A 113752-nucleotide genomic window follows, 5' to 3' on the forward strand; every position below is an offset into this window, starting at 1 on the left:
CTCAGCGATTTACAGCCGGACCAGGGCATCGCTGACAGCCCTCAGTCATTTAGAAAGCAACTTTATTGCTTCTGCATAAAAAATTACTGGGGAACCCTCAGCCCTGTGGGAGAGGGTCGGGGTGAGGGCATCAGACCGCACCTTACAAAAAAACTACACCTGACCAACATACAGATAAATTGCCAGAAAGTGGCACACGCTGCCGCCCAGCACAAAGCCGTGCCAGATGGCATGGTTGTACGGGATACGCTTGCAGACGTAGAAAATCACGCCCAGCGAGTAGATCACTCCGCCCACCGCCAGAAGCGTCACGCCCCCCACCGCCAGCTTAATGGCTAACTGATACACCACAATCAGCGACAGCCAGCCCATTGTCAGATAGGTGACCAGCGACAACACTTTGAACCGGTGCGCGATGGTCAGCTTGAACAGGATCCCCAGCAGCGCCAGGCTCCAGATCACAATCATCAGGCCACGCGACAGCGGTGAGTTGAGCCCCACCAGCAAAAATGGCGTGTAAGTGCCTGCAATGAGAAGATAGATTGCGCAGTGGTCAAATTTCTTGAGCCATATCTTCGCCCGTTGATGCGGAATAGCGTGATACAGCGTTGAGGCAAGGAAAAGCAGGATCATACTCCCGCCATACAGGCTGTAGCTGGTAATGGCCATCGCGCTGGCGTTGGTATCTACCGCCTGCACCAACAGCAATACTAAGCCGACAATCCCAAACACCAGGCCAATGCCATGGCTTATACTGTTGGCTACTTCCTCAGCCAGCGAATACCCCTGTGCGATTAATGGTCTACTCACCATACTTAACTCCGGGAAAACAAAAGATGATTATTCATCGCCAGTCTATGCTAACTGAGAATGATTCCAGTGAACACCTGTTAGCTAAAATAAATCCGTAATCAATATTTATCCTTACAAATCAGTATAATGCAAAATAAATCCACCGCACATGTGTAAATGATTTCATTAACACCTGAATAATCAAGGAGATAAATCCGTCTCTCACCCTTCGTCATCATGGTATGCTTCAGGGATAGTGTCCGACAGCGAGTTTAGCCATTGTGAGTATGTTCAGCCATTCCGCCATTGCCAGCCTCAACAATCTGGAAATGATGGTCTACAACTATGTCATTAAGAACCGTGACAAAGTGATGTACATGACCATCCGCGAGCTGGCGGATGCGGCGGGAGTCTCTACCACTACTATCCTGCGCTTCTGCCGAAAGCTCAACTGCGAAGGCTACTCGGAATTTCGGGTGCGCTTTAAACTCTATCTGGAGCAGAACGAGCCCCAGCAGGCGAATTTTGGTGCCAGTGAAATTATCAGCTTCTTTAAAAGCGTAAATAACGAAGAGTTCGATGCGTTATTAGATAAAGCCGTCGATATTATTTTATCATCTGAACGAATTATTTTTGTTGGCGCAGGCACGTCCGGATCGCTGGCAAAATATGGCGCACGTTTCTTTTCAAATATCGGGAAATTCAGCAACCATATCGACGATCCTTATTTCCCGGTCACTAACGATATGGCTAAAAATGCGCTGGCCATTGTACTTTCCGTCTCCGGAGAAACCGAGGAAATCCTGCGCTTCGCCAGCCAGTTCAGCCTGCATCGCTGCAAGGTGCTCTCTGTCACCAGCCACGAACATTCTCGTCTCGCGAAACTGGCGGACTTTAATCTCTCCTGGCATGTCCCCCAAACGCGCATAGGCGGCGTTTACGATATAACCACCCAAATTCCCGTCATCTATATTCTTGAATCATTAGGCCGGAAACTGGCGAAGAAATTAACAGAATAAAACATCCTGTTTTTTTGATGTGACAAATTACAATTCCCGCAAAATGTTATATCGTGACATTTATTTCCGCTTTGCTAGACTCGAAATCAATAAGTCCTGAATTGAGAATAGCAAAGATGAAAAAACTCACTTTACCGAAAGATTTTTTATGGGGCGGCGCGGTGGCGGCGCACCAGGTTGAAGGCGGCTGGAACAAAGGCGGCAAAGGGCCAAGCATTTGCGACGTGCTCACCGGCGGCGCACACGGCGTTCCGCGTGAAATCACGCAGGAAGTGATTGAAGGCAAATATTACCCGAACCACGAAGCCGTCGACTTTTACGGCCATTACAAAGAAGACATCAAGCTGTTTGCCGAGATGGGCTTCAAATGTTTCCGTACCTCTATCGCCTGGACGCGCATCTTCCCGAAAGGCGACGAAACTCAGCCAAACGAAGAGGGGCTGAAGTTTTACGACGACATGTTCGATGAACTGCTGAAGTACAACATCGAGCCGGTGATCACCCTCTCCCACTTTGAAATGCCGCTGCACCTCGTTCAGGAATACGGCGGATGGACCAACCGTAAAGTAGTCGATTTCTTTGTCCGCTTCTCGGAAGTGGTATTTGAGCGCTACAAAAATAAGGTCAAATACTGGATGACCTTCAACGAAATCAACAACCAGCGCAACTGGCGTGCGCCGCTGTTCGGCTACTGCTGCTCTGGCGTGGTCTATACCGAGCACGACAACCCGGAAGAGACCATGTACCAGGTGCTGCACCACCAGTTCGTGGCCAGCGCGCTGGCGGTGAAAGCCGCCCGCCGCATTAACCCGGAGATGAAAGTCGGCTGCATGCTGGCGATGGTGGCGCTCTATCCGTACTCCTGCAAGCCAGAAGATGTCATGTTTGCTCAGGAATCCATGCGCGAGCGCTACGTCTTTACCGACGTACAGCTGCGCGGCTACTACCCGTCTTACGTGCTGAACGAGTGGGAACGCCGTGGCTTCTCCATCAAAATGGAAGCAGGCGACGAGCAGATCCTGCGTGAAGGCACCTGCGATTACTTAGGTTTCAGCTACTACATGACCAACGCGGTCAAAGCGGAAGGCGGCACCGGTGACGCCATTTCCGGCTTCGAGGGCAGCGTGCCGAACCCACACGTCAAGGCGTCCGACTGGGGCTGGCAGATTGACCCTGTGGGCCTGCGTTATTCGCTGTGTGAACTGTACGAGCGCTACCAGAAGCCACTGTTTATCGTGGAAAATGGTTTCGGCGCCTACGACAAGGTGGAAGAGGACGGCAGCATCAACGATGACTACCGCATCGACTACCTGCGCGCCCATGTGGAAGAGATGATGAAGGCGGTGACCTGGGACGGCGTGGATCTGATGGGCTACACCCCGTGGGGCTGCATCGACTGCGTCTCCTTCACCACCGGCCAGTACAGCAAGCGCTACGGCTTTATCTACGTCAACAAGCACGACGACGGCACCGGTGACATGTCCCGCTCCCGTAAGAAGAGCTTTGAGTGGTATAAAACCGTCATTGCCAGCAACGGCGAAACGCTGTAATGGCTTGCCCTCTCTGCAAGCGGAGAGGGCAAACTGCTTATCTTCCAGACACTTCTTTACAGCTTTTGCGTTGCCAAAATATGTTCGCCCGATAATATAGGCATCCTGAATATTTGAGGCGAACATGATTAAGCGACAACGCAACGCTATCCTGCTTGTAGCCCTGGCCTGTCTGGTGGTGCTGATATGTACCGCCCAGCGGATGGCCGGGATGCACGCGCTTGTCATGAACGTCACCGCCACGAGCCAGTCTGTCCAGCAGGGGCAGGAGAGTGCCGACGCACCGGTAACCCCGTGTGAGCTAAGCGCCAAGTCGCTGATGTCGGTCCCGCCTGTTTTGTTTGAAGGCGCCCTGATTGCCGTCACCCTGCTGCTTGCGTTGCTGGCAGCCAGTCCACCGCGCCGCGAACGGCAGTGGCCTCCCCGCGTTATCTCCCCGCCCCGGTTAAGGGTGCATCTGCGATTATGCGTCTTCCGTGAATGAGCCTTCGCCTGTTACTTCAGGTTAATTCATCATTTACGGAGAAAATTTATGTTTACTGTATTCAGGCGACTGCTGGTCTGCCTGCTTTGGCTATGGCTGCCCCTCAGCCAGGCTGCCGACAGCGGCTGGCTGCGCGCCGCCGATAATCAGCACGCCAGCGTCAGGCTGCGTGCGCAACCTGAAAGCACTGGCGAAACCCGCCTGCTGCTGGACGTCGCCCTGCAAAAAGGCTGGAAAACCTACTGGCGCTCGCCGGGCGAAGGCGGCGTCGCACCCGCGATTAAATGGCATCAGCCCGTCGAGGCGATCTGGCGCTGGCCTGTGCCGCAGCGTTTCGACGTCGCGGGCATCACCACGCAGGGCTATCACGGCGATGTCAGCTTTCCCCTCACTCTGCGGGGCGACGTCCCGACGATCCTGAGCGGCGTGCTGACTCTCTCCACCTGTAGCAACGTCTGTATTCTTACCGACTACCCGTTTTCACTGAACATGACCGCATCCGCAGGCGCCAGTTTTGATTACGATTTCAGTCGGGCCATGGGCACCCTTCCCCTCAGCGGCGGGTTGACCTCAACGCTTAACGCCACCTATGCCCCCGGCAAGCTGACCGTAACGGCGCAGCGTGACGCAGGCTGGCAGGCGCCGTCGCTGTTTATCGACGGTATGGATGATGTTGATTTCGGCAAACCGGCCCTCACCGTGCGCGGTGATTCGCTGGTCGCCACCGTGCCCGTGACGGACAGTTGGGGCGAGGCCGCGCCCAACCTCAGCGGCAAAACCCTGTCACTGGTTCTGGCCGATAGCGGGCAGGCGCAGGAGTCCAGCCTGAGCATTGAGCCGGGGAACGCCGCGCCGACGCTCCCGTTAGGCTGGGTGCTGCTGATGGCGCTGGCTGGTGGCCTGATCCTCAACGTTATGCCCTGCGTGCTGCCGGTGCTGGCCATGAAGCTGGGCACGCTGATGCAAACCGAACGGCAGGCGCGGGGTCAGGTGCGCAGGCAGTTTCTTGCATCGGTAGCCGGGATCGTGATCTCGTTCCTCGCACTGGCGCTGATGATGACGGTATTACGTTTAGGCAATCAGGCGCTCGGCTGGGGGATCCAGTTCCAGAACCCGTGGTTTATTGCCGCGATGGCGCTGGTAATGGTGCTCTTCAGCGCCAGCCTGCTGGGGTTGTTTGAAATCCGTCTCCCTTCCGGCGCCAGCACCTTCCTCGCCACGCGCGGCGGCAACGGGCTTGCGGGTCATTTCTGGCAAGGCGCGTTTGCCACGCTGCTGGCGACACCCTGCACCGCGCCGTTCCTGGGGACGGCGGTCTCGGTCGCGCTGGCGGCACCGCTTCCCCTGCTGTGGGGGATCTTCCTGGCGATGGGTATCGGCATGAGCCTGCCGTGGCTGCTGGTGGCGGCCTGGCCGGGGCTGGCCCAGCGGTTGCCGCGTCCGGGGCGCTGGATGAACGTTGTACGCGTAGTGCTGGGGATGATGATGCTCGGCTCATCGCTGTGGCTGCTGAGCCTGCTGACGGTGCACATTGGCAGCCTGCCGGTCATTACGCTGGGCGTGCTACTGATCCTTGCGCTGCTGCTGGTCACCGCCTGGCGCTACCGCTGGCAAACGGCACTGCGCGCCGGGGTATTAGCTGTACTGGTGGCCGGGGTAGTCGCGTTTGTTTCCGGCTCCGGCGGCGAGGGCTCCCGCCGCGATCGTATTCACTGGCAGCCGCTCAGCGAGCAGGCCATTGTCCGCGCGCTGGCGGAGAACAAACGGGTGTTCGTCGACGTGACCGCCGACTGGTGCGTGACCTGTAAAGCCAATAAATACAACGTGCTGCTGCGCGACGACGTGCAGGATGCGCTCTCCGCCCCGGACGTTGTCGCCCTGCGCGGCGACTGGAGTCGTCCCTCAGATACCATCAGCCAGTTTTTAACCACGCGCGGCAGCGCCGCCGTGCCGTTTAACCAGATCTACGGACCGGGATTATCTCAGGGCCACGTGCTGCCTGCGTTGTTAAGCCGCGAAGCGGTGCTGAGCACCCTGTCCGATGCAAAAGGAAAATAACATGAGAGCCTTTGTTGCCTTACTTCTGCTGTCGTTATCAACGTTCGGTTTCGCCGCACCGTCAGATGACGCTTCCAACGACCAGCTGGCAAAACTGCTGTTTAACGACCCCAACAGCCCGCGAACCGGCGCGACATCGCCGAAGCTCACCATCGTCTCCTTCACAGACTACAACTGCCCGTATTGCAAGCAGTTCGACCCAATGCTGGAGAAAATCGTGCACGATAATCCCGACGTGCAGCTCATCATCAAACTGCTGCCGTTCAAGGGACAAAGCTCGGTAAATGCCGCGAAAGCGGCGCTCTCAACGTGGCAGCAGGCGCCGGATCAATTCTGGTCACTACACCAGCGGCTGATGATGAAAAAGGGCTATCACGATGACGCCAGCATCGCCGCCGCGCAGGTGAAGACCGGGACGGACAGCATTAAAACCGATGATAAAACCATGGACAGCGTAAAGATGAACCTGATCCTGGCGCAGGTGCTGAATATTCAGGGCACCCCGGCGACCATCATCGGTGACCAGATGGTGGCGGGCGCAATCCCGTATGACGATCTGGAGGGGCTGGTCAAAGAACAGCTGGCAAACGCCCGTGGCAAGTAAGCTTCCGCGCCTGCTGCGCGAGCTGGCCGTGTGGCTGCTGATTGGCGTAGCCGTGAGCCTGGCGGTGGACTATTTCCGCCAGCCCGCGCTGCCGCAGAATTTCTCCGCGACGGCACTGCACACCCTCGACGGTCAGCCCGTCGATCTTATCGCCATGAGTAAGGAGCGACCGCTGCTGGTCTACGTCTGGGCGACATGGTGCGGCGTCTGCCGCTACACCACGCCGTCGGTGGCGGCGATTGCCGCGGACGGGGGTAACGTGATGTCGGTTGCGCTGCGCTCAGGCGATAACGCGACGCTCGAAACATGGATGAGAAAGAAGAAGGCGATGATGCCCACGGTCAACGACGCCAGCGGAGAACTGGCGCGTCAGTGGGACGTTCAGGTGACGCCAACGCTTGTGGTGATCTCTCACGGTGAAGTGAAGTCGATCACCACCGGCTGGACCAGCGGCTGGGGAATGCGCCTGCGGCTGTGGCTGGCGTCGTAGCGTTACTTCCCGCCAGCCAGCTCCAGGAAGCTACCGGTGACATAGGAGGCTTTGTCGCTCAGCAGCCAGGTAATGGCCTGGGCGACCTCCTCCGGCTGACCGCCACGCTGCATCGGTAACATCGACTTCACCCGATCCACACGCCCCGGCTCGCCGCCGGAGGCGTGAATATCGGTATAAATCAGGCCTGGCCGCACGCAGTTAACGCGAATGCCCTGCGCCGCCACCTCCAGCGCGAGGCCGGTTGTCAGGGAATCCACGGCCCCTTTGGAGGCAGCATAATCCACATACTCCCCCGGTGCGCCCAGTCGTGAGGCCGCCGAGGAGACATTCACAATCGCGCCGCCCTTGCCGCCGTGTTTATGCGACATGCGTTTCACCGCCTCACGGCAGCAGAGAAAATAGCCAGTGACGTTGGTGGACAGCACGCGGTTAATACGTTCAGCGGAGAGGTTTTCGATGGAGGATTGTTCAAACAAAATCCCGGCGTTGTTCACCAGCGCGGCGAGCGGTTCACCTTCGCGATCGATGCTGTCGAACATCGCCATCACCTGCGATTCATCGCTGATATCCGCGCGCACGGCAAAGGCCTTACCGCCCGCGTCCACGATCTGATTAATAACCTCTGTCGCGGCTTTGATGTTGTGATGAAAATTCACCGCAACGGTGTAGCCTTCGCTTGCCAGCTGTAGCGCGGTGGCTTTACCAATACCCCGGCTGGCGCCGGTGACCAATGCAATTGCCATTCTTTTCTCCCAATAAAAAAGCCGGGTGGCGGCTTCGCCTTACCCGGCCTACGTTACTACAGGAACAACGTTACTGGTATTCGCTCATCGGCACGCAGGAGCAGAACAGGTTACGGTCGCCGTAAACATCATCAAGACGTTTCACGGTTGGCCAGTATTTGTTTGCCACACCTGCCGGGAAGACAGCCAGCTCGCGGGTATAACCGTGGTTCCACTCTGCCACCAGTTCGTTCTGGGTATGCGGCGCGTTAACCAGGGGGTTATCTTCCAGCGTCCATTCCCCGCCTTTCACGCGGTCGATTTCGCTGCGGATCGCCAGCATCGCGTCGATAAAGCGATCCAGCTCCACCTTGCTTTCAGACTCGGTCGGCTCAACCATCAGCGTTCCTGCAACCGGGAAGGACATGGTTGGCGCGTGGAAGCCGTAGTCGATCAGACGCTTGGCAATATCCAGCTCGCTGATGCCCGTCTCTTCTTTCAGAGGACGAATATCGAGGATGCATTCGTGCGCCACGCGACCATCGCGGCCGGTGTAGAGCACCGGATAGGCGTCTTTCAGACGTGTTGCGATGTAGTTGGCGTTGAGGATCGCCACCTGGCTGGCCTGCTTGAGCCCTTCCGCGCCCATCATGCGGATGTACATCCAGCTGATTGGCAGGATAGAGGCGCTGCCGAACGGTGCCGCGGAGACCGCGCCCTGACGGGTCAGCATGCCTTCAATCTGCACCACGCTATGGCCTGGCACAAACGGTGCCAGGTGCGCTTTGACGCCGATTGGGCCCATGCCCGGGCCGCCGCCGCCGTGCGGAATGCAGAACGTTTTATGCAGGTTGAGGTGCGACACGTCCGCGCCAATAAAGCCCGGAGAGGTAATGCCCACCTGGGCGTTCATGTTCGCGCCGTCGAGGTAAACCTGGCCGCCGAACTGATGCACCACTTCACATACTTCACGGATCGTTTCTTCGTACACGCCGTGGGTGGACGGGTAGGTCACCATGATGCAGGAGAGTTTGTCGCCTGCCTGCTCGGCTTTCGCGCGCAGGTCGGCCAGATCGATGTTGCCGTTTTTGTCGCACGCCACAACCACCACTTCCATTCCTGCCATCTGGGCAGAAGCCGGGTTGGTACCGTGGGCAGAGCTTGGGATCAGACAGATATCGCGGTGGCCTTCGTTGCGGCTTTCGTGATAGTGACGGATCGCCAGCAGACCGGCGTATTCACCCTGCGCACCGGAGTTCGGCTGCATGCAGAGCGCGTCGTACCCGGTCAGCTTCACCAGCCAGTCGGAGAGCTGGTTGATCATCATGTGATAACCTTCCGCCTGCTCAGCCGGGCAGAACGGGTGCAGCTCGGAGAATTCAGGCCAGGTGATTGGGATCATCTCAGCCGCGGCGTTCAGCTTCATGGTACAGGAGCCCAGCGGGATCATCGCCTGGTTCAGCGCCAGATCTTTACGTTCCAGAGAGTGCATGTAACGCATCATCTCGGTTTCGCTGTGATAGCGGTTGAACACCGGGTGAGTCAGGATCGCGTCGTCGCGCAGCATGCTTTCCTGAATGGAGCGGCTGTCGAGCGCAACCTCTTTGTCGAGCGTATCAACGTCCAGACCCTGTGCGTCACCCAGCAATACGTTGAACAGGGTCAGGATATCGTCACGGGTGGTGCTTTCGTCCAGCGTAATGCCGACCGCATTGTGAATGTCGCTGCGCAGGTTGATTTGTGCTGCCTCGGCGCGCGCCAGCACGGCCGCTTTGTCTGCCACCTCGACGCACAGGGTGTCGAAGTAGTGCTCATGACGCAGTCTGAGACCTTTCTGTTGCAGACCGCAGGCCAGGATATCGGCCAGACGGTGGATGCGGCTGGCAATGCGTTTCAGGCCAGCCGGACCGTGGAACACCGCGTATAAGCTGGCAATGTTAGCCAGCAGCACCTGCGAGGTACAGATGTTGGAGTTCGCTTTCTCGCGGCGGATATGCTGCTCGCGGGTCTGCATCGCCATGCGCAGCGCGGTGTTACCGGCGGCATCTTTCGATACGCCGATAATACGGCCTGGCATGGAACGTTTAAATTCATCTTTCGCGCCAAAGAACGCCGCGTGCGGGCCGCCGTAGCCCATCGGCACGCCGAAGCGTTGCGCTGAGCCGAAGACAATATCCGCGCCCTGTTTACCTGGCGCCGTCAGCAGCACCAGCGCCATAAAATCAGCGGCGACGCTAACAATAACCTTACGGGATTTGAGCTCGGCGATCAGCGCGCTGTAATCATGCACTTCCCCGGTGGTGCCCACCTGCTGTAACAGCACGCCGAAGACGTCCTGGTGATCCAGCACTTTGTCAGCGTCGTCGACAATCACCTCAAAGCCGAAGGTTTCCGCACGGGTGCGCACCACGTCCAGCGTCTGGGGATGCACGTCCGCCGCGACGAAGAAGCGGTTGGCGTTTTTCAGCTTGCTCACGCGCTTCGCCATCGCCATCGCTTCAGCGGCGGCAGTGGCTTCATCCAGCAGCGAGGCAGAGGCGATATCCATACCGGTCAGATCCAGCGTCACCTGCTGGAAGTTCAGCAGCGCTTCCAGACGGCCCTGGGAGACTTCTGGCTGATACGGGGTGTAAGCGGTGTACCAGCCCGGATTTTCCAGCATATTACGCAGGATCACCGGCGGTAATTGCACGTTGGTGTAGCCCATGCCGATATAAGACTTATAGCGCTTGTTAAGGCCGGCGATGGCCTTCAGCTCCGCCAGCGCGGCGAACTCCGTCGTGGACTCGCCTACCTGCGGCGGTGTGGCAAGCTGGATGTCTTTTGGCACGATCTGGCCGATCAGTGCGTTTAATGAATCCGCGCCAACTATCTTCAGCATCTCCTGCTGTTGCTGAGCATCCGGCCCAATGTGACGTTCAATGAAGGCGCCACGGTTTTCAAGCTGGCTTAAAGTCTGTGTCATGAGCGATGGTTCCTGAAACGTGCAGTGAATCGTAATTATCTGTAACGCTGTTGCCCGGTGGCGCTAACGCTTACCGGGCCTACGTAGGTCTGTAGGCCGGATAAGCGCAGCGCCATCCGGCACAACGTTATTCGTCTTCCAGTAGTGCTTCGTACGCGGTCGCATCCAGCAGCGCGGCAACCTGCGCTTCGTCGCTGGCTTTGATCTTAAAGATCCAGCCGCTTTCATAAGGCTCGCTGTTCACCAGCTCCGGGGAGTCGCTCAGCGCGTCGTTCACGGCAACAATTTCACCGCTCACCGGAGCGTAGATGTCAGAGGCCGCTTTAACGGATTCCGCCACCGCACAGTCGTCGCCTGCGCTCACGGTTGCGCCCACTTCCGGCAGGTCAACAAACACCATGTCGCCCAGCAGTTCCTGCGCGTGCTCGGTGATCCCAACGGTGTAAGTGCCGTCCGCCTCTTTGCGCAGCCACTCGTGTTCTTTGCTGTATTTCAGTTCTGCTGGCACATTGCTCATTGAAGTTCTCCTGATAAAAATAGTTAGGCGACCGGCTTACCGGCGCGAACAAAAATCGGTTTGGTCACGTTGACCGGCATTTCGCGGTTGCGGATCTGCACCACCGCCGTTTCGCCAATCCCCGCTGGCACGCGTGCCAGTGCAATACTGTAGCCGAGCGTCGGGGAGAACGTTCCGCTGGTGATCACGCCTTCGCGATGATTGCCATCGGCATCGGTGAAGCGCACCGGCAGCTCGCCGCGCAGAACGCCTTTTTCTTTCATCACCAGGCCAACCAGCTGTTCAGTGCCCTTCTCGCGCTGCATCTCCAGCGCTTCACGGCCAATAAAATCACGGTCAGCCGGTTCCCACGCGATGGTCCAGCCCATGTTGGCCGCCAGCGGTGAGACGCCTTCGTCCATCTCCTGGCCGTAGAGGTTCATCCCCGCTTCCAGACGCAGCGTATCGCGCGCGCCCAGGCCCGCAGGCTTCACACCCGCCTCCACCAGCGCACGCCAGAAATCTGCGGCCTTTTCGTTTGGCATTGCAATTTCGTAGCCCGCTTCACCGGTGTAGCCGGTGGTGGCGATAAACAGATCCCCCGCCTGCACGCCGAAGAACGGCTTCATGCCTTCGGTTGCTTTGCGCTGCTCGTCGCTGAACAGAGACGCGGCTTTCGCCTGGGCGTTTGGCCCCTGCACCGCAATCAGCGACAGATCGTCACGAACGGTGATGTCGATGGCGTAAGGTTCAGCGTGTTGGGAAATCCAGGAGAGGTCTTTTTCGCGGGTGGCGGAGTTTACAACGAGGCGGAAGAAATCTTCGGTGAAGTAGTAGACGATGAGGTCGTCAATCACGCCGCCAGAGGCATTGAGCATGCCGGTATAGAGCGCTTTGCCCGGCGTTTTTAGTTTGGCGACGTCGTTTGCCAGCAGATAACGCAAAAACTCCCGGGTGCGGCTACCGCGCAGGTCGACAATCGTCATATGAGACACGTCGAACATACCGGCATCGGTGCGCACCGCGTGGTGCTCATCAATCTGCGAGCCGTAGTGCAGCGGCATCATCCAGCCGTGGAAGTCCACCATGCGGGCGCCGCATAACACGTGCTGTTCGTACAAAGGAGTCTGTTGAGCCATCTTTTCCTCGTTGAAAAATTCACCGTGAAACCCGGTGTCGACCTCGCGATCGAGGGCCGACGCAAACGTTCTCTTTTACCTGAACTTACCACCGAAACCGGCGGTTAACCATAAGGTAAAACGGGTCATCACATTAGCTTATGACCAAAAATCGCTGAAAAGCCTACAGAGTTATTCACTGGTAAAATGCGATTAAACCCGCATAAAATTAACATCGAGCTAACAGGATTTAGCAGATGGTGATATTTCGTGCGGAAAAACGGGCCGAATTTCCGTAACATAAAAATAGTAAGATTAGATTTTCTAATGCGAAAAATGACGTGAAATTAGATTATTTCAAACGAGGAGATTTCCCCGGCGCGAAGGCCGGGAAAATAAAGTGTGACGGGGATCGAGATTAACGTAACCAGTCGGGAAGATCGTTAAGGCCCATTGCCTGACGAAGAAGCTGCGGTTTGACGCCGGGAAGGGTGTCGGCCAGTTTGAGGCCGATATCGCGCAGCAGTTTTTTCGCCGGGTTCGCTCCGGCAAATAGCTCGCGGAAGCCCTGCATACCCGCCAGCATCATCGCCGCACTGTGTTTGCGGCTGCGCTCGTAGCGACGCAGATACAGATGCTGACCAATATCTTTACCTTCCCGATGCAGACGACGCAGCTCTTCAACCAGCTCGGCCGCGTCCATAAAGCCGAGGTTCACCCCCTGCCCGGCCAGCGGATGAATCGTATGCGCCGCATCCCCCACCAACGCCAGACGGTGCGCCGCAAACTGACGCGCGTAGCGACCGGTTAACGGAAACGCCTGGCGTTCGCTTTCAAGCGTGCACAGGCCCAGACGGTTATCAAACGCCACGCATAGCGCCTGATTAAAGGCGTCCGGCGTCGCCTCCTGCATCTGCTGCGCTTTCTCCGGCTCTAAAGACCAGACGATGGAGCAGAGATGCGGATCGGCAAGCGGCAGGAAGGCCAGAATGCCATCATTGTGGAAAATCTGGCGCGCCACGCCGCCATGCGGCTCTTCGGTGCGGATTGTGGCAACCAGGGCGTGATGACGGTAATCCCAGAAGGTCAGCGGAATATCCGCTTTGTTACGCAGCCAGGAATTGGCGCCGTCGGCACCCACTACCAGCCGCGCGGTCAGCATGTCGCCGCTTTCAAGAGTGATAAACGCGTCGTTTTCGCCCCACGCCACCTGCTGAAGTTTCGCCGGTGCGATCAGCGTGACGTCGCTGCACTGCTGCGCTTTTTGCCACAGCGCGTGGTGGATCACCGCGTTTTCAACGATGTGCCCAAGGTGGCTGTAGCCCATGCTATCATCGTCAAACGCGATATGGCCGAAGCTGTCTTTATCCCACACTTCCATGCCATGGTAACAGCTGGCACGCAGCGCCACGATTTCAGACCAGACGCCAAGGTGCGTCAGTAGCTTTTCGCTGGCGGCATTGATCGCCGAGACGCGCAGCTCCGGCGGTGCATCCTGCGCCACAGGCTGCGGCGCATTTTGCTCAAGCACCGCCACGCGCAGGCCGCTGCCCTGTAAACCACAGGCCAGCGCCAGTCCTACCATTCCGCCGCCGACAATGGCGACATCAACATTTTGCACGGTGATTACTCCTTAACGCGCGACCCAACCCAGGGTCCGCTGCGCCAGCACGTCACGTGCCGGAATGAACAGTTCCATCGCCATCAGCCCAAGGTTGCGACCCGCAACCAGCGGTGCCCAGCGATTGGCAAACAGGTGGACTAAACCGTCGGTAACGCCAATGGTCGCCGCTTTGTCCGCCTGACGTCGTTTCTGGTAATGGCTCAGCACTGAGTATGCGCCACAATCCTGTTGTTCGCTCCACGTCTGCGCCAGTAGCTCAGCCAGGCTCATCACGTCGCGCAGGCCAAGGTTAAAGCCTTGCCCGGCGATGGGGTGCAGCGTCTGCGCGGCGTTGCCGACCAGGGCGACGCGATGGGAGACAGTCTGCGATGCGGTCGTCAGCGCGAGCGGATAGGCCACGCGTTTTCCGGCCTGGGTGATACGCCCAAGCCGCCAGCCGAAGGCTTTCTGCAGCTCGGAACTAAAACGTTCGTCGGACCAGGAGAGAACCTCATCGGCCCGGTCCTGCGCATGGCACCACACCAGCGAGCAGCGCCCGTTCGACATCGGCAGCATGGCCAGCGGGCCGTGCTCAGTGAAGCGCTCAAATGCCCTGCCGTTATGCGTGCCAGCCGTAGAGACGTTAGCGATGACCGCCACCTGCCCATAGGGTTCAGAGCGCAATTCGACGCCGCACTGCGTGGCGATCGCGGAGCGTGAACCATCCGCCGCCACCAGCAGTTCCCCCTCCAGCGTGGTGCCGTTGTCCAGCGTCACGCTGACGGCTTCGTCACGGCGGTTAAAGCTGGCGACGCGCGCCGGACAGTGCAGCGTGACGCCAGGCGCGTCCTGTAAAAGACGGAACAGCCGCAGCCCTACGTCATGCAGCTCGACAACCTGCCCCAGCGCCTCGATCCGGTAATCGTGGGCATCCAGCGTCACGAACCCGGCGTGCCCGCGATCGCTGACGTGAACGGTGCCGATCGCCGTCGCGCAATCCGCTATCGCCTGCCAGATCCCAATACGCGCAAGCTGCTGACAGGTTCCCTGCGCCAGCGCGATAGCGCGGGCGTCGAAACCGGGATGATCGGCCGCCTGCGGCGCGACCGCCTCAACCAGATGCACCGGAAGCTGGCCCTGGGTTAACCGCGAAATAGCCAGCGCCAGAGTAGCGCCGGTCATGCCTCCGCCAACAATGATTACGCTCATCCGCGTGCCGCCGCCATCAGCGCCTCGATGTCGTCGGCTTTTTTCACCACGGTCGCGGTCAGGTTTTCGTTACCGGTTTCGGTGATGACGATGTCATCTTCAATACGAATGCCGATCCCGCGGTACTGTTCCGGCACGTCGGCATCCGGCGCGATGTACAGCCCCGGCTCAACGGTCAGCACCATGCCTGGCTCCAGCACGCGCGAACGTTCCGGACCGTATGCCCCCACGTCATGCACATCCAGCCCCAGCCAGTGGCTCAGGCCATGCATAAAGTACGGGCGATGGGCGTTTTCGGTTATAAGGGTGTCCACATCGCCTTTCAGAATGCCAACCTTCACCAGCCCGGTAATCATGATGCGCACCACCTCGCCCGTAACCTCCTGAATGGAGGTGCCAGGGCGGAACAGCGTCAGCGCAGTCTCCAGAGACTCAAGCACGATGTCATAGATTTCACGCTGCGCTGGGGTGAATTTACCGTTCACCGGGAAGGTACGGGTGATATCGCCCGCGTAACCCTGATATTCACAGCCGGCGTCAATCAGCACCAGATCGCCGTCGCGCAGTTCACTTTCGTTTTCGGTGTAGTGCAGAATGCAGCCGTTTTCCCCGCCGCCTACGATGGTGTTATAGGACGGGAAGCGCGCGCCGTGACGGTTAAATTCATGGTGAATTTCCCCTTCAAGCTGGTACTCGAACATACCGGGACGGCACTTTTCCATGGCGCGGGTATGCGCCAGGGCGCTGATTTCGCCCGCGCGGCGCATCACATTCAGCTCTTCTTCAGACTTAAACAGGCGCATCTCGTGCACTACCGGTCTCCAGTCTGTCAGGGTCGCGGGTGCAGACAAATTCTGACGTGAGCCTTTACGCAGCTTATCCAGCGCAGTGAAAACAATCTCATCCGCATAGGCGTATTCACCCTGCGCGTGGTACAGCACGTCCAGGCCGTTGAGCAGTTGATAGAGCTGCTGGTTGATTTCGCTGTAGGCCAGCGCGCGGTCCACGCCCAGTTTTTCCGGCGCCGCCTCCTGACCTAAGCGGCGGCCAAACCAGATTTCCGCAGTCAGATCGCGCACGCGGTTGAAAATCACGCTGTGGTTGTGGGTGTCATTGCTTTTAATCAGCACCAGTACCGCTTCCGGCTCGTTAAACCCGGTGAAGTACCAGAAATCACTGCTCTGGCGATAGGGGTATTCGCTGTCGGCGCTGCGCGTCACTTCCGGCGCGGCGAAAATCAGGGCAGCGCTTCCCGGCTGCATTTTTGCCAGCAGCGCCTGACGACGGCGAGAATACTCTTGACTGGAGATAACCATGACACCCTCCTGTGCGTTATTTTTCTTAGTGTAATGTTGGCTTGCGAACTTCCGGCGCGGTCGGCTGCGAGCGCGTAAAGTTGTCGTGGCACAGCAGAGACGCCACGCGCACGTACTCGATGATCTCTTCGAGAGACATCTCCAGCTCTTCCTGGTCTTCGTCTTCATCGTAGCCGAGCTGGGCGATGTTACGCAGATCGTCGATCGCTTCACCCGCTTCGCCGGTCACTTTATCCAGTTTAGGCTGGGTCACGCCCAGGCCAAGCAGATAGTGGTTTACCCAACCCGCAAGCGCATCAGCGCGATCGAAGACGCAGACATCGTCGCCTTCAGGCAGATAAAGCTGAAAAAGAAAGCCATCGTCTTCCAGGGAATCGCTGGTTGCGGCGTGCATTTTACGCAGCGCTTCCGCCAGTTCGTGGCCAAACGCCAGCCCTTCGTTGGTGAGGTCGTGGATCAGCGGCTGCCATGAGCTGTCGCTGTTTCCGCCGCACAGTATGCCGCTGATCAGACCGTGCATTTCGGCAGGGGTTAGACCGACTCCCTGCTGGTTCAGTAACTGGTTTAAATCCTTGTAACCAGGCATTTCGTTCTGTATAGACATACGCATTCGTCATCAAAGGGAGGATATTCATGATATGCTACCACTTTGGACCCTGGTGATACCAGAAAAGGGCTTGTATCTTCACATCAGGGTAGCTATAGTGTCGCCCCTTCGCAGCCCCCGGGGCAGTAAGCGAAGGCAGCGCAGTCAATCAGCAGGAAGGTGGCATGTCTGCACAACCCGTCGATCTCCAGATTTTTGGCCGTTCACTGCGAGTGAATTGTCCGCCTGAACAAAGGGATGCTTTGAATCAGGCTGCGGACGATTTGAATCAGCGGTTGCAAGATCTAAAAGAACGCACTAGAGTCACAAATACTGAGCAGCTGGTTTTCATCGCCGCGTTGAACATCAGCTATGAACTGACTCAGGAAAAAGCGAAGACCCGCGATTACGCGGCAAGCATGGAGCAGCGCATTAAAATGCTCCAGCAGACCATTGAACAGGCATTGCTTGATCAAGGTCGCAGTCCTGAAAGACCGGGACCAAAGTTTGAATAACACTTCTCAGTTGACTATGGTAGAGTAACTGTGAAGACAAAATTTCTCTGAGATGTTTGCAAGCGGGCCAGTCCCCTGAGCCGATATTTCATACCACAAGAATGTGGCGCTCCATGGTTGGTGAGCATGCTCGGTCCGTCCGAGAAGCCTTAAAACTATGACGACACATTCACCTTGAACCAAGGGTTCAAGGGTTACAGCCTGCGGCGGCATCTCGGAGATTCCCTCTCTCTTCTTCTACCAACAACCATGACTCAATTCCCTGAAGTTTCTGCTTCACGCCAGGATATCCGTCAGCTCATTCGCCAGCGTCGTCGTGCCTTAAGCGCCGAACAACAGGCACAGTTTGCCCAGCAGGCCGCCGCCCGTATGATGGCCTATCCGCCTGTGGTGATGGCAAACACCGTCGCCTTGTTTCTTTCGTTTGATGGTGAGCTGGATACCCAACCGCTTATCGACCAGCTCTGGCGCGCCGGGAAAAAAGTTTATCTGCCGGTGCTGCATCCCTTTAGCCGGGGCAATCTGCTGTTTCTGCACTACCATCCGCACAGCGAGCTGGTGGTGAATCGTCTGAAAATCACCGAACCCAAACTCGACGTGCGCGATGTGCTGCCGCTATCTGAACTGGATGTGCTGATTACGCCGCTGGTGGCGTTTGACGAGCAGGGACAGCGCCTGGGAATGGGCGGTGGTTTTTACGACAGAACGCTACAAAACTGGCAGCAGTACGGGTTGCAGCCGGTGGGCTATGCGCATGATTGTCAGGGCGTGGAGGCATTACCCGTGGAGAAATGGGATGTGCCGTTGCCGGCGGTGGTGACGCCCAGTAAAACCTGGACCTGGTAGAACAAAGCCGGGTGGCGGCTACGCCTTACCCGGCCTACATAAATCCTCGAACATTGTAGGTCGGGTAAGCGTAAGCGCCACCCGACACACAGACCGCACGAACATTGTAGGTCGGGTAAGCGTAAGCGCCACCCGACACACAGACCGCACGAACATTGTAGGTCGGGTATGCGTAAGCGCCACCCGATACACAGACCGCACGAACATTGTAGGTCGGGTAAGCGTAAGCGCCACCCGACACACAGACCGCACGAACATTGTAGGTCGGGTAAGCGTAAGCGCCACCCGACACCACAGACCGCACTATCAGTACAGCAGACGCGCGCGAATCGTCCCCGGAATGGCCTTCATGCTCTGCAATGCTTTCTCAGCAATGTCTTCATCCGCTTCAATATCAATCACCACATAACCCATCTGCGCGTTCGTTTGCAGATACTGCGCGGCAATGTTGACGCCCTGTTCGGCAAAGATCTGGTTGATAGCAGTCAGCACGCCCGGACGGTTTTCGTGAATGTGCAGCAGACGACGCCCGCCGTGTAGCGGCAGAGACACTTCCGGGAAGTTCACCGCAGAGAGCGTTGAACCGTTGTCGGAATATTTGCTCAGCTTGCCCGCCACTTCCAGGCCGATATTCTCCTGCGCTTCCTGAGTAGAACCGCCGATGTGCGGCGTCAGGATCACGTTGTCGAACTCGCACAGTGGAGAGGTGAACGGATCGCTGTTGGTGGCCGGTTCCGTCGGGAACACGTCAATCGCCGCACCCGCCAGATGCTTACGCTTCAGCGCATCGCACAGCGCAGGAATATCGACTACTGTACCGCGCGCGGCGTTGATCAGCAGCGAGCCCGGCTTCATCAGCGCCAGCTCTTCCGCTCCCATCATGTTTTTGGTGGACGCATTTTCCGGCACGTGCAGGCTGACCACGTCGCTCATGTTCAGCAGGTCAGAAAGATGCTGCACCTGCGTCGCGTTACCCAGCGGCAGTTTGTTTTCGATATCGTAGAAAAACACGTGCATGCCAAGGGATTCCGCCAGAATACCGAGCTGCGTACCGATGTGGCCGTAACCAATAATCCCGAGTTTTTTACCACGCGCTTCGTAGGAGCCCGCGGCCAGTTTATTCCACACGCCGCGGTGCGCTTTGGCGTTAGCTTCCGGAATACCGCGAAGGAGTAGCAGTAGCTCGCCAATCACCAGCTCCGCCACGGAACGGGTGTTGGAGAACGGGGCGTTAAAGACCGGGATACCGCGTTTTGCGGCGGCATTCAGATCAACCTGGTTGGTACCGATACAGAAACAGCCAATCGCCACCAGCTTTTCCGCCGCAGCAATAACGTCTTCAGTCAGTTGGGTACGGGATCGCAGGCCAATGAAATGGGCATCACGGATGGACGCTTTCAGCTCTTCAGTATCCAGCGCGCCTTTGTGAAATTCGATGTTGGTGTAACCTGCAGCGCGAAGGCTATCGAGCGCTTTCTGGTGCACGCCTTCAACCAGCAGGAATTTAATCTTGTCTTTCTCCAGTGATACCTTTGCCATTTACCCGACCCTGTTTTTATCTGAACTGATGTTGTGCTGGATATAAATCCCGTGCAGCCAACATATCAAAAAAAACTATTGCAGCAATATGAACGTTTGCGTCGGCACTCTGAAGAAAAGTCATACAGAGCAAAATGACAGAGGAAAATGCTATGGAAATTTACAAACGCGGAAGGATCGGCAAAAGAGGCGGAAAAACGTGACACAAGTCACCGAATTTAGCTTTTCAAAATTTTTTAGCGGGGGGAGCGCTCCCCCCGTCAGATCATTTTACGATGGTTTTTACACCGTCAGCCGTGCCGATCAGCGCCACGTCCGCGCCACGGTTGGCAAATAACCCTACGGTAACGACGCCCGGAATGCCGTTGATCGCATTTTCCAGCGCAATGGCATCGAGGATCTCAAGGCCGTGAACGTCGAGGATCACGTTGCCGTTGTCGGTCACCACACCCTGACGGTATTCCGGACGACCGCCCAGCTTCACCAGTTGACGTGCCACGGCACTGCGCGACATCGGGATCACTTCGACCGGCAGCGGGAAACTCCCCAGAATGTCGACCTGCTTGGAGGCGTCCGCGATGCAGATGAACTTATCCGCCACGGAGGCAATGATTTTTTCGCGGGTCAGCGCCGCGCCACCGCCTTTGATCATCTGCATGTGGCCGTTGATTTCATCCGCGCCATCAACGTAAATGCCCAGACGGTCCACTTCGTTGAGGTCGAAAACAGTGATGCCGAGGCTTTTCAGCTTTTCCGTGGAAGCATCGGAGCTCGAAACCGCGCCCTCGATTTGCCCCTTCATCGTGCCCAGCGCATCGATAAAGTACGCCGCCGTCGATCCCGTACCAACACCGACAATGGTACCCGGCTGTACGTACTGGAGAGCGGCCCATCCTACTGCTTTTTTCAGTTCATCCTGCGTCATGATCGTTTTGCCTGTGGTGTGAAAACTCAGGGCGCATTATAGAACACGTCGAATGGATTTCGTCTGCCACGAAGGGAAAATTGTGTCATAGTGCAGATTAAGCAAAATTAAGGAGTCAGCCAGAGCAATGAAACGTCCGGACTACAGAACACTACAGGCACTTGATGCAGTTATTCGTGAACGCGGTTTTGAGCGCGCGGCGCAAAAGCTGTGCATCACCCAGTCCGCCGTATCACAGCGTATCAAACAACTTGAAAACATGTTCGGGCAGCCGCTACTGGTGCGTACCGTACCGCCGCGTCCAACGGAGCAAGGACAAAAGCTCCTCGCCCTGCTGCGCCAGGTTGAACTGCTGGAAGATGAGTGGCTGGGCGATGAACAGACCGGCTCCACGCCGCTGCTGCTGTCGCTGGCGGTGAACGCCGACAGTCTGGCAACCTGGCTGCTGCCGGCCCTTGCGCCGGTGCTGGCCGACTCCCCTATCCGCCTGAATCTCCAGGTTGAAGATGAAACCCGCACCCAGGAACGTCTGCGTCGCGGCGAAGTGGTTGGTGCCGTCAGTATTCAGCCTCAGGCGCTGCCAAGCTGTCTGGTGGATCAGTTGGGCGCGCTGGATTACCTCTTCGTCGGTTCAAAAGCCTTTGCCGAGCGCTATTTCCCGAACGGTGTGACCCGCGCCGCGCTGCTGAAAGCGCCTGCCGTCGCGTTCGACCATCTGGACGATATGCATCAGGCCTTCCTGCAGCAAAACTTCGATCTGCCGCCGGGCAGCGTGCCGTGTCATATCGTTAACTCGTCCGAAGCCTTCGTGCAGCTTGCACGTCAGGGAACCACCTGCTGCATGATCCCGCATCTGCAGATTGAGAAAGAGTTGAAAAGCGGTGAGCTGATTGATTTAACTCCGGGGCTGTATCAGCGCCGGATGTTGTACTGGCACCGTTTTGCGCCGGAAAGCCGCATGATGCGCAACGTCACCGACGCGCTGCTGGCGTTTGGGCATAAGGTGTTAAGACAGGATTGAAAAACAAGCCGGGTGGAGGCTTCGCCTTACCCGGCCTACGGGTTACTGAGCTGGCTTTTCAGTCGGCTCCAGCTGGAACACCACATCAACCTGATCGTCGAACTGAATGGTTGGCTGCTCGTAGGTTTCCTGAGCAGAAACCGGCGCGGCGTCCGCTTTCATCATCCGCACCATCGGGCTTGGCTGGTAGTTTGAAACGTGGTAACGCACGCTGTAAACCGGACCGAGCTTGCTCTTGAAGCCGGATGCCAGCTGCTGTGCCTGATGAATGGCATCATCAATGGCCGCTTTACGCGCTTCGTCTTTATACTTCTCCGGTTGCGCAACGCCCAGCGAGACGGAACGAATTTCGTTCAGCCCTGCCTTCAGCGCACCATCCAGCAATCCGTTGAGCTTATCAAGCTGGCGCACGGTCACTTCTACAGTACGCACGGCGCGATAGCCTTTCAGGATGCTTTTGCCGTTCTGGTAATCGTAATCCGGTTGAGTACGCAGGTTCGCAGAGCTGATGTCTTTTTTCGCGACACCGTTCTGTTCCAGGAAAGAGAGGTATTGCGCAACACGATCGTCTGCCTGTTTCTTGGCGGAAGCAGCATCTTTCGCCGCCACGTTCACTTCAATTGCCAGGGTTGCAACATCCGGTACCGCATCCACGCTTGCCGTACCTGAAGTGACAATGTGCGGGCCGTTTGGCAGTTCATTCGCCTGCACCGACACCGCACCTAAACTTACTAATGCCGCCAGGGCCATCACCTTAAACTTCACTGTCATTCCTCCATGTTGCGAAGAGTGCCCTGTTAACAGGGCTCATGCCAGCAAGCTTAGCGGGTCTTGTTCAGATGTCCATAAGACAACGCTTAGTTGAACAATCCCTGTACGTGATGAATGCCCTCTTTCGCCAGCTGGAAGGCAATAAACCACATCACCAGCCCCACCAGGGTATTGATAATGCGCTGCGCTTTGGCGGTACGCAGTCGTGGTGCCAGCCATGCCGCCAGGATCGCAAGACCAAAGAACCAGAGGAAGGAGGCGCTGACCGTACCGAGCGCAAACCAGCGTTTGGGCTCAACGTCCAGCTGTCCACCCAGGCTGCCGAGCACCACGAACGTATCAAGATAAACGTGCGGGTTAAGCCATGTCACGGCGAGCATGGTGACGATAATCTTCCAGCGCCCTTGCTTCATCACTTCGGCGCTCGCCAGCTCAAGATTGCTGCTCATGGCCGTTTTCAGGGCGCCAAACCCGTACCACAGCAGAAACGCTACGCCGCCCCAGGTAACCAGCGCCAGCAGCCACGGCGACTGCATCAACAGGGCGCTGCCGCCAAAAATCCCGGCGCAAATCAGCAGCAGATCGCTCACCGCGCACAGCAGGGCAATCATCAGATGGTACTGACGGCGGATGCCCTGATTCATCACGAACGCATTTTGTGGACCAAGGGGAAGGATCATGGCCGCACCTAACGCAAGCCCTTGAAAATAGTAAGATAACATAACGTAATTCTCGCAGAGTTGTCCTGGGGCAGACTATACTGCGGGAACGACATTAGAGGAAATGGATAATATTAATTGGGGATTAGCGGGGCTAATAAAAGAAAAGCCCGGTGTCGCTGACGCTTACCGGGCCTACGGAGACGTTACTCTGCTTCTTTGACTTTTTTGACGTTTACGTCCATCTGCGGGTACGGGAAGCTGATGCCGTTGGCATCGAAGTCACGCTTAATGCGCTCCAGCACATCCCAGTAAACGTTTTGCAGATCGCTGCTTTTGCTCCAGATGCGCACCACAAAATTAATGGATGATGCGCCCAGTTCATTCAGACGAACGGTCTGCTCGCGGTCCTTCAGAATACGGTCATCTGAAGCAATGATGTTGGTAATCAGAGACTTCACCTGATCGATATCGGAATCGTACGCCACGCTGATGATCAGCTCGTTACGACGCACCGGCTCGCGGGAGAAGTTAATGATATTGCCGGCAATGATTTTCCCGTTCGGTACCACCACAATACGACCGTCGACAGTACGCAGAGTGGTAGAGAAAATCTGTACCTGCAACACGGTACCCGCGATCCCGCCTAAATCCACGTATTCACCGGAACGGAACGGACGGAAGGTTACCAGCAGTACGCCCGCCGCCAGGTTCGACAGCGAACCCTGTAATGCCAGACCAATGGCCAGACCGGCAGCACCGAGCACAGCGATGACGGATGCCGTCTGCACGCCGACACGCCCCAGCGCCGCAATCAGCGTAAAGGCGATGATGCCGTAACGCACCAGCGCGGAGAGGAAATCGGCGACCGTGGCGTCAATGTGACGTGCAACCATCACCCGGTTGACCGCGTTCGATACGATACGCGCCACGATCATCCCGACAATGATGATGGCAATAGCGGCAACAATATTCACAGCGTAGCTCAGCAGTAGCGCCTGGTTGCGCACCAGCCAGTTACCCGCGTGATTGATGCTGTCTACAACATCAAGTTGTTCCATTTATTCTTCCTTTTGCTAAACCAAAACACAAAATCTATCCCTTAAGGGGACAGGCAGGTCAGTAAAGGGTAAACAAAAAGAGCGGGTAATGCCAAACAGATCACAAAATCAGGTATTGCAGGATATTGAAAAAGCATAAAAAAAGGCCCGCATTTGCGGGCCTTCTGATGTGCTGTCAGCAGTACAAATTACAGAACGTCAACCGCGTTCAGTTCTTTGAATGCCTGCTCCAGACGAGTAATCATAGAAGTCTGGGCAGCGCGCAGCCATACGCGTGGATCGTAGTATTTCTTGTTCGGCTGGTCTTCGCCTTTCGGGTTGCCCAGCTGACCTTGCAGGTAAGCTTCGTTGGTTTTGTAGTATTGCAGGATACCGTCCCAGGTTGCCCACTGGGTGTCGGTATCGATGTTCATTTTCACTACGCCGTAGCTTACGGAATCTTTGATTTCCTGAGCAGAAGAACCGGAACCGCCGTGGAAGACGAAGTTCAGGCTGTTGTGCGGCAGGTTGTGTTTCTTAGACACATATTCCTGAGAATCACGCAGGATGGTCGGGGTCAGAACCACGTTACCTGGCTTGTACACGCCGTGCACGTTACCGAAGGATGCTGCGATGGTGAAGCGTGGGCTGATTTTGCTCAGCTCGGTGTAAGCGTAATCAACGTCTTCTGGCTGAGTGTACAGAGCAGAAGCGTCCATGTGGCTGTTGTCCACACCGTCTTCTTCACCGCCGGTGCAACCCAGTTCGATTTCCAGGGTCATGCCCATTTTGGACATACGCGCCAGGTACTTAGAGCAGATCTCGATGTTTTCTTCCAGAGACTCTTCGGACAGGTCGATCATGTGAGAAGAGAACAGTGGCTTACCGGTTGCTGCGAAGTGTTTTTCACCTGCGTCCAGCAGACCGTCGATCCATGGCAGCAGTTTTTTCGCGCAGTGGTCAGTGTGCAGGATAACCGGAACACCGTAGTGCTCAGCCATCTGGTGAACATGATGTGCGCCAGAGATAGCACCCAGGATAGCAGCGCCCTGAGGAACGTCAGTTTTCACGCCTTTACCTGCGATGAACGCAGCGCCGCCGTTAGAGAACTGAACGATAACCGGTGCTTTAACTTTTGCAGCGGTTTCCAGTACGGCGTTGATGGAGTCGGTACCTACGCAGTTAACTGCTGGCAGAGCGAAGTTGTTTTCTTTAGCTACCTGGAACACTTTCTGTACGTCATCACCAGTGATAACGCCAGGTTTTACGAAATCAAAAATTTTAGACATGTTGCTTAGTCCTGTATCTTCGGCCGTTAGAAAAGGTGCGAGCTCTGATAAGCGCGCTGAAAATTGGGCAGGTTTCCCTGCCCCTGAATGGCTTACTTCTTAGCGCGCTCTTCGAGCATTGCTACTGCTGGCAGGACTTTGCCTTCCACGAATTCGAGGAATGCGCCGCCACCAGTGGAGATGTAGGAGATCTTGTCAGCGATACCGAACAGGTCGATAGCTGCCAGGGTGTCACCACCGCCTGCGATAGAGAACGCTTCGCTGTCTGCGATAGCGTTAGCCACGATTTCAGTCCCTTTGCGGAAGTTCGGGAATTCGAACACGCCGACAGGACCGTTCCACAGGATAGTTTTTGCGTTTTTCAGGATTTCAGCCAGTTTCTGTGCAGAAACGTCGCCCAGGTCCAGAATCTGCTCTTCATCTTTGATGTCATTAACAGATTTAAGGGTTGCGGTAGCAGTTTCGGAGAACTCGGTCGCCACGCGAACGTCAGTTGGAACCGGAATATCACAGGTGCTCAGCAGGCGTTTGGCTTCGTCAACCAGATCCGCTTCGTAAAGGGATTTACCCACGTTGTGGCCTTGCGCAGCAACGAAGGTGTTCGCGATACCACCGCCAACGATCAGCTGGTCAGCGATTTTGGACAGGGAATCCAGAACGGTCAGTTTGGTAGAAACTTTAGAACCACCAACGATAGCGACCATAGGACGAGCAGGTTCTTTCAGTGCTTTACCCAGCGCTTCCAGTTCATCAGCCAGCAGTGGACCTGCACAGGCGACGTCTGCGAATTTACCGATACCGTGGGTAGAAGCCTGCGCACGGTGAGCCGTACCGAATGCATCCATCACGAATACGTCGCACAGCGCAGCGTATTTTTTGGACAGGGTTTCGTCGTCTTTCTTTTCGCCTTTGTTGAAGCGAACGTTTTCCAGAACAACCAGCTCACCTTCGGCAACTTCCACGCCGTCCAGGTAATCTTTCACCAGGCGAACCGGGTTGGACAGTTTGTCTTTCAGGTAATTAACAACCGGCAGCAGAGAGAACTCTTCGTTGTACTCGCCTTCAGTTGGACGGCCCAGGTGGGAGGTGACCATCACTTTAGCGCCCTGCTTCAGAGCCAGTTCAATGGTTGGCAGAGATGCACGGATACGCGCGTCGCTGGTCACTTTGCCATCTTTAACCGGTACGTTCAGATCGGCACGGATGAAAACGCGTTTACCTGCCAGATCCAGATCGGTCATCTTAATTACAGACATGGTGAATCCTCTCGTTGATTCTTAAAGTTTTGCAAGCGCAAGGTGCGCTCTACCTGAAACCTTTTGCGGCCATGGCTAACGTGGTGTCGAGCATTCGGTTAGCAAAGCCCCATTCGTTATCACACCAGACCAGCGTCTTGATGAGGTGCGCACCACTGACTCGCGTCTGCGTGCCATCCACGATGGCGCTGTGCGGGTCGTGGTTAAAATCTACTGAGACCAACGGTAATTCCGTATAGTCAACTATACCATGAAATGCTCCCTGTGCCGCTTTTTGCAGCAACAGGTTGACTTCACAGGCTTTTACCGGTTTTTTCACCGTCACGCTAAGATCGATTGCGGTGACGTTTATCGTCGGGACGCGCACGGCAATCGCTTCGAAACGGTCGTTAAACTGCGGGAAAATACGCGTGATCCCGGCAGCCAGTTTCGTATCCACCGGAATGATGGACTGGCTCGCCGCGCGAGTGCGTCGTAAATCCGGATGGTAGGCGTCGATAACCTGCTGATCGTGCATGGCGGAGTGAATCGTGGTCACGGTACCGGATTCAATGCCATACGCATCGTCTAACAGTTTAATGACCGGAATAATGCAGTTGGTGGTACAGGAGGCGTTGGAGACAATGCGGTGTTCAGCCTGCAGCTCGTGCTGGTTGACACCAAACACGACGGTGGCGTCGAGGTCGTGACTGCCGGGATGGGAGAACAGCACTTTTTTCGCGCCAGCATTCAGATGCGCTTCGCCATGTTCACGGTTACCGTACACGCCGGTACAGTCCAGCACCACATCCACACCCAGTTCGCGCCAGGGCAGCTCTTCAATACTGTTCTCATGCAGCACGCGGATGGCATCGTCACCGACGAACAGCTGTTCCCTTTCCTGGCGAACGTCCCAGGCAAAGCGACCGTGGCTGGTGTCATATTTCAACAAATGCGCCATGCCCGCAGCATCCGCCAGTTCATTGATTGCCACCACGGTGATTTCCGCACGACGCCCGGATTCATATAAAGCACGAACCACGTTGCGCCCGATGCGACCGAAGCCATTAATCGCTACGCGTACGGTCATAGATCTCCTGCAAAGCTATCCCTGAGTTTGAGGTGGCTGAAAGAGTAATCCAGCGACGCCCGAAGGGGAATCCTTGCTGTCACAAACTGCGATTGATTGGTCAATTGTCGAACATTTAATCGACTGAAACGCTTCAGCAAGAATAAGCGAATCGGGGAATAAAAGGAATCTCTGTCCAGATTAAGAGCGATTTTATCTGATCTCCATCACATTTTTCCGGAATAATCCCTTTTCTTCCCGCCACGTAAAACGCGGCGGGTTGACCGGTGCACCCATGGAAAGCCGCGAAGGATCAGACGAGTCGGTATTCGCCATTTGCCGACATCATCAGTTCCACATTGGCAGAACGGCTGTGACGCAAAACACGCTCCACGTTTGGCCCGTCGGTGCGCGCATAAAACGCGTCGGCGTCGGCCTGAGAGAGTCCCCCGGCCAGCTTACGCCCTACCAGGCGCGTACGTAACGCTTCAGCGGGCGCGCGAATGAACAATGAAAAATCGCAATATTCCATCAGCGTTCGCCATCGTTCGTCATCAAGCAGCAGCCAGTTACCCTCAACAATCACGACAGGGGCCGTTACCACAATAGCCTCTTCGACAGGATCGTGCGTTTGTCGGTCATACTGCGGCCAGGTACTGTCGCCTTCTTTTATCTGCCGCAGATGTTGCGCAAGCCTGTCGACATCAAAGGTCTCGGGCGCGCCTTTGTACGCACGCAGGTTATGGGCCTCAAGCCACGCGTTGTAGTGATGAAAACCATCCATCGGCAACGTCTGGATCGGCGGCATCCCCTCCATCTGACGAGAGAGGAATTCCCAGAAGGCGGTCAACGTAGATTTGCCCGTCCCGGGCGGCGCGCTGAGAAAAACAATCGTACGTTTGCTGGCGCTGGCAGAATGCAGTTTCGCCAGTTGCCGCAGCAAAGGCTTATGAACATTTTCGATTTCGTCATCAGGGTAATGTGCTTCTACATGTAGCCCGTTAACCGTTAGCCCAATTTTCACGGCGTCAGTTCCTTTAAAATTGTCGTTACCGCCAGGGTGAGCGCCGTCTTGATCATTGCGGTAAAGCGCACCTCAGACCATGCGGCAAAGTCAGCAAATTTCATCGACTCCAGCGCGCTGAATAACGTCGCGTTACGGGTGATGCAATTAACGTTGCTGATAAAATCCCAGGTGATGTCATCGGCGAAGCCAGGGATCGTATCCTGCTCTTTCAGATACTGATAAAACTGCGAAAAATGCGTAATGTCGGCGTAGAGCCATTTTTCCATTTTCCCCAGCGCATAGATCAGTCGTAACGCCACATCAATGTCATCAAGCGGCCCACTCCGGGCGAGTAACGGCTTCACTGCATATTCCACGATCTCTTCATCGTTATCGACAAACAGCGACGGCAGAAAACATTTAATGCCCTGGAGCAAAAAAGACTGTGCCGTCGTCATGAATGCGAGGAGGTTATTCTGAGCATCCAGTTGCTCAAGCACATCGTCTTCTGTCAGCGTCGTCATTTGTATCTCGATAAATCACCGTGAATGCAGAGAGTCTATTATATTACACGTTCGATCTGCGCCGCCGATCAGTAAAGTTTGCGTGCGCACACCCTTCGCAACCTGTTGAATACCTTTAACCAGTTCGCCGCCCGTCACGCCCGTCGCGCTGAACAGGATGTCATTGCCCTTTACCAGTTCGCTAAGGGTATAGATACGATTGACTTCCACTTTCATCTCCGCACAGCGGCGGTGCTCCTGCATGGCGACCCGACGGTTCTCAGGACTCTCCCCTTTCGCTTCACAGAAATCGATCAGTTCCGCCTGCATATCGCCGCCCAGCGCTTTCACCGCGCAGGCGGAGATCACCCCTTCCGGCGCGCCGCCTGTGGTGTACATCAGATCATAAGGATTATCCTGTAAGCAGGTCAGTACGCTGGCAGCGACATCGCCATCGGGCAACGCAAACACTTTCACGCCCAGCTGCGTCGCCTCGGCAATTGCATTTTGCAGGCGCGGTTTGTCCAGCGTCACCATCCGCAGATGCTCCAGCGGCTTGCCCAGCGCCCGGGCAACGTTGCGAAGGTTTTCTGCCAGCGGGAGATCGAGGCTGATTGCCCCGGCGGCCGCTGCGTTAACCACCAGTTTTTTCATGTACATATCAGGGGCATGAAACAGGCTGCCCTCAGGTGCAAACGCCATCACTGCCAGAGCATTGCTTTGCCCCATCGCCACCATGCGGGTGCCCTCTATGGGGTCGACGGCAATATCTACCGCCGGGCCGACACCGCTTCCAACCTCCTCACCAATCCACAGCATTGGCGCATGGTCAATCTCACCTTCGCCGATGACGATACGCCCGCGAATCGCTATCGCGTTTAGCGCCTCGCGCATGGCGGTTACCGCCAGCCCGTCGATTCGGTTTTTATCGCCGCATCCGGTTTGCGGCCAGGCGGCCAGCGCCGCCTGTTCCGTAACGCGAAAGAGCGGCCATGCCAGAGACATCATGCTGCCGCCTCCCCAATATCCACCCCAAACTTCGCCAGCAAATAGCGCTCTGCTTTTTCATTCCAGATGCCGTGAGTCTCTTCCACAAGCCTTGCCAGCTCCCGGAAAAGCGGATCGGTTTTACCCTTTTCGGCAAAATCGGCAATGGCCGTTAACGGCATGGTGACACCGTTATAGATAAGCTTCTTGCCTCCAGGAATGTCCGGCAGGTTGAGTACCGTATGCGGCACCGCATCAAGGCCGCCGATGTGGGTCACCATAAACGACGGCTGAAGCTGGCCCGTCGCACTCAGCGCAATCGCCTCTTTCATGTCCTCCGTCGAGCCGCCGGAGGTGCCCACCACGTGGGTACTGTTGTAATGGACGTTGTAAAAATTAAACGGCACCTTGAAATTGCTGTCCGTTGGTCCGGCGAAGAAATTCAGGCACCCGTCCTCGGCGAGAAGATCGTCTGCCAGTTCAATGACCGCCGGAACCGCGGCATAGACAAACACGTCGTCAAAGCCGACATTGTCAGTTAATGCGCGTAACGTAGCGGCCGGGTTCTCCAGTTCAGAGGTATTGACATAGATAAGCTCAATACTCTTTTGTGCCGCCAGCTCAACCGGCAGGAGTTTTTTCGCCTGCGCGAGGCGGGCCTCATCAATATCTACCACCACAACGCGCGACGGCTGAATCCCGCCGTTAATCGCATAATCAATAGCGCCAATTCCCATCGGCCCGGCGCAGGCCAGAAGCGCAATATTACCTCCCGGTTTCACACCCATCCGGTGCTCATAGACATATTGCGTCGTATGATAATTGGCGTTATACGCGCCGATAATGCAGCACATGGGTTCCGCCAGCGAAGCCGCCGCAAAATAGGAGCCGTGATAAGGTAAAACGCAGCCCAGATTAATCGCGACCTCTGGAATAATCATATACGTCGCATTGCCGCCAAAATATTCATAGCTGTATCCAGCGGAATAACCGCTTGGCAATCCCATTGCCGGTTGTAAAACAAAGCGCTGACCTTTTTTATATTTCCCGGCAAGGTTTTTTCCGACCTCAACAATCACCCCGGCGCATTCATGTCCGGTAATGACCGGATGATTTTCCAGATCGTCCGGCACACGTTTATGTTCACTGCCTAATTTGGCTGCCTTCCAGGTGGATAAACAAACGCTGTCGGAAATTACGCTCACCAGCAGTTCATTGTCGCTTATTTCGGGCAGTTCAAATTCGCGGATACGAACATCCTGCTTGCCATAAATGGCAGCCACTTTCGTTTTCATAATGACTCCAGGAACCAGATAGATTAATTCGCCGTTAGATGCTTAAATAATTCGTCAAGATTCGGATCGCCGAGATAGTTTTTTATCAACACTAACGGTTTGTCACTGACCCGTTTAGCGCGCCCCTCCAGGCTGGCATGGGTAACAATAATGTCCGCGTCGTCAGGCACATTTTCGATGGCATAATGTTTTACTTCGATATTTTGTCCGGCTTTTTCCAGGCGCTTCCGGAATGTCGTCGCGCCCATAGCGCTGGAGCCCATTCCGGCATCGCAGACAAAAGCGATATGCTTAACATCCTGGTAAGAAAATTTGCCTTCCTGCTTCATGGCTTTTACGGCGTTGGCAGAATCATTGAAAGTATCTTCCGTTTCAGCTTCGCTATTTTTATCCATCTTCAGGATAAAAGAGGCGACCGCAAAGGTGACCAGCGTGCCTGCCGTTACGCCAGCAATCGTGGCGAGGAATGCGCCTTTAGGCGTTAACGCGAGGTAGGCGAAAATCGAACCCGGACTTGGGCCAGCCACCAGTCCACCGCCTAACAGGTTAAATAGCCACGTCCCGCTCATGCCGCCAGCAATCATCGCAATCAGCGTCAGTGGTTTCATCAGTACGTAAGGGAAATAGAGCTCATGAATGCCGCCCAGGAAGTGAATGATCATCGCGCCGGGGGCTGACTTTTTCGCCATTCCTTTGCCGAAAAAAGCAAAAGCCAGCAGCAGGCCTAAACCCGGCCCGGGGTTGGAGGCCACCATAAAGAAGATGGATTTACCCGTCTCGGAAGCCTGCTGCATCCCCAGCGGATAATAAACCCCCTGATCGATAGCGTTATTTAAAAACAGGATTTTTGCCGGTTCGTTAATCAACGACAGCAGCGGCAAGTAGCCTGCATGTACCAGTGATTCAATACACTCTTTAATAAAGTTATTGGCAATCGACACCGCAGGACCGATGACTTCAAACCCCAGCAGGCAGAGGATCATGCCCGCAATACCCAGCGAGAAGTTGTTGATGACCATCTCAAAACCCGCTGGAATGCGTTTATCCAGCATTCGGTCGATATGCTTAATCACCAGGCCGCCGAGTGGCCCCATGATCATTGAGCCGAGGAACATAGGAATATCCGCGCCGATGATCACGCCGATAGTGCCGATCCCCCCCATCACCGCCCCACGTTTGCCGCCAACCAGGTGTCCACCGGTAGAGCCAATCATCACCGGCAGTAAATAGGTGATCATCGGTCCGACAATTTTGGCGAAATGCTCATTTGGCATCCATCCGGTTGGTATAAATAATGCGGTAATAAATCCCCAGGCAATAAAAGCGCCAATATTCGGGATGACCATTGCAGTCAAAAAGCCCCCAAAAGCCTGGACCTTTGCACGAGCAGACTTGTGTTCCATAATAATATCCTGTAAAGGAGAGAATAATTATGCGCGAGCGATAATATCCGCCAGTTGCTTTTCTGACTTAGCGGTTAACAACGCTGACAGCATATCTTCTTCACATAATAACTCGCTTAATGCCTGGATAGCGTCGATATGTGAATCCGCATCCGCCGCAGATAAACCAATGAGTAATTTTACTGGCTCATCGTCGTCGGCAAATTGCACTTCCTGTTTAAGAAGCGTTAATGACATACCTGTTTTTAAGGCACCGCACTCCGGACGGGCATGAGGCATCGCTACACCCGGAGCGAGAATGTAATAAGGACCATTAGTGAGCGTCGAGGTTTTAATTGCTTCAATATAATCAGCGTTAATACAATGATTTTGCAGCAAAGACGACATGGAAAAATCAATGGCTTCCTGCCAGTCCTTTGCTGCGGATTTTATTGATATTGAGGATTCAGGGAAATAATCAATTAACCGCATATATCATCCTTATTTTATTTTTAGGGTACAACGTATCGCTAAAAACAAAATACGCCTGCGGTAAAATGAAATCAAACGGAGAGAAAATAGCGAGCATGTCAGAGTGGATTTTAATAAAACGAATAAAAACAGATCGTTAAAAACAAGAAATTAAAAAGCAAGTCTATATATGTGATATCCATTGCAAATTAAACATATTATAACTTTTCGTATTTGTGATGGAAATCACCAAATATATGTTGTTAACACCAAAGAAAATACCACCAAAATAAAAACGGGCCGCCTGAGCGACCCGTTTGCCTCACGGAGAGATTTACAGCAGTTCTTTCGCTTTAGCGACAACGTTCTCAACGGTGAAGCCAAACTCTTCAAACAGCTGTTCAGCCGGCGCAGACTCACCAAACGTGGTCATACCGACGATAGCGCCGTTCAGACCCACGTATTTGAACCAGTAATCAGCGATACCCGCTTCCACTGCCACGCGAGCGGAGACCGCTTTAGGCAGTACAGATTCGCGGTACGCGGCATCCTGCTTGTCGAACGCATCGGTAGACGGCATGGAAACCACGCGCGCTTTCACGCCTTCAGCAGTCAGTTTTTCCCATGCGGCAACGGCCAGTTCAACTTCAGAACCGGTCGCGATAAAGATCAGCTCAGGCTGGCCCGCGCAATCTTTCAGCACGTAACCACCGCGGGCGATGTTTGCCAGCTGCTCTGGGGTACGTTCCTGCTGCGCCAGGTTCTGACGGGAGAGGATCAGCGCAGTCGGGCCGTCCTGACGCTCAACGCCGTATTTCCACGCCACCGCAGATTCAACCTGGTCACATGGACGCCATGTGCTCATGTTCGGGGTCACGCGCAGGGAAGCCACCTGCTCTACCGGCTGGTGAGTTGGACCATCTTCGCCCAGACCGATGGAGTCGTGGGTGTAGACCATCACCTGACGCTGTTTCATCAGCGCGGCCATACGCACGGCGTTACGTGCATACTCTACGAACATCAGGAAGGTAGAGGTGTACGGCAGGAAACCACCGTGCAGAGCGATACCGTTGGCAATCGCGGTCATACCGAATTCACGTACACCATAATGGATGTAGTTACCGGCAGTGTCTTCGTTGATTGGCTTAGAGCCAGACCACAGGGTCAGGTTAGATGGCGCCAGGTCAGCGGAACCGCCGAGGAATTCTGGAAGCAGAGGACCAAACGCTTCGATCGCATTCTGAGACGCTTTACGGCTGGCGATTTTAGACGGGTTCGCCTGCAACTTCGCAATGAACTCGTTCGCTTTCGCGTCGAAGTCAGACGGCATGTCGCCTTTCATACGACGGGTGAATTCAGCCGCTTCCTGTGGGAAGGCTTTCGCGTAAGCCGCAAACTTCTCGTTCCAGGCTGCTTCTTTCGCCTGGCCCACTTCTTTCGCATCCCACTGCGCGTAGATTTCAGATGGGATTTCGAAGGCAGGGTGTTTCCAGCCAAGCGCTTCACGGGTCAGTGCGATTTCCGCGTCGCCCAGTGGTGCGCCGTGGGAGTCGTGAGTGCCCGCTTTGTTCGGAGAACCGAAGCCGATGATGGTTTTGCACATCAGCAGGGACGGTTTGTCGGTCACGGCGCGCGCTTCTTCTACGGCACGTTTAATCGAGTCAGCATCGTGGCCATCAACGCCGCGCACAACGTGCCAGCCGTAGGCTTCGAAACGTGCGGCGGTGTCGTCAGTGAACCAGCCTTCAACGTGACCGTCGATGGAGATGCCGTTGTCGTCGTAGAACGCAACCAGTTTACCCAGCTTCAGGGTGCCTGCCAGGGAGCACACTTCGTGAGAAATGCCTTCCATCATGCAGCCGTCGCCCAGGAACGCATAGGTGAAGTGGTCAACGATGTCGTGGCCAGGACGGTTGAACTGTGCCGCCAGGGTCTTCTCAGCAATCGCCATACCCACGGCATTCGCAATGCCCTGACCCAGCGGACCGGTAGTGGTTTCAACGCCAGCGGTGTAGCCCACTTCCGGGTGACCTGGAGTTTTGGAGTGCAGCTGACGGAAGTTTTTCAGCTCTTCAATTGGCAGATCGTAGCCAGTGAGGTGCAGCAGGCTGTAGATCAGCATAGAGCCATGGCCGTTAGACAGCACGAAACGGTCGCGGTCTGCCCATGCCGGGTTCTGCGGGTTGTGGTTAAGGAAATCACGCCACAGGACTTCGGCGATGTCAGCCATGCCCATAGGGGCGCCCGGGTGGCCGGATTTGGCTTTCTGTACTGCGTCCATGCTCAGCGCACGAATAGCATTAGCAAGCTCTTTACGTGAGGACATTTTAACTCCAGATCGGACTGTTAAAGGCCATGCCCTTGACGACAGCGCGTTTTGGGCTACGCCGGAAAAAAGTGCCAACAATGTAACCCAAGCCGCAGGGCATGTACATGGACCATTCTTTTGCAGCTTAAGAAATCTCTGGATCATGCTCGCATGTTGCGCAATCTACTCGCCCGCCCCTGTAGATATTCCTTATACTTAGCCCGACACCGGCTTCGTTGACGGTGCATTTTTCGGAATTAATTCAGATTAACGAGTACGGAAGCAACATCATGAAAATGCGTGCAATTGGGCTGGCTGTGGGAACAACGCTCCTGCTAAGCGGCTGTCAGAATATGGATTCTAACGGCCTGATGACCTCAGGCGCAGAAGCTTTTCAGGCCTACTCATTGAGCGATGCGCAGGTGAAAGCGCTGAGCGACGAGGCCTGTAAGGATATGGATGGAAAAGCTACGCTTGCCCCGGCAAACAGCACCTACACGCAGCGTCTGAACAAGATTGCTTCCGCGCTGGGCGACAACATTAACGGTCAGCCGGTTAACTACAAGGTGTATATGGCGAAAGACGTCAACGCCTTCGCGATGGCTAACGGCTGTATCCGCGTTTACAGCGGCCTGATGGACATGATGACCGACAACGAAGTGGAAGCGGTGATCGGCCATGAAATGGGTCACGTTGCTCTCGGTCACGTGAAGAAAGGGATGCAGGTTGCGCTGGGCACCAATGCCGTGCGTGCTGCGGCGGCCTCTGCGGGCGGCATTGTCGGCAGCCTGTCCCAGTCGCAGCTGGGCGACGTGGGTGAGAAACTGGTTAACTCCCAGTTCTCCCAACGTCAGGAGTCGGAAGCGGATGACTACTCTTACGATCTGTTGCGCAAACGCGGCATCAATCCATCGGGTTTAGCCACCAGCTTCGAAAAACTGGCGAAACTGGAGGAAGGCCGTCAAAGCTCCATGTTTGACGATCACCCGGCCTCCGTTGAACGCGCGCAGCATATCCGTGACCGCATGGCGGCAGACGGAATTAAATAAAACTTCGGCCCGGTGCGCGCCGCGCTACCGGGCAACAAGGCTCAATCAGTACAGCGTTTTCTGTGGCGGCCCGGCAAACTTCAGGGCGCCAATCTGCCCCATCCGCACTTCCACCACCGACGGCCCCGGCATCGCCAGCGCTTCCGTCATCACCGCATCAAAGTCCTCAGCCCGCTCAACGCTCCAGGCCTGTAGGCCAATCGCCTGCGCCAGCAGGGTAAAATCCGGTGTATGCAGCGCGTTATAATACTGACGCCCGCCAAAATATTTATCCTGAATACCGCGCATTACGCCGTAGCCCCCGTCGTTCATGATGAGCAGCGTCACGTTGGCTTTCTCCTGCGCCAGCGTCGCCAGCTCGCCTAAATTGAGGCTCAGGCCGCCGTCGCCCACCAGTCCCACCACCTTACGCTGCGGGTTAGCAATCGCGGTGCCGATGGCCATCGGCAGTCCCATACCAATCGCCCCGGCGAGGGAGTGAATGTTCAGCAGCGGACCGTTAGCCCTGAACAGGCGGCTACCCCACAGGCTGCCGGACACGGTGATATCGCGCACCAGCAGGCCGTCTTTCGGCAGGGCTTTTTCTATGGCGTCGTTAAGCTTCGCATAGGCGCCGCACTGCTCGCGCAGCCCCTGCTCAGCTTGCCCGACCGCCTGCTGCACCTGCATATCCCACTGCGCGTTGCCCCACTCGCGGCCCTGCACTTTTTTAGCCAGCGCGCCAAGCAGCGCTGAACAATCGGCTATCAACGTGCTATCCATCAGGTAGTTACGGCTGGCTGCCGCCGGGTCGATATCAATCTGCACGCACGGGGACGGCAGCTCAAGCGTCCAGGAGCGGGTTTCGTTGCTGCGCAGACGTGAACCGGCGACCAGCGTAAAATCACACTGCGCAATCAGCGCCTCCACCGACGGCGAGTTGTGGAACGCCCGCAGGCTGGCGCGGTGGTTGTCCGGCAGCACGCCGCGCGCGTGGGTGCTGGAAATCACGGTGATGCCCGCATCCGCCAGTTTTTTCACCGCCTCAGCGCTACCCAGCGCCCCGCCGCCCAGCCACAGCAGCGGCTGTTTCGCCTGTTTGATCTGCGCCCACAGCGCGTCAACCATCCCGGTATCCACGGCTGGAACCGATGCCGGTTTGACCGGGGCGGTTACCAGCGACAGCGGAATTTTGGCGCCCTGAATATCAATCGGGATTTCCACCGAAACCGGTCCGCACGGCGGGGTCTGCGCGTCCTGGATGGCTTTATGCAGAATGGCTATCGCCTGATTCGCATTGCTGATACGGTACGCCCGTTTTGAGCTGGCCTTCAGGAAGGTCAGCTGATCGCGGGTTTCATGGATAAACCCGGTGTCGGCGTCCAGCCAGGCTTTCTCTACCTGCCCGGTTAAATGCAGCAGCGGCGTGCAGGCATTCATCGCTTCCACCAGCGCGCCTACCGCGTTCCCGGCCCCCGCGCCGGTGCTGGTCAGCGCCACGCCGAGGCCGGAAAAGCGCCCGTGAGCATCGGCCATGGTGACGGAACCGGCTTCACCGCGCGCGGGTACAAAGCGGATATTGCCCCGCTGCCCAACCGCATCCGCTATCGGCAGGTTGTGAATGGAGATGACGCCGTAGATGGCCTCAACCTGATACTGCTCCAGCGTTCTGGCGATGGCGTCGCCGACGGTTATCATTTCGCTCATTGCTCACCCTTTCTCATTCGCACCAGTGGTTGACGCTGTTACCCGTCGCCAGATAAATGCTCTTTTGTTGCATCCAGGCTTTCAGCCCCTGGATACCCTTCTCGCGGCCCAGACCGCTCTCTTTAAAGCCCCCGAACGGGGTCGAAATCGCAAAAACTTTGTAGGTGTTGATCCACACCGTGCCTGCCTCCAGCTGCTCGCTGAGACGCAGGGCGCGCCCGGTATCGCGCGTCCAGATCCCCGCCGCCAGGCCGTAAACCGAGTCGTTCGCCTCGCGAATAAGCGCCGCTTCATCGCGAAACGGCATCGCCACCAGCACCGGGCCGAAGATCTCTTCCTGACATGCGCGGGCGCTGTTGTGTAGCCCTTCGATAATGGTTGGCTGGAAGAAGCTGCCGTTTGCCAGAGCGGGATCGGCGGGGATCTCGCCGCCGCACAGCACGCGGCCCCCTTCCCGCTTCGCCAGTTCGACGTACTCGATCACGCTCTGGCGATGTTTTTCGCCGATCAGCGGTCCTACATGGACGCCGTCGGTAAACGGATGCCCGACGCGCAGCCCGCGAGTTAATTCCAGCAGCCTCGCCATCAGCGGGGCGTAAATACTCTCGTGGATAAACAGCCGCGATCCGGCGATGCACGCCTGCCCCGCCGAGCTGAAAATGCCGTAGCAGATCCCACGCGCCGCCTGTTCGATATCGGCATCCTCCAGCACGATAGTCGGCGATTTGCCGCCCAGCTCCAGCGAGGCCGGGATCAGTTTTTCCGCCGCCACGTGCGCCAGATGACGGCCCGCAGTGGTTCCGCCGGTAAAGGAAATTTTGCGCACGCGAGGATGACGCGCCAGCGCATCACCAATCACCGAGCCTTTGCCCGGCAGCACGCTCAGCAGCCCGGCGGGCAGCCCGGCCTGTTCAAAAATCCGCGCCAGCTCCAGCGCCATCAGCGGCGTGGCTTCGGCGGGCTTGAGGATCACCGCGTTCCCGGCGGCAATCGCCGGTGCGACCTTCTGCATTTCGCTGGCAATCGGCGAGTTCCACGGCGTGATGGCCGCCACCACGCCAAGGGGCTCGTAGCGGCTCAGCGTCAGCAGATCCGGCTGGCGCGGTGTCGGAAGTTCACCCTCCAGCAGCTCGCAGGCGGCGGCAAAGTAGCGCGCCGTTCCCGCCGTGCTCATCACCAGCCCGCACGCTTCCGCCAGCGGCTTGCCGTTATCCCGGCTCTGCATCTGCGCCAGTTCATCCACACGGGATTCAATAAGATCCGCCACCTTGTGCAGGATCTTCGCCCGCACGTGCGGAAGGCTGTTACGCCAGGCGGGATCGCGCCAGGCGCGCTCTCCGGCGTCTACCGCCTCCTCCAGGTCATCCAGACTGGCGGCGTTCAGCGTCGCGTTGATCGACCCGTCTGCCGGGAAGTGGCTCTGCATCGGGTTACCTCCGCCGTGTCGCCACTGTCCGCCGATAAAAATCTTCAGATCGTCCATCGTCACTCCTCAGCTCAGGGCCAGCTCGCGGCAGGCGCGCACCGCGCTCAGTGCCGCCAGGGTGGAGGTTTTAGGGTTAGACGCCAGCGGCAGCCCGCTCAGCTCCAGATGGAACTCGCCGAATAATCCTTCGACGTGCAGCGTGTGGGTGTTACGTTTCGTTGCCGGGTCAACCATCAGCTGCACGCGAGTGTCATCCATCCCGACGCCGCCGAGCGCCACGGTCGCCGCTACGTTGGCGTTCGCCGGGAACAGCCGCGCCGCCTCGCGAGCGCTGCCTTCAAAAAAGACCTTTGCCTCAGCCACTGAATTCAGATCGATAAGCTGCTCGGCATAGCTGCCGCGCCAGCTGGCCGGGCTTTTGCGCGACTGATAGGTGACGCGTTCAAGCCCACCCTCTTTCGCTGCCGCCAGCCCGTCGATACCGGCCATTGCACCGGAAAGCAGAGTCAGTTTTCCGCCCGCCGCGAGCAGGCGCTGCTCCAGCGCGCTGTCCGCCAGCGCGCCGGTGGAAATGACGGCCAGATGCCAGCCGCGATGCAGGATCTCTTCCCCGTACTGGGCCACCGCCTGCTGGCTGGCGCATTCCAGCACCAGATCCGGCGTTTGCGCGCACGCCATTGGCGACGTCAGCGCCTCGACCGCATCGCCAAACTGGTCGTGAATGGCGGCATGGTGAGACGCGCGCGCCACGATCCAGCCGATAGCCACACCGGCGGGCAGGCGCTCAATCACCGCCTGCGCCATGGCACCAAAACCAATCAACATTACCTTTTTCATGATGCGTCCTTACAGATGGCGACAGAAGCCGCCGGAAACGTCCAGCGCGGCGCCGGTGGTAAACGAGGCCAGCGGCGAGGCGAGGAACAGCAGCGCCTGCGCGGGCTCCTGCGGCTTGCCGAGGCGCGCCATTGGAATGCCGCGCTTGCGCGCGATATCCGCCGTCCACTCCGGCCAGCTCTGGCTTTTGTCCGCCCGGTTTTCAAAGCGGCGCTGCCACTGGCCGGACTCCACCATGCCGAGCAAAATGGAATTGACGCGAATGCCTTTACCCACCAGCTCTTTCGAGAGCGTCAGCGTCATGTTCAGCAGCGCGGCACGAGCAGCGGAGGTAGCGATCATGTGCTCCTCCGGCTGTAGCGCCAGCAGGGAGTTGACGCAGGTAACAGAGGCAATGTCTGACTGCTCCAGCAGCGGCTGAAACGCCTGCACCGGATTGATGACGCCAAACAGCTTCAGCTCTGCCTCGTGCAGCCACGCCTCGCGCTGGGTGTCATGGAAGTGCGCCACGTAGCCCTGCCCGGCGTTGTTGATCAGCAGGTCCGCCGCGCCAAAGCGCGCCTGCACCGCATCCGCAAAGGCCTGAACCTCGTCGGCATTCAGCACGTCGCAGCGGTAAGAAAAAATCTCCCCGTGGGGGAATTCGTTTTGCAGCGTCGCATGGGCGCTGGCGAGCCGATCCGGGTCACGGCCGCAGAAGGCGACTTTCGCCCCTTCACCCAGCAGCAGGCGCAGCGTTTCAAAGCCAATGCCAGAAGAACCGCCGGTGACTACCGCTACGCGCCCGTCAATTTGTGCATTCATCGCGCACCTCTTCGTTAATGCGTAAAAGCTGTTGGTTGAAAAACACGTCGTTATCGAGATAGCTGGCGTGCCCGGCCTGCGGAATGGCGGTAAACGGCATGCCGTAGCGCAGCGCCAGCCCCTGCACCAGTTCGGGCTGCGTTATCGCGTCCTGCTCGCCGCACCAGACTTCAAACGTGCCGGAGTATCGTTTAAGCCAGCCGTGAATGTCGTCATGCGCCAGCATCCACGCGGCGGCAAGGTAGCCTTCCGGGCGCAGCGTGCGCATGCCCGCCGCGACGGTGGCGATATCTTCCGCGCGCGCGCCGGGGCGCAGCAGCTTCGCGGCACGGGTCTGGGCGAGGATTTCGCCGCCCAACGCCATCTGCTGCTCGCGGTTGCGCCAGACCTGCTCCCGCTGCTCCGGCGCGGCATTGCCGTAGCCCTGCGCAGCGTCGGCCAGTACAAGATGAATGACGCGATCCGGGAACTTCGCCGCAAAGGCACTTGCGACCAGTGCCCCCAGGGAATGGCCCACCAGCACCGCCTGCCAGACACCGGCGCGATCCAGCATCGCCGCCAGCACGTCGGCGTAATCCCCCGCGTTTGCCCGCGCGACGGCCAGCATCGGGCTTTCGCCATAACCGGGCATGTCCCACGCCAGCACGCGAAAACCGTTCAGCGCCATCTGCTTGTGCCAGGACGCAGCGCCAGAGCTGATCCCGTGTAGCAGCATCAGCGGAATGCCGCTTCCCTGTTCACGAAAACCCGTCATGGCGCCCCCTTAGTTCCGCTTCACTTTCGAGAGCGGATGGTCGGACGGATAGGTCGGGATTTCCGGCTTGTTGGTCCCCAGCATGACGCACATCAGCGCCTCCTCTTCCCCGTGGTTAAACAGGCCGCGATAGATGCCCGGCGGGACGGAGATCAGGTCACGCTCGCGCAGCACGGTTTCGGTGTAGTTGTCGCCGTCCTGGATCATCAGCGTGATCTGCCCCTTGAGCATGAAGAACACCTCTTCTACGTCGTCGTGCAGGTGCAGCGGCCCTTCGCACTTCGACGGCAGTACCATGGTGGAGAAGGTAAAATGGTCCGCCTGCACGGTATTGGTGTCGTTCGCCACGCCGGTTGCGCCGGTGCCGATGTAGCGCATCTGCGCCCGGCGGTATTTCGGGTCAAAATCGGCCTGGAACTTCAGCGCGTTCCAGTCGTATTTACGGCCTTCGAAGCGCGCGATGCGCGACTCGACCCACTCTTCCATCGTCAGATGGTCAGGTTTGATGCCCGTTTTGTGGGTTACGGTTGAATCAGTCATGACACTCTCCTCAGTAACGTCTCAGCAGCGGCAGTAACAGGACGCAGCCCACCGCCGCCATCACCGCCAGAAAAATCAGCCCGGAATCCATGCTGTGGGTGAAGGCGATAAGCGCGCCCATCACCGCCGGCGACAGCGCGCCTGCAAAGTTTCCCAGCCCGTTGAAAATGCCGCCCGCCGTGGCGCTCACCCGGGGATGGGTGGCCTTCGCCAGCAGGGCGAAAATGTTGGGCGCGCCGGTGCCCCACATAAAGGTGCTGAAGCTCATCGCCGCGATGACGGCGAGCGGGGTATCGAGGTGCATCACCGCCGCCAGCCCCACCGCCGCCCCCGCCATCGAGATAAAGCAGGCCGCCGCGCGCTTATCGACCCTGTCCGAGAGCCACGCGCCAATCACTTCCCCCGCCAGCATGGCGATGAACGGCATCGACGACAGCCAGCCTGCATGCTCAAGGTGAATGCCTTTGCCTTTGATCAGGTAGCCCGGCAGCCAGCCGTTGATGCCCCACAGGTAGGTCAGGAACGCGATGTTAAAGATGCAGATGATCCAGAAATGCGGGCTGACGAACAGCTCGCGCCGCGCCGCGCGCCGCTCGTCCTGAGACGCCTGCGAGGTGCCGGGTTTAGCCTCCAGACGGATCCCGCGCAGGCCGATGCGTACAAAGATAAGCACCGGCACGGTAAGCATGGCCATGACAAAGAAGGTGCTCTGCCAGCCGAAGGTGTTCAGCAGCCAGAGGGAGAGCGGGAAGCCAATTGCCGCCCCTACCGGTGTGCCCAGCAGCCACAGCATGGTGGCGCGCGCCTGCAGATGCTGCGGGAAGTTGTGGCGCACGATGGCGAAAGCCAGCGGGAACAGCGGCCCTTCCGCCACGCCCAGCAGGATGCGCAGGACGATCATCAGCGTGTAGTTATGGGTAAAGCCCATCGCCACCATCAGCACGCACCACACAGCCATCATCCCGGTGAGCAGGCGCAGCGGCGCGATTTTGTCGCCTAAACCGCTCAAAAATACCGACGAAAAGCCGTAGCTCAGCAGGAAGGCGCTCATCAATATGCCGAGGCGCGTGGTGTCGAAATCAATGCCCATCGCCTGCTGGAAATGGGTATCCGAAAAGAGCGCCGCGATGCTGATTTTGTCGAAAAACGCCAGCAGCACGCAGGCCAGCAGCGACAACGGGATGGCCCAGCGCACCGCTTTTTCGGGCGTGCGGGTCCCCTCACCGCTCGCCTCAACCGGCGCGGTGTTCGTCTCTAGTGTGGTCATCTCTCCCCCTACGGGTGCGGGTTAGCTATCGCAGTGACATCAGTGAAAATGTCGGGTCGGCAAGCGGTACGTTCGACAGATCCCGCCCCGCCGCCATCCAGCGCTTCGCCAGCTTGACGGTGCGCGCATCGTTGAACGCCACCAGCTGCGTCAGCCGCCCGTTTTCATCCAGCGAGAAGAACAGCGCATCTTCACGCACTATCGTTTTACTCTCCGGCTGCGGAATACCGAGGATCTGAATGTTGTGCTGGTATTGATCCGACCACAGCCACGGCGCGTCGTCGTAGCCTGGCGCATCGGGATTGAGCATCGCTTTCGCCGTCGCCACCGCCTGATTCTGGGCGAAGGCCCAGGACTGGATGCACAGGCCGTAGTGATGGTGCTGGGCGACATCGCCTGCGGCAAAGATGAACGGATCCGAGGTGCGCCCCTGGGCATCCACCACGATCCCGCGCCCGGTTTTCAGCCCCGCATCAAGCGCCAGCTCCAGATTGAGATCGACGCCGATCCCGACCACGACCGTATCAAAGGTTTCACGGTTGCCGTCGCAGTGGATGACCGGCAGTCCGCCGTCGTCCTCCAGCTCCAGCGCGCCGCAGCCGGTACGGATATCCACGCCCTGCTCGCGGTGAAGGGCCTCCAGGCGCTGGGACACCTCGCTGCTCACCGAGCGCATGCACAGCGCAGGCTGCTGCTCGAATAGCGCGACCGCTACGCCGCTTTTCCGCGCGGAAGCGGCAATCTCAAGGCCAATCCAGCCGCCGCCGATAATCGCCAGTTTGTGACTTTCCGACAGGCGACTTTTCAGGCGCTGCGCGTCCTGCCAGTGGCGCAGGGTGTAGACCTGCGGATGGCTGGCCCACGCCTGCGAAGGCAGGCGCGCCCGACCGCCGGTAGCGATTAAAAGGATGTTGTAACTAAGACATTCGCCGTTGCTTAAACGCACGATTTTCTCTTCACGATCGACTGATTCAGCACGCAGCGGGCGGTACCAGATCAGGTTCAGCGCCTGCTGCGCTTCTTCGCTAAACAGCCGCGGAAGCGCGGAGTCCGGCTCCAGCAGAGACGCTTTTGACAGCGGCGGCCGCTCGTAGAAATCCCATTCCTCTTCCGCCACCACGCAAATCTCGCCGTCGAAGCCCTCGTCACGCAGGGTTTTCGCCGCCCAGCCGCCCGCCTGGCCGCCGCCGATAATGACAATGCGCGACGTCATACCGCCTCCGGCCTTTTCTGCTGACGGCGCGTGTCGTGGTCAATCCCGCCCTCCACCGCCCATTCGGTAAAGGAGACCAGGGAGTGCTCCAGCTCGCGCGGCTGCCAGTTTTCGGTCAGGTAGTCGTCGTTGGTGTAATACTCAAACGCGCCGCCGGTCGGGCTGTTGACGTACCAGAAGTACGCCGACGACACCGGATGACGGCCCGGCCCGATAAAGGTGCTCCAGTCATGTTTATTCATCGCGATACCGCCGCCGATCACCTCGTGGATGTCGCGCACGGTGAAGGCCACATGGTTGAGGCCGCGCTTGCGGTTCGGCAGTTGCAGCAAGAACAGGTTGTGATGGCCGCCACGCGCCCCGCAGCGCAGGAACACGGCGCGGTTGATATAGCGATCCGAGACCTGGAAGCCGAGCACCTCGCGGTAGAATTTCTCCACTGCCGCCAGCTCTTCCACGAAGAACACCACATGCCCCACGTTGATCGGCTGGGCGCGATCGTAAACCGGGCTGGGCGTGTCGATACGGCGGGCGTCGCCCCACTGGTTTATTGGCTCGACGTTAAGCTCCACGTCGGTCTGCTGGGTCACCTGCACGCGCAGCGTCATGCCGTTCGGATCCAGGCATTCCAGCGCGTCGCCCACTTCACGAAAACCTGGCTGTTGCGCCAGCTTCGGGCGCAGCGCATCCAGCTCAGACTGGCTGGCAACCGCCCAGGTCATGCGGCGCAGAGTGTTGCCCGCTTCAAACGCGGGCGGCAGGTCGGGGCTGTCGATCGGGTTAAGCTCCACGCGCGCGCCGCTCAGGGTGGTGAAACGCTGGCCGCTGGCATCGCCCGTCAGGCCAAAATCACGCATAAATTTGGCGCAGTGCGTCAGGTCTTCCACACCAAATTCCAGCTTTTCAATTCCGGTTATACTCATCGTTCGTTGCCTCATCTGGCCCAGATTGGGCGTAAAACATGCCCGACGCAGTCAAGCGCCTGACGTTAACTCACTGATTTAACTGGCCTGTGACAGATACCCTAAGAAGCCAGAAATTTTATCCGCCGCGAGGCGAACCTCGTTTTGCAGGCGCTCGCGGTCGCTCAGTGGGATCTCCTCCGACGGCACCAGAATGCTGACCACCGCCGCCACGCGGCCGCTTCGGTCATACACCGGGTAGACGATGGAAGAGATGCCGTGGCGGAAGAAGGATTCGCCGATGACATACCCGCGGGCTTTGTCCTGCTGCACCATCTGCCACAGGGCTTCACGGTCGTGAAGCTGCCCCGGCGTGTTGCCCGGCAGGCGCTCATGCGGGAACAGCTGTTCGAAATCAGCGCGGGAAATATCGGTCAACAGCATGCGGCCCAGCGAGGTGCAGTGCACCGGCAGACGGGTACCAATGCTGACCTGGTTGATACGCGACCCGGCGGCGCTGACGCGGGCGATATAGATAATGTCGCGCCCGTCGCGGATCGCCAGATGGCTGCTGCACTGGCTCACGTCGCGCAATTGCTCGATCACCGGCTGGCCGACCTGCGCCACGTCCAGCGAGGCGATGTACTCAAAGCCAAGACGCAGCACGTTCATGCCCAGCGAAAAGGTATTGGTGCGCGTGTTGCGCTCCAGAAATCCCATGTACTCCAGCGTCTGTACCACGCGATAGGCGGTGGCCTTCGGCATATCCACCAGCCGATGCAGTTCGGCAAAGGTCAGATCGCGATGCTGCTCGCCAAAGGCCAACAGCAGCTGTAAACCGCGCTCCAGCCCCGGCACCAGATACTTCACTTCCTGATCGTTTGCCATCATCGCCCTACCTTAGTTAAAGACAAAACCGCCGTTGACCGGGATCAGCTGTCCGGTGATGAACCGCGACAGATCGCTTAACAGCCAGACCACGCTGCCGGTGACGTCTTCCGGCTGCTGCGCGCCCGTTAACGCGCGGCCGTTTTCGTAGAGCTGATGCCGTTCGGCGGGGACATATTCCGTCGCCTCGACGCGGGTTAGCCCCGGCGCGATGGCGTTAATGCGTATACGCTTTTCACCCAGTTCGCGCGCCATTGACCGGGTCATGGCAATCACGGCGCCCTTGCTGGCGACGTAGGCCATCAGGCGCGGCGCGCCCCACAGCGCGGTGTCGGACGCGACGTTCACGATGCCCGCCCCCTCGCGTAGCAGCGGTACGGCGGCGCGCGTTACCAGCCAGGTGCCTTTGACGTTGACGCTCATCACCCGATCCCAGAGATCCGGATCGTAATCGAGCATATTTTTGCCGCCGACGCCCGTCGCCATCGCCGCGTTGTTCACCAGACCGTCAATCTGCCCCTGCTCGCCAATCGCGCTGAACACCTGCTCAATGGACTGCGGATCGGCCAGATCGATAACGTGCGATTCGATCGCATATCCCCGCTCGCTCAGCCGGTGGGCGCTCTCGGCCAGCTCGCCTTTGAGGATGTCGCACATCACCACCGCCGCACCCTGCTCCGCGCAGGCCTGGGAAAAGTGGTAGCCCAGCCCGCGCGCGGCGCCGGTTATGACGATGCGTTTACCGCTCAGCAGCCCGTTCATCAGGCGGCCCCCTGCTGTGCTTCACGCATCGCCAGCTGCTCTTTGGCGGCCTTTTGCATCATGCGACGCAGGCGCGAGAGGCCAACGTCGTGCTGATACAGGTATTCATGATCGCGGGCGTTTGGCGCCAGGCTCTCCAGCACCACGCGGTCCTGCTCCAGCACTTCCCAGTGCAGTTTTTCCAGCCGGTTGCGGTACATGAAGCGCCACATATCGCGCTGCCAGCCCTGCACCCGGCGAATGCGCCAGAAGAAGACGCGGCAGTTGTCGTTATCTTCCGGCACCACCATGCCGACGATAAAGAAGTGGCCGCCCGGCCCGAAACGCTTCTTGTACGGAATGGAGAGACGCATCCAGCAGGTGCCGCTGTTGCCCAGCTCCACCCAGTCGAAGTTGACGCCGCTCTGCCCTTTCTTCTCAAAGATAAAGCCGGTTTTGGTCGGCTGGAGCACCATGTCGGCCTTGCGATCCCCTTCCGCCATCGAGTGCGAGGAGGAGTGCAGATAGGTGCCGTGCATCGGGTCCATCACGTTTTCCAGCGCGTACTGGTAATTGCATTTCCACGCGGCGGTGCAGAGGAAGTTGCTGAAGTTTTCCGTGTCGGCGAGTTCATCCGGGAAGGTCAGTTCGTCCGGCTGCTGATCCGCGGTGACGCCAAACCAGAGGAAGATGGCGCCGTGCGCCTCCTGCACGTTATAGCTGCGCACGCACTGCTGGCCGACCAGCGGACATTTATCCACAGCGGGCACGTCTTTCACCTCGCCGTTGCCCGCCACCTCTACGCCGTGATACCAGCAGGCGATGCGGTCGCCGAGGTTCCAGCCCATCGACAGGCGCGCGCCGCGGTGCGGACAGCGGTCCTCCAGCGCCTGCACCTGGCCGTCTTTGTTGCGCCAGACCACAATCTGCTCGCCCAGGCGGGTGATGCCCACAGGAGCAGACTGCACTTCCCAGCTCGCCAGCACCGGATACCAGAGGCCGCGCAGGCCTTTATCCAGATAGTGTTGTACGGTCGTTGTCATCGCGTTGCCCTCAGTAGCCGTTAACCTGTAAGAATGCCTGGAAGCTGGCGTCGCTCCACGGCTCGCCCTGCTGGTCGTGCATGCGCACCGCGTTCAGCCCGTTTACCAGCTCCGGCAGGGTTTCAACGCCCTGTTCGAAGAGCTCTTCCAGCGTCGCAATCAGCTTCACCTCCCAGCTTTCCGGCTCGCGGCTGCGGGTCTGCCAGATCAGGTTCTGGTACTCGCCCGGCTTGTGAATGGCGCCATTACCGCCCTCTGCCGGCGGGGTAAACTGGCGGCTTTCCGGCAGCGCCGGGTTGTAGTTCAGCGTGTCGCTCATGCCACGGTCTCCTCAACAAAGGTAATCTGAATCTGGTTTTCAAAGACCCGAACCGGGTAACGGTTGAGGTTGCGTCCTCCGGGGCCGTGCAGACACTGGCCGGTTTTGACGTCGAACACCGCCTCGTGCAGCGGGCATTCCACCTTGCCGTCTTCTACGAAGCCCTGACTCAGCAGGGCATAGGCGTGGGGGCATACGTCTTCCAGCGCGTAATATTCACCGTCGATCAGGTAAACGCCGATCTCTTTCCCGTCGACGTTGCCGCTAAAAGGGAAATCTTCCTGTACTTGTTCTGCGTCACATACGCCTATCCAGCTCATCACGATCCTCCAGGCTTTTGTTTCATATATGAAACTCTGTTTCTTATTTAATACGGTCAATATAAAAGCGATGAATGTTTCGTCAAGCGACAATGTGACGAATTTGTTAATCGATCGGCAATTAATTAACTAAGTGTGCAAGGGATCACGAAAAAATGCAGCGATATGAAATTTTCATTATTACAGCGTGAGAAATACGTTTTTTTAATGGTCTCTTATTTTGAATAAAAGATATTGACTTCCTTTCTTTTTACTCTTTAAAAATAAATTAACGTCACCTCTTTCGCGTTTCACCGGTGAAACTGATTTTTAATTTATCTTTAATAAACAATGAGTTTCACAGGTGAATCATTTTAGCTCCGTGACAATCACATTGATGAAAAATATAAGTTACAAAAAACGTAAGGCGGACATGATGACGGCAAGATGGCAAGGCACGATTGCGCTTTTATTACTCATTATTATTTCGTACGTCGATCGGGTAAATATCTCGGTAATGATTTTAAACCCGGAATTTGCCGAACATTTTCAGTTAAATGAAAACAGAATGTTACAGGGTCTACTCATGACCTGCTTTCTTCTGGGTTATGGTTTTTCCGCTCTATTATTAACGCCGGTTATTGAAAGCAAACTTCATTATCGGCAGGGATTATTAAGCAGCATTGCGATTTGGGCCGCGGTCTGCGCGGTTTCGCCTTTGTTAGGCTCGCTGACGGGAATGGTCATCGCCCGCGAAATAACCGGGGTTTGTCTACACCTTCACGCTGGCCTGGGGAATGTTGCTGCTGCGCATGCGGCGCGCAGCAGCAATCAGCGCGTAAGGCTTATTCGCCTTTTTTCGCTGCCTGGATGTAGAGCATTTCCAGCGCCAGGGTCGCCGCGGCCAGCGCGGTGATCTCGGACTGGTCATAGGCCGGAGCCACTTCCACCACGTCCATCCCGACAATGTTCAGATCCTTCAGGCCGCGCACCAGCTTGATGGCGCGGTCTGACGTCAGGCCGCCGATCACCGGCGTACCGGTACCCGGTGCGAATGCCGGATCCAGGCAGTCGATGTCGAAGGTCAGGTAGACAGGCATATCGCCGACGATCTGCTTAACCTGAGCCAGAATATCGTCCACGCCGCGATCGTTCACCTGGCCCGCGTCGAGTACGGTAAAGCCGTTGTCTTTGTCGAACTCGGTGCGGATGCCGATCTGCACGGAGTGGTTCGGATCGATCAGGCCTTCTTTCGGCGCGGTGTAGAACATGGTGCCGTGGTCGAATTCGCAGCCGTTCGCGTAGGTGTCGGTATGCGCGTCAAAGTGCACCAGCGCCATTTTACCGAAGTGCTTCGCGTGGGCGCGCAGCAGCGGCAGTGTCACGAAGTGGTCACCGCCGAAGGAGAGCATGCGTTTACCGGCCGCCAGCAGCTTCTCGGCGTGCGCCTGCAATTTTTCGCTCATTTCGCGCGCGTCACCGAAGGCGTACACCAGATCACCGCAGTCCACCACGTTCAGGCGCTCGCGCATGTCGAAGTTCCACGGGAAGCGGTTGTGCTCCCAGGCCAGGTTGGTGGAAACCTGACGGATTGCCGCCGGGCCATGACGTCCACCCGCACGACCGGACGTTGCCATGTCGAACGGTACGCCGGTGATCACCCAGTCAGCATCGCTGTCGTAAGGCTGGAAATTCATCGGAAGGCGTAAAAAACCAAACGCGTTAGATACCAGAGAGTTATCGTACTGATGACCTAAAGTGCTCATGTCCTGACCTCTTATAAAGTCGATACATTAAAACAGATGAAAAAAAATCCCCTCCGCGTCGTTAAACCCGACGAGGAAGGGATTGATTCGTAAATCGCATAGTGGGGCGAATTATCGCCGTTAATTCATACGGGTTCAAGTGAGTATAGGGCATCGTGCGGTCTGATGCCCTCACCCCAACCCTCTCCCACCGTGAGAGGGAGGTTTTACTACTCGTCTTCCAGATACGTATACCCGTACAGACCCGCTTCAAACTCTTCCAGGAACTGCTGCTGCAAGGCATCGTCCAGACCGGTGTTTTTGACCTGATCGCGGAACTGGGTGAGCAGTTTTTTCGGATCCAGCTGAACGTATTCGAGCATATCCGCCACGGTGTCCCCTTCGTCGGACAGCTCAACCTCCACGCTGCCGTCAGGGAAGACAAACACGTCAACCGCTTCGGTATCACCGAACAGGTTGTGCATGTTGCCGAGGATCTCCTGATACGCACCCACCATAAAGAAGCCCAGCATTGGCGGGTTCTCCGGATCGTACTCCGGCATTGGCATGGTCGTTGCGATACCGTCACCGTCGACGTAGTGGTCAATCGCGCCGTCTGAGTCACAGGTAATGTCCAGCAGCACCGCGCGGCGTTCCGGCGCATGATTCAACCCTTCCAGCGGCAGAACCGGGAACAGCTGGTCGATACCCCAGGCATCCGGCATCGACTGGAACAGGGAGAAGTTGACGTACATTTTGTCCGCCATACGTTCCTGCAACTCGTCGATAATCGGACGGTGTGCGCGGTTGCTCGGATCGAGCTGCTTCTGCACTTCATGGCACATGTTCAGATAGAGCTGCTCCGCCCACGCGCGTTCCTGCAGGCTAAAGGTGCCTGAAGAATAACCGACGTGAATGTCGTGCAGATCCATCTGGCTGTCGTGCAGCCATTCGCGCAGAGAACGACGCGTGCCCGGCTCGTGCATCTCCTGCCAGGTTTCCCACATGCTTTGCAGGGAACGTGGAGCATCGTCTGCCGGAGGCGTGGCTTCAGTGATTTCGCTGCGCTCAACGCCGATGATGTTAGAGACCAGCACCGTATGGTGCGCAGTGACCGCGCGGCCGGATTCGGTGATCACCGTCGGGTGCGGCAGGCCGTGCTCTTCGCAGGCATCGCCAATCGCCCAGATAATGTTGTTGGCGTATTCGTTCAGGCCGTAGTTGACCGAGCAGTCAGACTGCGAGCGTGTCCCTTCGTAATCCACGCCCAAGCCACCGCCCACGTCAAAGCACTGAATATTTACGCCAAGCTTGTGCAGCTCAACGTAGAAACGTGCCGATTCACGCACGCCGGTGGCAATGTCGCGAATGTTGGCCATCTGCGAGCCAAGGTGGAAGTGCAGCAGCTGAATGCTGTCCAGACGACCGCGCTCGCGCAGAATTTCCACCAGCTGAAGCACCTGGTTCGCCGCGAGGCCGAACTTGGATTTTTCACCGCCGGAAGACTGCCATTTACCGGAACCCTGCGACGCCAGTCGCGCACGCACACCAAGGCGTGGGATCACGTTCAGACGCTCGGCCTCTTCCAGCACGATCGCGATTTCGGTCATCTTCTCGATCACCAGATAGACCTTGTGGCCCATCTTCTCGCCAATCAGCGCCAGACGAATGTATTCGCGGTCTTTATAGCCGTTACAGACGATCACCGACCGGGTCATGCCCGCGTGCGCCAGAACCGCCATCAGCTCCGCTTTGGAGCCAGCTTCCAGGCCCAGCGGTTCGCCGGAGTGGATCAGGGACTCAATCACGCGACGGTGCTGGTTTACCTTGATCGGGTAAACGAGGAAATAGTCGCCGTTATAACCATACGATTCCCGCGCGCGTTTGAACGCGGCGTTAATAGAACGCAGGCGATGTTGCAGGATCTGCGGGAAGCAGAACAGTGCAGGCAGGCGCTGACCCTGGGCTTCACGGGCTTTCACCAGCTTAGCGAGATCCACGCGCGCTTTCGGGACGTCCGGATCCGGGCAGACACTGATGTGGCCCAGCTCGTTAACGTCGTAGTAGTTATTGCCCCACCAGGCAATATTGTAAGTGCGCAGCATCTTGCTGGCTTCCTGGGAGCTCATCGCAACCTCCTGCATAGAACGTAGTACACCCTGTTCGCCTGCTGACGAAGGCGAAAGCGAAGACATGTCGTCAGACATAGCGAACCTCAACTCTTTGTATTAAGTGTAAAACAGTTGACTACTATCGCAGCGTTATACGGCGATAACAACCCATTAACGGCTCCATTTCCCAGCAGAGTATGCTGAAATCCAGACCGTGCGACCGGTTTCTTATTCATATCATTGTAAAACACGTATCCGAACTCTGTATGACAAGGTTCGGCGAAACCACGAGAAAACTCCTGTATTAACAAGAGCGCCCTTGTTCAGTTTTCACAAAGCGTGACCGGCTCTGGAATCCTGAGAAGCACCGAGATGGGTATAACATCGGCAGGTGTTTAGACCAGAAGTGCGGGTGGGAATCAAATGCGCGCCAGAACGACTGCGCTGAATGAGCGGAAAACAATGGTTCATTATCTCGTATCACCTCCACGGCCGCCTCTGCTGAAACGGACCACAAGCCAAAGCTAAAAGTTCACTGCTTAACCCGGCTGGAAGTGGCGACACGATGTGTTCATCGAGCGCTTATTTTATATGAGCCGCGCGCCGCGTTTTATACCGAGAAGGTCGCTAAAAAGCAAAACAAAAATGCGCAGGTTGCCAGCGCCGTCAGGAAAAATTTCCAGCCGTGTTTTCAACGCAGTGAGAGGTGAGTCAAAAAAAACTGGAAATCGGGTGAAGAAGTGACCTAAAATAGACGTCCAGATGTTAATCCATCCATACCGATTAACACTCAGACTGCCAGTGTCAAAATCCTGCAGGCCTTGGTAGAATTATCTCCTTTGGCTATTCCACACAGCAGTTCGAGCTAACCAAATTCCTTTTAGGTGAAATAAAACATGGCAAAACACCTGTTTACGTCCGAGTCCGTATCAGAAGGACATCCTGATAAAATTGCTGACCAAATCTCCGATGCGGTGCTGGATGCGATCCTCGCGCAGGATCCAAAGGCGCGCGTAGCGTGTGAAACCTATGTCAAAACCGGCATGGTTCTGGTTGGCGGTGAGATCACCACCAGCGCATGGGTTGATATCGAAGAGATCACCCGTAACACGGTGCGTGAGATCGGTTATGTACATTCTGATATGGGCTTTGATGCCAACTCCTGCGCCGTACTGAGCGCTATCGGCAAACAGTCCCCGGACATCAACCAGGGCGTTGACCGTGCCGATCCGCTGGAACAGGGCGCGGGCGACCAAGGCCTGATGTTCGGCTACGCGACCAACGAAACCGACGTGCTGATGCCAGCGCCGGTGACTTACGCACACCGTCTGGTGCAGCGTCAGGCTGAAGTGCGTAAAAACGGCACCCTGCCGTGGCTGCGTCCGGATGCAAAAAGCCAGGTGACCTTCCAGTATGACGACGGGAAAATCGTCGGCATTGATGCCGTGGTTCTTTCCACGCAGCATGCTGAAGATATTGACCAGAAATCCCTGCAGGAAGCGGTGATGGAAGAGATCATTAAGCCGGTTCTGCCAACTGAATGGCTGAGCTCTGCGACCAAATTCTTCATCAACCCAACCGGACGCTTCGTTATCGGCGGCCCAATGGGTGACTGCGGTCTGACCGGTCGTAAAATCATCGTAGATACCTACGGCGGCATGGCGCGCCACGGTGGCGGCGCGTTCTCCGGTAAAGACCCGTCTAAGGTGGACCGTTCTGCGGCGTACGCTGCACGTTATGTGGCGAAAAACATCGTTGCTGCGGGCCTGGCTGACCGCTGTGAAATTCAGGTTTCCTACGCCATCGGCGTGGCTGAGCCAACCTCCATCATGGTGGAAACCTTCGGTACTGAAAAAGTGCCTTCTGAACAGCTGACCCTGCTGGTGCGTGAGTTCTTCGACCTGCGTCCATACGGTCTGATTCAGATGCTGGATCTGCTGCACCCAATCTACCAGGAAACCGCAGCGTACGGTCACTTTGGTCGCGAACATTTCCCTTGGGAAAAAACCGACAAAGCCGCCCTGCTGCGTGATGCTGCCGGTCTGAAATAAACGACTGCCAGCAGCTTAAACAGGCCAGCCTTTGTGCTGGCCTTTTTTATGTCGGGTGGCGGCTAAGCCTTACCCGACCTACGGGTAGTGAATTTTTGTAGGCCGGGTAAGGCGCAGCCGCCACCCGGCAATGTTTGGAACCGTTTACACCTCACTCTCTATACCCCGCTTTCAGAATATTCTCTTTGCATGATCGCATTTCTTCTGCTGTTACATTCCCTTTCAGTTAAGTCTGAAATTTGTGCAAACGCGATGCATATCAATTAATTTACCTCTATATTTTCAAAGCTTTAATTATTTTTACGGTTACAAACTAGTGTAACCGATTACACCGTTGTGATTTGACTCACATATTTTTATGAGCCGCTCACCTACTCTTAATATCGTAAAAACTGATAACCCAACTGGAGGGCATAATGCCTGACAATAATAAACAGGGGCGTACGTCCAATAAGGCAATGACGTTCTTCGTCTGCTTCCTCGCCGCTCTGGCAGGATTACTTTTTGGCCTGGATATTGGCGTAATTGCCGGTGCATTACCTTTCATCACCGATGAGTTCCAGATTAGCGCACACACTCAGGAATGGGTGGTCAGCTCCATGATGTTCGGTGCCGCCGTCGGCGCGGTCGGCAGCGGCTGGCTCTCCTTTAAGCTCGGGCGTAAAAAGAGCCTGATGATCGGCGCGATCCTGTTCGTTGCCGGCTCACTGTTCTCTGCCGCTGCGCCTAACGTTGAAGTGCTGATCCTCTCCCGCGTGCTGCTCGGTCTGGCAGTGGGCGTGGCGTCTTATACTGCCCCGCTGTACCTGTCTGAAATCGCACCGGAAAAAATCCGCGGCAGCATGATTTCCATGTACCAGCTGATGATCACCATCGGTATTCTGGGGGCTTATCTTTCCGATACCGCCTTCAGCTACAGCGGCGCATGGCGCTGGATGCTGGGCGTCATCATCATTCCGGCCATTCTGCTGCTGATTGGTGTCTTCTTCCTGCCGGACAGCCCGCGCTGGTTCGCCGCCAAACGCCGCTTCCACGATGCCGAACGCGTGCTCTTACGCCTGCGTGATACCAGCGCCGAAGCCAAAAACGAGCTGGAAGAGATCCGCGAAAGCCTGAAGGTCAAACAGTCCGGCTGGGCGCTGTTCAAAGAGAACAGCAACTTCCGCCGCGCGGTGTTCCTCGGTGTGCTGTTACAGATCATGCAACAGTTCACCGGGATGAACGTCATCATGTATTACGCGCCGAAAATCTTCGAACTGGCGGGCTACACCAACACCACCGAACAGATGTGGGGCACCGTGATCGTCGGCCTGACCAACGTGCTGGCGACCTTTATCGCTATCGGTCTGGTGGACCGCTGGGGGCGTAAACCAACCCTGACGCTGGGCTTCCTGGTGATGGCCATCGGGATGGGCGTGCTGGGTACCATGATGCACATGGGCATTCACTCCCCAACGGCACAGTACTTCGCCGTGGCGATGCTGCTGATGTTTATTATTGGGTTTGCGATGAGCGCCGGTCCGCTGATTTGGGTACTGTGCTCTGAGATCCAGCCGCTGAAAGGGCGTGATTTTGGTATCACCTGCTCTACCGCAACCAACTGGATTGCCAACATGATCGTCGGCGCAACGTTCCTGACCATGCTCAATACCCTGGGTAACGCCAATACCTTCTGGGTCTACGCCGGTCTGAACCTGTTCTTTATTGTTCTCACTATCTGGCTGGTTCCTGAAACCAAACATGTTTCACTGGAACACATTGAACGTAACCTGATGAAAGGTCGTCCTCTGCGCGAAATCGGCGCACACGACTGATCCTCCTGCGGGAGGCGCCTCTTGCGCCTCCCCGCTTCCCGCTTTATGCTCTGCCCCTATGAAATCTCCCCGTCTCCCCATCGCCATTCAGCAAGCCGTCATGCGCAGCCTGCGGGAAAAACTTGCCCAGGCCAACCTGAAGCTCGGCCGCAATTATCCTGAACCGAAGCTGGTCTATCAGCAGCGTGGCACCGCGGCGGGCACCGCCTGGCTGGAATCGTATGAGATCCGCCTGAATCCGGTGTTGCTGATGGAAAATCAGCAGGCGTTTATCGAAGAAGTGGTGCCGCACGAGCTGGCCCACCTTCTGGTGTGGAAACACTTTGGCCGCGTCGCGCCGCACGGCAAAGAGTGGAAATGGATGATGGAGGCGGTGCTCGGCGTTCCGGCTCGCCGCACCCACCAGTTCGAGCTGGAATCGGTACGCCGCAATACGTTTCCCTACCGCTGCCAGTGCCAGCAGCACCAGCTTACCGTCCGCCGTCACAACCGCGTGGTGCGCGGCGAGGCTACCTATCGCTGCGTAAAGTGCGGCGAACCACTGGTGGCGGAATAATCGCTCGAACTTTCAGGAACTTTCCTGATCTGACTGATTGCATACGGGAACAACATTCGTTACGTTGCGGGCTCGTTTTGACACGGAGTGTAAGATGTCCCGTAATGTTTCTCTCGCAGTCGCTTTTCTGGCGACGGCGCTCTCCGGCCATGCTCTGGCCGACGGTATTCACAGTTTCTCACAGGCAAAAACCGCAGGCGTAAAGATTAACGCCGACGTACCGGGTGATTTCTACTGCGGCTGTAAAATTAACTGGCAGGGTAAGAAAGGGGTCGTGGATCTGGGATCCTGCGGCTATAAGGTGCGCAAGAACGAGAACCGCGCCAGCCGAATCGAATGGGAACACGTTGTTCCGGCCTGGCAGTTTGGCCACCAGCGCCAGTGCTGGCAGGACGGTGGACGTAAAAATTGCGCAAAAGATCCGGTCTACCGCCAGATGGAAAGCGATATGCACAACCTGCAACCCGCCGTGGGTGAAGTCAATGGCGACCGCGGAAACTTCATGTACAGCCAGTGGAACGGTGGCGAAGGCCAGTACGGTCAGTGCGCCATGAAGGTCGATTTCAAAGAGAAACTCGCCGAACCGCCTGCCCGCGCGCGCGGCAGCATCGCCCGCACTTACTTCTATATGCGCGACCGCTACGATCTCAACCTTTCCCGCCAGCAGACGCAGCTCTTCAATGCCTGGGACAAGCTCTACCCGGTGACGGACTGGGAATGCCAGCGCGACGAACGTATCGCCAAAGTCCAGGGGAATCACAACCCTTACGTCCAGCGGGCTTGCCAGGCGCAAAAGAGCTAACCTACACTACGGCAATTCGCTTATATCGCATGACACATGGAATTTCTGACTATGCGCATCCCTCGCATCTATCACCCTGAACTGATTACCCCAGGCGGCGAAATCGCCCTGTCTGATGATGCCGCAAACCACGTAGGCCGCGTGCTGCGCATGGGCGCAGGCCAGGCGATTCAGCTCTTTGACGGCTCTAATCAGATTTTTGACGCTGAAATTACGCGCGCCGATAAAAAAAGCGTGCACGTGAAGGTGCTGCGTGGCGACGTGGACGACCGGGAATCCCCGCTGCACATTCACCTTGGCCAGGTGATGTCGCGCGGGGAAAAGATGGAGTTCACCATTCAGAAATCCATTGAACTGGGTGTAAGCCTCATTACGCCACTTTTTTCTGAGCGCTGCGGCGTTAAACTGGATGCGGAACGTCTGAACAAAAAGATCCAGCAGTGGCAGAAAATTGCCATTGCAGCCTGTGAACAGAGTGGCCGCAACCGCATCCCGGAGATCCGCCCGGCGATGGATCTGGAGGACTGGTGTGCAGAAGAGGAAAGCGGGCTTAAGCTTAATCTTCATCCGCGCGCCAGCGCCAGCATCAATACGCTGCCGCTGCCCGTTGAGCGCGTACGCCTGCTGATTGGCCCGGAAGGCGGCCTGTCGGCTGACGAAATCGCCATGACGGCGCGTTACCAGTTTACTGATATTCTGTTGGGACCTCGCGTTCTGCGCACTGAGACAACGGCACTCACCGCCATTACCGCCCTACAGGTGCGATTTGGCGATCTGGGTTGAAGCAAAGCCTGACCCATAACCGGAGAAGAACATGATTAAGCTCGGCATCGTGATGGACCCCATCGCAAACATTAACATTAAGAAAGATTCCAGCTTCGCTATGCTGCTGGAAGCGCAGCGTCGCGGCTATGAACTCCACTATATGGAGATGAACGATCTGTACCTGATCAACGGTGAAGCCCGCGCACGTACCCGCATCGTTAACGTCGAGCAGAACTACGAAAAATGGTACGAATTCGGCACCGAGCAGGATATTGCCCTGGCCGACCTTAACGTCATCCTGATGCGTAAAGATCCGCCGTTCGACACCGAATACATTTACTCCACCTATATCCTTGAGCGTGCCGAAGAGAAAGGCACGCTGATCGTCAACAAGCCGCAGAGCCTGCGCGACTGCAACGAGAAGCTCTATACCGCATGGTTCTCTGACCTGACGCCGGAAACGCTGGTCACCCGCAGCAAAACGCAGCTGAAAGAATTCTGGCAGAAGCACGGCGACATCATCATGAAGCCGCTGGACGGCATGGGCGGCGCATCGATCTTCCGCGTGAAAGAGGGCGACCCGAACATTGGCGTAATTGCCGAAACGCTGACCGAGCTGGGGACCCGCTACTGCATGGCGCAAAACTATCTGCCGGCCATTAAAGACGGCGACAAGCGTGTGCTGGTTGTAGACGGCGAGCCGGTGCCTTACTGCCTGGCGCGTATCCCGCAGGGTGGTGAAACCCGTGGCAACCTGGCGGCCGGAGGCCGTGGCGAACCGCGTCCGTTAAGCGAAAGCGACTGGGAAATTGCCCGCCGCGTCGGCCCTACGCTGAAAGCCAAAGGCCTGATCTTCGTTGGCCTCGATATCATCGGCGATCGTCTGACCGAAGTGAACGTCACCAGCCCGACCTGCATTCGTGAGATCGAAGCGGAATTCCCGATCTCGATCACCGGAATGCTGATGGACGCTATCGAAAAACGTTTACAGAAATAACCTGTGACAGCGCCTGTGTTTATCCCCATACTGGGCGCTGTCGCTTTTTAAACCAGGAAACAGTACCTCTGACAATGAATTTACAGCATCACTTTCTTATTGCCATGCCTGCTCTCCAGGATCCGATTTTCCGCCGCGCCGTGGTCTATATTTGCGAATACAACGAAGACGGCGCAATGGGGATTATCATCAATAAGCCGCTGGAAAACCTTCAGGTCGAAGGCATTCTGGACAAGCTGAAAATCCCTGCTGAAGCGCGGCTGCCGGAAATCCGTCTTGATAAACCGGTGATGCTCGGCGGACCGCTTGCAGAAGATCGTGGCTTTATCCTGCATACCCCGCCGGTTTTCTCGTCCAGCATTCGTATCTCCGATAACACCGTCGTCACCACCTCTCGCGATGTGCTCGAAACACTGGGCACGGCAAATCAGCCTTCTGAGGTGCTGGTTGCGCTCGGCTACGCTTCCTGGGAAAAAGGGCAGCTGGAACAAGAAATTCTGGACAACGCCTGGCTGACGGCCCCTGCGGATATGAATATCCTGTTTAAAACCCCTATCGCCGATCGCTGGCGTGACGCGGCAAAACTGATTGGCATTGATATTCTGACCATGCCTGGCGTTGCGGGGCACGCGTAATGAGCGGCACCCTTCTCGCCTTTGACTTCGGCACCAAAAGCATCGGCGTCGCTGTGGGTCAACGGATCACCGGCACCGCCCGCCCGCTCACAGCGCTGAAAGCTAACGACGGCACGCCGGACTGGAACCTTATTGAGCGCTTGCTCAAAGAGTGGCAGCCGGACGACGTGATTGTCGGTCTGCCGCTGAACATGGACGGCACCGAGCAACCGCTAACCGCCCGCGCACGCAAGTTCGCGAACAAAATTCATGGCCGCTTTGGTGTCTCCGTTAAGCTGCACGATGAACGTTTGAGCACCGTCGAGGCACGCGCTGGCCTGTTCGAGCACGGTGGCTTCCGGGCGTTGAACAAAGGCAGCGTGGATTCAGCTTCAGCCGTCATTATCCTCGAAAGCTATTTCGAACAGGGTTACTGAGCGCCGGGGCCTACAGCCGCCCCTGCGCCCGTCGCTCCGCCAGACTCTGCTCAAAGTTCTGCATCCCCGCCTGCTGCCCCGTTTGAATAATGCCCGGCAGTTGCCAGGTTTTGCCTTCGCGGATCAGGTTTGCCGCCGCCGACGTATTCACCAGTAGCTCATACAGCGCCACGCGCCCGCCCTGGACATCCTGACGCAGCTTCTGCGCCAGTACCGCACGCAGGCTTCCCGCCAGCTGATTACGAACCGGATCTTTCTCCTGCGCCGGGAAGGTATCGACCAGGCGCTCGATCGCCTGCGCCGCACCGCGCGTGTGCAGCGTGGCCAACACCAGATGGCCAGTCTCAGCCGCCGTCAGCGCCAGGCGTATCGTCTCGCTGTCGCGCAGCTCACCAAGCAGAATCACATCCGGATCTTCACGCAGCGCACTGCGCAGGGCCTCGGCAAAGGACGGGCTATGCTGGCCTATCTCCCGCTGCCGGATGAGGCAACGTTGACTCTGGTACATAAACTCCACCGGATCTTCCAGGGTCAGAATGTGCCCGTCCGTATGGTGATTGAGAAAATCGACCATCGCGGCCAGGGTGGTCGATTTCCCGCTGCCGGTGGCGCCGGTGACCAGAATCAGGCCATTGTCATTGGACAAAAGCTCCGGGATCGCGCGCGGCACGCCTAGCGCAGAGAGCTGCGGACACGTCAGCGGCAACAGGCGTAGCGCGATCGAAACGCCGTGCATATGCTTAAACGCACTGCCGCGCAGCCGCTGACCGCCTGTGAGGGTAACGGCAAAATCTACCTGCCCGTTTGCCCACCAGGCACCCTGCTGCTCGTCGTTGAGCCACGCTTTTAATAACGCCTCCACATCGGGGGGCGGAAACGGCGCAGGTTCAAGACGGCCTGACCTGCGCCAGCGCGGTGGTGAATCACTGCACAGGTGTAGATCGGAGACGTTATGCTTTACACTAAGGGTCACAATTTCTTCCACATCCATAGACAACTCCTCGGAAAATGAACGACATTGCGCATAACCTGGCACAGGTCCGGGACAAAATCTCAGCCGCGGCAACGCGTTGCGGCCGTGCTTCAGAAGAAATTACGTTGCTTGCAGTCAGCAAAACCAAGCCTGCGAGCGCCATCGCAGAAGCGATAGCCGCCGGTCATCGTGCCTTTGGTGAAAACTATGTGCAGGAAGGCGTAGATAAGATTCGCGCTTTCCGGGAGCGGGGAAATACAGACCTGCAGTGGCACTTTATCGGTCCGCTACAGTCGAACAAAAGCCGTCTGGTAGCAGAGCACTTCGACTGGTGTCACACCATCGATCGTCTGCGTATCGCTACCCGTTTGAGCGACCAGCGCCCTATGGAGATGCCAGCGCTTAACGTGCTGATTCAAATCAACATCAGTGATGAAAACAGCAAGTCCGGCATTACGCTGAGCGAACTGGATGCGCTGGCGGCGGACGTGGCGGCGCTGCCGCGCTTAACCCTGCGCGGGCTGATGGCCATTCCGGCACCAGAGTCAAGTTATGAAAGGCAGTTTGCCGTAGCACAGCAAATGGCTGTAGCATTTGAGGCGCTTAAAGCGCGCTATAACACGGTAGACACGCTTTCTCTGGGCATGTCGGACGATATGGAAGCCGCCATCGCGGCAGGCAGCACCATGGTGCGCATCGGCACAGCAATTTTCGGTGCGCGCGATTACACCCAATAATAAGGAAACCTGAGGAACGCCATGAAGACGTTGACTTTCCTGCTTTCAACGGTCATTGAACTGTATACGATGGCGCTGCTACTGCGCGTCTGGATGCAGTGGGCCCGTTGTGATTTTTACAATCCATTCTCACAATTTATCGTGAAAATCACGCAGCCCATTGTGGGGCCGCTTCGCCGCATCATTCCGGCAATGGGGCCGATTGACAGTTCATCTCTGCTGATGGCGTTTATTCTGAGCGTTATCAAAGCGATCGTGCTGTTTATGGTCATCACTTTCCAGCCGATTATCTGGATTTCAGCCGTTCTGATCCTGGTTAAAACCGTCGGCTCGCTGATCTTCTGGGTCCTGCTGGTGATGGCGATTATGAGCTGGGTAAGCCGGGGCCGTAGCCCGGTGGAGTACGCGTTGATTCAGCTGACTGAACCGTTACTGCGTCCGATCCGTAGCCTGCTGCCTGCGATGGGCGGAATCGACTTCTCCCCGATGCTTCTCGTTCTGCTACTGTACGTGCTGAATATGGGTATCGCGGAACTGTTACAGGCGACGGGTAATATGCTGCTGCCGGGGCTGTGGATGGCGTTATGAGTGCAGTTAGCCCCTGCGCCGACGGGCTGGTTTTACGGCTGTACATTCAGCCGAAAGCCAGCCGCGACAGCATTGTTGGGCTGCATGGCGACGAGCTAAAAGTCGCCATCACTGCCCCGCCCGTTGACGGCCAGGCGAATGCGCATCTGACCAAATATCTGGCAAAACAGTTTCGCGTCGCTAAAAGCCAGGTCATCATTGAGAAAGGTGAACTTGGCCGGCATAAACAGGTAAAAATCCTTAACCCGCAATCTATCCCGACGGAAGTCGCGGCTCTGACAAAACAGGACTAAACCATGCAGAAAGTTGTTCTCGCCACCGGAAACGCCGGTAAAGTGCGCGAGCTGGCCTCACTATTACATGATTTTGGGCTGGACGTGGTGGCTCAGACCGAGCTGGGCGTGGACTCCGCCGAAGAAACCGGCCTGACGTTTATCGAAAACGCCATTCTGAAAGCGCGCCATGCGGCGCAGATCACCGGGCTGCCCGCGATTGCCGATGACTCCGGTCTGGCCGTGGATTTTCTGGGCGGTGCGCCGGGGATTTACTCCGCCCGCTATTCCGGGGTGGACGCCACCGACCAGCAGAACCTGGAAAAGCTGCTTGTGGCCCTGAACGACGTCCCTGACGAACAGCGTACCGCGCAGTTCCACTGCGTGCTGGTGTACATGCGTCACGCGGAAGATCCCACGCCGATTGTCTGTCACGGCAGCTGGCCGGGCGTGATCACCCGTGAAGCGGCGGGCAACGGCGGCTTTGGTTACGACCCGATTTTCTTTGTCCCGACCGAGGGCAAAACCGCTGCGGAACTCACCCGCGAAGAGAAAAGCGCGATCTCCCACCGTGGACGCGCCCTGAAACTGTTACTGGAAGCACTGCGTAATGGCTAATTTGCCGCCTCTGAGTCTTTATATTCACATCCCATGGTGCGTGCAGAAATGCCCGTACTGCGATTTCAACTCGCACGCGCTGAAGGGCGAAGTGCCGCACGATGATTACGTCGCGCATCTGCTGGCCGATCTGGATGCCGATGTACCGTACGCACAGGGACGTGAAGTGAAGACCATTTTTATTGGTGGCGGTACGCCGAGCCTGCTTTCAGGCCCGGCGATGCAGACGCTGCTGGACGGCGTGCGCGCACGCCTGAACCTGGCAGCGGATGCTGAAATTACGATGGAAGCCAACCCGGGCACCGTTGAGGCCGACCGTTTTGTCGAGTATCAGCGCGCGGGCGTGAACCGTATCTCCATCGGCGTGCAGAGCTTTAGCGAGCCAAAGCTGAAGCGTCTGGGGCGCATTCACGGCCCGGAAGAGGCAAAGCGCGCGGCGAACCTGGCAACGGGGCTTGGGCTGCGCAGTTTTAACCTCGATTTGATGCACGGCCTGCCGGATCAGTCGCTGGAAGAAGCGCTGGACGATTTGCGTCAGGCAATTGAACTGAACCCGCCGCATCTGTCGTGGTATCAGTTGACCATTGAACCGAACACCCTGTTTGGTTCCCGTCCTCCGGTGCTGCCGGACGATGACGCGCTGTGGGATATCTTCGAGCAGGGCCACCAGCTTTTGACCGCGGCGGGGTATCAGCAATACGAAACCTCGGCGTATGCGAAGCCGGGCTATCAGTGTCAGCACAACCTGAACTACTGGCGCTTTGGTGATTATCTGGGGATTGGCTGCGGGGCACACGGCAAAGTGACCTTCCCGGACGGGCGCATTCTGCGCACTGCAAAAACGCGTCATCCGCGCGGGTTTATGGAAGGCCGCTACCTGGAGCGTCAGCATGACGTCGAGGCGGTGGATAAGCCGTTTGAGTTCTTTATGAACCGCTTCCGTCTGCTGGAAGCCGCACCGCGCGCGGAGTTTGCGCTCTACACCGGGTTGTCAGAGTCGGTGATTCGTCCGCAGATTGACGAGGCGCTGGCGCAGGGGTATCTGACCGAGTGTGATGAGTACTGGCAGATCACCGAGCACGGTAAGCTGTTCCTAAACTCCCTTCTTGAGCTGTTCCTCGCTGAAAATCCTGAAGGCTGATTCAGGATTTTACATCCCGTTCTGCTGGTTGAGGGAAAGGCTGGCAGAGTGTGGGGATGGAAAAATCAAAACAACTCCGCAAACAAATGACACCCGAAGAATTACGCCTCTGGTATCTGCTCAGAGGTCGCCGCTTCTTTGGGTATAAGTTTCGCCGACAGATGCCGGTTGGGCCGTACATCGTGGATTTTGCCTGCTTTAAGGCGAAACTGATTGTTGAGCTGGACGGGGGGCAACATCAGGATAAAGAGGCCTATGACTCTCGTCGCACCGAGTTTTTGAATGCGAACGGCTGGGAAGTCGTACGGTTCTGGAATCATGAATTCAGGGCTAATGAGGAGGAGATGCTGATGGCTATTCTGCAACGATTGCAATGCCTGATGCCCTCACCCTAACCCTCTCCCACAGGGAGAGGGAACTGGTTACTCCCTCTCCCCTGGGGAGAGGGCCGGGGTGAGGGGCCCTACGCGCAGAGGCGTTACTTCAGCGTCCCCACCAGCGCCTTCCGGCTGTCTTCCAGGGACACCACGCGTTTACACACGTCTTTGCCGAACTGCTGGAAATCGGCTTCCTGATTCTTCCACTCGTTCTGAATCGAGGTTTGCAGTCCGCCCAGGCTACCCAGTACACCCTGCAACGGATTACCGCCGCCTTTCAGCACCGCTTTGGCGCCCATCTCGTTGATGCTGTCCTGGAGAATGCCGCCCATCGCCTGGTTCACCAGCTGCTGACCGTCGGCTCGCACCTGATCGATCGCCTTATAGTGGAACGTCAGGCCATCAGAGCGCGTCTCAATAATGCGGTTCATCTGTTCTTTCAGCTGTTTATCCAGCTTCGTCAGGCGGGTGCGCATATTGCTGCTCTCCCCCACCTCTTTGGTGATGATTTTATCCAGCGCCACGCGGCCCTTCTCAACGCGGGTCAGCGCGCCATCGTTTATCCATGGCAGCGCGGTACGCAACTCGGCCTGGTAGTCCATCGCCTGCTCGCGCTGGGCGGCCGTCAGGTTTTGCTGTTTGCCGTTAAACGTCACGTTGCCATCCGGCGTGATCACCAGATTGCCATTCTCGCCTTTAACCTGCACGGTTTGCGGGCTTAATACCACGTCGTCACGCGGGGTGACGCTACATTTATACTCCGCATGGGCGGTGGTTCCGATTGCCAGTAAAGCAACCGCCAGCAACGTTTTACGCATCTTCAACACTCCCTCAGACAAAATGGGCCAGCTAATGCTGGCCCCGTTCTTGCTTTATTAGTCCCACCAAACGTCGAAAAGTTCGCTGACGCGGACATCTTCCAGTTTGTGGTCTTCAAGCCATTTGCGTACCAGCGCCTGATGTTCTTCGGTGCATTTCCCCACTTCCTGGGTGCAAATCAGACCTTCCCACGCCAGATAGCCGCTACCGTCGAAGGCCAGCTTGTTGGGTTCGATCACCTCGTTGATGAACGCATCAACGTCCTGATCGATCTGCTCAACGCTGGTGCCTTCCGGGAAACGCCAGGCAACGGAGAAACCCACTTCCTGGAATTCTTCGATGTGCATCTTTTTACGCAGACGACGGCTACGATTCTTTGCCATTATTTCACCCTCTCGAACATTAAGTCCCATACGCCGTGACCAAGACGATGGCCACGCTGTTCAAATTTTGTCACCGGACGTGAATCCGGACGCGGTACGTAGTCGTTGCTTTCAGACTGGTTTTTATACCCGTCCAGCGACGACATCACTTCCAGCATGTGTTCCGCATAAGGTTCCCAGTCGGTCGCCATGTGGAAGACGCCGCCCAGCTTAAGCTTACTTTTCACCAGCTCGGCAAACGGTGCCTGAACGATACGGCGTTTATTATGACGCGCTTTGTGCCACGGGTCAGGGAAAAAGAGCTGAACCATGTTCAAAGAATTGTCAGGAATCATTTTATGCAGCACTTCCACCGCGTCGTGACACATAACGCGCAGGTTCTCAACGCCCTCTTCGTGGGCCGTTGCCAGACACGCACCGACGCCTGGCGAGTGCACTTCAATACCGAGGAAGTTCTGCTCCGGGCGCGCTTTCGCCATAGTGACCAGCGAGGTGCCCATGCCAAAACCGATCTCCAGCGTCACTGGCGCATCGCGGCCAAACAGCTCGGTAAAGTCGAGCGGCTGCTCGCTGAACTCAACGCCCATCACCGGCCAGTAGTTGTCCAGCGCGTGTTGCTGCCCTTTTGTCAGGCGGCCCTGACGGCGGACAAAGCTGCGAATACGGCGCAGCGGGCGACCGTTTTCATCAAATTCCGGTGAAATGACGTCGTTTTTCATAAAAGAGTTGTCTGCTTGTGAGAGTGTACGGGAAACGGGCATTATCCAAAGTTAAGGCTTCTATGCAAGCATGGGAAAGATCCGGTTTACAGCAGATTGACGCTGTGCTGCAATCTGCCTCCCTGATTAAGCGAATCGATGACCATGCAAGCCTCTCAATTTTCAGCCCAGGTGCTGGACTGGTACGACAAATACGGGCGTAAAACCCTGCCCTGGCAAATTGAAAAAACGCCTTACAAAGTATGGCTCTCCGAGGTGATGTTGCAACAAACGCAGGTCGCGACGGTCATTCCTTACTTCGAGCGTTTTATGGCGCGCTTCCCGACAATCACCGATCTGGCCAACGCGCCATTAGACGAGGTACTGCACCTGTGGACAGGCCTCGGCTATTACGCCCGTGCGCGCAACCTGCACAAAGCCGCACAGCAGGTCGCCACCCGCCACAACGGTAAATTCCCGGAGACCTTTGACGAGGTTGCGGATTTGCCCGGCGTCGGGCGTTCAACCGCAGGCGCAATCCTTTCCCTGTCTTTAGGCAAGCATTTCCCTATTCTCGACGGCAACGTCAAGCGCGTGCTGGCACGCTGCTACGCCGTAGAAGGCTGGCCGGGCAAGAAAGAGGTTGAGAAGCGCCTGTGGGAGATCAGTGAAGCGGTCACTCCGGCGAAAGGGGTGGAGCGTTTTAACCAGGCGATGATGGATCTGGGCGCGATGGTCTGCACCCGTTCAAAACCGAAGTGCGAACTCTGCCTGGTAAATAACCTCTGCGTGGCCTATGCGAACCACTCCTGGGCGCAGTATCCGGGGAAAAAACCGAAGCAGACGCTGCCTGAACGCACCGGGTACATGCTGCTGATGCAGCATGGCGACGAGGTATTTCTCGCCCAGCGCCCGCCGAGTGGCCTGTGGGGTGGTCTATACTGCTTCCCACAGTTTGAGGATGAAGCTTCGCTTCGGGCATGGCTTGAACAGCGCGGCATTGCGGCCGATACCCTGATGCAGCTGAACGCGTTCCGTCATACCTTCAGCCATTTCCATCTGGATATTGTGCCTATGTGGCTTCCCGTGTCCTCATTCACCTCCTGCATGGATGAAGGCACCGCTCTCTGGTATAACTTAGCGCAACCGCCATCAGTCGGGCTGGCGGCTCCCGTGGAGCGCCTGTTACAGCAATTACGTGTCGGTGCAATGGTTTAGCATCGGCAAGACAAAGAGGAATGAGTATGGCCAGAACCATTTTTTGTACTTTCCTGCAGCGCGACGCTGAAGGCCAGGATTTCCAGCTCTACCCGGGCGACCTGGGTAAACGCATTTACAACGAGATCTCCAAAGAAGCCTGGGGACAGTGGCAGAAAAAACAGACCATGCTGATCAACGAGAAAAAGCTCAGCATGATGAACCCGGAACACCGCAAGCTGCTGGAGCAGGAGATGGTGAACTTCCTGTTCGAGGGTAAAGACGTCCACATCGAAGGCTATACGCCACCGGAAAAATAATACTCTGCGGCTGCTGCCCGGCGGCGCTGCGCTTGCACGGGCCTACGGTTATGTAGGCCGGGTAAGCGCAGCGCCACCCGGCAACAGCAACCTCAAAGCAAACACAACACGCACTCCCGGAATGATGAAAAAACTATTAGCGCTAGCACTTGTTGCGCCGTTGCTTGTGTCTTGTTCTTCCAAAAAGGGCGATAGCTATAACGAAGCCTGGGTTAAGGACACCAACGGTTTTGACATTTTGATGGGGCAGTTTGCCCATAACATCGAGAACATATGGGGATTTAACGAAGTTCTTATTGCCGGACCGAAGGACTACGTTAAGTATACCGACGCCTATCAGACCCGTAGCCACATCAACTTCGATGACGGTACGATTACGATTGAAACCATCGCGGGGACTGAACCTGCGGCGCATTTACGTCAGGCCATCATCAAAACCCTGCTGATGGGCGACGATCCGGGATCTATCGATCTCTACTCTGATGCCGATGACATCACTATCTCCAAAGAGCCATTCCTGTATGGGCAGGTCGTTGACCAGACCGGTCAGCCGATTCGCTGGGAAGGTCGCGCGACGAACTTCGCAGACTATTTGCTGCAAACGCGCCTGAAAAGCCGCACCAATGGCCTGAAGGTGATCTATAGCGTTACGATCAACCTGGTGCCGAACCACCTCGACAAGCGTGCGCATAAGTATCTGGGCATGGTGCGTCAGGCGTCGCGTAAGTATGGCGTGGATGAGTCGCTGATCCTGGCGATTATGCAGACCGAATCCTCGTTCAACCCGTATGCGGTGAGCCGTTCCGACGCGCTGGGGCTGATGCAGGTTGTGCAGCACAGCGCCGGTAAAGACGTGTTCCGCGCGCAGGGGAAATCCGGTACGCCGAGCCGCAGCTACCTGTTCGATCCGCAAAGCAACATTGATACCGGCACGGCCTATCTGGCGATGCTGAACAATGTCTATCTCGGCGGGATCGATAACCCGACTTCACGTCGCTATGCGGTGATCACCGCCTACAACGGCGGTGCGGGCAGCGTCCTGCGCGTCTTCTCGAACGATAAAGTTCAGGCCGCGAACATCATCAACAGCATGGCGCCGGGGGACGTGTACTCCACGCTGACCACTCGCCACCCGTCTGCGGAATCCCGCCGCTATCTGTATAAGGTGAATACGGCGCAGAAGAACTACCGTCGCCGCTAGAAACCAACACCACCCCTCACCCTACCCTCTCCCCAATGGGGAGAGGGTGTTCAAGTTCCCTCTCCCCTTTGGGGTGAGGGGGCATCAGACCGCACCCATCTCATCCCACCCATACAAAAATGCTATTTGCATCACAATCCAAACTGCAAATTAATGTGGATTGCATTTTTTTGCGGGAGGTAACAAAACATATCGTTGCCAACTGATAGAATTGCATCAAATAACAACCCTGAATGTTCCTATAACAACATATCTCCCGCTCACTTGTGAGGAAAGTAACATGAACCTTAAGCTGCAGCTTAAAATCTTGTCGTTTCTGCAGTTCTGCCTGTGGGGTAGCTGGCTGACTACACTCGGCTCCTATATGTTTGTGACGCTCAAGTTCGATGGTGCGTCAATCGGTGCCGTCTACAGCTCGCTGGGTATTGCGGCTGTTTTCATGCCAACGCTGCTCGGTATCGTGGCAGATAAATGGTTAAGTGCGAAATGGCTGTATATGCTTTGCCATCTGGTGGGTGCGGGGACGCTGTTTATGGCGGCCGAAGTGACCACGCCGGGGGCGATGTTTATGGTGATCCTGCTTAACTCGCTGGCGTATATGCCAACGCTTGGCCTGATCAACACCATCTCCTACTACCGCCTGAAATCTGCCGGTCTGGATATCGTCACCGACTTCCCGCCAATCCGTATCTGGGGCACCATCGGCTTTATCATGGCAATGTGGGGCGTGAGCTTCGCGGGCTTCGAGCTGAGCCACATGCAGCTGTATATTGGTGCCGCGCTCTCCGTGCTGCTGGCGCTGTTCACCCTGACGCTGCCCACCATTCCGGTTTCTAACCAGCAGAAAAACCAGAGCTGGAGCACCATGCTTGGCCTGGACGCCTTCGCCCTGTTCAAAAACAAGCGCATGGCGATCTTCTTTATTTTCTCCATGCTGCTGGGCGCGGAACTGCAAATCACCAACATGTTCGGTAATACCTTCCTGCACAGCTTCGATAACGATCCGCTGTTTGCCGGGAGCTTTATCGTTGAACACGCGTCGGTGATGATGTCCATCTCGCAGATCTCTGAGACGCTGTTCATCCTGACCATCCCGTTCTTCCTGAGCCGCTACGGCATCAAGAACGTCATGCTGATCAGTATCGCTGCCTGGATGTTGCGCTTCGGTCTGTTCGCCTACGGCGACCCAAGCGCGTTCGGCACCGTGCTGCTGGTTCTGTCGATGATTGTTTACGGCTGCGCCTTCGACTTCTTCAACATCTCCGGCTCGGTGTTTGTAGAAAAAGAGGTGAAACCTGAAATTCGCGCCAGCGCGCAGGGCATGTTCCTGATGATGACCAACGGCTTCGGCTGTATTCTGGGCGGCGTGGTGAGCGGTAAAGTGGTTGAGATGTATACCACCAACGGCATCACCAACTGGCAGCCAGTGTGGCTGATCTTCGCCGGGTACTCACTGGTGCTTTTCTTCGCGTTCATCGTGCTGTTCAAGTACAAGCACGTGCGCGAGCCGCACGGTGCACAGCCGATCGCGCATTGATTGTTGTGCCCGGTGGCGCTGCGCTTACCGGGCCTACAAAACCAGACCGTAGGCCGGGTAAGGCGTAGCCGCCACCCGGCTATTTTATTCCAGAAAGCACCCACCCCACCGACAGCAAATCCGCGCTGCCGCCCGGGCTCAGATTGCGTTCAATCAATGCCTTATCCATCTTCAGCAACGCCTCGCAGTCCCAGCCGTTAGCCAGTAATTCCCGCGCGTAGCCCTGAACGTAGCGCAGCCCTTCAGTGCTGCCGCGCGAAACGAGATTACTGTCCTGGTTGATGGCCATCAGGCGCAATAACAGGTCATGAAGGGTGTTTCCCTTCCACTGCGCCAGCGCCTTACGCACCGTGCTGAAGCCGCTTTCTGCCTCACCGCGCGCGCCGGTTAAACCGTACTGTTGAAACTGTCGCTCTCCCGCCGTTGCCTGCCCGCAGCGCCCGCCCAGTTCCCGCGCCACGAGCCCACGACAGATGTTACTTACCTCACAACAGAGGCTATCCGCAGAGATATTTTTCACACGTCCGGCGGCGAAGCAGAGCAAACCAAGGGCAAAAATCCCGCCCTTGTGCGTGTTCACCCCGCCCGTGGCGGCGTACATCGCCTGCTCACAGGCCATTCCCATCGGGCGGATAATCCGTAGCTGCTCTCCAGCAGGTTTTTCCGCATGTGCTTCACCCAGTTCCGCAAAACGGGCAAACCACGGCGTAATCGCCGCAATGCTGCGGAGGAATAAGGTATGGTCCATATCGCGATGGGAGCCGTTATTGAGCCTGTCCACCAGCCCCGGTTTGGGCGTCAGCTCCAGCTCCTGCCACAGCGCCTCTGCGGCAAGCGCAGGAACATCAACCGGGCGCGGTTTAGTCGCGAGCAAACCAGTCATCTATCATTTTCTCCACGCGGGAAACCACCTGCTCAACGGGATGGTGCCGAGAACGGGAACAAGCGTGGGCAGGCTCGTCGCAAATCAGACAGCGCCTGAGGTGTGAACCCAACGACTGACGGCCAACGTGGCCGTTTTCAGGGCAGATCACATCCAGATCCCACAGTCTGCCGAGCGGGTGCGTCTGCTCCAGTTCAGCACAGTGCGCTTTAATTTCCGCCGCCGGATGCGCGACGCACCACAGCGCTTCAGGTCCGGTGGGTAGCCAGAGCACCTGGCGGTCCAGCACCTGCCAGCGGTTTTCCCACAGCAGCTGGTCGCACATCTGTAACGCCACGCCCATGGTGTTGCGATAGCGCAGGCTGTCTTTAATTTGCCCGGGCGTGACCAGCGTTAGGGAGATCACCGGTTGTTGATGGTGCGTAAGCCAGTCAGCCTGACGGGCTGCGCGGCGCTCTTTCGCCGCCAGCAGCGCGTCCAGGCTGACACCCGTCCGCACGGGTGTCGCAATAGTCATATTCACTCCTTTACCTGTCGAACGGTGTCGATCACGCTGCCGTCGCGGTAGCGGATCACCCCGACAATTTTGTCGGTGAACTCAATCGGTTTCGGTACGCCGGTCAGGGAAATCGCCCGCTCATAGAGCGCGTTGATATCTACAACCTTCAGGCCTGCTTCCATGAGTCGTTCGCGGATCTCCGGGCGCGCCGGGTTGACCGCAATACCGTGGTCGGTGACCAGCACGTCAATGCTCTCCCCCGGCGTGAGGCGCGTGGTAACGCGCTTCACAACGGTCGGGATGCGGCTTCGCAGCAGCGGCGCGACCACAATGGTCAGGTTGGCTGCCGACGCCACGTCGCAGTGCCCGCCGGATGCGCCGCGCATCACGCCGTCGGATCCGGTGATGACGTTGACGTTAAAATCGACGTCGATTTCCAGCGCGCTGAGGATCACCACGTCGAGCTGGTCGCAGCTTGCCGCCTTGCTGCCGGGGTTGGCGTAGACGTTGGTGGAGATCTCCACGTGGTTCGGGTTGCGCGCCAGCGAGGCCGCCGCCTGGCCGTCAAAGCACTGGGTGTCGAGCAGCTTTTCGATGAGCCCCTTCTCGTGCAGATCCACCAGGCTGCCGGTAATACCCCCGAGCGCAAAGCGCGCCTTCACGCCGCTGCGCTCCATCTTCTCTTCCATAAAGCGGGTGCAGGCGGTCGCCGCCGCGCCGGAGCCGGTCTGCATCGAGAAGCCCGGTTTAAAGTAACCAGAGTGTTCAATCACGTCCGCCGCATAGCGGGCAATCATCAGCTCGCGCGGGTTGCTGGTGACGCGCGCCGCACCGACGCTGATTTTCGCCGGGTCGCCCACGCTCTCCACCTGCACGATGTAGTCCACCTGATCCTGCACCAGGCTGGCGGGCATATTCGGGAACGGCACCAGCTCTTCGGTCAGCAGCACCACCTTACGGGCAAAGTGTGCGTCCACCATGGCGTAACCCAGCGAACCGCAACACGATTTGCCCTGCGTGCCGTTAGCGTTGCCAAACTCATCGCTGCACGGCACGCCGAGAAATGCCACGTCGATATTCAGCTCGCCGTCCTGGAGCAGCTTCACGCGCCCGCCGTGGGAGTGAATTTGTACCGGCTCGTCCATCAGCCCGTGGGAGATGGCCTCCGCCAGCCTGCCGCGCATACCGGAGGTGTAAATTCGGGCGATCACGCCGCTTTGAATATGCTCGATCAGCGCGTCGTTGCAGGTCATCAGCGAGCTGGAGGCCAGGGTCAAATTTTTAAAACCCATCCGCGCCAGCAGCGCCACAACGGTGTTGATCACCCGGTCGCCTTCGCGAAAGGCATGGTGGAAAGAGATGGTCATCCCGTCCTGCAAGCCGCTGCGCATGACGGCTTCTTCGAGGGAGGCGCAAAGCTTACGGTTGTGTTTCGCCTCGCTGTCCGCCAGCCACGGCGTCGCGCTGTGGGCGGTATCAAAGGGCTTCAGATCCCGCAGATGGGGGAAATTCACATGGAGAAGTTCTGTCTGATTCATTATGTCATCCTTACCGACGCACGCCGGAGGCCGCCGCGCGCTCCAGCACCACCTGCGCGTGGTTAATAATCGGTGCATCCACCATTTTGCCGTTGAGCGACACCACGCCCAGGCCGTTACGCTCGCCCTCTTCTGCCGCTTCAATCACCCGTTTGGCGTGCTCCACCTCTTCCCGTGTCGGGGCGTAGGCGTTGTGCAGCAGGTCAATCTGGCGCGGGTTAATCAGCGATTTGCCGTTAAAGCCCATCTTGCGGATCAGATCGACCTCGCGCAGGAACCCGGCTTCGTCGTTAACGTCTGACCACACCACGTCGAAAGCGTCGATGCCCGCAGCGCGGGCGGCGTGCAGCACGGCGCAGCGGGCGTAGAACAGCTCGGTGCCGTCGCCGCGCTCGGTCTGCATGTCCATTACGTAGTCAAAGGCGGCCAGCGCGATGCCGATCAGGCGCGGGGAGCTGCGGGCAATCGCCACGGCGTTGATGACGCCAATGGCCGATTCAATCGCCGCCATCACGCGGGTGGAACCTACTTCACGCCCGCACTCCTGCTCAATGCGCTCGAGGTGGCCTTCTAGCTCGTAGATATCGTCCGGGGTGTCGGTTTTCGGCAGGCGAATCACGTCTACGCCCGCGCGCACGGCGGCCTCCAGATCCAGCAGGCCAAACGGCGTGCTCAGCGGGTTAATACGCACCACGGTTTCGATATCCTGATACATCGGGTGCTGCAACGCGTGGAACACCAGCATGCGTGCGGTGTCTTTCTCGCGCAGGGCCACGGCGTCCTCAAGGTCAAACATGATGGAGTCGGGGCGGTAGATAAAGGCGGTGGAGAGCATGGCGGCATTGGCGCCCGGCAGGAACAGCATACTGCGGCGGAGTTTACTCATTTCAGCGCCCCCCAGTTGATGGCCTGTTCATCGGCGGCACGCAGAAGCGCGCTTTGCAGGCGGGCGCGGATCACACAGTCCAGCGCCCCTTTGTCTTCAATAATGATTAATCCCTGGTGCACGTTCATGGCGCGCAATGTGTCGTTGACCACCTGGCGTATTTGCTCGCCAAACTGCTTAATCACTTCACTGTGGATGACAATCTCCAGCTCACCGTGAGCGGGGGCGATTTTCACCATCAGGTCGCTGGACTCCTGCGTTCCGGCCAGCGCCTCCCTTACAATATTCATGATAAATTCCTGATAGTTATGCGACTTCCGCACTCGCACGATAATGTGCTTCGAGGTGCGCGAAGGTGGAGTCCGGGACAATCTCCCGGATCCGGGAAAACTGCTGTGTCTTGAGTAAACGGCGTACTTCCGAGGCCGAAATAGCGTTGCCGTTGGCTTTGATGCGCGGCATTTCCACCACGTCGATGTGCGAGGCCAGCAGGTCGTGCAGCGTCTGGTTGTACTGGCGGGTGATATCGCAGAACGGTTCCGAACCAATAAAACGGTGCGTGATGCCCAGCGCCGGGGCGATAAAGTCCCGGAAGATCAGCACGTCGATCTCGCTCCACGCCTGCTGCACTTTGCCGGTCTCCTTCAGGAAGTAGGCCGGAAACGTGGCGCGGGAGATGATGTACTGCGAGCCTTCATGCACCACCACGTTCGACAGATGCGCCACGCCCGCGCGCACCATCTCAATGCGCGCGCTGAACGGGAAGAACGAGGCGTCTTCACGCACCACGAACAGATGTAGGGCATCGCACTGCGCCGCCGCCTGCTCCACCAGATGACGGTGACCGAGGGTGAATGGGTTGGCGTTCATCACGATGGCACCAATCTTCTCCCCACACTTGCGGCTAGCGCGCAGGGATCGGCAGTAGCGCACGATCCCTTGCGGAGTGTTCTCCATTAGCACCGCGTTGTTCCCGCTCTGGGCAACCGGCCAGAAACCGCTGCGGCCAAAGCGTTCCTTATTGCACGGACGGGTGCAGAGGAAGAGGTGAAAATGGCCGCGCTCCAGCGCCGCATTTTCCACCTCTGCCAGCAGACGCGCGCTGAGGTTTTCCCCACGAAGCTGCTCGTTGACCGCCACGCACTTGATGACGTTGGCAGCAAGTCCGGCGCAACCCACCAGCTGCGCGCCGGACCAGGCTTCAACAAACAGCGTGATGTCGTTGTCCAGGCCAAGGCCGCTGTCTGCCAGCAGGTAGCGGATCTGGCTTAAGCGTTCCGGGTGTTTCGCCACAACGGTGTGGCGAAAATCAATGGGTTGCGATTGCATGCTGCCGCCTTACTCAGTGCGCTGCCGCGAGCCCGACGGCTGGCGCTTCCACGATCACGTTGCTCAGATGACCGATATGTTCGATCTCCACCTCAATGCGATCCCCCTCCTTCATAAACAGTGGCGGGTTGCGCTTTTTACCCACCCCGCCAGGCGAGCCGGTGATGATCACGTCGCCCGGGCTGAGACGGGTGAAGGTGCTGATGTACTCGATCAACTCCGCCACCTTGTGGATCATGCTGCTGGTGTTGTCCTCCTGCACCATGCGGCCGTTCAGCCAGGTGCGGATCGCCAGGCTGTGCGGGTCCGGGATCTCATCCGCCGTCGCCATCCACGGGCCGAACGCCCCGGTCTGCCGCCAGTTTTTCCCGGCGGTGAACCAGGTGTGCTGCCAGTCGCGGGCGGAGCCGTCCATGTAGCAGCTGTAGCCCGCCACGTGGCGCAGGGCGTCGTCGCGGCTGATGTTCTCCCCGCCTTTGCCGATGATCACCGCCAGCTCGCCTTCGTAGTCGAACTCGCTGGAGTGGCGCGGCTTCAGCACCGGCTCGTTGTGGCCGGTCTGTGAATCCGGGAAGCGGACAAACAGGGTCGGGGCCGGGTTATGCTGATCAAACTCCTTGCGCTTGTCGGCATAGTTCATGCCCACGCAAAGAATTTTTTCCGGCTGGACAATCACCGGTAAGAAGGTGATGGCGTTCAGCGGTACATCCACCGCGTCGTTCAGAAAACGGGTGGCCTGCGCCAGCCCGTTCCCCTGCAACAGCGCTTTAAGGTCGCCATAGCGGTCGCCCAGGCGGCGGCCTAAATCAATCACGCCCTCGGCCTGAACGATGCCGTAGCTGCGTTTACCCTGGTATAAAAAGCTTGCGAGTTTCATTGTTCTTTCCTGAAAACTTAAACGAGGAAGTTGCCCAGAATCAGCAGTGAGACAGAGACGTTAATCGCCCCGCCGATACGGGTAGCAATCTGGGCGAATGGCATCAGGCTCATGCGGTTGCCTGCGGTCAGGATCGCCACGTCACCGGTACCGCCCTGCCCGCTCTGACAGCAGGAGACGATGGCGACATCAATCGGGTGCATACCAATCTTTTTGCCAACGAAGAATCCGGTTGCCACCAGCGCGGAAACGGTGCTGATAATCACCAGCAGGTTGCTGACGGTGAACGCCGCCACCAGTTCATGCCATGGGGTAATCGCCACGCCAACGGCGAAGAGAATCGGGTAGGTCACGGAGGTCTGGAAGAATTTGTACACCACCTGAGAACCCTCCAGCAGACGCGGAGAGGCGCCATTGCAGAGCTTCACCAGCACCGCCATAAACAGCATGCCCACCGGCGCTGGCAGACCAATCAGCTTGTGACCGAGCATGCCCAGCATGTACAGCAGCACCGCCAGCAGCGCGCCGGAGGCGATGGTGGTCACATCCGCTTTGCCGGAGAACGCGGGTTGAGAGACGGTGGCATCGGCGTTGGCGCGGTTAGGCATCAACTGGCCTTCACCGGTCAGGTGCGGGTAGCGTTTACCGAGCTGGTTGAGGCAACCGGAGATGATGATCGCCGTCAGGCCGCCGAGCATTACCATCGGCAGCACGCGGCCGAGCGCCACGCCCTGATCCATGTGCAGCAGGGTGGCATAGCCGATAGAGAGCGGGATCGCCCCTTCCCCGACGCCGCCCGCCATGATCGGCAGAATGATAAAGAAGAAGATCTGGAACGGCTCGAGGCCCAGCGCCAGCCCAACGCCCATGCCGACAATCATGCCGACGATTTCACCGCACAGCATCGGGAAGAAGATGCGCAGGAAGCCCTGGATCAGCACGGTGCGGTTCATGCTCATGATGCTGCCGACAATAATGCAGCAGATATAGAGGTAGAGAATATTGGTGGATTTATAGAATTTGGTCGTGGACTCGACCACCACGTCCGGCAGCAGGCCGTAATAGACCAACGCGGAAGGGATAAAGGTGGCGCAAATTGCCGCCGCGCCGAGCTTGCCGACAATCGGCAGGCGTTTGCCGAACTCGCCGCAGGCAAAGCCGAAGAAGGCCAGCGTGGCCACCATGACCACGATGTCGCTCGGCAGTTTTCCGCCCAGGCAATCTATCGCAATCAGCGCGCCCGCCAGAACGAACAGTGGCAGAGGAATAATGCCGATTTTCCAGGTATCCATAATATGCCACCAGCGCTCTTTGAGCGATGGCCGCTGAATATCAATCGGGTCGTGGGTAACAGAGAATGAATCGTCAGTTGTGCTCATAATAAGCCCCTTAGTTATTTTGTGCGTCCAGCTTAGAGTCACAAAGGCTTACTTTATGTGAGGGATGGCATATTAAAAGCGAAGTTTTAATGGCCGCTATGGTTTTAATGGTTTCTTTTCTTTAATGTGATTTATGCCTTATTTATTGCCGTGGTTTTTATGGTTTCTTTTCTTAACTGAACAAAGAAATAACATTTATTCATTTAACCTTAAGAGGATGAGACTTTCGGAAAAATCTTTTACAGGCTGCGCTGTGCAAGGGATCACAAGTTTTCGGCAAAGCGGGCATCCTGGCCTTAAAAGATGATATATTCAGACGACCTGTTGATATCTCGCGTGATAGTTATGAAAGTATCGTTTCAGATCAAGCTGTTTATTTCGCTGGTCGCCTTTTTCTCAGTGCTGTTCGCATTACTGGGCGGATATTATTATGTCGATGTCGGCAGGCAGCTTTATCAGGAAATGAGCGCGCGCGCAAAAATACAGGCCGAAGAAATTGCGCTTATTCCTTCTCTGCGAAAAGAAGTCGAACAAAAGGATATCCAGGGCATCCATGACTTTATGCAGAAAATAGCCGCCCGCAGCGACGCCAGTTTTATTGTGATTGGTGACAATAAAGGGCTGCATCTTTTCCATTCCGTGTTTGCCGACCGGGTAGGCAAAACGCTGGTTGGCGGAGACAACGACGAGGTATTACACGGCAAAAGCACCATCACCATCCGCAAGGGCGGGTTAGGCATTTCGCTGCGCAGCAAAGCGCCCATTTTTAATGATGCCGGGCAGGTGGTAGGGATTGTTTCGGTAGGCTATCTCACAAGCTATCTGGACACCATCACCGTCAGCAAGGTGGTTAATATCCTGATTGCCGCCGTGCTGCTGCTTATCGCCCTGTTTATTTTCTCCTGGTTCTTCACCCGCAGCATCAAGAAGCAGATATTCTCTCTGGAGCCGCGCGAAATCGGCCTGCTGGTGCGTCAGCAAAAGGCGATGATGGAATCCATTTATGAAGGGGTGATTGCCATCGACGACGATCTCCGCATTGAGGTGATTAACCAGGCGGCGCGTAAATTATTAGGCTTACGCCAGCCCGCCCGCGAACTGCGGGGTCAACTCATCAGCCAGGTGATCGCGCCCGTCCCGTTCTTTAACGCGCAAACCATGCTTGCGAAAGACACCCACGATGAGATCTGTCGCTTTAACGATCTCACGGTCATTGCCAGCCGGGTGCGGATCATGCTGGAAGATGCGTTGCAGGGATGGGTGATCACCTTTCGCGATCGCAACGAGATCGACTCGCTCAGCGCCCAGCTCAGCCAGGTGAAGCGCTATGTTGATAACCTGCGCATTATGCGCCATGAACAGCTGAACCGCATGACCACGCTGTCCGGCCTGCTGCATATGGGCCGTTATGACGAGGCGATCCGCTACATACAGGCGCAGTCGGAACACGCTCAGGAGCTGCTGGACTTTATCTCGTCCCGCTTTAGCTCCCCGACGCTGTGCGGTTTGCTGCTTGGAAAGGCCGCCCGCGCGCGTGAAAAAGGCGTTGAGCTGAGCTTCGATCCGGCCTGCCGGGTGGACAAACCCTTCCTGCCGCTGCTCGAATCGGAACTAGTCTCGATCATCGGGAACTTGCTGGATAACGCCATCGAAGCGACCCAGCGCGCCCCGCTCCCGCATGCCCCGGTAGACGTGCTAATAAAGTTGAACGAGCAGGAACTGATTATTGAAGTCGCCGACCAGGGCGTCGGCATCACACCGGAGATCCGCGACCGGATCTTTGAGCGCGGCATCACTACCAAAACGCGCGGCGATCACGGTATTGGCCTGTATTTGATTGAAAGCTACGTCACGCAGGCTGGCGGTGCAATTGAAGTTGCCGATAACACCCCACGCGGTGCCATTTTCTCACTGTTTATTCCCGCCACGGGAACGGTCCGGCACCCCGTACAGGAACTGGAAGATACCGACTATGCAACATGAACTTATCGACGTACTGATTGTTGATGACGAGAACGAACTGGCGCAACTGCACGCGGAGCTTATCGGTAAACATCCGCGCCTGAGGCTGGTGGGGATTGCCGCGTCACTGGCCGACGCGCAGGTACAACTGGAGAGCAAACAGCCGAAGCTGATGCTGCTGGATAACTATCTGCCGGACGGCAAAGGCATCACCCTTATCAGCAACCCGATGCTCACCCGCGCCAACTGCTCGGTGATTTTCATCACCGCCGCCAGCGATATGGACACCTGTAGCCAGGCCATTCGTAACGGCGCGTTCGACTACATCCTCAAGCCGGTTTCCTGGAAACGCCTGAGCCAGTCGCTGGAACGTTTTGTGCAGTTTGCCGAACAGCAGCGCGTCTGGAAGATTGTCGACCAGCAGAACGTGGATTCACTCTATCAGCTACAGGCGAAAAATTATCGACTGGACAACGGCAGCAAAGGGATAGAGGAGAACACGCTGGCGCGGGTGCAAACGCTGTTTAACAACAAGGCGGCGCACTGCTTTACGGTGGATGAGGTGGTGAGCGAGACGGGCCTGAGTAAAACCACCACCCGGCGCTATCTGGAACACTGCGTGGAGGTGGGTTTTCTGACGGTGGAGATGCTATACGGGAAGATTGGGCATCCGAGAAGGATGTACAGGCGTAGTGCGACTTAACTCCCCTCACCCCGGCCCTCTCCCCAAAGGGGCGAGGGTGAAACGACGGCTCCGTGCAATCCCCTCTCCCCTTTGGGGAGAGGGTTAGGGTGAGGGGCCCTACTTTAACACGTACCCATACAGTCGCTTGATCCCGTCGGCATCCTTCTCGCTGTAAACGCCCTGCAACTCTGGCGAGAAACCCGGCAGCATATTAATGCCCTCTTCCAGCGCCAGGAAGTAGCGCTGTACTGCTCCACCCCAGACTTCCCCCGGTACCACGCACAGCACGCCCGGCGGGTATGGCAGCGCACCTTCGGCGGCAATGCGTCCTTCGGCGTCACGAATACGCACCAGTTCGACATTCCCGCGAATGTACTCCTGGTTGGCATCCTGCGGGTTCATCACCACGGCAGGCAGGCTCTCCTGGCGGAACATCGCCTTCTGTAAATCCTTCACGTTAAAGCTGACGTAGAGATCGTGCATCTCCTGGCACAGCTGACGGATCGTATAGTCGCGGTAACGCACCGGGTATTTCTGATAGATGGTCGGCAGCACATCCACGAGCGGCGTATCGTCTTCAATATGCTGTTCAAACTGCCCCAGCATCGCCACCAGCTGCATTAGCTTCTCCGCGCTCTCGGCTGGCGTCAGCAGGAACAGGATGGAGTTGAGATCGCACTTCTCCGGCACAATGCCGTTTTCGCGCAGGTAGTGGGCGAGAATGGTCGCCGGAATGCCGAAATCGGTATAGTGCCCTGTTTCCGCATCAATGCCCGGCGTGGTCAGCAGCAGCTTGCACGGATCGACGAAATACTGCTCGCGGGCATAGCCTTCAAAACCGTGCCATTTTGCACCCGGTTCAAAACTAAAGAAGCGACGCTCGCTGGCGATAGCCTGCGTGGGGTGATCCTGCCATGGCCGCCCCGCCACCACCGGTGGGATAAAGGGTTTGATCATATTGCAGTTGGCGATAATGGCTTTGCGCGCTTCAATGCCCAGCTCGACGCACTCAGCCCACAACCTGCGTCCGCTCTCACCCTCGTGGATCTTGGCGTTCACGTCCAGCGCCGCAAACAGCGGGTAAAACGGGCTGGTGGAGGCATGCAGCATGAACGCATTGTTCAGCCGCTTGTGCGGGCAGAAGCGCGATTGACCGCGAATATGGTTATCCTTTTTATGGATCTGTGAGGTTTGCGAGAACCCGGCCTGCTGTTTGTGGACCGACTGGGTCACGAAAATTCCCGGATCGTTCTCGTTCAGTTCCAGCAGAAGCGGAGACGTTTCCGCCATCATCGGGATAAATTGCTCGTAGCCGACCCAGGCGGAGTCAAAGAGGATGTAGTCGCAAAGGTGACCGATCTTGTCGATCACCTGACGGGCGTTGTAGATCGTGCCGTCGTAGGTGCCGAGCTGAATGATCGCCAGACGGAACGGGCGCGCCTCGGCGGCTTTCTGCGGCGCGACGTCACGGATCAGTTCCCGCAGCCAGGCCTCATCAAAGCAGTGTTCATCGATCCCGCCGATAAAACCAAACGGATTACGGGCTGCCTCAAGATAGACAGGCGTTGCCCCGGCCTGGATCAGCGCCCCATGATGGTTGGACTTATGGTTGTTACGATCGAACAGCACCAGATCGCCACGGGTCAGCAGCGCATTGGTCACCACTTTATTGGCCGCCGACGTGCCGTTCAGCACGAAGTAGGTTTTATCCGCGTTGAACACTTTCGCCGCGAACTTTTGCGCGTGCTTGGCAGAACCTTCGTGGATCAGCAAATCACCGAGCTTCACGTCGGCATTGCACATATCGGCACGAAACACGTTTTCACCGAAGAAGTCGTAAAACTGCCGCCCGGCGGGATGTTTTTTGAAAAAGGCGCCGTGCTGGTGACCCGGACAGGCAAAGGTGCTGTTTCCCATCGCCACATACTGGCTCAGGGTGTCAAAAAAGGGTGGCAGCAGGTTCTCTTCATACCGGCAGGCGGCAGATTCCAGTTCCAGCAATTCCTGTGCTTTACCCGAGATGATCGCCGTGACACCCTCTGGCACCTCTCCTGGCTCTGTTGAGAACATAAATACCGGTAGCTGAAAGCCCGTACGCTTCAGCAACGCAAGAATGCCGCTGTAGCTTTCAACAACCGTAATGACGACTGCCGCCACATCGGTGAAATCGGTGTTATCCAGCATAACCTTTTCGCGATGCGTAGAAACTTTGGATACCAGCTCACGGCTGACGGCAATTTTCATGGTTTTCATAAGCGCAAATACCCTCACCGAACGGTGAGACAGGAAGGAGAAAATTCGCGCAATCATGTCACCTTTTATTTTCAGGTGCAAGAAGGAATCAGTATGCGTTACGCCTCCCAAAGCTAAGCATAATCAGGGACGGACGTGCCATAATCATGCAATGCCAGTGCTTAAATAACAGGAGTTAAACGTGGTGATTGGACCCTTTATCAATGCGGGAGCCGTATTGCTGGGCGGTGTACTTGGGGCAGTATTAAGTCAGCGGTTGCCGGAGCGTATTCGCGTCTCCATGCCCTCCATTTTTGGCCTGGCGTCGTTTGGGATTGGTATCCTTTTAGTGGTGAAATGCGCCAACCTGCCGGTGATGGTACTGGCGACACTGCTCGGCGCGCTGATCGGCGAGTTTTGCTATCTGGAAAAAGGCATTAATCACGCGGTAGGCAAAGCCAAAAATCTGATTGCCCGACCGGGCAAGGCAAAGCACGGCACGCACGAGTCGTTTATTCAGAACTACGTTGCGATCATTATTCTGTTCTGCGCCAGCGGCACGGGGATATTCGGTTCGATGCAGGAAGGGATGACCGGCGATCCCAGCATACTGATTGCGAAAGCGTTTCTGGATTTCTTTACTGCCACCATCTTTGCCACCACCCTCGGCATCGCCGTGGCGGCGATTTGTGTACCGATGTTGCTTATACAGCTGGCGCTGGCCACCTGCGCCACGCTGATCCTGCCGCTGACGACGCCTGCGATGATGGCGGACTTTACCGCCGTCGGCGGCCTGCTGCTGCTGGCGACAGGGCTGCGCATCTGTGGCATCAAGATGTTTGCAGTGGTGAACATGCTCCCTGCCCTGCTGCTCGCGATGCCGCTTTCCGCGCTCTGGACGCACTTTTTCGCTTAAGTTTGCGACGAAATGGTGAGAGAGTGTGCAGTCTGCAACGAAAACAACAAATTTCGTTGACGTCGGAGGGAGGATCGGGTTTAATGCGCCCCGTTGCCCGGATAGCTCAGTCGGTAGAGCAGGGGATTGAAAATCCCCGTGTCCTTGGTTCGATTCCGAGTCCGGGCACCACTTATTTATAACCCTCGCTTCGGCGGGGGTTTTTGCTTTCTGAGTCAGCAACTCGTTGTTTGAACAGTAGTTACCGCCCTTATCTCTCCTCCGGCCCCGCTTCCCGGTGGTACAACTGGCGTTGTTTACCGCCTTTACCGCCACACAGAAGCAGAAAAACCTGACCTTCACCGATCTATTTGAGCATTACAAATGCACATATCAATTGGACAGAGCCCGACAGAGCGGCATCACGTATCCGTGATTACCCCCCATCGGCTAACTGTTTTATTAGATTCATCGGTGGTAAATCCATCCGGGACATCCTGAAAAGTGACCTTTCGGCGTTCCGTACACTGCTGGAACAGGCCCTGGCTAACCGCAGTAAAGTAGGCCGAGGAACGAAGCTGTAAAAAGCGACTTCTACTTCAGACACCGTAACCACATTGCTACTATATTGTGTGTGCGTTGGCACGCATGGCTGTCATGGGGGCATTTATCAGTCTAAGCAGAGGCCGGTAAAGCAATTGAGAGGAACTACAATGGATGCAGCATTACTTAACATGATGCGCTCAGATGGAAGAAATAAAGCCTGGGCGGAAACTATGGTGAATATGGAAGCCAGGAAACTGGTAAATACAGCCAACACTCTGTCGGCTTTTCATCTCAGCGATAGTTTGACTCGAATGAAGTTTGTTCAGGAAATTCGGGACCTCATAGAACATCAGTTTACGTAAGCTCGTCGGGCTAAATCAGATGAAGAATGCATGGAATGCGTTAAAATTCTCAGAGAAGAAAACAGTAACCTGCTGGAACAAGCGCGTTTATTAAGAACGAAGGCAGCGAAGCTTTACGCTATAGTCGAGTTTATCCGAGAGAATAACAAAATTGTTGGGTATGTGATCTCGGCTGTTAGTGTTGTCCTGGCCGGTGCTGAAATAGCCGCAGGATTTACCCTCATAGGCACTATGACCCCTCTCGGGGTTCTTGCTGGTGCGATTCTGGTTACTGACGGGACAAACAGCATCAGTAAAGAAGTGGCTCGCTACGCAACTAACAACACTACCAGTGAAGGGCTGGTCGCGAATGCCGCGATGTCTACAGCTGAGTTTATGGGCTTTAGTCGTGAGAATGGGTTAGGTGTCTACAAATCAATTTCACTGGCCGCTAATGCGTACACCATTTTTGGCTTGTTACGGCGACCTGGTACCTGGCGACTGTTTCGTTATCTCCCTGCTGACTATTACCAAAAGGTGAGCACACTGAGCCGCCCGCAGCTTACAATGAAAATAGCGGGTTATGGCGTGAAAGCTAAGATTATTTTTGATCTGTTGTCCGTCAGCGACCCGTCCCAGAATTAGTCAGCATTTTACGATAACGCCAGGATTTGTAGCCAAGTTTTGCTGGCGTTATATACCAGATGAAAGGTAGTACAATCAATAATGTGAGCGCAAGTGTCAGGCTTGTATCCTTGGATGCAAGTAAAAGAGTTAAAGCCAGTATGATGAAGGCAATAATAGTTATCCACTTCATAGCCTTAAAACGATTGGCCAGATCATGAGTTACGCTATCAAACGAACCACCGTAATTTTCAATATTGTTTTTTAACTTTTGAAGATCTCGTTTGCTAAAACCTGATTTTAAAAGTGCCTCTTCGCTGGTCATTCTGTTATCCGTCCCATAACTCACTGAAACCTGTGACGAAGTTTAACTTAATTTGGCGGATAAATCGCTACCTGACGATATTCGTCAAATTTATATATATCAACGAGTTGAAGATATCTTAGAGTATACGCTCGAAAACTGACATTATTGCCCACTGCGGAACTTCGCTGGTAGCAACTCTAATGACTCCTTCGGGGCCGTTTCCAACATCTCCCGCCCTGCCCGGTAGAAGCAACATGCAGATCACCACAGGAGGCTGAATCATGCACGATGAAATCATTAATCAGGCCCGCGAAATCCTCCCTCAGCGGCTCAACCATACCGACACATTGGCATCACAGCAGGACACCGCGTACTATCTGGCCCTACAGTGAAGCGCAATGCTGCTATTATCTATTCCCCTATCCACGACACCCTGACCACTGCGTCAGCAGCGCATGCAGTTTAGCTGGCTCCAGAGGCTTGCGGAGTACCAGATACCCCTCCTGCTCCGCCTCCAGCAGAACCGGTGAATTAAATTCGCCGCTGACTATCGCGCCGCTCATATCCGGCAGACGGTCAAAAAGCGCTTTCAGGATATCGAAGCCGCTTTCGCCGGATCGCAGACGCTGGTCGCACAGCACGGCGAACGGCGTAAAGCCGTCGTCGATTATGGCAAACGCTTCTTCAGCCGAGGCCGCACAGCGTACGTCGATTCCCCAGACGCTCATCAGGCTCTCCCAGGCAGACGTCACCAGCGGGTCGTCATCGACGACCAGGCAGGAACCGTGCAGGGGCGCATAGCGTACCGGCGTGGCGGTGTTGTCAGCGGCGGGCGGGATATCCAGGGCGCTATCTTCGCCAGCATATTGGGTGAAGCGCATCCAGAAGCGTGAGCCTTTACCTTCAATGGATTGCATCCCGTATTTCACCTTCATCAGCTTGGCACAACGGGCGACTACGGCTAGTCCCAGCCCGTGTCCGGCGCTGTCGATCTTCCATGCCAGCTCGGGGCGGTAGTAAGGTGAGAAGATTTTGCCCTTCTCTTCATCGGCGATACCGACTCCCGTGTCCCACACCTCCACCATACACTCGTCACCGCGCGGTCGGATGGCGACCAGCACCCCGCCCTGGAGCGTGTAACGAAGGGCGTTTTGAATCAGGTTAATCAGGGACTGTCGTACCAGCAGCGAATCGCCCATCACGTAGATACGGCGTTTAGGCCGCCGGATGCACAGCCTAAGCGCGCGGCTGTTGGCCTCTTCGCGAAACAGCGTGATGACCGAGTCGAGCAGAGCACCGATATCCACTTTGGTCGGGACAGAGAGTACATTCCCGGATTCTATTTTGCTGAGATCGAGCAGAGAGTTGAGCATTAAATGTACCGAGCGAACGCTCTGCTGCAGGTCAAGAAGCTGTGGCGTCAGGCTGTCGTCCCGGTTTCGGTGGAGGATGGCTTCGATCAGAAAGCCCATAGCGTGTACGGGCTGGCGCAGATCGTGGCTGGCGGTGGTCAGAAACTGATTTTTATCCAGCAGTGCCTGCTCCGCGTCCTCTTTGGCCTGACGAAACTGTTCCGCCAGGCGTGAGCTTTTTTCCTCAAGCAGTGCCTGCTGAATAAAGAACGCATGGGAAGTTAACGCATGGCGGTAAATTGCGAAGCCGTAAAGCAGATTCAGCATGAGCACGATGAACATCAACTCATCCAGCCGCCAGATAATACCGAGGTTCAGCACCCCCCAGGAGGCGAAGAAAAAGCGCGTAAAGGTGCTGATGACCGGCGTCAGATGCGTCGCATTGGCGGCGACGATAGCGGCGATGCTGATATTAAGTAACAAGAAAAAGTCAAAATTCTGCGTCTGTGGAGTAATTAAATAGAGCGAAGAAATGCCCAGCCCGTGGATAAAGGCGATATTATTAATACGCGGAAGCCAGCGTCGCAGGACGTCCCTATCACCGTTTTCTTTCGCTTCACGCTGATAGCGTCGGTGCAATAGTCGTATCGCCCCGGCACATAGCAGATAAATAATTATCCAGATAATCGTTGGGCCGAGGTCGTCCCCAAGCATATAAATCCAGATGGCGAAAGGAATACCCACAAAGGGCACAGCACTAAAGCTAAATACCAGCCGCAGAAAGGTGTTGTTTAGCAAACGGATCTGCGCCGGAGCAGAGATACCTTCGTTTTGTAAGCTCTGGAAAAACCTCATTCCGACGGTTCCTGCTTGCCGTGCAGAAGCGTGATGGCTTCGACCCGGCTGTTAACACCTATCTTTTTCAATATATTGCTGATGTGTTCTTTGACCGTGGGCTCAGAAATTGAAAGCTGTGCGGCGATTCGTTTATTTGGCAGGCCGCGCATAATCATATTTAATACGTCTATTTGTCGCGGCGTTAAGTTAAATTTACTTAACTTCTCATTATTTGCCTTAACGGAAATTTCGTTTCCCTCAGGAAACCAGGTCTGATTATCAGTGAGTGCGAAAACGGCCCGCGAGAACATCTCAGGTGGCTCGCTTTTCAATACAAAACCGTGTCCCCCGGCGGCATTAACTTTGCGCCAGATGTCATTATTGTCATCCCCGCTGACCACCAGGAGTCGTACCTGTGGGTAAAGTTGTTTTACTTCTTTGAGTAATTTCAGGGCCGTTCCGGAAGAGAGCCAAAAATCGATTACCAGCAAACGTGGCGGGCCATGATCCCTAATTTGGCGGTAGCAATCATCCTCATTCGTCACCACACACGCCTGTTTAAACTGGCAATGTGTAATCAGAAAATTGGCGATGCCGCTTGCTACCAATGGATGGTCATCAACGACTAACGCATAATTCTGTCCCAAAGGAGCCTCCTTTTACCTTCGCATATCTTAGAGTACAGATGAATTATTATCTACCCACCCTACTTTAGGAGGGTTTTTTCGATTAGGAAAGAGAAATATATTATTCGCTGATTTGGGTAAAAGAAAACATAAATACAATCAGTGGAATTAACTGGTTGGATATCAAGGATAATTTATGAAAAAACCACTAATCGTTTTAACCGTTACGTTGATGCTAGCCGGTTGTTCCACGTTGAAAACCGATCAGGCTATTCCACTCCTGCAAGCGGAGACCGCTAAAATGCTGGGACTGGGCTCATCGGATGAAATAACCGTGACCAACGTTAATGGCGCCCAGCCGGACGCACTGGGAGGACAAAAACTGTCTTATCGCGCCACGACAGAAAAAGGGCGTATTTTCGATTGTTCATCAATGATGATGCCGGGGATTTTAGGATCCGCACCGACGCTAAGCGCGCCAACCTGTACACCTGTTGTCACACATAAATAATTAACGCCGCATCAAAAGGCGTACATAAATAACGCCTTTTACATTTTCTGACGTATCTGAGTTTTCATAAAAACGATTTTCCAGACATCACGCTAATGAGTACGGAGATAGCCCGTGAATAACTCTACATCGCATGCTTTAGCGGTTAAGACGCCGCTTTCCAGACTTTACCTCGCTCTATTTTCCGCGCCGCTGTTACTGTTTTTACCTGCCGATATCGCGCGTGCAGCCGATGCCTTTTTTGATGGCGACTCGCGTATTACCGAAACGCTGGGTTACACCGGAGATGTTTATGTTGGACGTAATCAACGCGGAAACCTGCTGATCGATAATGGCAAAATCACCGCCTATAACATCAATATCGGTCGGCTGTTCGACGGCAAAATTTATGAAAGCGTGGTCACGGTCCGTGGGCCAGACGCTGAGCTTAACGCGGTGAACGATCGGTACGTCCTGCGCGGCGACCTGAATCTTGGCCTCGGCACCCTGCGAGTCGAAGAGGGCGCGCTGGCGAGCGCAAAGGAGATCGTTGTCGGCACCACCCGGGGCTACGACAGCCACCTTATCGCCACGGGTGCCGGCTCTCGCGTGACCAGTAATTTTCTGAGCGTAGGCACCGATCTGGGCGCACGCTCCACGCTGGCAATTGAGGACGGCGCGGCGCTCAATACCGCCTACGATGCGCGCATCGGGAATGGTACCGGGCCGGGTGAAACCGACACGCTGAGCCCGAAAGCCACCGTCACGGGGAGTGGCTCACAGTGGAACGTTGGCCGTACGTTGACGCTTTATGGCGACCTGGACGTACTGAACGGCGGAGCGGTTAGCGTTGGCGGCGTGCAGGTGGCGGGCGTCTCCGGCGCAGGGAAAACCGCCGAATTGGTTATTGCGGGCAAGGACTCGCGCTTTACCAGCGGCAGCAGCGTGAGCGTGGGCGATTACGGCAATGGCGTGCTGTCTGTGATTGACGGCGGTTCATTTTCCGCTGGCAGCAATGCGCTGATCGTGGGGACATCGGGTTCCGGCTCGAACCGGGGTGCGCTCATCATCGGCAGCCGCGGCAATATGGACACCGGCACGGGTTTAACTGAACCAACGCCTGGCACGGCGGGCGGCGCAGGTACCCTCGATGCGAAGACGGCAATCAGCCTGCGTGGCGGACTGTTCGGCAGCTATGTCTACTTCAACCATACCGACGGAAATTACATCTTCAGCAACACGATGAGCGGTGAAGGTGATGTGATCAACACCTCCGGGCAAACGACGCTGAACGGCGATCTTTCCGCACTCAAGGCGAACGTAACCGCGCGGGGCGGTAAAGTTATCATTGCCAGCAATATTAATACCCAGCCAGAAGACGATATTTTTGATGTTCAGACGCTTAGCGCCGAGAACGGCGGTACGCTGATCCTCAACGCGACGGCGGGTTCAGACGTCAGCGACGGGGTCGGTTACAGCAGCGCCGCGTCAATCAAGTCCGGCGGCACGCTGGGCGGCAACGGCACGCTGGGCCAGACCGAGATCCTGTCTGGCGGGCATATCTCGCCTGGCGACGGCAATATCGGTACGTTGACGCTGAAACGCTATCTGAACTTTATCGGCGAATCCTTCTATGACGTGGATATCGCGGGCGATGGCAGCAGCGACCAGCTACTGGTATCGGGCAAAACCACCATCAGCGATCGGGCTAAGGTACAGGTCACCGCGCTGGATCCGCAAACCAGCTATAAAACGGGCCAAAGCTACCGCATTTTGACCTCCGACGGGGGAATTGACGGTGAGTTCGCCGGAGCGATTTCCAAATCCGCCTTCCTGGACGTGGCGCTTGAGCAAAGCACCAACGCCGTCGATCTGACCATCGCGCAGAAAGAGACCGGAGGCGAAAATCCTGGGGGCGAGAACCCGGGCGGTGAGAATCCCGGAGGCGAGAACCCGGGCGGTGAAAATCCCGGAGGCGAGAACCCGGGCGGTGAAAACCCCGGTGGTGAAAACCCGGGCGGTGAGAATCCTGGCGGCGAAAACCCGGGCAGCGGCAAGCCGGGCATTTTCCAGACCGTGGCCCAAAGCAGCAACCAGTGGAATACCGCTGGCGCGCTCTCCACGCTGACGCAAAGCGGCCCGTCGCTGGCGCTGTATAACTCGCTGCTGGTGCTGAGCGCGCCGGAAGCGCGCGAGGCGTTCAACCAGCTGTCTGGCGAAGTTTATCCATCAATGCAGTCCAACCTGATCGCTGGCAGCACGCAGGTGTTTAACGTGTTAAACCAGCGTATGCAACGCGCGTTTGATAACGACAGCCTGCCGATCCCACCGTTAGCCATGTCGCTGGTGCAGCAGCCGGAGCCGCAAAACAATGGCGTCTGGGGCCAGACCTTCAGCTCCTGGAGCCGAAACAGCGGCGACGGAAACGTGGGCAAGCTGGACGGCAACACCACCGGCTTCCTGCTGGGAGCAGATCGCAAGCTGGCGGATCATAACGTGCGTGTCGGCGGCTACTTCGGCTACAGCCGGGGTGATTACGACGTCGACAGCCGTCGCTCCTCAACGGATACCGACAACTATCACCTTGGCCTGTATGCGGCGGGTCAACAGGATGCGTTCTCCCTTCGCGGCGCGCTGGGTTACACCTGGCACAAGATCCGGGGCGAGCGCAATGTTGATTTCAGCGGCTTCTCGGATCGGCTGAAGTCAGATTACGACGCTAACTCGCTGCTGGCGTTTACCGAAGCGGGCTACCGTTTCGGCCAGCCAGACAGGAATATTGAGCCGTTCGTCAATTTATCGTACATCCGGCTGCATACCGACAGCTTCAGGGAAGACGGCGGTGCCGCTGCGCTGAGCGTCCGTAACGAAACGATGAACACCTTCTATTCCACACTCGGGGTGCGCGGTGTGACCGAGCTGCCGAAGAACGTTAACCTCTACGGTTCGCTGGGATGGCAGCACGCTTATGGCGATAAAAATACCTCTTCGCGCATGGCGTTTGCGGGCAGCGACGCGTTCATTACTCAGGGGCAAGCCGTGGATGAGGACGTAATGGTGGGTGATATCGGCGTGAGCGTACAGCTGTCGCGTGCTGCGACGCTGGATGTGGGTTATCAGGGACAATATGGTGCGGATACCCGCGTCAACTCTGTTAACGCCAATCTGCGCTGGTCGTTCTGAATTATTTCCATTAAAAGAACCCGCCCTCGTGGCGGGTTTGTGCTTTTGGCTTCTGACGAAGCTAGGGATCGTTCCCAGCCGCGTCCAGCAGTTTGTTTTTGAAGATAAACAAACACGCCTCGTTGAAGTTCCCTGCCCCTAACCGCTCCGATAGCGCCGTTCGCTTGCGATAGAGGCTTTTAACCGACATATTCAGCTTATCTGCAATCTCTTCCATTGACCTCCCTGCCTTCAGCAACCGGAGCATTATCGCTTCATGTCTACTCAGCCGTAAGTTAAGCAGCCATTTGGTTGTCAGACGCCAGCCTTTCATATCAAGCACCAGATTGAATAACGACGCCATATCCGGAGGCGTAAGCGACGTGTTCATAAACAGCTTCATACTGTGCAGATCCTCCTCTCGAGGGCGCATATCCAGCATAACGCAGCAGATGGTTTTTCTCGTTCTGGCCGGATGGCGTATCAGGTAATCATATAAACGGAGCGGCGTACGGCTATCAATCAGTACAGTATATTCATTTGCGTCGGTATCAAATATGTTTCTGTCTATCGAACAGAGGCAAATTATATCCGGGAAAAATAGCCGCATCCCCCTGACAAGGAAACAATCCTGAGTCACTAACACTATTGAAGTCGCCACTAATCATCCCTTTTAGATTAAAGCAAGCCCGCCTCTTAAGAAACAAGGACGCTTTCGTTTATAGCGCTTTACATTAACGGCAAATGTTTTCTGGCTTTGATCATCCCTCAATATGACATTGGTGAGCTAGACTTTTTGTAGACTATCACTCAATGCCTGGCGTTAATTATAAATAAAAAAGAATTTCAGAAAAGTCACTTCTCTGAACATTAAGAATTTTTGTCATGAAACTTCCCAAACATGCACCGGAAAGTACTTTAATTAACTCAGCAGAACTTCATTTCAAATATAAAAAAACTGCAAACAGCAAAAGAAAAAACATTTAATATCAATCATTTAAAAAGAACAACCCTGTACTGAATTATCTAAAAAACTTACTTCTTCCAGAATTATCTCAAAACCTCCCAGCCGCTTTTCAACTTATTTATCCCCCAACACATCGGGTGTACATTAAGCCCAATCAGACCACTGAGATGAGGGCGCATAATTACCTTTAAGTAAGTACCCCATAACGTAGCATCATTCAGATTTAATGTTCTCCTTTATGCCCTTTAACGCAGAGTTAAAAGGCGGCCGTGTTATGCAATGGATTCACGATAAACAAATGGCAAATAGATATGGAAAGATCGCTTAGCTTCACTACGTTATTCTTTTATCGCACCACAATATTATTGTTCCTGCTTTTACTCTTTCCTGTTCTGGTTCAGGCTGATGAATCCGTTTATGAGCATCAGATACAACAGGCACGTAACGGTAATTACGCTCTGTTTCTTGATTACCTACAGCGCTATGAGCAACAGCATGCTTTAACACCTGGACAGGTTGCGGACTGGTTACAGGTAGCCTCCTGGGCAGGACGCGATGATGAGGTTATTCGAGTCTGGCAGCGTTATGGTATTTATATGCCGCTGCCCGCTCGCGCCATCGCTGCTGTCGCCCAGTCCAGAAGAAACCAAAAAGCCTGGCCATCCGCCTTATCGCTGTGGAAAGAGGCGCTCAGCCTTGCGCCGGATAACGACGATTACCGCATCGGCTATGTTAAGACCCTGGCCGATGCCCGCAGAGATCGCCTCGCGCTTTCGGAAGCCCGGCAGCTGGTTAAGGACGATCCTTCTCCCGCGCACCTTGAGACGCTCTCCTATGTCTGGATGCGCCAGGGAAAAAACGGGGACCGGCTGCTGGCGGACATGCGCGCGCTAAACGCCGCACCAGGGAATAACGCCCTTCTTCGCGAGACGATCGATGCGTTAACGGATAACCGGGTAAGCACGCCCGCACTCTGGCTGTCGCAAAGCGCAGCAATGTCTCCCGCGGAGCGTCGCCGCCTTGAGCGTAACGCCGCGGCTGAAAAGGTACGCCTGGCGGATGTGCCTGGCAGAACGGAGAAAGAGCGGCTGCGGCTGGCACAAAACGCATTAGATCGCTATCACGTCCTGCTTTCCCGCTGGCAAAACGAACCGCAGGCGGCTGAAGACATCATCCTTGCCCGTATCGATCGGCTTGGCGCGCTGTATGCGCAGGGTGATTACCGGCAGGTTATTAGCGATTATGAGGCGCTGACGACCGCACAGCATCCGGTGCCGGACTGGGCCATCGGCTGGGTGATCTCTGCATATTTGCAGGAGAAAAACACCGTCGCCGCCTTCTCGCTTGTACAACGCTATCCACACTACGCCTCCGATCCGCAGGATGAGGAGCATGCGCTTTTCTACGCCTGGCTGGATACGGGGCAGTATCAAACCGCCCGCCGCTACGTTGAGCGCGAGACCCGCAGCGTTCCCTGGACCCGCTACGATTTCGGATCCCCGACCGCTCAGCCGAACGATAGGTGGCTCACCGGACAGTCACTCAAACTTAACTATTTGCTGGCGACCAACGCCCTGTCGGAAGCCGAAAAGCTGTCGTATCGTCTGGCGTCAACGGCGCCGGGAAATCAGGGATTACAAATTGATTATGCCGCCCTGCTTCAGGCCAGGGGCCTGCCGCGCGCGGCCGAGCAAAAGCTTAAACGAGCAGAGGCGCTCGAACCCACGAATCTGGAGCTTGAAAAACAGCAGGCTTACGTCGCAATGGACCTTCAGGAGTGGCGCCAGAAAGATTTACTGGCTGATGACGTAATTGCTCGCGCCCCCGCCGATCGCAGCGCCCGCCGCCTGGACAGGCTCAGAGCGGTTCACCATATGTCAGAGCTGCGTCTGAACGCGGGTAAAGGATTGCACTCAGATAACCCCGTCAGCGGTAGCCACGACATGACTTGGGACGCCACGCTCTATGGCCCACCCGTGGCGGATAACTGGCGGCTATTTGCTGGCGCCCGCTATGCACAGGGGAATTTCGACGAAGGTAAAGGCATCAGCCGCCACCTGTTGGGCGGCGTTGAGTGGCGCCCACGTGACCTCACGCTCGAAGCCGAGCTCTCCAGCAACCGCTATCACGGCACAAACAGGCCGGGTGCACGGCTCTCAACAACCTACAGCCTGAGTGATAACTGGCAGGTCAGCGGTAGCCTCGAGCGCTTATCACGCGCGACACCCTTACGGGCATTACGCAATGGGATCAGCGCCAACCGGGGTGAAGGTGGGGTGCGCTGGTATCAAAACGAGCGACGTGAATACCAGTTCAACGCCGCCGTTAGCCGCTTCTCAGACCACAACCGCCGTCAGGAATACACCCTCTCTGGGAAAGAGCGTCTCTGGCAGACCCCGACCCTGACGCTGGATCTCGAACCGGGGATCGCCGCCAGTAAAAACAGCCTGTGGAATACGCTCTATTACAACCCGGCACGGGATCTGTCCGTGACGGCCGCCCTGTCCGTTGACCATGAGATGTACCGCCACTACGACACCCTCTGGAGCCAGCTGTTCGTGGCAGGCGGCGGCAGCTACTGGCAGAAAAATCAGTCGCCTGGCGCCATTACCCTGCTGGGTTACGGGCAACGCATTCAGTGGAACAACGTTGTCGATACTGGCGTGATGCTGAACTGGGATAAACGCCCTTACGACGGCAAACGCGAGAGCAATCTCTCCGTCACGTTAGATGCGACTTTACGCTTTTAAGGATGAATATGCTGAATACACGTTTTTCTGTAAGCCTGATCGTCATCGGCTGGCTCTGCCTCAGCGCGAGTCTCTGCGCGCAGCCGCTCTCCTTTATGGCTCCTGAAGAGAGGCCGCAGCTGGAGGCCAGCAAACCCTGGCCGGAGAATCAGTTTCTGGTCCTGGCCTACCACGACGTCGAAGATGATGCTGCCGATCAGCGCTACCTCTCCGTTCGCACCAGCGCGTTAAACGAGCAGATAAGCTGGCTTTTGCACAACGGCTATCACGCCATCAGCGTGCAGGACATTGTGGATGCGCATGAAGGAAAAAAAGCGCTGCCGCCGAAAGCCGTTTTGCTCAGCTTCGACGACGGCTACAGCAGTTTTTACACCCGGGTCTGGCCCCTGCTTCAGGCCTGGAACGTTCCTGCGCTGTGGGCGCCGGTGGGCAGCTGGGTGGATACGCCGGCAAATCAAAAAGTTAACTTCGGCGGTCTGATGACGCCCCGCGATCGGTTCGCGACATGGGACATGGTGCGCGAGCTCAGCCGCTCCCCGCTGGTTGAAATCGGCTCGCATACCTGGGCCTCGCATTACGGCATCCCGGCCAACCCGCAGGGAAGCCGTGAACCCGCTATCGCCAACCGTTTTTTCGATAACGCGACGGGGCATTACGAAACCGATGAACACTTCAACCAGCGGATCGCCGCAGACGTACGGAAAGTCACCGAAAAAATCACCCAGGTGACGGGAAAAGCGCCGCGTGCCTGGGTGTGGCCCTATGGGGCTGCCAACGGTACATCGCTCGCTATCGCCCAGAAACAGGGCTATCAGCTGGCCTTTACCCTGGAGGACGGGCTGGCAAACGTACGCGACCTCGGCAACATCCCGCGCCTGCTGATTGCCGGAAATCCGTCGATAAAAACCTTTGCCAACACGGTTAGCCGCGTTCAGGAGTTTGACCCGGTGCGCGTCATGCATGTTGATCTCGATTATGTCTACGATCCCGATCCGGCCCAGCAGACGAAAAACATCAACAAACTCGTCCAGCGGGTCTACGACATGAAAATCAGCCATGTGTTTCTCCAGGCGTTTTCGGATCCGCGGGGCGACGGCAGGATCGGCGCGCTCTATTTCCCCAACCGTCGTCTTCCGGTCCGGGCCGATCTTTTTAATTTTGTCGCCTGGCAGCTACAAACCCGCGCGGGAGTGAAAGTCTTTGCGTGGATGCCGGTCCTCTCTTTCGATCTCAGTCCAGCCCTGCCGCGCGTGCAGCGCCGGGATCGTCAAACGGGAGAGTTGACCGTGGCCGCCGAGCCCTATATCCGGCTCTCCCCCTGGAGTCCGCAGGTTCGCCAGCAGGTGACGGAGATCTATGAAGATCTGGCCCGCTATGCCAGCTTCAACGGGATCTTGTTCCATGACGACGCGGTGCTGACGGACGTTGACGATGCCGGGCAGGAGACGACGCGCCAGAAAAGCCAGCAGCTTATCGGGTTTACCCAGGCCCTGAGCCAGACGGTGAAGGACATCCGTGGCCCGCAGATCAAGACCGCCCGCAATATTTTCGCCCTCCCCATTCTGCAGCCCGAAAGCGAAGCGTGGTTTGCGCAAAATCTGGATGATTTTCTGTCGGCCTACGACTGGACGGTGCCGATGGCAATGCCACTGATGGAGTCCGTCCCGGCAGAAGAGAGCAATGCCTGGCTGACGCGTTTAGTCAACGCCGTCGCCGCACGCCCCGGCGCGCTGAATAAAACGATTTTTGAGCTACAGGCCAGGGACTGGGCGCAGAAACCGCAGCGTGCCGTAGCCGATGAACGTCTGGTGGAGTGGATGCAGGTGCTCCAGCTGAACGGCATCAAAAATTACGGTTATTACCCCGACGACTTCCTCAACAACCAACCTGATATTTCGCGTATCAGGCCTGAATTTTCTTCGTACTGGTATCCTGACAATGACTGATCGCATTATCGCCTTCTCTATTTTGTGTCTGGTATTCGGGTTGCCGTTAGGCGTAGCCGCGCTGTTTACCGGCGAACTGATTCTGGACTTTGTCTTTTTCTGGCCGCTGTTTATGTCCGTGCTCTGGGTAACCGGCGGCCTCTATTTCTGGTTTCAGCTTGAACGGCACTGGTCGTGGGATAACGCAACACCCGCGCCCGCCTTAGCCGGTGAACCGTTAATCTCGATTCTTATTCCCTGCTTTAATGAGGAACGCAACGCACGGGAGACCATTAGCGCCGCGCTGGGTCAGCGGTACTGGAATGTTGAGGTTATCGCCATCAACGACGGCTCTTCGGACAATACCGCGCAGGTGCTGCATCAACTGGCGCAGGAGCAGCCGCGCCTGCGGGTGATTAATCTCGCGGAGAATCAGGGGAAAGCCGTGGCGCTCAAGGCTGGTGCGGCGGCGGCCCGGGGCGATCTGCTGGTCTGCATTGACGGCGACGCCCTGCTCGATCGCGATACGGCCGCGTATCTGGTGGCACCGCTGATTCAGTATCCCCACGTTGGGGCCGTCACCGGAAATCCGCGTATTCGCACGCGCTCAACGCTGATTGGTCGTATTCAGGTGGGCGAGTTTTCTTCCATTATTGGTCTTATCAAGCGAACGCAGCGGATCTATGGCCGGGTCTTTACGGTCTCCGGCGTCATCGCCGCCTTTCGCCGACAGGCGCTGGCGGATGTCGGGTACTGGAGCCCGGATATGATCACAGAGGACATTGACATAAGCTGGAAGCTTCAGCTGCGCCACTGGGATATCTTTTTCGAGCCGCGGGCGCTGTGCTGGATCCTGATGCCGGAGACGCTCAAGGGGCTGTGGAAACAGCGTCTGCGCTGGGCTCAGGGCGGTGCAGAGGTGTTTCTGGTTAACCTGCGCAAAATGGCCCGCTGGGAGCATCATCGGATGTGGCCCCTGTTTCTCGAGTACGCGCTATCAACGCTGTGGGCGTTTGCCTATGGAGCGACCGTGGTGTTGTTCATTCTTAGCCATATTATCCCTCTTCCCGCGAACCTGGCCGTTGCGAGTCTGTTTCCCCCGGCGTTTACCGGGCTGCTGCTGGGGGTGATGTGCCTGCTGCAATTCCTCGTCAGTTTGTATATCGAGCGGCGCTACGAGCGGAAAGTGGCAGGCTCGCTGTTCTGGGTGATTTGGTTCCCGATGGTGTACTGGATGATTGGCCTGTTTACCACCCTCGTGGCATTTCCGAAAGTCATGCTTAAACGTAAACGCGCCCGCGCGCGCTGGATCAGTCCGGACCGGGGAAAAGGGAGCATTCAATGAACGAGAATACGTTAATTTTGACTGAACATCGGCTGGCACCGCGTCTTTTCGATGCCGCATTAACGCTGATAGCCTGGGGAGGATTCCTGTTTTTCCTGTATGCCAGGCTGTGGATGCAGTTAACCGAGGAGAGCGATCACCGCTGGAGCGTGATTATCGCCTCTTTTAATACAGTGCTGGTCTATCTGCTGATTGCCGCGTTCAACGGCTGGCTGCTGATCCTGTGGTATCAGTACAATCGCCGCCGCGCGCATGTGAGGCGGCGTCATCCGCAAATGTTGCGCCATGACGAGCTTGCCCAAAGTTTTAACGTCACGCCGCAAATTATGTCCGAGATGAGCCAGTACAACCTGCTGACGGTCTATCATGACCAGATCGGCCGCATCATTGATCTGAAGATCAGCGAGCAGCAGGTCGAGGAAGAAGAGTAATAAAAAGCCCCCGCAGCATACCCTGCGGGGGCTTTTTTATAACAGGGAGACGTTATTTATCCTTCACCACAATCAGCGGTTCAATATCGCTCTCTTTCTTCACCACCAGCGAGTCATCCCCACGCAGACAGGTTCCGCCATAGTTTCCGCCCACGGTAAAGGTGCAGACCTGTATGTATCTGCCGTCAACCTTTGGCAGGCACCATAGCTGCTGGTAGATATTTTTGCGGTCAACAAACTTGCCGCTGGACTGGTCCAGCAGTTGATCCTGGGCGCCGATCAGATCGATATTGCTCCCGCAGCGTCCGGCTATCGGTTTAACGGCATAGCCTGTCCGTTTCAGCAGCGCATTCACCTCAAAATCGGTATCCAGCAGGTAACGGTGGTTCGGGAACAGCTGCCACAGCACCGGCAGGATCGCCTTGTTACCTGGGATCACCGTCCACAGCGGTTCAAAGACCAGCACTTCCGGGCGCAGCAGGACGTCAATCAGGCGCACTTCACCCTTCGGGTGACCGGTACGGATGGGCACGGCGGCGTACTCGGTTTCGCTCACCTCGCGGATCTGCTCGATCGCCGTTTCCCACGCCCAGGTTTTCCATACGCAGTTGACGTGACGGCCTTCATCATCAATCAGTTGCCCGGCGGCATCCCAGCTCAGCGCGCCCAGTCCATGCAGGATTTTGGTTTCAAACCCGGCCTGGATCAGCGAGCGCTGAATAAAGAGCGCGTGGTAATCCTCTTCGATATCGTTGTCCTGCATGATATGGACGAACGGCCGCGCGTGGCTGTGCTTCCAGGCGCCGGTCAGCTCCGCCAGCAAGCCTTCCGCCGGATTGTGGCCGGTGCCGCGATAGCCGTTTTTCACCCACTCTTCAAGAATCAGCCCGCCCTCGGTATGGCAGGAGGCGGAATCCGCGTTGTACTCGTAAACCTTAATGCCGCGCTCATCCATGCAGAAATCCATACGACCGGTGATCATATGGTGACGACGCCACTGCCACGAGAGGCGCAGACGCGGCCAGAGAATTTTCGGGATGTCGAAAAGCGCGAGTAAGCTGTCGTCTTTCAGCACCTTGTCGGTGGCATGAAGGTACATCAGGTGCAGTTCGTTGGTGGCTTTGATCAGCTCCTGCTCGGCACTTTCGGTAATGGTGAAGTACTGGCAGGGATCGTTGTTAATAACGTGGCCGTTCGCGCGAACGTACGCCTGTTGCAGGGCGTCGTTTTCATTGAGCCATTTTCCGTCGAACTGACGGTTGTTCTTCAACCGCGCGCCGCTGATTTTCAGCAGCTCACCGTCGATCTCCGGCTGAGGAATACTGTGTTCCGTCTCCTCCGTCTGGATCATCCAGCCGAGGATCTCGGTATCGCTGAACGTATCATGAAGCGTATAGCAACCGTTCTCAACGCTCAGACGCAGCTCGCGCGTCCACTGCTGCCCCATCGGCAGCGGGGAGTGAATAACGTTCTGCTCGGCAATGCGCACTCTGTCGTCCAGCAACTGGGTGATGACGGCGACGTGGCCGGTCTCTTGAAACTCACCGCCCTTTTGCCAGATGAGCAGCGCACCGGCCTGCGGCGCGCGTTTTGAGCCATTAGCAAAGGCCTGTAGCGGCAGGATGTTGTCATTCACCACCTGGCGTAAAAAACGCAGGGAGAAGATCTCCCACGCCATCCCGACGTCGGTAAAGACAAACCCGTGGTTGAGAAACAGGAAACGGCGCGCAAACTCAACGCACTGCCATTTATGGCCCATGTATTCGTTGCCGATATAGCTGCGGAATTCCGCGTCTTCCGGGTAGTGCCGCGGATCGAGACTGCCGTAATTTGAAGAGTAAATCGCCACGCCACCCGGCGCATAACCTAATAACGTCCCGAAGGGTGCGTCACTGCTTAACGTTCCTTTACGCATGTGTCCAACCTAAAACAGGCAGGCGGCAATTTTTTTGTGGGGTTGTCGTCGTCTGCACGTTGTAATTAACTGACAGAGGTGGCGTTATCATACACCCGCCCTGCCCATTACGCTCGCATCGTTAAACGGTTCCCCTATCTCCTGCTACACTGCCTCAACACAACACCAAAAAGGCAGGCCAACATGTCAGATAACACCTATCAGCCACCGAAAGTGTGGGAATGGAAACAGAATAACGGCGGCGCGTTCGCCAATATCAACCGTCCCGTCTCGGGCGCTACGCACGAGAAAGAGCTGCCTGTGGGCGAGCACCCGCTCCAGCTGTACTCTCTGGGTACGCCGAATGGACAGAAAGTTACCATCATGCTGGAAGAGCTGCTGGCGCTGGGCGTGACGGGCGCGGAATACGACGCATGGTTAATCCGCATCGGTGAGGGCGATCAGTTCTCCAGCGGTTTTGTCGACGTGAACCCGAACTCGAAGATCCCGGCGCTGCGTGACCACTCCACCACCCCGCCGACGCGCGTCTTTGAATCCGGCAATATCCTGCTCTATCTGGCCGAGAAATTTGGTCACTTCCTGCCAAAAGATCCGGCTGGACGTACGGAAACCCTGAACTGGCTGTTCTGGTTACAGGGCGCGGCCCCGTTCCTCGGCGGCGGTTTTGGCCACTTCTATAACTACGCGCCGGTGAAGATTGAGTACGCTATCGATCGCTTCACCATGGAGGCTAAACGCCTGTTCGACGTGCTGGACAAGCAGCTGGGGCGCGGTCGTTATGTAGCGGGTGAGGAATATACCATTGCGGATATGGCAGTCTGGCCATGGTTTGGCTGCGTGGCGCTGGGCAGCGTCTACAACGCCGCCGAATTCCTCGACGCCGGGAAGTACACCAACGTGCAGCGCTGGGCAAAAGATGTGGCGAATCGCCCGGCCGTTAAACGCGGGCGCATTGTTAACCGCACCAACGGCGAGCTGAACGAGCAGCTGCATGAGCGCCATTCAGCGAGCGACTTCGATACCCAGACGGAAGATAAACGTCAGGATTGACCCATGACCGGGCGGTTCGCCGCCCCTCTTCTGCGATGAGAAAAATGAGTCAGCACGCGTGAGCAAGGATCCTCGAATGTCAGACCAGACGCTAAAAGCGACCCGACAGCAGAGCATCATCACCCTGCTGAGTAAAAGCGACTGGCTGACCACTGATGCCCTGGCTGAAAAGCTCTCCGTCAGCAAAGAGACGATCCGCCGGGATCTGAAGTCGTTACAGCAGCAGGGGAAACTTCTGCGCCAGCATGGGCGTGCGCGTCTGATTCACCCGGACAGCCGCGACAGCGGTGAACCCTTTGGCGCACGCCTGAAAAGCCATTATGCCGACAAAGCCGATATTGCCCGACACGCGCTGGGCTGGATCAGCGAAGGGATGACCATCGCCCTCGACGCCAGCTCGACCTGCTTTCATCTGGCGCGCCAGCTTCCGGATATCGAACTCACCGTGTTTACCAATAGCCTGCCTGTCTGCCACGAGATGGCAAAGCGCGAGCGGATCACGCTTATCTGCTCCGGCGGAACGCTTGAGCGTAAGTATCGCTGCTATGTTAATCCGGCGCTGGTGACGCAGCTTAAAGGGCTGGAGATCGATCTGTTTATCTTCTCGTGTGAAGGGGTTGATGAGCATGGCGTCCTTTGGGATCCGTCTGAGCACAACGCGGGCTTTAAGGCGATGCTGTTAAACCGGGCCAGCCAGTCGCTGCTGCTGATCGACAAAAGTAAATTTATGCGGGCAAGCGAAGTGAAAATCGGTCAGCTGTCGCAGGTGACACAGATTATTCAGAGCGATAAATGTCAGGCCGCCAGAGACGGCCTGACGCGATGATGTTACGCGGAGAGACGGAACTTCTGCACTGAGCGCTGGAGTTCTTCGGTCTGCCGTTCCAGTGCGGCCGCGGCGGCGGAAACCTGCTCCACCAGCGAGGCATTCTGCTGGGTCACGCCGTCCATCTGCGTGATGGCTACGCCGACCTGAGAAATACCTTTGCTCTGCTCCTCTGACGCGATGGCGATCTGCTTCATAATGACGGTCACCTCCGTCACGTCGCGCAGGATAGCTTCCATCGTCGTGCCGGTATCGTTCACCAGCTGCGCCCCCTGCTCCACGCGGGCAACGGAATCCGCAATCAGCCCTTCGATCTCTTTTGCCGCATTCGCGCTGCGGCTGGCCAGATTACGCACCTCGCCCGCCACGACCGCAAAACCGCGCCCCTGCTCCCCGGCCCGAGCCGCTTCCACCGCGGCGTTCAGCGCCAGAATATTGGTCTGGAAGGCGATGCTGTTGATAACGGTAGTGATTTCAGCAATTTTCTTCGAGCTGTCCGAAATGCCGCTCATGGTCGTGACCACATCGTCTACCAGCGACCCGCCGCGGCTGGCCGTACTGGAGGCGACATCCGCAAGCTGGCTGGCCTGGCGCGCGCTTTCGGCGTTCAGCTTCACCGTTGCGGTAAGCTGCTCCATGCTGGCCGCGGTCTCTTCCAGCGCAGCGGCCTGCTCTTCGGTACGCGAAGAGAGATCGTTATTCCCGCTGGAGATCTCCGTTGCCCCGCGCCAGATATTCTCGCTGCCGGAACGAATCGTGCTGACCGCCTCCCGCAGGCTGTCCTGCATGGCGCTCAGCAGCGGAACCAGTTGCCCCACGCAGTTGCGGCCAATGGGCTCAATCGGCTGGCTGAGATCGCCCTGCGCAATCTGGCGGAACTGCTGACGGATACGCTCCAGCGGTTTTACCAGCAGCGCCACCAGGTAGCGGTCGGTGAACAGCAGGATCAGCAGACCCACGATCGTGGCGGTGATAATCACCGTCCGGGTCATGCTGGTCAGGCTGTCGACCACAACGCGCGTACTGTCGAGCGCCTTCACCGCAGAATTGTTAAAGTTCTCAACCGCGGCGCCAAACGCGCGGCTTAGCGGCGGCGTAACATTGTTGGCATGCTGACGATAGCCTTCGAGCGTCGCCTGCTTTGCCTGCACCATCTGAGGCGTAACGCCCCGATCGAGCAGCGCCTGCCAGGTGGAAATCACCTGCGCAGAGACCTTTTCATCCATCGGGCCCGGGGAGATAGCTTTCATCTCTGCCAGCTTTTTACTCATGTTATCCAGCGCCTGCTGAGCAGGAGCCAGGTCCGGCGTGCCGCCCGCTGCTTTAGCTTCCATCGCCCGGCTCAGGCGGGTGACGAAACGGAAATACTGATCGTTGCCCTGGCTCAGCACCGTCATTTGCCTGACCAGCTGGCGGTCAACGTCATTACCATCAGAAACACGAGACAGAGACCAGGTGCTGTAAAGCCCCACGCCTGCCCACATGACACAAAAGATCCCCAGTACCGTCAGCATGACGAAACGGATGGTGAAATTACGAAGCATCTTCATTGAGTATTCCTTGCCGTGAGGGTGAATTCGCCCAGGGGCGAGTACTACCCTCGTTATCGGCAGGGACAGGGGAAAAGATAACCCTTTGTGATGATTTATTTAAGCAGGGCTTATCATTCCAGATATTTTTTAAACCAGCTTAACGTTCTCGACCAGGCCAGCTCGGCTGCGGGCTGGTCATAGCGTGGGGTAGAATCGTTGTGAAATCCATGGTTTACGCCGGGGTAGATATACGCTTCATAAACCTTATTATTTGATTTCAGCGCGGCTTCATAGGCAGGCCAGCCCTCGTTAATATTTTTGTCCAGCTCGGCATAATGAAGCAGGAGCGGCGCGCTAATTTTTGGCACATCCTCCACCCGCGGCTGACGACCATAGAAGGGCACCGCGCAGTCGAGTTCCGGATACGCTACGGCGGCGGCATTCGATACGCCGCCGCCGTAGCAAAAACCGGTAATCCCCACCTTACCGGTGGCTTCCGGATGATTTTTCATAAACTCTATGGCGGCAAAAAAGTCGTTCATCAGCCTTGTCGGGTCGACCTTCTGCTGCAAAACCTTTCCTTCGTCGTCGTTGCCGGGGTATCCCCCCACCGAGCTCAGGCCGTCGGGAGCCAGCGCGATATACCCCGCTTTCGCCACGCGTCGTGCCACGTCTTCAATATACGGATTCAGCCCCCGGTTCTCATGCACGACCACTACTGCGGGCGTTTTCGCGGTGGCTTTGGCCGGCTTCACCAGGTAACCGCGCACTTCGCCGTGACCATTGGGCGAGGGATAAGTGATGTATTCCGGAAGAATATCGGGATCGGTGAATTTAACCTGCTCCGCGAGGGCGTAGTTGGGTTTAAGCATATTAAACAGCATCAGCGCCGTTACGCCGCCTGCGGCATAGCGCGCCGCGAGATTCAGAAATTCGCGTTTGCTGATTTTACCGTGGGCGTAATAGTCATAGTAATCAAGCAGCTCTTGCGGAAAATCTTTGGCAGTCAGGCGCGTCATCGCTTATCTCCATGATTTATGATTTGATAAGCTTAGAATAAAAACGCTGTTTCGAAAATTCACCGATAAGAAAGGAGACATCATGTCCTGGCACCCTTACACCGGCCGATACGAAAACATGCAGTACCGATACTGCGGCAAAAGCGGCCTGCGCTTACCGGCGCTGTCGCTGGGTCTGTGGCACAGCTTTGGCCACATTCAGGCGCTCGATTCCCAGCGCGCGCTGCTGCGTAAGGCCTTCGATCTCGGCATTACCCATTTTGACCTTGCCAACAACTACGGCCCCCCTCCAGGCAGCGCTGAAGAAAATTTTGGCCGCCTGCTGCGAGAAGATTTTGCCGGGTATCGCGACGAGCTGATCATCTCCACCAAAGCGGGCTACGACATGTGGCCAGGACCGTATGGTTCGGGTGGTTCACGTAAGTATCTGCTCGCTAGCCTCGACCAGAGCCTTAAACGCATGGGCGTGGAGTATGTGGATATTTTCTATTCTCACCGCGTAGACGAAAACACGCCGATGGAAGAGACCGCCGCCGCGTTGGCACACGCGGTGCAGAGCGGAAAAGCGCTGTACGTCGGCATTTCGTCCTACTCCACGGAACGCACGACGGCGATGGCCGAATTGCTGCGCGAGTGGAAGATCCCGCTTTTGATCCACCAGCCGTCTTACAACCTGCTTAACCGCTGGGTCGACAAGACTGGTCTGCTGGACGCGCTGGAGAAAAACGGAACGGGCTGTATCGCCTTTACCCCGCTGGCGCAGGGCCTGCTGACCGGGAAATACCTGAACGGTATTCCGGACGGTTCACGTATGCAGCGCGAAGGGAAAAAAGTGCGCGGCCTGACGGAGAAAATGCTGACGGAAGCCAACCTGAGCAGCCTTCGTCTGCTGAACGAGATGGCGCATGCGCGCGGGCAGACGATGGCGCAGATGGCGCTAAGCTGGCTGTTGAAAGATACACGTGTAACGTCAGTGCTGATTGGCGCGAGCCGCCCGGAGCAACTGGAAGAGAACGTTCAGGCGCTGAATAACCTGTGCTTTACCGAAGATGAACTGACGCGGATTGACCAGCACGTGGCGGATGGTGAGCTGAATTTGTGGCAGGCGTCGTCGGATAAATAAATAGTGCGGTCCGATGCTTTCGCCCCTCACCCTAACCCTCTCCCCAGAGGGGAGAGGGAACTTGAACACCCTCTCCCCTCTGGGGAGAGGGCAGGGTGAGGGGCCTGGTAAATTTATTTCTTACTGATCTTATCCAGATATCCCATCACAAACGCCGACAGTACAAACGTCAGGTGGATAATCACATACCACATCAGCTTATTATCCGGGACGTTTTTAGCATCCATAAAGACACGTAACAGGTGAATAGACGAAATCGCCACAATCGACGCCGCGACTTTATTTTTCAGCGATGAGGCGTCCATTTTCCCCAGCCAGTTGAGCTTTTCTTTGTGCTCGGCGATATCAAGCTGAGAGACGAAATTCTCATAACCGGAGAACATCACCATCACCAGTAATCCTCCTACCAGCGTCATATCCACCAGCGACAGCAGAACCAGAATCAAATCGGCTTCTGCCACGGAGAAAATGTTTGGCAGGACGTGGAATATCTCCTGGAAGAACTTGATCGTCAGGGCGACCAGCGCCAGAGAGAGACCAAAATAGACGGGTGCGAGCAGCCAGCGAGAGGCATACATTGCGTTTTCAAAGAAGCGTTCCATAAAATCCTGTCTGCAAACGAAACCAGCGCTCAGTATATCTCAACTATACCTCGTTGGGATCCACATCCGGACGCGCATACTCCGGCCAGACCAGTGCGACCAGTTCCGGGTAGGCTTCCAGGCTAAACTCGCGAAAACACTGGCGCAGATTTAATACGTCTAAATCGGAATACGACACCTTCTCGCCATTCAGACAGCGCTTTTTGATATTGTCGTAATATTTATAGACCGCCGAATTAAGGTCGCTACAGCGGCGCTGCGCGTCGAACAGGCCGGGCGTATCATTAATTTCGGCCATTTTCATTCGCTTAATTGTCGCATGGAGAAAATCGATATATTCGTGATTCACCCGCCAGTACCAGACTGGCGTCACGGCGTTCATCAAGACGGAGAAACGATCTTCCCCCTCCTCTTTGGACATCAATTCAGGCTGCGGTGGTTCACTGGCGTCATTTGACACTTTCGTTTTATTGAACTCTTGCATCAATAAAAGCACGCCAGCGGTCAGTAATAGTAACGTTACGACCGTGAAGAAAATGCTGTTCATGGGTAGGCTCCATTTTTTTTGATTTTAAAATTGCCTCATGATATTGTCAACGAATCTCACCCTTTTTCCAACCCCACCCTTTTGAAATTAAAGGAAATTAAAATGCTGCCCGACAATCTTGTCCCGGCAAAGTACCACATTACGCCTGTGGAACAGCCTTCGACGGAAGCAGATAAAGAGGCGAATTTCACTCAAGGAAAAAGAAAACTCTCCGACTATGAAGCCGATATATTAATTGGTGTTTCACGCACCGGCAAATCCCGTAATATGGTGCTGGAAGAGCACGATCGCCATTTAAAAGAACGGTTATTTCGTGCCATCAAGATTGAAGCCTTAGTTCATCTGCTAAATGATTTACAGGCCGAAGGGGAAATAGATGCCCAGACTCTAAGTCAAATAATGGCCGAGAAAACACAGCAAATAAATGAAGCTGGCAATGAAATTTGGCTTAACTTAATTACGCGTGAAAAAAACAATCCCATTTTTTATAACCTGGGGGATGATTAACGTGAATGATGATAGCGGTAATAACGTTTATTTGACTTTAGATGATAAGAAAAGCGATGAATTTATCTTAAAGCAGAATCTTGACGCCCTGAAAAAGATAAAAAATGACGAGATGACGCGAATAACGCAGGACTTGGTTTCGATTCCGGCCACGCTGGTGCGCCTGAAATGGCAGAACCGTCGGGAAATTTATGCCTTGCAGGCCAAAGAGGAGATTTACGGCGCGGTGATGAACGCCATTATTGAGCTGCGCCCTGAGCTTAAAGAGAAGATCCTTGGGCGACTGGAGACGAACTATCAGTACCTGCTGGCACGCGAGACAGCCACCCTGCGCCTGACCCGAAAACTCTCGGAGGGCAACTATCGCACATCAAACGTCACCTGCGTGGCGCTCGATGAAGAGGCGTCAACAACATCTTCTAACTGCTGACAACGTGGTTCGCCCGGCGGCGCTAGCCTGAGATTGTAGGCCGGGTAAGGCGAAGCCGCCACCCGGCACGGAAGGCGGCTTCGCCTTCGTTTTACTTCGCGGCCGCTTTCTCTTCGCCGACCAGGCCAATCTTCAGGTATCCCGCCTGATGCAGCGTGTCCATTACCTTCATCATGGTTTCATAATCGACGGTTTTATCCGCGCGGAAGAAGACGGTGGTGTCTTTCTTGCCGCCGGTCAGCTGGTCCAGCGCCGGAATAACCGAGGCATCCGTCACCGGATCGTTGCCCAGGAACATGGACTTATCGGCCTTCACGGACAGGTAGACAGGCTTTTCCGGACGCGGCTGCGGCTGGCTGGAGGACGCTGGCAGATTCACCTTCACGTCCACCGTCGCCAGCGGCGCGGCAACCATAAAGATAATCAGCAGAACCAGCATGACGTCGATAAACGGCGTGACGTTGATCTCATGCATTTCACCGTTATCGTCCAGATTTTCATTAAGACGCATTGCCATACAATCAACCTACGCGCAGTTTGGACGCCGCATGCACCGGTTTAACGGCGCTGGCGTTCAGGTCCAGATCGCGGCTTTGCAGCAGCAGAACCTGCGCGGCAACGTCACCCAGTGTGGCTTTGTAACTGCCAATCATGCGCGCGAAGATGTTATAGATAACTACCGCAGGGATAGCGGCAACCAGACCGATAGCCGTTGCCAGCAGCGCTTCTGCGATACCCGGCGCGACGACCGCAAGGTTAGTGGTCTGCGTCTGGGCGATACCGATAAAGCTGTTCATGATGCCCCAGACGGTACCGAACAGGCCGACGAACGGGGAGATAGCGCCGATAGTCGCCAGGTAGCCGTTACCGCGGCCCATATGACGACCCACGGCCGCAACGCGACGCTCCAGACGGAAGCCGGTACGCTCTTTAATGCCTTCGTTATCTTCACTGCCTGCGGAGAGTTCCAGCTCGTTCTGCGCTTCGTTCACTAACAGGGTAGTCAGGCTTTTCGCATGGAAGGATGAGGTGATATCAGAAGCCTGATCCAGAGAGCGGGCTTCCGCCAGCTGCTTCTGCTCACGCTTGAGGCGGCGTTTTTGTGAAAGAAGTTCGGCGCTCTTGCTGAAGAAGATAGCCCAGGTGATCACGGACGCCAGAATCAGGCCGATCATCACAACCTTAACGACGATGTCAGCATGTTGATACATGCCCCAAACGGAGAGATCCGTCTGCATCAAATTATTACCCACTCTGTATCTCCAGGACGCAAATCACACAATCTGAACGTAATAATATCAAAACGTCGTCGAATTGATAGTAGTTCTCATTAGTATTTACATAGTGCCGTAATTTTCGCTCACTTTCCTTGCGCTTACGCAGTAAAAATTTCTTGTGCGAATTTTTGATAATATTTTCTGCTTATTCGATAAGCATCCGGATGCACATTCTGACAATCGTGGTAGTCTGGACGTCCAGACGTATAAAAATAGGGTTAGCGAACATGACTAAAAAGCAGCTTGAGACCACGCTGGTGCAGGCAGGACGCAGTAAAAAATACACCCAGGGCTCGGTCAACAGCGTGATCCAGCGTGCCTCCTCGCTGGTGTTTGATACCGTCGAAGATAAAAAAATCGCCACGCGTAATCGCGCGAAAGGCGGGCTGTTTTACGGTCGCCGTGGCACGTTAACCCATTTCTCGTTGCAGGAAGCCATGTGCGAACTGGAGGGCGGCGCGGGCTGCGCGCTGTTCCCGTGCGGTGCTGCGGCGGTCGCCAATACCATTCTGGCGTTTGTTGAACAGGGTGACCACATCCTGATGACCAATACCGCCTACGAGCCAAGCCAGGACTTCTGCACCAAAATACTCAGCAAGCTCGGCGTCACCACCAGCTGGTTCGATCCGCTGATTGGGGCCGGTATTGCCGGGCTTATTCAGCCCAACACGCGCGTTGTGTTCCTGGAGTCTCCCGGCTCCATCACCATGGAAGTGCATGATGTCCCGGCCATCGTGAAGGCGGTGCGCAGCATAGCGCCGGAAGCGATCATCATGATCGACAACACCTGGGCGGCAGGTGTGCTGTTTAAAGCCCTGGAATTTGACATCGATATCTCCATTCAGGCGGCGACCAAATACCTGATTGGCCACTCAGACGGCATGATCGGTACGGCGGTATCTAATGCCCGCTGCTGGGAGCAATTGCGTGAAAACGCCTACCTGATGGGCCAGATGGTGGATGCCGATACCGCCTACATGACCAGCCGGGGCATCCGTACGCTCGGCGTGCGTCTGCGTCAGCATCACGAAAGCAGCCTGCAAATTGCTCAGTGGCTGGCGCTGCATCCGCAGGTGGAGCGCGTTAACCATCCGGCGCTGCCGGGCAGCAAGGGCCACGAATACTGGCAACGTGACTTTACGGGCAGCAGCGGGTTGTTCTCATTTGTTCTTAAGAAGCGCCTGAATGACGCCGAGCTGGCAAGCTATCTGGATAACTTTACCCTCTTCAGCATGGCCTATTCATGGGGTGGGTTTGAATCGTTGATCCTGCCCAATCAGCCGGAGCAGATTGCGGCCCTGCGCCCGGGCGGCGAGGTGGACTTCGAGGGGACCTTAATCCGCCTGCATATCGGGCTGGAAAATGTGGACGATTTAATTGCGGATTTATCGGCAGGATTTGAGCGCATCGTGTAAAGTGCTGGCTGACATGTACTCCCTGGACGCTATTCTGAACACCGCAAGCAGAAAAGTCTGTATGAGATGCGCCTGCGATCAACCCCGACAGGCAAAATTGGGAGTACAATAGCGTTATATCTGCTGTTCCACAGGAAAGTCCATGGCTGTTATTCAAAATATCATCACGGCGCTCTGGCAACACGATTTTGCCGCGCTGGCGGACCCACATGTCGTCGGGATTGTCTATTTCGTGATGTTCGCG

The 113752-nt window shown here is 56.5% G+C and carries 110 protein-coding genes, 1 tRNA gene, 1 other RNA gene and 2 pseudogenes (1 of these 114 cut by a window edge); 48 read left to right on the forward strand and 66 right to left on the reverse strand.

Annotated elements, in window-relative coordinates; all coding sequences use genetic code 11:
- Positions 1–153 precede the first annotated feature (153 nt).
- Positions 154–813 carry a PAQR family membrane homeostasis protein TrhA gene (gene trhA / locus ACOT1A_RS18035; RefSeq protein WP_022649307.1) on the reverse strand — a complete coding sequence of 220 codons (660 nt, stop codon included), beginning with the start codon at positions 811–813 and terminating at the stop codon, positions 154–156.
- A gap of 266 nt (positions 814–1079) precedes the next feature.
- Between trhA and ACOT1A_RS18040 the strand changes: the two genes are divergently transcribed.
- The 6 genes from ACOT1A_RS18040 to ACOT1A_RS18065 all read left to right on the forward strand — a co-directional run bounded on the left by ACOT1A_RS18040 (position 1080) and on the right by ACOT1A_RS18065 (position 6997).
- Positions 1080–1811 (forward strand): MurR/RpiR family transcriptional regulator, encoded by a 732-nt coding sequence (locus ACOT1A_RS18040; RefSeq protein ID WP_022649308.1) that lies wholly within the window; start codon positions 1080–1082, stop codon positions 1809–1811.
- 116 nt (positions 1812–1927) lie between these two features.
- Complete coding sequence (gene bglA / locus ACOT1A_RS18045) at positions 1928–3361, forward strand: 6-phospho-beta-glucosidase BglA (RefSeq protein WP_022649309.1); 1434 nt, start codon at positions 1928–1930, stop codon at positions 3359–3361.
- Positions 3362–3485: 124 nt separating this feature from the next.
- The gene (locus ACOT1A_RS18050) at positions 3486–3845 is read left to right on the forward strand and encodes a hypothetical protein (protein ID WP_022649310.1); all 360 of its coding nucleotides are present in this window, start codon (positions 3486–3488) and stop codon (positions 3843–3845) included.
- 48 nt (positions 3846–3893) lie between these two features.
- A complete protein-coding gene (locus ACOT1A_RS18055; protein ID WP_276170171.1) occupies positions 3894–5903 on the forward strand; it encodes a protein-disulfide reductase DsbD family protein in 2010 nt (669 codons plus the stop codon).
- Position 5904: 1 nt separating this feature from the next.
- Positions 5905–6507, forward strand: a complete 603-nt coding sequence (locus tag ACOT1A_RS18060) for a DsbA family protein (protein WP_150312636.1) — start codon at positions 5905–5907, stop codon at positions 6505–6507.
- Positions 6497–6997, forward strand: a complete 501-nt coding sequence (locus ACOT1A_RS18065; RefSeq protein WP_032626112.1) for a protein disulfide oxidoreductase — start codon at positions 6497–6499, stop codon at positions 6995–6997. The genes ACOT1A_RS18060 and ACOT1A_RS18065 overlap by 11 nt, the downstream gene beginning before the upstream one ends.
- Before the next feature lie 2 nt (positions 6998–6999).
- Here ACOT1A_RS18065 and ACOT1A_RS18070 read toward each other — a convergent pair whose 3' ends face one another.
- From ACOT1A_RS18070 to ACOT1A_RS18105, 8 genes are all read right to left on the reverse strand, one after another.
- Positions 7000–7743: an SDR family oxidoreductase gene (locus tag ACOT1A_RS18070; RefSeq protein ID WP_023306889.1), complete on the reverse strand. Its 744-nt coding sequence runs from the start codon at positions 7741–7743 to the stop codon at positions 7000–7002.
- A gap of 70 nt (positions 7744–7813) precedes the next feature.
- Complete coding sequence (gene gcvP, locus ACOT1A_RS18075) at positions 7814–10687, reverse strand: aminomethyl-transferring glycine dehydrogenase (protein WP_276170172.1); 2874 nt, start codon at positions 10685–10687, stop codon at positions 7814–7816.
- Between the two features lie 127 nt (positions 10688–10814).
- Positions 10815–11204: a glycine cleavage system protein GcvH gene (gene gcvH / locus ACOT1A_RS18080; RefSeq protein ID WP_058646291.1), complete on the reverse strand. Its 390-nt coding sequence runs from the start codon at positions 11202–11204 to the stop codon at positions 10815–10817.
- 23 nt (positions 11205–11227) lie between these two features.
- Positions 11228–12322: a glycine cleavage system aminomethyltransferase GcvT gene (gene gcvT, locus ACOT1A_RS18085; protein ID WP_003860107.1), complete on the reverse strand. Its 1095-nt coding sequence runs from the start codon at positions 12320–12322 to the stop codon at positions 11228–11230.
- 397 nt (positions 12323–12719) lie between these two features.
- Entirely contained in the window at positions 12720–13922 is a 1203-nt protein-coding gene (ubiI, locus tag ACOT1A_RS18090) for an FAD-dependent 2-octaprenylphenol hydroxylase (protein ID WP_150312635.1), read from the reverse strand.
- 12 nt (positions 13923–13934) lie between these two features.
- Positions 13935–15113, reverse strand: coding sequence for a 2-octaprenyl-6-methoxyphenyl hydroxylase (gene ubiH / locus ACOT1A_RS18095; protein WP_108367779.1), 1179 nt, complete (start codon positions 15111–15113; stop codon positions 13935–13937).
- The gene (pepP, locus tag ACOT1A_RS18100; protein WP_150312642.1) at positions 15110–16423 is read right to left on the reverse strand and encodes a Xaa-Pro aminopeptidase; all 1314 of its coding nucleotides are present in this window, start codon (positions 16421–16423) and stop codon (positions 15110–15112) included. Before pepP ends, ubiH begins: the two co-directional genes overlap by 4 nt.
- Before the next feature lie 31 nt (positions 16424–16454).
- Positions 16455–17033 carry a YecA family protein gene (locus ACOT1A_RS18105; RefSeq protein ID WP_276170173.1) on the reverse strand — a complete coding sequence of 193 codons (579 nt, stop codon included), beginning with the start codon at positions 17031–17033 and terminating at the stop codon, positions 16455–16457.
- Between the two features lie 167 nt (positions 17034–17200).
- On the opposite strand from ACOT1A_RS18105, the gene zapA reads away from it, so the two are divergent.
- The 3 genes from zapA to ACOT1A_RS18120 all read left to right on the forward strand — a co-directional run bounded on the left by zapA (position 17201) and on the right by ACOT1A_RS18120 (position 18376).
- Positions 17201–17530, forward strand: a complete 330-nt coding sequence (zapA, locus tag ACOT1A_RS18110; protein ID WP_003860096.1) for a cell division protein ZapA — start codon at positions 17201–17203, stop codon at positions 17528–17530.
- Between the two features lie 41 nt (positions 17531–17571).
- A non-coding RNA gene (gene ssrS / locus ACOT1A_RS18115) (6S RNA) lies at positions 17572–17755 on the forward strand.
- A gap of 24 nt (positions 17756–17779) precedes the next feature.
- Entirely contained in the window at positions 17780–18376 is a 597-nt protein-coding gene (locus tag ACOT1A_RS18120; RefSeq protein ID WP_022649320.1) for a 5-formyltetrahydrofolate cyclo-ligase, read from the forward strand.
- Between the two features lie 306 nt (positions 18377–18682).
- Here ACOT1A_RS18120 and serA read toward each other — a convergent pair whose 3' ends face one another.
- Together serA and rpiA are read right to left on the reverse strand one after the other, a co-directional pair.
- On the reverse strand, positions 18683–19915 hold the full coding sequence (gene serA, locus ACOT1A_RS18125; RefSeq protein ID WP_022649321.1) for a phosphoglycerate dehydrogenase: 1233 nt from the start codon (positions 19913–19915) through the stop codon (positions 18683–18685).
- A gap of 265 nt (positions 19916–20180) precedes the next feature.
- Positions 20181–20840, reverse strand: a complete 660-nt coding sequence (gene rpiA, locus ACOT1A_RS18130) for a ribose-5-phosphate isomerase RpiA (RefSeq protein WP_276170174.1) — start codon at positions 20838–20840, stop codon at positions 20181–20183.
- A gap of 127 nt (positions 20841–20967) precedes the next feature.
- Here rpiA and argP point away from each other — a divergent pair, with 127 nt between their 5' ends.
- A complete protein-coding gene (gene argP / locus ACOT1A_RS18135; protein ID WP_003860089.1) occupies positions 20968–21861 on the forward strand; it encodes a DNA-binding transcriptional regulator ArgP in 894 nt (297 codons plus the stop codon).
- Positions 21862–21903: 42 nt separating this feature from the next.
- Here argP and ACOT1A_RS18140 read toward each other — a convergent pair whose 3' ends face one another.
- The 13 genes from ACOT1A_RS18140 to tkt form a co-directional block, all read right to left on the reverse strand.
- Entirely contained in the window at positions 21904–22626 is a 723-nt protein-coding gene (locus ACOT1A_RS18140; protein ID WP_022649323.1) for an oxidative stress defense protein, read from the reverse strand.
- Positions 22627–22718: 92 nt separating this feature from the next.
- Complete coding sequence (gene argO, locus ACOT1A_RS18145; RefSeq protein WP_003860085.1) at positions 22719–23354, reverse strand: arginine exporter ArgO; 636 nt, start codon at positions 23352–23354, stop codon at positions 22719–22721.
- A gap of 143 nt (positions 23355–23497) precedes the next feature.
- Positions 23498–24352, reverse strand: coding sequence for a small-conductance mechanosensitive channel MscS (locus tag ACOT1A_RS18150; protein ID WP_022649325.1), 855 nt, complete (start codon positions 24350–24352; stop codon positions 23498–23500).
- A 188-nt stretch (positions 24353–24540) separates the two neighbouring features.
- Complete coding sequence (fbaA, locus tag ACOT1A_RS18155; RefSeq protein ID WP_017692704.1) at positions 24541–25620, reverse strand: class II fructose-bisphosphate aldolase; 1080 nt, start codon at positions 25618–25620, stop codon at positions 24541–24543.
- A 92-nt stretch (positions 25621–25712) separates the two neighbouring features.
- A complete protein-coding gene (gene pgk, locus ACOT1A_RS18160; RefSeq protein ID WP_023298554.1) occupies positions 25713–26876 on the reverse strand; it encodes a phosphoglycerate kinase in 1164 nt (387 codons plus the stop codon).
- Positions 26877–26925: 49 nt separating this feature from the next.
- Positions 26926–27945 (reverse strand): erythrose-4-phosphate dehydrogenase, encoded by a 1020-nt coding sequence (epd, locus tag ACOT1A_RS18165; RefSeq protein WP_022649326.1) that lies wholly within the window; start codon positions 27943–27945, stop codon positions 26926–26928.
- Positions 27946–28237: 292 nt separating this feature from the next.
- A complete protein-coding gene (locus ACOT1A_RS18170; protein WP_022649327.1) occupies positions 28238–28948 on the reverse strand; it encodes a nucleoside/nucleotide kinase family protein in 711 nt (236 codons plus the stop codon).
- Complete coding sequence (locus ACOT1A_RS18175) at positions 28945–29454, reverse strand: MltR family transcriptional regulator (RefSeq protein ID WP_022649328.1); 510 nt, start codon at positions 29452–29454, stop codon at positions 28945–28947. The genes ACOT1A_RS18170 and ACOT1A_RS18175 overlap by 4 nt, the downstream gene beginning before the upstream one ends.
- Positions 29455–29469: 15 nt before the next feature.
- A complete protein-coding gene (gene glpX / locus ACOT1A_RS18180) occupies positions 29470–30441 on the reverse strand; it encodes a class II fructose-bisphosphatase (protein WP_038416695.1) in 972 nt (323 codons plus the stop codon).
- Positions 30438–31715: a zinc-binding dehydrogenase gene (locus ACOT1A_RS18185; protein ID WP_276170175.1), complete on the reverse strand. Its 1278-nt coding sequence runs from the start codon at positions 31713–31715 to the stop codon at positions 30438–30440. Before ACOT1A_RS18185 ends, glpX begins: the two co-directional genes overlap by 4 nt.
- A 23-nt stretch (positions 31716–31738) precedes the next feature.
- Positions 31739–33118 carry a PTS mannitol transporter subunit IICB gene (locus ACOT1A_RS18190; RefSeq protein ID WP_276170176.1) on the reverse strand — a complete coding sequence of 460 codons (1380 nt, stop codon included), beginning with the start codon at positions 33116–33118 and terminating at the stop codon, positions 31739–31741.
- Between the two features lie 27 nt (positions 33119–33145).
- Entirely contained in the window at positions 33146–33589 is a 444-nt protein-coding gene (cmtB, locus tag ACOT1A_RS18195) for a PTS mannitol transporter subunit IIA (RefSeq protein ID WP_045623023.1), read from the reverse strand.
- 313 nt (positions 33590–33902) lie between these two features.
- Positions 33903–35894 carry a transketolase gene (gene tkt / locus ACOT1A_RS18200; RefSeq protein ID WP_041908344.1) on the reverse strand — a complete coding sequence of 664 codons (1992 nt, stop codon included), beginning with the start codon at positions 35892–35894 and terminating at the stop codon, positions 33903–33905.
- A gap of 272 nt (positions 35895–36166) precedes the next feature.
- Between tkt and ACOT1A_RS18205 the strand changes: the two genes are divergently transcribed.
- Positions 36167–36925, forward strand: coding sequence for a M48 family metallopeptidase (locus ACOT1A_RS18205; protein ID WP_003860073.1), 759 nt, complete (start codon positions 36167–36169; stop codon positions 36923–36925).
- Positions 36926–36970: 45 nt separating this feature from the next.
- On the opposite strand, the gene ACOT1A_RS18210 is transcribed toward ACOT1A_RS18205, so the two are convergent.
- The 14 genes from ACOT1A_RS18210 to ACOT1A_RS18275 form a co-directional block, all read right to left on the reverse strand.
- A complete protein-coding gene (locus ACOT1A_RS18210) occupies positions 36971–38611 on the reverse strand; it encodes a thiamine pyrophosphate-binding protein (protein ID WP_276170177.1) in 1641 nt (546 codons plus the stop codon).
- 13 nt (positions 38612–38624) lie between these two features.
- Positions 38625–40094, reverse strand: coding sequence for an aldehyde dehydrogenase (locus ACOT1A_RS18215; RefSeq protein WP_276170178.1), 1470 nt, complete (start codon positions 40092–40094; stop codon positions 38625–38627).
- A 9-nt stretch (positions 40095–40103) separates the two neighbouring features.
- Entirely contained in the window at positions 40104–40874 is a 771-nt protein-coding gene (locus tag ACOT1A_RS18220) for an aspartate dehydrogenase (RefSeq protein WP_276170179.1), read from the reverse strand.
- Between the two features lie 9 nt (positions 40875–40883).
- The gene (locus tag ACOT1A_RS18225; protein ID WP_276170180.1) at positions 40884–41678 is read right to left on the reverse strand and encodes an SDR family oxidoreductase; all 795 of its coding nucleotides are present in this window, start codon (positions 41676–41678) and stop codon (positions 40884–40886) included.
- Positions 41662–42432: an alpha/beta fold hydrolase gene (locus ACOT1A_RS18230; protein WP_038416704.1), complete on the reverse strand. Its 771-nt coding sequence runs from the start codon at positions 42430–42432 to the stop codon at positions 41662–41664. The genes ACOT1A_RS18225 and ACOT1A_RS18230 overlap by 17 nt, the downstream gene beginning before the upstream one ends.
- Before the next feature lie 9 nt (positions 42433–42441).
- Positions 42442–42972 carry a cupin domain-containing protein gene (locus tag ACOT1A_RS18235; protein WP_022649339.1) on the reverse strand — a complete coding sequence of 177 codons (531 nt, stop codon included), beginning with the start codon at positions 42970–42972 and terminating at the stop codon, positions 42442–42444.
- Between the two features lie 10 nt (positions 42973–42982).
- The gene (locus tag ACOT1A_RS18240; RefSeq protein WP_022649340.1) at positions 42983–44239 is read right to left on the reverse strand and encodes an MFS transporter; all 1257 of its coding nucleotides are present in this window, start codon (positions 44237–44239) and stop codon (positions 42983–42985) included.
- 25 nt (positions 44240–44264) lie between these two features.
- A complete protein-coding gene (locus tag ACOT1A_RS18245; RefSeq protein WP_276170181.1) occupies positions 44265–45452 on the reverse strand; it encodes an NAD(P)/FAD-dependent oxidoreductase in 1188 nt (395 codons plus the stop codon).
- On the reverse strand, positions 45449–46375 hold the full coding sequence (locus ACOT1A_RS18250; protein WP_276170182.1) for a VOC family protein: 927 nt from the start codon (positions 46373–46375) through the stop codon (positions 45449–45451). The genes ACOT1A_RS18245 and ACOT1A_RS18250 overlap by 4 nt, the downstream gene beginning before the upstream one ends.
- A gap of 78 nt (positions 46376–46453) precedes the next feature.
- Entirely contained in the window at positions 46454–47242 is a 789-nt protein-coding gene (locus tag ACOT1A_RS18255) for an IclR family transcriptional regulator (protein WP_032671673.1), read from the reverse strand.
- 12 nt (positions 47243–47254) lie between these two features.
- Positions 47255–48004: an SDR family oxidoreductase gene (locus ACOT1A_RS18260; protein ID WP_023306909.1), complete on the reverse strand. Its 750-nt coding sequence runs from the start codon at positions 48002–48004 to the stop codon at positions 47255–47257.
- Positions 48004–49026 (reverse strand): aromatic ring-hydroxylating oxygenase subunit alpha, encoded by a 1023-nt coding sequence (locus tag ACOT1A_RS18265; RefSeq protein ID WP_017692695.1) that lies wholly within the window; start codon positions 49024–49026, stop codon positions 48004–48006. The genes ACOT1A_RS18260 and ACOT1A_RS18265 overlap by 1 nt, the downstream gene beginning before the upstream one ends.
- Positions 49027–49036: 10 nt before the next feature.
- Complete coding sequence (locus tag ACOT1A_RS18270) at positions 49037–49345, reverse strand: recombinase-like helix-turn-helix domain-containing protein (RefSeq protein WP_022649346.1); 309 nt, start codon at positions 49343–49345, stop codon at positions 49037–49039.
- Positions 49342–49665 (reverse strand): Rieske (2Fe-2S) protein, encoded by a 324-nt coding sequence (locus ACOT1A_RS18275; RefSeq protein ID WP_003860044.1) that lies wholly within the window; start codon positions 49663–49665, stop codon positions 49342–49344. Before ACOT1A_RS18275 ends, ACOT1A_RS18270 begins: the two co-directional genes overlap by 4 nt.
- Positions 49666–50080: 415 nt before the next feature.
- Here ACOT1A_RS18275 and ACOT1A_RS18280 point away from each other — a divergent pair.
- Positions 50081–50413 (forward strand): annotated as a pseudogene (locus ACOT1A_RS18280) (MFS transporter); the annotation flags it as partial.
- A gap of 76 nt (positions 50414–50489) precedes the next feature.
- On the opposite strand, the gene speB reads toward ACOT1A_RS18280, so the two are convergent.
- The 4 genes from speB to ACOT1A_RS18300 all read right to left on the reverse strand — a co-directional run bounded on the left by speB (position 50490) and on the right by ACOT1A_RS18300 (position 53971).
- The gene (gene speB / locus ACOT1A_RS18285; protein WP_017382921.1) at positions 50490–51410 is read right to left on the reverse strand and encodes an agmatinase; all 921 of its coding nucleotides are present in this window, start codon (positions 51408–51410) and stop codon (positions 50490–50492) included.
- Between the two features lie 209 nt (positions 51411–51619).
- Complete coding sequence (gene speA / locus ACOT1A_RS18290) at positions 51620–53596, reverse strand: biosynthetic arginine decarboxylase (RefSeq protein ID WP_063146833.1); 1977 nt, start codon at positions 53594–53596, stop codon at positions 51620–51622.
- Between the two features lie 8 nt (positions 53597–53604).
- Positions 53605–53736: an acid stress response protein YqgB gene (yqgB, locus tag ACOT1A_RS18295; RefSeq protein WP_057979949.1), complete on the reverse strand. Its 132-nt coding sequence runs from the start codon at positions 53734–53736 to the stop codon at positions 53605–53607.
- A 94-nt stretch (positions 53737–53830) separates the two neighbouring features.
- Entirely contained in the window at positions 53831–53971 is a 141-nt protein-coding gene (locus tag ACOT1A_RS18300) for a hypothetical protein (protein ID WP_418251239.1), read from the reverse strand.
- Positions 53972–54396: 425 nt separating this feature from the next.
- Between ACOT1A_RS18300 and metK the strand changes: the two genes are divergently transcribed.
- From metK to ruvX, 8 genes are all read left to right on the forward strand, one after another.
- Positions 54397–55551, forward strand: coding sequence for a methionine adenosyltransferase (metK, locus tag ACOT1A_RS18305; RefSeq protein ID WP_022649349.1), 1155 nt, complete (start codon positions 54397–54399; stop codon positions 55549–55551).
- A 416-nt stretch (positions 55552–55967) separates the two neighbouring features.
- Entirely contained in the window at positions 55968–57365 is a 1398-nt protein-coding gene (galP, locus tag ACOT1A_RS18310; RefSeq protein ID WP_023306911.1) for a galactose/proton symporter, read from the forward strand.
- A gap of 58 nt (positions 57366–57423) precedes the next feature.
- Positions 57424–57921, forward strand: coding sequence for a SprT family zinc-dependent metalloprotease (locus ACOT1A_RS18315; protein ID WP_023298567.1), 498 nt, complete (start codon positions 57424–57426; stop codon positions 57919–57921).
- Positions 57922–58015: 94 nt separating this feature from the next.
- Complete coding sequence (gene endA, locus ACOT1A_RS18320) at positions 58016–58723, forward strand: deoxyribonuclease I (RefSeq protein WP_022649352.1); 708 nt, start codon at positions 58016–58018, stop codon at positions 58721–58723.
- Between the two features lie 51 nt (positions 58724–58774).
- Positions 58775–59506 (forward strand): 16S rRNA (uracil(1498)-N(3))-methyltransferase, encoded by a 732-nt coding sequence (rsmE, locus tag ACOT1A_RS18325; RefSeq protein ID WP_003860033.1) that lies wholly within the window; start codon positions 58775–58777, stop codon positions 59504–59506.
- Between the two features lie 31 nt (positions 59507–59537).
- Positions 59538–60485 carry a glutathione synthase gene (gene gshB, locus ACOT1A_RS18330; RefSeq protein ID WP_003860032.1) on the forward strand — a complete coding sequence of 316 codons (948 nt, stop codon included), beginning with the start codon at positions 59538–59540 and terminating at the stop codon, positions 60483–60485.
- 74 nt (positions 60486–60559) lie between these two features.
- A complete protein-coding gene (locus ACOT1A_RS18335) occupies positions 60560–61120 on the forward strand; it encodes a YqgE/AlgH family protein (protein ID WP_022649353.1) in 561 nt (186 codons plus the stop codon).
- On the forward strand, positions 61120–61536 hold the full coding sequence (ruvX, locus tag ACOT1A_RS18340) for a Holliday junction resolvase RuvX (protein ID WP_006811925.1): 417 nt from the start codon (positions 61120–61122) through the stop codon (positions 61534–61536). The genes ACOT1A_RS18335 and ruvX overlap by 1 nt, the downstream gene beginning before the upstream one ends.
- 10 nt (positions 61537–61546) lie before the next feature.
- Here ruvX and ACOT1A_RS18345 read toward each other — a convergent pair whose 3' ends face one another.
- Complete coding sequence (locus ACOT1A_RS18345) at positions 61547–62527, reverse strand: type IV pilus twitching motility protein PilT (protein WP_276170183.1); 981 nt, start codon at positions 62525–62527, stop codon at positions 61547–61549.
- Between the two features lie 17 nt (positions 62528–62544).
- Here ACOT1A_RS18345 and ACOT1A_RS18350 point away from each other — a divergent pair, with 17 nt between their 5' ends.
- From ACOT1A_RS18350 to ACOT1A_RS18375, 6 genes are read left to right on the forward strand one after another with little or no spacing between them, the layout of a single operon-like run.
- Positions 62545–63246 carry a YggS family pyridoxal phosphate-dependent enzyme gene (locus ACOT1A_RS18350; RefSeq protein ID WP_171932611.1) on the forward strand — a complete coding sequence of 234 codons (702 nt, stop codon included), beginning with the start codon at positions 62545–62547 and terminating at the stop codon, positions 63244–63246.
- Between the two features lie 21 nt (positions 63247–63267).
- On the forward strand, positions 63268–63834 hold the full coding sequence (locus tag ACOT1A_RS18355; RefSeq protein ID WP_003860024.1) for a YggT family protein: 567 nt from the start codon (positions 63268–63270) through the stop codon (positions 63832–63834).
- Positions 63831–64127: a DUF167 family protein YggU gene (yggU, locus tag ACOT1A_RS18360; protein ID WP_022649356.1), complete on the forward strand. Its 297-nt coding sequence runs from the start codon at positions 63831–63833 to the stop codon at positions 64125–64127. Before ACOT1A_RS18355 ends, yggU begins: the two co-directional genes overlap by 4 nt.
- A gap of 3 nt (positions 64128–64130) precedes the next feature.
- Entirely contained in the window at positions 64131–64724 is a 594-nt protein-coding gene (locus tag ACOT1A_RS18365) for an XTP/dITP diphosphatase (protein WP_022649357.1), read from the forward strand.
- The gene (hemW, locus tag ACOT1A_RS18370) at positions 64717–65865 is read left to right on the forward strand and encodes a radical SAM family heme chaperone HemW (RefSeq protein WP_022649358.1); all 1149 of its coding nucleotides are present in this window, start codon (positions 64717–64719) and stop codon (positions 65863–65865) included. The genes ACOT1A_RS18365 and hemW overlap by 8 nt, the downstream gene beginning before the upstream one ends.
- 56 nt (positions 65866–65921) lie before the next feature.
- Positions 65922–66260, forward strand: a complete 339-nt coding sequence (locus ACOT1A_RS18375; protein ID WP_023298571.1) for an endonuclease domain-containing protein — start codon at positions 65922–65924, stop codon at positions 66258–66260.
- 83 nt (positions 66261–66343) lie between these two features.
- Here ACOT1A_RS18375 and ACOT1A_RS18380 read toward each other — a convergent pair whose 3' ends face one another.
- The 3 genes from ACOT1A_RS18380 to trmB are packed head-to-tail and all read right to left on the reverse strand — an operon-like array spanning position 66344 to position 68163.
- Positions 66344–67060, reverse strand: a complete 717-nt coding sequence (locus tag ACOT1A_RS18380) for a DUF2884 domain-containing protein (RefSeq protein WP_022649360.1) — start codon at positions 67058–67060, stop codon at positions 66344–66346.
- A gap of 57 nt (positions 67061–67117) precedes the next feature.
- Complete coding sequence (locus tag ACOT1A_RS18385; protein ID WP_003862421.1) at positions 67118–67444, reverse strand: YggL family protein; 327 nt, start codon at positions 67442–67444, stop codon at positions 67118–67120.
- Complete coding sequence (gene trmB / locus ACOT1A_RS18390) at positions 67444–68163, reverse strand: tRNA (guanosine(46)-N7)-methyltransferase TrmB (RefSeq protein WP_022649361.1); 720 nt, start codon at positions 68161–68163, stop codon at positions 67444–67446. The genes ACOT1A_RS18385 and trmB overlap by 1 nt, the downstream gene beginning before the upstream one ends.
- Before the next feature lie 144 nt (positions 68164–68307).
- On the opposite strand from trmB, the gene mutY reads away from it, so the two are divergent.
- From mutY to ACOT1A_RS18410, 4 genes are all read left to right on the forward strand, one after another.
- Entirely contained in the window at positions 68308–69360 is a 1053-nt protein-coding gene (gene mutY, locus ACOT1A_RS18395; protein WP_276170184.1) for an A/G-specific adenine glycosylase, read from the forward strand.
- A gap of 26 nt (positions 69361–69386) precedes the next feature.
- On the forward strand, positions 69387–69659 hold the full coding sequence (locus ACOT1A_RS18400; protein ID WP_003862425.1) for an oxidative damage protection protein: 273 nt from the start codon (positions 69387–69389) through the stop codon (positions 69657–69659).
- A gap of 124 nt (positions 69660–69783) precedes the next feature.
- Entirely contained in the window at positions 69784–70860 is a 1077-nt protein-coding gene (gene mltC, locus ACOT1A_RS18405; RefSeq protein ID WP_032621902.1) for a membrane-bound lytic murein transglycosylase MltC, read from the forward strand.
- 280 nt (positions 70861–71140) lie between these two features.
- Positions 71141–72397 (forward strand): nucleoside permease, encoded by a 1257-nt coding sequence (locus tag ACOT1A_RS18410; protein WP_022649364.1) that lies wholly within the window; start codon positions 71141–71143, stop codon positions 72395–72397.
- Positions 72398–72476: 79 nt separating this feature from the next.
- On the opposite strand, the gene citG is transcribed toward ACOT1A_RS18410, so the two are convergent.
- The 8 genes from citG to ACOT1A_RS18450 are packed head-to-tail and all read right to left on the reverse strand — an operon-like array spanning position 72477 to position 79788.
- Positions 72477–73280: a triphosphoribosyl-dephospho-CoA synthase CitG gene (gene citG / locus ACOT1A_RS18415; protein WP_276170185.1), complete on the reverse strand. Its 804-nt coding sequence runs from the start codon at positions 73278–73280 to the stop codon at positions 72477–72479.
- Complete coding sequence (citX, locus tag ACOT1A_RS18420) at positions 73258–73797, reverse strand: citrate lyase holo-[acyl-carrier protein] synthase (protein WP_022649366.1); 540 nt, start codon at positions 73795–73797, stop codon at positions 73258–73260. The genes citG and citX overlap by 23 nt, the downstream gene beginning before the upstream one ends.
- A gap of 2 nt (positions 73798–73799) precedes the next feature.
- Positions 73800–75317, reverse strand: coding sequence for a citrate lyase subunit alpha (citF, locus tag ACOT1A_RS18425; RefSeq protein ID WP_045308348.1), 1518 nt, complete (start codon positions 75315–75317; stop codon positions 73800–73802).
- 10 nt (positions 75318–75327) lie between these two features.
- The gene (gene citE / locus ACOT1A_RS18430) at positions 75328–76203 is read right to left on the reverse strand and encodes a citrate (pro-3S)-lyase subunit beta (protein WP_032626185.1); all 876 of its coding nucleotides are present in this window, start codon (positions 76201–76203) and stop codon (positions 75328–75330) included.
- Positions 76200–76493: a citrate lyase acyl carrier protein gene (citD, locus tag ACOT1A_RS18435; protein WP_017382935.1), complete on the reverse strand. Its 294-nt coding sequence runs from the start codon at positions 76491–76493 to the stop codon at positions 76200–76202. The genes citE and citD overlap by 4 nt, the downstream gene beginning before the upstream one ends.
- Positions 76494–76509: 16 nt before the next feature.
- On the reverse strand, positions 76510–77532 hold the full coding sequence (gene citC / locus ACOT1A_RS18440) for a [citrate (pro-3S)-lyase] ligase (protein WP_276170186.1): 1023 nt from the start codon (positions 77530–77532) through the stop codon (positions 76510–76512).
- 13 nt (positions 77533–77545) lie between these two features.
- Complete coding sequence (locus tag ACOT1A_RS18445) at positions 77546–78409, reverse strand: fumarylacetoacetate hydrolase family protein (protein ID WP_015571851.1); 864 nt, start codon at positions 78407–78409, stop codon at positions 77546–77548.
- 17 nt (positions 78410–78426) lie between these two features.
- Complete coding sequence (locus ACOT1A_RS18450) at positions 78427–79788, reverse strand: 2-hydroxycarboxylate transporter family protein (RefSeq protein ID WP_022649371.1); 1362 nt, start codon at positions 79786–79788, stop codon at positions 78427–78429.
- 345 nt (positions 79789–80133) lie between these two features.
- Between ACOT1A_RS18450 and ACOT1A_RS18455 the strand changes: the two genes are divergently transcribed.
- Together ACOT1A_RS18455 and ACOT1A_RS18460 are read left to right on the forward strand one after the other, a co-directional pair.
- A complete protein-coding gene (locus tag ACOT1A_RS18455; protein WP_022649372.1) occupies positions 80134–81771 on the forward strand; it encodes an ATP-binding protein in 1638 nt (545 codons plus the stop codon).
- The gene (locus tag ACOT1A_RS18460; protein ID WP_421625530.1) at positions 81761–82453 is read left to right on the forward strand and encodes a response regulator; all 693 of its coding nucleotides are present in this window, start codon (positions 81761–81763) and stop codon (positions 82451–82453) included. The genes ACOT1A_RS18455 and ACOT1A_RS18460 overlap by 11 nt, the downstream gene beginning before the upstream one ends.
- A 99-nt stretch (positions 82454–82552) precedes the next feature.
- Here the strand turns inward: ACOT1A_RS18460 and ACOT1A_RS18465 are convergent, their stop codons facing one another.
- Entirely contained in the window at positions 82553–84688 is a 2136-nt protein-coding gene (locus ACOT1A_RS18465) for an ornithine decarboxylase (protein WP_022649374.1), read from the reverse strand.
- Between the two features lie 181 nt (positions 84689–84869).
- Between ACOT1A_RS18465 and ACOT1A_RS18470 the strand changes: the two genes are divergently transcribed.
- The 3 genes and pseudogenes from ACOT1A_RS18470 to ACOT1A_RS18480 all read left to right on the forward strand — a co-directional run bounded on the left by ACOT1A_RS18470 (position 84870) and on the right by ACOT1A_RS18480 (position 87094).
- Positions 84870–85583: a DUF554 domain-containing protein gene (locus ACOT1A_RS18470; RefSeq protein WP_276170187.1), complete on the forward strand. Its 714-nt coding sequence runs from the start codon at positions 84870–84872 to the stop codon at positions 85581–85583.
- Positions 85584–85678: 95 nt separating this feature from the next.
- Positions 85679–85754: transfer RNA gene (locus tag ACOT1A_RS18475), tRNA-Phe, on the forward strand.
- A gap of 521 nt (positions 85755–86275) precedes the next feature.
- Positions 86276–87094, forward strand: a pseudogene (locus tag ACOT1A_RS18480) (DUF4225 domain-containing protein).
- Here ACOT1A_RS18480 and ACOT1A_RS18485 read toward each other — a convergent pair.
- The 3 genes from ACOT1A_RS18485 to ACOT1A_RS18495 all read right to left on the reverse strand — a co-directional run bounded on the left by ACOT1A_RS18485 (position 87072) and on the right by ACOT1A_RS18495 (position 90216).
- On the reverse strand, positions 87072–87398 hold the full coding sequence (locus ACOT1A_RS18485; protein ID WP_023298582.1) for a hypothetical protein: 327 nt from the start codon (positions 87396–87398) through the stop codon (positions 87072–87074). The pseudogene ACOT1A_RS18480 and the gene ACOT1A_RS18485 sit on opposite strands and share 23 nt — an antisense overlap.
- A 401-nt stretch (positions 87399–87799) precedes the next feature.
- Positions 87800–89587, reverse strand: coding sequence for a hybrid sensor histidine kinase/response regulator (locus tag ACOT1A_RS18490; protein WP_276170188.1), 1788 nt, complete (start codon positions 89585–89587; stop codon positions 87800–87802).
- Positions 89584–90216, reverse strand: a complete 633-nt coding sequence (locus ACOT1A_RS18495; RefSeq protein ID WP_003862456.1) for a response regulator transcription factor — start codon at positions 90214–90216, stop codon at positions 89584–89586. Before ACOT1A_RS18495 ends, ACOT1A_RS18490 begins: the two co-directional genes overlap by 4 nt.
- A 175-nt stretch (positions 90217–90391) precedes the next feature.
- Here ACOT1A_RS18495 and ACOT1A_RS18500 point away from each other — a divergent pair, with 175 nt between their 5' ends.
- Together ACOT1A_RS18500 and ACOT1A_RS18505 are read left to right on the forward strand one after the other, a co-directional pair.
- Positions 90392–90706, forward strand: a complete 315-nt coding sequence (locus tag ACOT1A_RS18500; protein ID WP_003862457.1) for a lipoprotein — start codon at positions 90392–90394, stop codon at positions 90704–90706.
- A 114-nt stretch (positions 90707–90820) separates the two neighbouring features.
- On the forward strand, positions 90821–93868 hold the full coding sequence (locus tag ACOT1A_RS18505) for an autotransporter outer membrane beta-barrel domain-containing protein (RefSeq protein WP_276170189.1): 3048 nt from the start codon (positions 90821–90823) through the stop codon (positions 93866–93868).
- A gap of 61 nt (positions 93869–93929) precedes the next feature.
- Here the strand turns inward: ACOT1A_RS18505 and ACOT1A_RS18510 are convergent, their stop codons facing one another.
- The gene (locus ACOT1A_RS18510) at positions 93930–94457 is read right to left on the reverse strand and encodes a helix-turn-helix transcriptional regulator (protein WP_045308383.1); all 528 of its coding nucleotides are present in this window, start codon (positions 94455–94457) and stop codon (positions 93930–93932) included.
- A gap of 668 nt (positions 94458–95125) precedes the next feature.
- Here ACOT1A_RS18510 and pgaA point away from each other — a divergent pair.
- The 4 genes from pgaA to pgaD are packed head-to-tail and all read left to right on the forward strand — an operon-like array spanning position 95126 to position 101265.
- On the forward strand, positions 95126–97564 hold the full coding sequence (gene pgaA / locus ACOT1A_RS18515) for a poly-beta-1,6 N-acetyl-D-glucosamine export porin PgaA (protein WP_276170190.1): 2439 nt from the start codon (positions 95126–95128) through the stop codon (positions 97562–97564).
- An 8-nt stretch (positions 97565–97572) separates the two neighbouring features.
- A complete protein-coding gene (gene pgaB / locus ACOT1A_RS18520; protein ID WP_276170191.1) occupies positions 97573–99510 on the forward strand; it encodes a poly-beta-1,6-N-acetyl-D-glucosamine N-deacetylase PgaB in 1938 nt (645 codons plus the stop codon).
- Positions 99503–100834 (forward strand): poly-beta-1,6-N-acetyl-D-glucosamine synthase, encoded by a 1332-nt coding sequence (gene pgaC / locus ACOT1A_RS18525; protein ID WP_022649386.1) that lies wholly within the window; start codon positions 99503–99505, stop codon positions 100832–100834. Before pgaB ends, pgaC begins: the two co-directional genes overlap by 8 nt.
- Positions 100831–101265 carry a poly-beta-1,6-N-acetyl-D-glucosamine biosynthesis protein PgaD gene (gene pgaD / locus ACOT1A_RS18530; RefSeq protein ID WP_063163591.1) on the forward strand — a complete coding sequence of 145 codons (435 nt, stop codon included), beginning with the start codon at positions 100831–100833 and terminating at the stop codon, positions 101263–101265. The genes pgaC and pgaD overlap by 4 nt, the downstream gene beginning before the upstream one ends.
- Before the next feature lie 52 nt (positions 101266–101317).
- On the opposite strand, the gene gss is transcribed toward pgaD, so the two are convergent.
- Positions 101318–103180: a bifunctional glutathionylspermidine amidase/synthase gene (gss, locus tag ACOT1A_RS18535; protein WP_276170192.1), complete on the reverse strand. Its 1863-nt coding sequence runs from the start codon at positions 103178–103180 to the stop codon at positions 101318–101320.
- 183 nt (positions 103181–103363) lie between these two features.
- Here gss and yghU point away from each other — a divergent pair, with 183 nt between their 5' ends.
- Both yghU and fucR read left to right on the forward strand, forming a co-directional pair.
- The gene (gene yghU, locus ACOT1A_RS18540) at positions 103364–104230 is read left to right on the forward strand and encodes a glutathione-dependent disulfide-bond oxidoreductase (protein ID WP_023306934.1); all 867 of its coding nucleotides are present in this window, start codon (positions 103364–103366) and stop codon (positions 104228–104230) included.
- A gap of 76 nt (positions 104231–104306) precedes the next feature.
- Positions 104307–105056 (forward strand): L-fucose operon activator, encoded by a 750-nt coding sequence (gene fucR, locus ACOT1A_RS18545; protein WP_046618801.1) that lies wholly within the window; start codon positions 104307–104309, stop codon positions 105054–105056.
- Positions 105057–105058: 2 nt separating this feature from the next.
- On the opposite strand, the gene ACOT1A_RS18550 is transcribed toward fucR, so the two are convergent.
- Both ACOT1A_RS18550 and yghX read right to left on the reverse strand, forming a co-directional pair.
- Complete coding sequence (locus ACOT1A_RS18550) at positions 105059–106606, reverse strand: methyl-accepting chemotaxis protein (RefSeq protein WP_038416726.1); 1548 nt, start codon at positions 106604–106606, stop codon at positions 105059–105061.
- Between the two features lie 113 nt (positions 106607–106719).
- Positions 106720–107607, reverse strand: coding sequence for a YghX family hydrolase (yghX, locus tag ACOT1A_RS18555; RefSeq protein WP_023306936.1), 888 nt, complete (start codon positions 107605–107607; stop codon positions 106720–106722).
- Between the two features lie 82 nt (positions 107608–107689).
- Here yghX and ACOT1A_RS18560 point away from each other — a divergent pair, with 82 nt between their 5' ends.
- The gene (locus tag ACOT1A_RS18560; RefSeq protein WP_023298596.1) at positions 107690–108730 is read left to right on the forward strand and encodes an aldo/keto reductase; all 1041 of its coding nucleotides are present in this window, start codon (positions 107690–107692) and stop codon (positions 108728–108730) included.
- Positions 108731–108843: 113 nt separating this feature from the next.
- Here ACOT1A_RS18560 and ACOT1A_RS18565 read toward each other — a convergent pair whose 3' ends face one another.
- Together ACOT1A_RS18565 and ACOT1A_RS18570 are read right to left on the reverse strand one after the other, a co-directional pair.
- Positions 108844–109332: a TIGR00645 family protein gene (locus ACOT1A_RS18565; RefSeq protein ID WP_006811956.1), complete on the reverse strand. Its 489-nt coding sequence runs from the start codon at positions 109330–109332 to the stop codon at positions 108844–108846.
- A 43-nt stretch (positions 109333–109375) separates the two neighbouring features.
- A complete protein-coding gene (locus ACOT1A_RS18570; protein ID WP_276170193.1) occupies positions 109376–109879 on the reverse strand; it encodes an ESA_00282 family adhesion-associated protein in 504 nt (167 codons plus the stop codon).
- A 102-nt stretch (positions 109880–109981) separates the two neighbouring features.
- Here ACOT1A_RS18570 and ACOT1A_RS18575 point away from each other — a divergent pair, with 102 nt between their 5' ends.
- Entirely contained in the window at positions 109982–110386 is a 405-nt protein-coding gene (locus tag ACOT1A_RS18575; protein ID WP_171936832.1) for a hypothetical protein, read from the forward strand.
- Positions 110379–110816: a hypothetical protein gene (locus tag ACOT1A_RS18580; protein WP_023298600.1), complete on the forward strand. Its 438-nt coding sequence runs from the start codon at positions 110379–110381 to the stop codon at positions 110814–110816. The genes ACOT1A_RS18575 and ACOT1A_RS18580 overlap by 8 nt, the downstream gene beginning before the upstream one ends.
- A 91-nt stretch (positions 110817–110907) precedes the next feature.
- Here ACOT1A_RS18580 and exbD read toward each other — a convergent pair whose 3' ends face one another.
- Both exbD and exbB read right to left on the reverse strand, forming a co-directional pair.
- Entirely contained in the window at positions 110908–111333 is a 426-nt protein-coding gene (gene exbD / locus ACOT1A_RS18585; protein WP_023298601.1) for a TonB system transport protein ExbD, read from the reverse strand.
- Positions 111334–111337: 4 nt separating this feature from the next.
- Positions 111338–112069, reverse strand: coding sequence for a tol-pal system-associated acyl-CoA thioesterase (gene exbB, locus ACOT1A_RS18590; protein WP_023298602.1), 732 nt, complete (start codon positions 112067–112069; stop codon positions 111338–111340).
- 251 nt (positions 112070–112320) lie between these two features.
- Between exbB and metC the strand changes: the two genes are divergently transcribed.
- Both metC and yghB read left to right on the forward strand, forming a co-directional pair.
- Positions 112321–113508 (forward strand): cystathionine beta-lyase, encoded by a 1188-nt coding sequence (gene metC, locus ACOT1A_RS18595; RefSeq protein WP_023306940.1) that lies wholly within the window; start codon positions 112321–112323, stop codon positions 113506–113508.
- Between the two features lie 142 nt (positions 113509–113650).
- A protein-coding gene (gene yghB, locus ACOT1A_RS18600; protein ID WP_015571869.1) for a DedA family general envelope maintenance protein YghB crosses the window boundary here: on the forward strand, positions 113651–113752 show its 5' end (the start). It continues 558 nt past the right edge of the window; 102 of the gene's 660 nt are visible here — the first part of the coding sequence; it begins with the start codon at positions 113651–113653; its stop codon lies off the right edge, out of view.

Origin of the sequence: Enterobacter cloacae complex sp. SYL003, from assembly GCF_049236925.1 — a bacterium.
Lineage (GTDB): Bacteria > Pseudomonadota > Gammaproteobacteria > Enterobacterales > Enterobacteriaceae > Enterobacter > Enterobacter intestinihominis.

Coding starts and splice junctions, on each gene's coding strand:
- trhA (WP_022649307.1), bottom strand. CDS start 813: ATGGTGAGTAGACCATTAATCGCACAGGGGTATTCGCTGGCTGAGGAA.
- ACOT1A_RS18040 (WP_022649308.1), top strand. CDS start 1,080: ATGTTCAGCCATTCCGCCATTGCCAGCCTCAACAATCTGGAAATGATG.
- bglA (WP_022649309.1), top strand. CDS start 1,928: ATGAAAAAACTCACTTTACCGAAAGATTTTTTATGGGGCGGCGCGGTG.
- ACOT1A_RS18050 (WP_022649310.1), top strand. CDS start 3,486: ATGATTAAGCGACAACGCAACGCTATCCTGCTTGTAGCCCTGGCCTGT.
- ACOT1A_RS18055 (WP_276170171.1), top strand. CDS start 3,894: ATGTTTACTGTATTCAGGCGACTGCTGGTCTGCCTGCTTTGGCTATGG.
- ACOT1A_RS18060 (WP_150312636.1), top strand. CDS start 5,905: ATGAGAGCCTTTGTTGCCTTACTTCTGCTGTCGTTATCAACGTTCGGT.
- ACOT1A_RS18070 (WP_023306889.1), bottom strand. CDS start 7,743: ATGGCAATTGCATTGGTCACCGGCGCCAGCCGGGGTATTGGTAAAGCC.
- gcvP (WP_276170172.1), bottom strand. CDS start 10,687: ATGACACAGACTTTAAGCCAGCTTGAAAACCGTGGCGCCTTCATTGAA.
- gcvH (WP_058646291.1), bottom strand. CDS start 11,204: ATGAGCAATGTGCCAGCAGAACTGAAATACAGCAAAGAACACGAGTGG.
- gcvT (WP_003860107.1), bottom strand. CDS start 12,322: ATGGCTCAACAGACTCCTTTGTACGAACAGCACGTGTTATGCGGCGCC.
- ubiH (WP_108367779.1), bottom strand. CDS start 15,113: ATGAGCGTAATCATTGTTGGCGGAGGCATGACCGGCGCTACTCTGGCG.
- ACOT1A_RS18105 (WP_276170173.1), bottom strand. CDS start 17,033: ATGTCTATACAGAACGAAATGCCTGGTTACAAGGATTTAAACCAGTTA.
- zapA (WP_003860096.1), top strand. CDS start 17,201: ATGTCTGCACAACCCGTCGATCTCCAGATTTTTGGCCGTTCACTGCGA.
- ACOT1A_RS18120 (WP_022649320.1), top strand. CDS start 17,780: ATGACTCAATTCCCTGAAGTTTCTGCTTCACGCCAGGATATCCGTCAG.
- serA (WP_022649321.1), bottom strand. CDS start 19,915: ATGGCAAAGGTATCACTGGAGAAAGACAAGATTAAATTCCTGCTGGTT.
- rpiA (WP_276170174.1), bottom strand. CDS start 20,840: ATGACGCAGGATGAACTGAAAAAAGCAGTAGGATGGGCCGCTCTCCAG.
- argP (WP_003860089.1), top strand. CDS start 20,968: ATGAAACGTCCGGACTACAGAACACTACAGGCACTTGATGCAGTTATT.
- argO (WP_003860085.1), bottom strand. CDS start 23,354: ATGTTATCTTACTATTTTCAAGGGCTTGCGTTAGGTGCGGCCATGATC.
- ACOT1A_RS18150 (WP_022649325.1), bottom strand. CDS start 24,352: ATGGAACAACTTGATGTTGTAGACAGCATCAATCACGCGGGTAACTGG.
- fbaA (WP_017692704.1), bottom strand. CDS start 25,620: ATGTCTAAAATTTTTGATTTCGTAAAACCTGGCGTTATCACTGGTGAT.
- pgk (WP_023298554.1), bottom strand. CDS start 26,876: ATGTCTGTAATTAAGATGACCGATCTGGATCTGGCAGGTAAACGCGTT.
- epd (WP_022649326.1), bottom strand. CDS start 27,945: ATGACCGTACGCGTAGCGATTAATGGCTTCGGTCGCATCGGGCGCAAC.
- ACOT1A_RS18175 (WP_022649328.1), bottom strand. CDS start 29,454: ATGACGACGCTGACAGAAGACGATGTGCTTGAGCAACTGGATGCTCAG.
- glpX (WP_038416695.1), bottom strand. CDS start 30,441: ATGATGTCTCTGGCATGGCCGCTCTTTCGCGTTACGGAACAGGCGGCG.
- ACOT1A_RS18185 (WP_276170175.1), bottom strand. CDS start 31,715: ATGAAAACGAAAGTGGCTGCCATTTATGGCAAGCAGGATGTTCGTATC.
- ACOT1A_RS18190 (WP_276170176.1), bottom strand. CDS start 33,118: ATGGAACACAAGTCTGCTCGTGCAAAGGTCCAGGCTTTTGGGGGCTTT.
- cmtB (WP_045623023.1), bottom strand. CDS start 33,589: ATGCGGTTAATTGATTATTTCCCTGAATCCTCAATATCAATAAAATCC.
- tkt (WP_041908344.1), bottom strand. CDS start 35,894: ATGTCCTCACGTAAAGAGCTTGCTAATGCTATTCGTGCGCTGAGCATG.
- ACOT1A_RS18205 (WP_003860073.1), top strand. CDS start 36,167: ATGAAAATGCGTGCAATTGGGCTGGCTGTGGGAACAACGCTCCTGCTA.
- ACOT1A_RS18210 (WP_276170177.1), bottom strand. CDS start 38,611: ATGAGCGAAATGATAACCGTCGGCGACGCCATCGCCAGAACGCTGGAG.
- ACOT1A_RS18215 (WP_276170178.1), bottom strand. CDS start 40,094: ATGGACGATCTGAAGATTTTTATCGGCGGACAGTGGCGACACGGCGGA.
- ACOT1A_RS18220 (WP_276170179.1), bottom strand. CDS start 40,874: ATGAAAAAGGTAATGTTGATTGGTTTTGGTGCCATGGCGCAGGCGGTG.
- ACOT1A_RS18225 (WP_276170180.1), bottom strand. CDS start 41,678: ATGAATGCACAAATTGACGGGCGCGTAGCGGTAGTCACCGGCGGTTCT.
- ACOT1A_RS18230 (WP_038416704.1), bottom strand. CDS start 42,432: ATGACGGGTTTTCGTGAACAGGGAAGCGGCATTCCGCTGATGCTGCTA.
- ACOT1A_RS18235 (WP_022649339.1), bottom strand. CDS start 42,972: ATGACTGATTCAACCGTAACCCACAAAACGGGCATCAAACCTGACCAT.
- ACOT1A_RS18240 (WP_022649340.1), bottom strand. CDS start 44,239: ATGACCACACTAGAGACGAACACCGCGCCGGTTGAGGCGAGCGGTGAG.
- ACOT1A_RS18245 (WP_276170181.1), bottom strand. CDS start 45,452: ATGACGTCGCGCATTGTCATTATCGGCGGCGGCCAGGCGGGCGGCTGG.
- ACOT1A_RS18250 (WP_276170182.1), bottom strand. CDS start 46,375: ATGAGTATAACCGGAATTGAAAAGCTGGAATTTGGTGTGGAAGACCTG.
- ACOT1A_RS18255 (WP_032671673.1), bottom strand. CDS start 47,242: ATGGCAAACGATCAGGAAGTGAAGTATCTGGTGCCGGGGCTGGAGCGC.
- ACOT1A_RS18260 (WP_023306909.1), bottom strand. CDS start 48,004: ATGAACGGGCTGCTGAGCGGTAAACGCATCGTCATAACCGGCGCCGCG.
- ACOT1A_RS18265 (WP_017692695.1), bottom strand. CDS start 49,026: ATGACAACGACCGTACAACACTATCTGGATAAAGGCCTGCGCGGCCTC.
- ACOT1A_RS18270 (WP_022649346.1), bottom strand. CDS start 49,345: ATGAGCGACACGCTGAACTACAACCCGGCGCTGCCGGAAAGCCGCCAG.
- ACOT1A_RS18275 (WP_003860044.1), bottom strand. CDS start 49,665: ATGAGCTGGATAGGCGTATGTGACGCAGAACAAGTACAGGAAGATTTC.
- speB (WP_017382921.1), bottom strand. CDS start 51,410: ATGAGCACTTTAGGTCATCAGTACGATAACTCTCTGGTATCTAACGCG.
- speA (WP_063146833.1), bottom strand. CDS start 53,596: ATGTCTGACGACATGTCTTCGCTTTCGCCTTCGTCAGCAGGCGAACAG.
- yqgB (WP_057979949.1), bottom strand. CDS start 53,736: ATGAATAAGAAACCGGTCGCACGGTCTGGATTTCAGCATACTCTGCTG.
- ACOT1A_RS18300 (WP_418251239.1), bottom strand. CDS start 53,971: ATGAACCATTGTTTTCCGCTCATTCAGCGCAGTCGTTCTGGCGCGCAT.
- metK (WP_022649349.1), top strand. CDS start 54,397: ATGGCAAAACACCTGTTTACGTCCGAGTCCGTATCAGAAGGACATCCT.
- galP (WP_023306911.1), top strand. CDS start 55,968: ATGCCTGACAATAATAAACAGGGGCGTACGTCCAATAAGGCAATGACG.
- ACOT1A_RS18315 (WP_023298567.1), top strand. CDS start 57,424: ATGAAATCTCCCCGTCTCCCCATCGCCATTCAGCAAGCCGTCATGCGC.
- endA (WP_022649352.1), top strand. CDS start 58,016: ATGTCCCGTAATGTTTCTCTCGCAGTCGCTTTTCTGGCGACGGCGCTC.
- rsmE (WP_003860033.1), top strand. CDS start 58,775: ATGCGCATCCCTCGCATCTATCACCCTGAACTGATTACCCCAGGCGGC.
- gshB (WP_003860032.1), top strand. CDS start 59,538: ATGATTAAGCTCGGCATCGTGATGGACCCCATCGCAAACATTAACATT.
- ACOT1A_RS18335 (WP_022649353.1), top strand. CDS start 60,560: ATGAATTTACAGCATCACTTTCTTATTGCCATGCCTGCTCTCCAGGAT.
- ruvX (WP_006811925.1), top strand. CDS start 61,120: ATGAGCGGCACCCTTCTCGCCTTTGACTTCGGCACCAAAAGCATCGGC.
- ACOT1A_RS18345 (WP_276170183.1), bottom strand. CDS start 62,527: ATGGATGTGGAAGAAATTGTGACCCTTAGTGTAAAGCATAACGTCTCC.
- ACOT1A_RS18350 (WP_171932611.1), top strand. CDS start 62,545: ATGAACGACATTGCGCATAACCTGGCACAGGTCCGGGACAAAATCTCA.
- ACOT1A_RS18355 (WP_003860024.1), top strand. CDS start 63,268: ATGAAGACGTTGACTTTCCTGCTTTCAACGGTCATTGAACTGTATACG.
- yggU (WP_022649356.1), top strand. CDS start 63,831: ATGAGTGCAGTTAGCCCCTGCGCCGACGGGCTGGTTTTACGGCTGTAC.
- ACOT1A_RS18365 (WP_022649357.1), top strand. CDS start 64,131: ATGCAGAAAGTTGTTCTCGCCACCGGAAACGCCGGTAAAGTGCGCGAG.
- hemW (WP_022649358.1), top strand. CDS start 64,717: ATGGCTAATTTGCCGCCTCTGAGTCTTTATATTCACATCCCATGGTGC.
- ACOT1A_RS18375 (WP_023298571.1), top strand. CDS start 65,922: ATGGAAAAATCAAAACAACTCCGCAAACAAATGACACCCGAAGAATTA.
- ACOT1A_RS18380 (WP_022649360.1), bottom strand. CDS start 67,060: ATGCGTAAAACGTTGCTGGCGGTTGCTTTACTGGCAATCGGAACCACC.
- ACOT1A_RS18385 (WP_003862421.1), bottom strand. CDS start 67,444: ATGGCAAAGAATCGTAGCCGTCGTCTGCGTAAAAAGATGCACATCGAA.
- trmB (WP_022649361.1), bottom strand. CDS start 68,163: ATGAAAAACGACGTCATTTCACCGGAATTTGATGAAAACGGTCGCCCG.
- mutY (WP_276170184.1), top strand. CDS start 68,308: ATGCAAGCCTCTCAATTTTCAGCCCAGGTGCTGGACTGGTACGACAAA.
- ACOT1A_RS18400 (WP_003862425.1), top strand. CDS start 69,387: ATGGCCAGAACCATTTTTTGTACTTTCCTGCAGCGCGACGCTGAAGGC.
- mltC (WP_032621902.1), top strand. CDS start 69,784: ATGAAAAAACTATTAGCGCTAGCACTTGTTGCGCCGTTGCTTGTGTCT.
- ACOT1A_RS18410 (WP_022649364.1), top strand. CDS start 71,141: ATGAACCTTAAGCTGCAGCTTAAAATCTTGTCGTTTCTGCAGTTCTGC.
- citG (WP_276170185.1), bottom strand. CDS start 73,280: ATGACTGGTTTGCTCGCGACTAAACCGCGCCCGGTTGATGTTCCTGCG.
- citX (WP_022649366.1), bottom strand. CDS start 73,797: ATGACTATTGCGACACCCGTGCGGACGGGTGTCAGCCTGGACGCGCTG.
- citF (WP_045308348.1), bottom strand. CDS start 75,317: ATGAATCAGACAGAACTTCTCCATGTGAATTTCCCCCATCTGCGGGAT.
- citE (WP_032626185.1), bottom strand. CDS start 76,203: ATGAGTAAACTCCGCCGCAGTATGCTGTTCCTGCCGGGCGCCAATGCC.
- citD (WP_017382935.1), bottom strand. CDS start 76,493: ATGAATATTGTAAGGGAGGCGCTGGCCGGAACGCAGGAGTCCAGCGAC.
- citC (WP_276170186.1), bottom strand. CDS start 77,532: ATGCAATCGCAACCCATTGATTTTCGCCACACCGTTGTGGCGAAACAC.
- ACOT1A_RS18445 (WP_015571851.1), bottom strand. CDS start 78,409: ATGAAACTCGCAAGCTTTTTATACCAGGGTAAACGCAGCTACGGCATC.
- ACOT1A_RS18450 (WP_022649371.1), bottom strand. CDS start 79,788: ATGAGCACAACTGACGATTCATTCTCTGTTACCCACGACCCGATTGAT.
- ACOT1A_RS18455 (WP_022649372.1), top strand. CDS start 80,134: ATGAAAGTATCGTTTCAGATCAAGCTGTTTATTTCGCTGGTCGCCTTT.
- ACOT1A_RS18460 (WP_421625530.1), top strand. CDS start 81,761: ATGCAACATGAACTTATCGACGTACTGATTGTTGATGACGAGAACGAA.
- ACOT1A_RS18465 (WP_022649374.1), bottom strand. CDS start 84,688: ATGAAAACCATGAAAATTGCCGTCAGCCGTGAGCTGGTATCCAAAGTT.
- ACOT1A_RS18485 (WP_023298582.1), bottom strand. CDS start 87,398: ATGACCAGCGAAGAGGCACTTTTAAAATCAGGTTTTAGCAAACGAGAT.
- ACOT1A_RS18490 (WP_276170188.1), bottom strand. CDS start 89,587: ATGAGGTTTTTCCAGAGCTTACAAAACGAAGGTATCTCTGCTCCGGCG.
- ACOT1A_RS18500 (WP_003862457.1), top strand. CDS start 90,392: ATGAAAAAACCACTAATCGTTTTAACCGTTACGTTGATGCTAGCCGGT.
- ACOT1A_RS18510 (WP_045308383.1), bottom strand. CDS start 94,457: ATGCGGCTATTTTTCCCGGATATAATTTGCCTCTGTTCGATAGACAGA.
- pgaA (WP_276170190.1), top strand. CDS start 95,126: ATGGAAAGATCGCTTAGCTTCACTACGTTATTCTTTTATCGCACCACA.
- pgaB (WP_276170191.1), top strand. CDS start 97,573: ATGCTGAATACACGTTTTTCTGTAAGCCTGATCGTCATCGGCTGGCTC.
- pgaC (WP_022649386.1), top strand. CDS start 99,503: ATGACTGATCGCATTATCGCCTTCTCTATTTTGTGTCTGGTATTCGGG.
- pgaD (WP_063163591.1), top strand. CDS start 100,831: ATGAACGAGAATACGTTAATTTTGACTGAACATCGGCTGGCACCGCGT.
- gss (WP_276170192.1), bottom strand. CDS start 103,180: ATGCGTAAAGGAACGTTAAGCAGTGACGCACCCTTCGGGACGTTATTA.
- yghU (WP_023306934.1), top strand. CDS start 103,364: ATGTCAGATAACACCTATCAGCCACCGAAAGTGTGGGAATGGAAACAG.
- fucR (WP_046618801.1), top strand. CDS start 104,307: ATGTCAGACCAGACGCTAAAAGCGACCCGACAGCAGAGCATCATCACC.
- ACOT1A_RS18550 (WP_038416726.1), bottom strand. CDS start 106,606: ATGAAGATGCTTCGTAATTTCACCATCCGTTTCGTCATGCTGACGGTA.
- yghX (WP_023306936.1), bottom strand. CDS start 107,607: ATGACGCGCCTGACTGCCAAAGATTTTCCGCAAGAGCTGCTTGATTAC.
- ACOT1A_RS18560 (WP_023298596.1), top strand. CDS start 107,690: ATGTCCTGGCACCCTTACACCGGCCGATACGAAAACATGCAGTACCGA.
- ACOT1A_RS18565 (WP_006811956.1), bottom strand. CDS start 109,332: ATGGAACGCTTCTTTGAAAACGCAATGTATGCCTCTCGCTGGCTGCTC.
- ACOT1A_RS18570 (WP_276170193.1), bottom strand. CDS start 109,879: ATGAACAGCATTTTCTTCACGGTCGTAACGTTACTATTACTGACCGCT.
- ACOT1A_RS18575 (WP_171936832.1), top strand. CDS start 109,982: ATGCTGCCCGACAATCTTGTCCCGGCAAAGTACCACATTACGCCTGTG.
- ACOT1A_RS18580 (WP_023298600.1), top strand. CDS start 110,379: ATGATTAACGTGAATGATGATAGCGGTAATAACGTTTATTTGACTTTA.
- exbD (WP_023298601.1), bottom strand. CDS start 111,333: ATGGCAATGCGTCTTAATGAAAATCTGGACGATAACGGTGAAATGCAT.
- metC (WP_023306940.1), top strand. CDS start 112,321: ATGACTAAAAAGCAGCTTGAGACCACGCTGGTGCAGGCAGGACGCAGT.